Annotated in this window: 119 protein-coding genes and 2 pseudogenes (1 of these 121 running past the window's edge); 17 read left to right on the top strand and 104 right to left on the bottom strand. The window is 53.3% G+C overall.

Translation table 11 applies throughout. The features are described from left to right. Positions 1–404: 404 nt before the first annotated feature. From T260_RS137770 to T260_RS137760, 4 genes are all read right to left on the bottom strand, one after another. Positions 405–1,316: a glycosyltransferase family A protein gene (locus tag T260_RS137770; protein ID WP_023633267.1), complete on the bottom strand. Its 912-nt coding sequence runs from the start codon at positions 1,314–1,316 to the stop codon at positions 405–407. A gap of 915 nt (positions 1,317–2,231) precedes the next feature. Continuing rightward, on the bottom strand, positions 2,232–3,527 hold the full coding sequence (locus tag T260_RS1000000140600) for an O-antigen ligase family protein (protein ID WP_023633268.1): 1,296 nt from the start codon (positions 3,525–3,527) through the stop codon (positions 2,232–2,234). Positions 3,528–3,541: 14 nt separating this feature from the next. Beyond that, on the bottom strand, positions 3,542–4,525 hold the full coding sequence (locus T260_RS137765; RefSeq protein ID WP_023633269.1) for a glycosyltransferase family 4 protein: 984 nt from the start codon (positions 4,523–4,525) through the stop codon (positions 3,542–3,544). 1 nt (position 4,526) lies between these two features. Beyond that, positions 4,527–5,327, bottom strand: coding sequence for a glycosyltransferase (locus tag T260_RS137760; protein ID WP_023633270.1), 801 nt, complete (start codon positions 5,325–5,327; stop codon positions 4,527–4,529). A gap of 39 nt (positions 5,328–5,366) precedes the next feature. On the opposite strand from T260_RS137760, the pseudogene T260_RS1000000140605 reads away from it, so the two are divergent. Next, positions 5,367–6,112, top strand: a pseudogene (locus tag T260_RS1000000140605) (ISNCY family transposase); the annotation flags it as partial. Between the two features lie 29 nt (positions 6,113–6,141). Here T260_RS1000000140605 and T260_RS137755 read toward each other — a convergent pair. The 4 genes and pseudogenes from T260_RS137755 to T260_RS137745 form a co-directional block, all read right to left on the bottom strand. Then, positions 6,142–7,971 (bottom strand): polysaccharide biosynthesis protein, encoded by a 1,830-nt coding sequence (locus tag T260_RS137755; protein ID WP_023633272.1) that lies wholly within the window; start codon positions 7,969–7,971, stop codon positions 6,142–6,144. A 58-nt stretch (positions 7,972–8,029) separates the two neighbouring features. Then, positions 8,030–8,263: pseudogene (locus T260_RS1000000140095) on the bottom strand (UTP--glucose-1-phosphate uridylyltransferase); the annotation flags it as partial. 126 nt (positions 8,264–8,389) lie between these two features. Beyond that, positions 8,390–8,944 carry a hypothetical protein gene (locus T260_RS137750; RefSeq protein WP_014196929.1) on the bottom strand — a complete coding sequence of 185 codons (555 nt, stop codon included), beginning with the start codon at positions 8,942–8,944 and terminating at the stop codon, positions 8,390–8,392. A 420-nt stretch (positions 8,945–9,364) separates the two neighbouring features. Continuing rightward, positions 9,365–10,129: a tyrosine-protein phosphatase gene (locus tag T260_RS137745; RefSeq protein WP_014196930.1), complete on the bottom strand. Its 765-nt coding sequence runs from the start codon at positions 10,127–10,129 to the stop codon at positions 9,365–9,367. A 233-nt stretch (positions 10,130–10,362) separates the two neighbouring features. Here T260_RS137745 and tagU point away from each other — a divergent pair, with 233 nt between their 5' ends. Next, positions 10,363–11,304: a polyisoprenyl-teichoic acid--peptidoglycan teichoic acid transferase TagU gene (gene tagU, locus T260_RS137740; RefSeq protein WP_014196932.1), complete on the top strand. Its 942-nt coding sequence runs from the start codon at positions 10,363–10,365 to the stop codon at positions 11,302–11,304. 31 nt (positions 11,305–11,335) lie between these two features. Here the strand turns inward: tagU and T260_RS137735 are convergent, their stop codons facing one another. The 10 genes from T260_RS137735 to spoIIID form a co-directional block, all read right to left on the bottom strand. Further along, positions 11,336–12,121, bottom strand: a complete 786-nt coding sequence (locus T260_RS137735) for an SGNH/GDSL hydrolase family protein (protein WP_023633274.1) — start codon at positions 12,119–12,121, stop codon at positions 11,336–11,338. 59 nt (positions 12,122–12,180) lie between these two features. Next, on the bottom strand, positions 12,181–12,879 hold the full coding sequence (locus T260_RS137730; protein ID WP_031212049.1) for a CpsD/CapB family tyrosine-protein kinase: 699 nt from the start codon (positions 12,877–12,879) through the stop codon (positions 12,181–12,183). Then, positions 12,869–13,612, bottom strand: a complete 744-nt coding sequence (locus tag T260_RS137725) for a YveK family protein (protein WP_011232794.1) — start codon at positions 13,610–13,612, stop codon at positions 12,869–12,871. The genes T260_RS137730 and T260_RS137725 overlap by 11 nt, the downstream gene beginning before the upstream one ends. Positions 13,613–13,763: 151 nt before the next feature. Beyond that, positions 13,764–14,132, bottom strand: coding sequence for a hypothetical protein (locus T260_RS137720; protein WP_011232795.1), 369 nt, complete (start codon positions 14,130–14,132; stop codon positions 13,764–13,766). 141 nt (positions 14,133–14,273) lie between these two features. After that, positions 14,274–14,711 carry a 3-hydroxyacyl-ACP dehydratase FabZ gene (gene fabZ, locus T260_RS137715; RefSeq protein ID WP_023633276.1) on the bottom strand — a complete coding sequence of 146 codons (438 nt, stop codon included), beginning with the start codon at positions 14,709–14,711 and terminating at the stop codon, positions 14,274–14,276. A 33-nt stretch (positions 14,712–14,744) separates the two neighbouring features. Continuing rightward, entirely contained in the window at positions 14,745–15,086 is a 342-nt protein-coding gene (locus T260_RS137710; RefSeq protein ID WP_023633277.1) for a DNA-directed RNA polymerase subunit beta, read from the bottom strand. A gap of 11 nt (positions 15,087–15,097) precedes the next feature. Beyond that, entirely contained in the window at positions 15,098–15,919 is an 822-nt protein-coding gene (locus tag T260_RS137705) for a flagellar hook-basal body protein (RefSeq protein WP_023633278.1), read from the bottom strand. Positions 15,920–15,937: 18 nt separating this feature from the next. Beyond that, complete coding sequence (locus tag T260_RS137700) at positions 15,938–16,768, bottom strand: flagellar hook-basal body protein (protein ID WP_011232799.1); 831 nt, start codon at positions 16,766–16,768, stop codon at positions 15,938–15,940. A 340-nt stretch (positions 16,769–17,108) separates the two neighbouring features. After that, positions 17,109–18,110, bottom strand: a complete 1,002-nt coding sequence (locus T260_RS137695; protein WP_011232800.1) for a rod shape-determining protein — start codon at positions 18,108–18,110, stop codon at positions 17,109–17,111. Between the two features lie 106 nt (positions 18,111–18,216). Next, positions 18,217–18,480, bottom strand: coding sequence for a sporulation transcriptional regulator SpoIIID (gene spoIIID, locus T260_RS137690; protein ID WP_011232801.1), 264 nt, complete (start codon positions 18,478–18,480; stop codon positions 18,217–18,219). Positions 18,481–18,790: 310 nt separating this feature from the next. On the opposite strand from spoIIID, the gene T260_RS137685 reads away from it, so the two are divergent. Then, entirely contained in the window at positions 18,791–19,300 is a 510-nt protein-coding gene (locus T260_RS137685; RefSeq protein WP_011232802.1) for a BsuPI-related putative proteinase inhibitor, read from the top strand. A gap of 210 nt (positions 19,301–19,510) precedes the next feature. On the opposite strand, the gene T260_RS137675 is transcribed toward T260_RS137685, so the two are convergent. From T260_RS137675 to T260_RS137395, 56 genes are all read right to left on the bottom strand, one after another. Further along, positions 19,511–20,044, bottom strand: a complete 534-nt coding sequence (locus T260_RS137675; RefSeq protein ID WP_011232803.1) for a chromate transporter — start codon at positions 20,042–20,044, stop codon at positions 19,511–19,513. Then, a complete protein-coding gene (locus T260_RS137670) occupies positions 20,041–20,622 on the bottom strand; it encodes a chromate transporter (RefSeq protein ID WP_011232804.1) in 582 nt (193 codons plus the stop codon). The genes T260_RS137675 and T260_RS137670 overlap by 4 nt, the downstream gene beginning before the upstream one ends. Positions 20,623–20,647: 25 nt before the next feature. Next, positions 20,648–22,252, bottom strand: a complete 1,605-nt coding sequence (locus T260_RS137665) for a gamma-glutamyltransferase family protein (protein WP_023633280.1) — start codon at positions 22,250–22,252, stop codon at positions 20,648–20,650. Positions 22,253–22,264: 12 nt separating this feature from the next. Then, positions 22,265–23,242 (bottom strand): ABC transporter ATP-binding protein, encoded by a 978-nt coding sequence (locus T260_RS137660; protein ID WP_023633281.1) that lies wholly within the window; start codon positions 23,240–23,242, stop codon positions 22,265–22,267. Beyond that, positions 23,214–24,218, bottom strand: coding sequence for an ABC transporter ATP-binding protein (locus T260_RS137655; protein ID WP_023633282.1), 1,005 nt, complete (start codon positions 24,216–24,218; stop codon positions 23,214–23,216). The genes T260_RS137660 and T260_RS137655 overlap by 29 nt, the downstream gene beginning before the upstream one ends. An 8-nt stretch (positions 24,219–24,226) precedes the next feature. Continuing rightward, complete coding sequence (locus T260_RS137650) at positions 24,227–25,789, bottom strand: glutathione ABC transporter substrate-binding protein (RefSeq protein WP_021321926.1); 1,563 nt, start codon at positions 25,787–25,789, stop codon at positions 24,227–24,229. Between the two features lie 31 nt (positions 25,790–25,820). Then, positions 25,821–26,726, bottom strand: a complete 906-nt coding sequence (locus T260_RS137645; protein WP_021321925.1) for an ABC transporter permease — start codon at positions 26,724–26,726, stop codon at positions 25,821–25,823. A gap of 26 nt (positions 26,727–26,752) precedes the next feature. Continuing rightward, on the bottom strand, positions 26,753–27,694 hold the full coding sequence (gene nikB / locus T260_RS137640) for a nickel ABC transporter permease (RefSeq protein WP_021321924.1): 942 nt from the start codon (positions 27,692–27,694) through the stop codon (positions 26,753–26,755). A gap of 234 nt (positions 27,695–27,928) precedes the next feature. Then, positions 27,929–28,378, bottom strand: coding sequence for an Lrp/AsnC family transcriptional regulator (locus T260_RS137635; protein ID WP_015376050.1), 450 nt, complete (start codon positions 28,376–28,378; stop codon positions 27,929–27,931). Between the two features lie 206 nt (positions 28,379–28,584). Continuing rightward, complete coding sequence (gene spoIIQ / locus T260_RS137630) at positions 28,585–29,472, bottom strand: stage II sporulation protein SpoIIQ (RefSeq protein ID WP_023633283.1); 888 nt, start codon at positions 29,470–29,472, stop codon at positions 28,585–28,587. Positions 29,473–29,660: 188 nt separating this feature from the next. After that, positions 29,661–30,692: a stage II sporulation protein D gene (spoIID, locus tag T260_RS137625; RefSeq protein ID WP_011232807.1), complete on the bottom strand. Its 1,032-nt coding sequence runs from the start codon at positions 30,690–30,692 to the stop codon at positions 29,661–29,663. Positions 30,693–31,259: 567 nt separating this feature from the next. Further along, the gene (murA, locus tag T260_RS137620) at positions 31,260–32,564 is read right to left on the bottom strand and encodes a UDP-N-acetylglucosamine 1-carboxyvinyltransferase (RefSeq protein ID WP_014196941.1); all 1,305 of its coding nucleotides are present in this window, start codon (positions 32,562–32,564) and stop codon (positions 31,260–31,262) included. Between the two features lie 31 nt (positions 32,565–32,595). Beyond that, positions 32,596–33,351 carry a YwmB family TATA-box binding protein gene (locus tag T260_RS137615; RefSeq protein WP_011232809.1) on the bottom strand — a complete coding sequence of 252 codons (756 nt, stop codon included), beginning with the start codon at positions 33,349–33,351 and terminating at the stop codon, positions 32,596–32,598. Positions 33,352–33,611: 260 nt separating this feature from the next. Next, complete coding sequence (locus T260_RS137610; RefSeq protein WP_014196942.1) at positions 33,612–33,851, bottom strand: DUF1146 family protein; 240 nt, start codon at positions 33,849–33,851, stop codon at positions 33,612–33,614. 378 nt (positions 33,852–34,229) lie between these two features. After that, positions 34,230–35,723, bottom strand: coding sequence for an NADH-quinone oxidoreductase subunit NuoN (gene nuoN, locus T260_RS137600; protein WP_023633284.1), 1,494 nt, complete (start codon positions 35,721–35,723; stop codon positions 34,230–34,232). Positions 35,724–35,727: 4 nt separating this feature from the next. After that, positions 35,728–37,305 (bottom strand): NADH-quinone oxidoreductase subunit M, encoded by a 1,578-nt coding sequence (locus tag T260_RS137595; protein WP_015376053.1) that lies wholly within the window; start codon positions 37,303–37,305, stop codon positions 35,728–35,730. Continuing rightward, the gene (nuoL, locus tag T260_RS137590) at positions 37,302–39,155 is read right to left on the bottom strand and encodes an NADH-quinone oxidoreductase subunit L (RefSeq protein ID WP_025039089.1); all 1,854 of its coding nucleotides are present in this window, start codon (positions 39,153–39,155) and stop codon (positions 37,302–37,304) included. The genes T260_RS137595 and nuoL overlap by 4 nt, the downstream gene beginning before the upstream one ends. Before the next feature lie 17 nt (positions 39,156–39,172). Then, positions 39,173–39,478: an NADH-quinone oxidoreductase subunit NuoK gene (gene nuoK, locus T260_RS137585; protein WP_011232815.1), complete on the bottom strand. Its 306-nt coding sequence runs from the start codon at positions 39,476–39,478 to the stop codon at positions 39,173–39,175. Then, positions 39,475–39,996, bottom strand: coding sequence for an NADH-quinone oxidoreductase subunit J (locus T260_RS137580; RefSeq protein WP_023633286.1), 522 nt, complete (start codon positions 39,994–39,996; stop codon positions 39,475–39,477). The genes nuoK and T260_RS137580 overlap by 4 nt, the downstream gene beginning before the upstream one ends. Beyond that, positions 39,993–40,412 (bottom strand): NADH-quinone oxidoreductase subunit NuoI, encoded by a 420-nt coding sequence (nuoI, locus tag T260_RS137575; RefSeq protein WP_013146600.1) that lies wholly within the window; start codon positions 40,410–40,412, stop codon positions 39,993–39,995. Before nuoI ends, T260_RS137580 begins: the two co-directional genes overlap by 4 nt. 249 nt (positions 40,413–40,661) lie before the next feature. Next, positions 40,662–41,663, bottom strand: coding sequence for an NADH-quinone oxidoreductase subunit NuoH (gene nuoH, locus T260_RS137570; RefSeq protein WP_011232819.1), 1,002 nt, complete (start codon positions 41,661–41,663; stop codon positions 40,662–40,664). Continuing rightward, on the bottom strand, positions 41,660–42,760 hold the full coding sequence (locus tag T260_RS137565) for an NADH-quinone oxidoreductase subunit D (protein WP_014196947.1): 1,101 nt from the start codon (positions 42,758–42,760) through the stop codon (positions 41,660–41,662). The genes nuoH and T260_RS137565 overlap by 4 nt, the downstream gene beginning before the upstream one ends. Positions 42,761–42,763: 3 nt before the next feature. Next, positions 42,764–44,047, bottom strand: coding sequence for an NADH-quinone oxidoreductase subunit C (locus T260_RS137560; protein ID WP_023633287.1), 1,284 nt, complete (start codon positions 44,045–44,047; stop codon positions 42,764–42,766). Positions 44,048–44,050: 3 nt separating this feature from the next. Next, the gene (locus T260_RS137555; protein WP_011232822.1) at positions 44,051–44,563 is read right to left on the bottom strand and encodes a NuoB/complex I 20 kDa subunit family protein; all 513 of its coding nucleotides are present in this window, start codon (positions 44,561–44,563) and stop codon (positions 44,051–44,053) included. Next, entirely contained in the window at positions 44,554–44,922 is a 369-nt protein-coding gene (locus T260_RS137550; RefSeq protein WP_011232823.1) for an NADH-quinone oxidoreductase subunit A, read from the bottom strand. Before T260_RS137550 ends, T260_RS137555 begins: the two co-directional genes overlap by 10 nt. Positions 44,923–45,195: 273 nt before the next feature. Beyond that, positions 45,196–45,597, bottom strand: a complete 402-nt coding sequence (locus T260_RS137545) for a F0F1 ATP synthase subunit epsilon (RefSeq protein WP_011232824.1) — start codon at positions 45,595–45,597, stop codon at positions 45,196–45,198. 22 nt (positions 45,598–45,619) lie between these two features. Continuing rightward, positions 45,620–47,041, bottom strand: a complete 1,422-nt coding sequence (gene atpD / locus T260_RS137540; RefSeq protein ID WP_011232825.1) for a F0F1 ATP synthase subunit beta — start codon at positions 47,039–47,041, stop codon at positions 45,620–45,622. A gap of 27 nt (positions 47,042–47,068) precedes the next feature. Further along, positions 47,069–47,926 carry an ATP synthase F1 subunit gamma gene (atpG, locus tag T260_RS137535; RefSeq protein ID WP_011232826.1) on the bottom strand — a complete coding sequence of 286 codons (858 nt, stop codon included), beginning with the start codon at positions 47,924–47,926 and terminating at the stop codon, positions 47,069–47,071. 67 nt (positions 47,927–47,993) lie between these two features. Further along, entirely contained in the window at positions 47,994–49,502 is a 1,509-nt protein-coding gene (gene atpA, locus T260_RS137530) for a F0F1 ATP synthase subunit alpha (protein ID WP_011232827.1), read from the bottom strand. A 24-nt stretch (positions 49,503–49,526) separates the two neighbouring features. Further along, the gene (locus T260_RS137525) at positions 49,527–50,063 is read right to left on the bottom strand and encodes a F0F1 ATP synthase subunit delta (protein ID WP_011232828.1); all 537 of its coding nucleotides are present in this window, start codon (positions 50,061–50,063) and stop codon (positions 49,527–49,529) included. Then, a complete protein-coding gene (locus T260_RS137520; protein ID WP_171660741.1) occupies positions 50,060–50,593 on the bottom strand; it encodes a F0F1 ATP synthase subunit B in 534 nt (177 codons plus the stop codon). The genes T260_RS137525 and T260_RS137520 overlap by 4 nt, the downstream gene beginning before the upstream one ends. Positions 50,594–50,713: 120 nt before the next feature. Further along, positions 50,714–50,932: a F0F1 ATP synthase subunit C gene (gene atpE, locus T260_RS137515; protein ID WP_011232830.1), complete on the bottom strand. Its 219-nt coding sequence runs from the start codon at positions 50,930–50,932 to the stop codon at positions 50,714–50,716. A 71-nt stretch (positions 50,933–51,003) separates the two neighbouring features. After that, positions 51,004–51,717, bottom strand: a complete 714-nt coding sequence (atpB, locus tag T260_RS137510; RefSeq protein ID WP_011232831.1) for a F0F1 ATP synthase subunit A — start codon at positions 51,715–51,717, stop codon at positions 51,004–51,006. A 17-nt stretch (positions 51,718–51,734) separates the two neighbouring features. Further along, a complete protein-coding gene (locus T260_RS137505; RefSeq protein ID WP_014196951.1) occupies positions 51,735–52,118 on the bottom strand; it encodes an ATP synthase subunit I in 384 nt (127 codons plus the stop codon). Positions 52,119–52,122: 4 nt separating this feature from the next. After that, positions 52,123–52,344 carry an AtpZ/AtpI family protein gene (locus T260_RS137500; protein ID WP_011232833.1) on the bottom strand — a complete coding sequence of 74 codons (222 nt, stop codon included), beginning with the start codon at positions 52,342–52,344 and terminating at the stop codon, positions 52,123–52,125. A 603-nt stretch (positions 52,345–52,947) separates the two neighbouring features. Further along, positions 52,948–53,577 (bottom strand): uracil phosphoribosyltransferase, encoded by a 630-nt coding sequence (gene upp / locus T260_RS137495; RefSeq protein WP_011232835.1) that lies wholly within the window; start codon positions 53,575–53,577, stop codon positions 52,948–52,950. A 151-nt stretch (positions 53,578–53,728) separates the two neighbouring features. Next, positions 53,729–54,967 (bottom strand): serine hydroxymethyltransferase, encoded by a 1,239-nt coding sequence (gene glyA, locus T260_RS137490; protein ID WP_011232836.1) that lies wholly within the window; start codon positions 54,965–54,967, stop codon positions 53,729–53,731. Positions 54,968–55,059: 92 nt separating this feature from the next. Further along, positions 55,060–55,638, bottom strand: coding sequence for a TIGR01440 family protein (locus tag T260_RS137485; protein ID WP_013524809.1), 579 nt, complete (start codon positions 55,636–55,638; stop codon positions 55,060–55,062). Between the two features lie 769 nt (positions 55,639–56,407). After that, positions 56,408–56,854: a ribose 5-phosphate isomerase B gene (rpiB, locus tag T260_RS137480; RefSeq protein WP_023633289.1), complete on the bottom strand. Its 447-nt coding sequence runs from the start codon at positions 56,852–56,854 to the stop codon at positions 56,408–56,410. Between the two features lie 95 nt (positions 56,855–56,949). Continuing rightward, on the bottom strand, positions 56,950–58,239 hold the full coding sequence (locus tag T260_RS137475) for a methyl-accepting chemotaxis protein (RefSeq protein ID WP_011232839.1): 1,290 nt from the start codon (positions 58,237–58,239) through the stop codon (positions 56,950–56,952). A gap of 25 nt (positions 58,240–58,264) precedes the next feature. Beyond that, positions 58,265–58,711, bottom strand: coding sequence for a low molecular weight protein arginine phosphatase (locus tag T260_RS137470; RefSeq protein WP_011232840.1), 447 nt, complete (start codon positions 58,709–58,711; stop codon positions 58,265–58,267). Positions 58,712–58,965: 254 nt separating this feature from the next. Beyond that, entirely contained in the window at positions 58,966–59,517 is a 552-nt protein-coding gene (locus T260_RS137465; RefSeq protein ID WP_011232841.1) for a manganese efflux pump MntP, read from the bottom strand. 412 nt (positions 59,518–59,929) lie between these two features. Further along, on the bottom strand, positions 59,930–60,997 hold the full coding sequence (locus T260_RS137460) for an L-threonylcarbamoyladenylate synthase (protein WP_013146615.1): 1,068 nt from the start codon (positions 60,995–60,997) through the stop codon (positions 59,930–59,932). A gap of 129 nt (positions 60,998–61,126) precedes the next feature. Then, positions 61,127–61,990, bottom strand: coding sequence for a stage II sporulation protein R (gene spoIIR, locus T260_RS137455; RefSeq protein WP_031212051.1), 864 nt, complete (start codon positions 61,988–61,990; stop codon positions 61,127–61,129). 59 nt (positions 61,991–62,049) lie between these two features. Further along, positions 62,050–62,931, bottom strand: a complete 882-nt coding sequence (gene prmC / locus T260_RS137450; protein ID WP_023633291.1) for a peptide chain release factor N(5)-glutamine methyltransferase — start codon at positions 62,929–62,931, stop codon at positions 62,050–62,052. After that, positions 62,921–63,997, bottom strand: coding sequence for a peptide chain release factor 1 (prfA, locus tag T260_RS137445; protein WP_011232845.1), 1,077 nt, complete (start codon positions 63,995–63,997; stop codon positions 62,921–62,923). Before prfA ends, prmC begins: the two co-directional genes overlap by 11 nt. A 95-nt stretch (positions 63,998–64,092) precedes the next feature. Beyond that, complete coding sequence (locus T260_RS137440) at positions 64,093–64,533, bottom strand: hypothetical protein (RefSeq protein ID WP_011232846.1); 441 nt, start codon at positions 64,531–64,533, stop codon at positions 64,093–64,095. Positions 64,534–64,668: 135 nt separating this feature from the next. Continuing rightward, complete coding sequence (locus T260_RS137435) at positions 64,669–64,851, bottom strand: hypothetical protein (RefSeq protein ID WP_014196961.1); 183 nt, start codon at positions 64,849–64,851, stop codon at positions 64,669–64,671. A gap of 17 nt (positions 64,852–64,868) precedes the next feature. Continuing rightward, complete coding sequence (locus tag T260_RS137430) at positions 64,869–65,492, bottom strand: thymidine kinase (RefSeq protein WP_011232847.1); 624 nt, start codon at positions 65,490–65,492, stop codon at positions 64,869–64,871. Positions 65,493–65,655: 163 nt separating this feature from the next. Further along, the gene (rpmE, locus tag T260_RS137425) at positions 65,656–65,856 is read right to left on the bottom strand and encodes a 50S ribosomal protein L31 (protein WP_011232848.1); all 201 of its coding nucleotides are present in this window, start codon (positions 65,854–65,856) and stop codon (positions 65,656–65,658) included. A 257-nt stretch (positions 65,857–66,113) separates the two neighbouring features. Next, positions 66,114–67,388, bottom strand: coding sequence for a transcription termination factor Rho (rho, locus tag T260_RS137420; protein ID WP_011232849.1), 1,275 nt, complete (start codon positions 67,386–67,388; stop codon positions 66,114–66,116). A 252-nt stretch (positions 67,389–67,640) separates the two neighbouring features. Next, positions 67,641–68,603, bottom strand: a complete 963-nt coding sequence (glpX, locus tag T260_RS137415) for a class II fructose-bisphosphatase (protein ID WP_011232850.1) — start codon at positions 68,601–68,603, stop codon at positions 67,641–67,643. 34 nt (positions 68,604–68,637) lie between these two features. Then, positions 68,638–69,924, bottom strand: coding sequence for a UDP-N-acetylglucosamine 1-carboxyvinyltransferase (gene murA / locus T260_RS137410; protein WP_023633292.1), 1,287 nt, complete (start codon positions 69,922–69,924; stop codon positions 68,638–68,640). 132 nt (positions 69,925–70,056) lie between these two features. Next, on the bottom strand, positions 70,057–70,698 hold the full coding sequence (gene fsa, locus T260_RS137405) for a fructose-6-phosphate aldolase (RefSeq protein ID WP_011232852.1): 642 nt from the start codon (positions 70,696–70,698) through the stop codon (positions 70,057–70,059). A gap of 75 nt (positions 70,699–70,773) precedes the next feature. Continuing rightward, positions 70,774–71,637: a class II fructose-bisphosphate aldolase gene (locus tag T260_RS137400; RefSeq protein ID WP_023633293.1), complete on the bottom strand. Its 864-nt coding sequence runs from the start codon at positions 71,635–71,637 to the stop codon at positions 70,774–70,776. Between the two features lie 208 nt (positions 71,638–71,845). Next, positions 71,846–72,208: a response regulator gene (locus tag T260_RS137395; protein ID WP_013146624.1), complete on the bottom strand. Its 363-nt coding sequence runs from the start codon at positions 72,206–72,208 to the stop codon at positions 71,846–71,848. A gap of 123 nt (positions 72,209–72,331) precedes the next feature. Between T260_RS137395 and T260_RS137390 the strand changes: the two genes are divergently transcribed. Then, positions 72,332–72,853, top strand: coding sequence for a DUF2529 domain-containing protein (locus T260_RS137390; protein WP_011232855.1), 522 nt, complete (start codon positions 72,332–72,334; stop codon positions 72,851–72,853). Positions 72,854–73,034: 181 nt separating this feature from the next. Here T260_RS137390 and pyrG read toward each other — a convergent pair whose 3' ends face one another. The 10 genes from pyrG to T260_RS137345 all read right to left on the bottom strand — a co-directional run bounded on the left by pyrG (position 73,035) and on the right by T260_RS137345 (position 87,533). Then, complete coding sequence (gene pyrG / locus T260_RS137385) at positions 73,035–74,630, bottom strand: CTP synthase (protein WP_011232856.1); 1,596 nt, start codon at positions 74,628–74,630, stop codon at positions 73,035–73,037. Positions 74,631–74,790: 160 nt separating this feature from the next. Continuing rightward, positions 74,791–75,348 (bottom strand): DNA-directed RNA polymerase subunit delta, encoded by a 558-nt coding sequence (gene rpoE / locus T260_RS137380; RefSeq protein WP_013146626.1) that lies wholly within the window; start codon positions 75,346–75,348, stop codon positions 74,791–74,793. Positions 75,349–75,736: 388 nt separating this feature from the next. Next, a complete protein-coding gene (gene icmF / locus T260_RS137375) occupies positions 75,737–78,997 on the bottom strand; it encodes a fused isobutyryl-CoA mutase/GTPase IcmF (protein WP_011232858.1) in 3,261 nt (1,086 codons plus the stop codon). 17 nt (positions 78,998–79,014) lie between these two features. Continuing rightward, on the bottom strand, positions 79,015–79,647 hold the full coding sequence (locus T260_RS137370) for a TetR/AcrR family transcriptional regulator (RefSeq protein ID WP_011232859.1): 633 nt from the start codon (positions 79,645–79,647) through the stop codon (positions 79,015–79,017). A gap of 246 nt (positions 79,648–79,893) precedes the next feature. After that, on the bottom strand, positions 79,894–81,036 hold the full coding sequence (locus tag T260_RS137365; protein ID WP_011232860.1) for an acyl-CoA dehydrogenase: 1,143 nt from the start codon (positions 81,034–81,036) through the stop codon (positions 79,894–79,896). Between the two features lie 524 nt (positions 81,037–81,560). After that, entirely contained in the window at positions 81,561–82,694 is a 1,134-nt protein-coding gene (locus T260_RS137360; RefSeq protein WP_011232861.1) for an acyl-CoA dehydrogenase, read from the bottom strand. Between the two features lie 233 nt (positions 82,695–82,927). Beyond that, positions 82,928–83,779, bottom strand: coding sequence for a 3-hydroxybutyryl-CoA dehydrogenase (locus T260_RS137355; RefSeq protein WP_011232862.1), 852 nt, complete (start codon positions 83,777–83,779; stop codon positions 82,928–82,930). Between the two features lie 12 nt (positions 83,780–83,791). Next, on the bottom strand, positions 83,792–83,983 hold the full coding sequence (locus tag T260_RS1000000138410) for a hypothetical protein (RefSeq protein WP_081712582.1): 192 nt from the start codon (positions 83,981–83,983) through the stop codon (positions 83,792–83,794). Between the two features lie 118 nt (positions 83,984–84,101). Continuing rightward, positions 84,102–85,280 carry an acetyl-CoA C-acetyltransferase gene (locus T260_RS137350; RefSeq protein ID WP_015376074.1) on the bottom strand — a complete coding sequence of 393 codons (1,179 nt, stop codon included), beginning with the start codon at positions 85,278–85,280 and terminating at the stop codon, positions 84,102–84,104. A 156-nt stretch (positions 85,281–85,436) separates the two neighbouring features. Continuing rightward, the gene (locus T260_RS137345) at positions 85,437–87,533 is read right to left on the bottom strand and encodes a heterodisulfide reductase-related iron-sulfur binding cluster (protein ID WP_014196973.1); all 2,097 of its coding nucleotides are present in this window, start codon (positions 87,531–87,533) and stop codon (positions 85,437–85,439) included. Positions 87,534–87,869: 336 nt separating this feature from the next. On the opposite strand from T260_RS137345, the gene cls reads away from it, so the two are divergent. Beyond that, entirely contained in the window at positions 87,870–89,060 is a 1,191-nt protein-coding gene (gene cls, locus T260_RS137340; protein WP_011232866.1) for a cardiolipin synthase, read from the top strand. A gap of 129 nt (positions 89,061–89,189) precedes the next feature. On the opposite strand, the gene T260_RS01000000137775 is transcribed toward cls, so the two are convergent. The 6 genes from T260_RS01000000137775 to speE form a co-directional block, all read right to left on the bottom strand. Next, entirely contained in the window at positions 89,190–89,357 is a 168-nt protein-coding gene (locus T260_RS01000000137775) for a XapX domain-containing protein (protein WP_013146634.1), read from the bottom strand. A gap of 74 nt (positions 89,358–89,431) precedes the next feature. Beyond that, positions 89,432–91,105, bottom strand: coding sequence for an arginine--tRNA ligase (gene argS / locus T260_RS137335; protein ID WP_011232868.1), 1,674 nt, complete (start codon positions 91,103–91,105; stop codon positions 89,432–89,434). 3 nt (positions 91,106–91,108) lie between these two features. Then, entirely contained in the window at positions 91,109–91,540 is a 432-nt protein-coding gene (locus T260_RS137330; protein WP_011232869.1) for a YwiB family protein, read from the bottom strand. Positions 91,541–91,794: 254 nt separating this feature from the next. Beyond that, the gene (locus T260_RS137325) at positions 91,795–92,172 is read right to left on the bottom strand and encodes a hypothetical protein (RefSeq protein ID WP_011232870.1); all 378 of its coding nucleotides are present in this window, start codon (positions 92,170–92,172) and stop codon (positions 91,795–91,797) included. A gap of 131 nt (positions 92,173–92,303) precedes the next feature. Beyond that, positions 92,304–93,179 (bottom strand): agmatinase, encoded by an 876-nt coding sequence (gene speB / locus T260_RS137320; protein ID WP_014196976.1) that lies wholly within the window; start codon positions 93,177–93,179, stop codon positions 92,304–92,306. 13 nt (positions 93,180–93,192) lie between these two features. Next, positions 93,193–94,020: a polyamine aminopropyltransferase gene (gene speE / locus T260_RS137315; RefSeq protein ID WP_014196977.1), complete on the bottom strand. Its 828-nt coding sequence runs from the start codon at positions 94,018–94,020 to the stop codon at positions 93,193–93,195. A gap of 256 nt (positions 94,021–94,276) precedes the next feature. Between speE and T260_RS137310 the strand changes: the two genes are divergently transcribed. Beyond that, positions 94,277–96,322: a transglycosylase domain-containing protein gene (locus T260_RS137310; protein ID WP_014196978.1), complete on the top strand. Its 2,046-nt coding sequence runs from the start codon at positions 94,277–94,279 to the stop codon at positions 96,320–96,322. A gap of 131 nt (positions 96,323–96,453) precedes the next feature. Here T260_RS137310 and T260_RS137305 read toward each other — a convergent pair whose 3' ends face one another. After that, positions 96,454–96,969 (bottom strand): YwhD family protein, encoded by a 516-nt coding sequence (locus tag T260_RS137305; RefSeq protein ID WP_014196979.1) that lies wholly within the window; start codon positions 96,967–96,969, stop codon positions 96,454–96,456. A gap of 19 nt (positions 96,970–96,988) precedes the next feature. Next, complete coding sequence (locus T260_RS137300) at positions 96,989–97,657, bottom strand: site-2 protease family protein (protein WP_014196980.1); 669 nt, start codon at positions 97,655–97,657, stop codon at positions 96,989–96,991. A gap of 130 nt (positions 97,658–97,787) precedes the next feature. On the opposite strand from T260_RS137300, the gene thmT reads away from it, so the two are divergent. Then, a complete protein-coding gene (gene thmT / locus T260_RS137295) occupies positions 97,788–97,976 on the top strand; it encodes a 2-hydroxymuconate tautomerase (protein ID WP_014196981.1) in 189 nt (62 codons plus the stop codon). Positions 97,977–98,079: 103 nt separating this feature from the next. Further along, a complete protein-coding gene (locus T260_RS137290; RefSeq protein WP_021321333.1) occupies positions 98,080–99,381 on the top strand; it encodes an NCS2 family permease in 1,302 nt (433 codons plus the stop codon). 183 nt (positions 99,382–99,564) lie between these two features. On the opposite strand, the gene T260_RS137285 is transcribed toward T260_RS137290, so the two are convergent. From T260_RS137285 to T260_RS137275, 3 genes are all read right to left on the bottom strand, one after another. After that, entirely contained in the window at positions 99,565–100,083 is a 519-nt protein-coding gene (locus T260_RS137285; protein WP_014196983.1) for a YwgA family protein, read from the bottom strand. A 13-nt stretch (positions 100,084–100,096) separates the two neighbouring features. Further along, entirely contained in the window at positions 100,097–101,395 is a 1,299-nt protein-coding gene (locus tag T260_RS137280) for an HD domain-containing protein (RefSeq protein WP_021321330.1), read from the bottom strand. A gap of 144 nt (positions 101,396–101,539) precedes the next feature. Next, positions 101,540–101,767, bottom strand: coding sequence for a YuzB family protein (locus T260_RS137275; RefSeq protein WP_011232879.1), 228 nt, complete (start codon positions 101,765–101,767; stop codon positions 101,540–101,542). Between the two features lie 175 nt (positions 101,768–101,942). Here T260_RS137275 and T260_RS137270 point away from each other — a divergent pair, with 175 nt between their 5' ends. After that, positions 101,943–102,596, top strand: a complete 654-nt coding sequence (locus tag T260_RS137270; protein ID WP_014196985.1) for an RsfA family transcriptional regulator — start codon at positions 101,943–101,945, stop codon at positions 102,594–102,596. A 164-nt stretch (positions 102,597–102,760) separates the two neighbouring features. Here T260_RS137270 and lipL read toward each other — a convergent pair whose 3' ends face one another. Both lipL and pta read right to left on the bottom strand, forming a co-directional pair. Next, entirely contained in the window at positions 102,761–103,618 is an 858-nt protein-coding gene (gene lipL, locus T260_RS137265; protein ID WP_021321329.1) for an octanoyl-[GcvH]:protein N-octanoyltransferase, read from the bottom strand. A 123-nt stretch (positions 103,619–103,741) separates the two neighbouring features. Continuing rightward, positions 103,742–104,722, bottom strand: coding sequence for a phosphate acetyltransferase (gene pta, locus T260_RS137260; RefSeq protein ID WP_021321328.1), 981 nt, complete (start codon positions 104,720–104,722; stop codon positions 103,742–103,744). A gap of 254 nt (positions 104,723–104,976) precedes the next feature. Between pta and hemQ the strand changes: the two genes are divergently transcribed. The 5 genes from hemQ to T260_RS137240 all read left to right on the top strand — a co-directional run bounded on the left by hemQ (position 104,977) and on the right by T260_RS137240 (position 108,556). Next, entirely contained in the window at positions 104,977–105,723 is a 747-nt protein-coding gene (hemQ, locus tag T260_RS137255; protein WP_021321327.1) for a hydrogen peroxide-dependent heme synthase, read from the top strand. A 205-nt stretch (positions 105,724–105,928) separates the two neighbouring features. Further along, complete coding sequence (locus tag T260_RS137250; protein WP_011232884.1) at positions 105,929–106,375, top strand: cell wall hydrolase; 447 nt, start codon at positions 105,929–105,931, stop codon at positions 106,373–106,375. Between the two features lie 18 nt (positions 106,376–106,393). After that, complete coding sequence (gene gerQ, locus T260_RS137245) at positions 106,394–106,999, top strand: spore coat protein GerQ (RefSeq protein WP_014196990.1); 606 nt, start codon at positions 106,394–106,396, stop codon at positions 106,997–106,999. Between the two features lie 134 nt (positions 107,000–107,133). Beyond that, positions 107,134–107,634, top strand: a complete 501-nt coding sequence (locus tag T260_RS0119355; RefSeq protein ID WP_014196991.1) for a hypothetical protein — start codon at positions 107,134–107,136, stop codon at positions 107,632–107,634. Positions 107,635–107,653: 19 nt separating this feature from the next. After that, a complete protein-coding gene (locus T260_RS137240) occupies positions 107,654–108,556 on the top strand; it encodes a prenyltransferase (RefSeq protein WP_014196992.1) in 903 nt (300 codons plus the stop codon). A gap of 52 nt (positions 108,557–108,608) precedes the next feature. On the opposite strand, the gene T260_RS137235 is transcribed toward T260_RS137240, so the two are convergent. From T260_RS137235 to T260_RS137220, 4 genes are all read right to left on the bottom strand, one after another. Then, entirely contained in the window at positions 108,609–108,980 is a 372-nt protein-coding gene (locus tag T260_RS137235) for a DUF423 domain-containing protein (protein WP_014196993.1), read from the bottom strand. A gap of 267 nt (positions 108,981–109,247) precedes the next feature. Further along, positions 109,248–109,547, bottom strand: coding sequence for a YwdI family protein (locus T260_RS137230; RefSeq protein WP_025039370.1), 300 nt, complete (start codon positions 109,545–109,547; stop codon positions 109,248–109,250). Between the two features lie 13 nt (positions 109,548–109,560). Continuing rightward, the gene (locus T260_RS137225; protein WP_013524842.1) at positions 109,561–110,250 is read right to left on the bottom strand and encodes a uracil-DNA glycosylase; all 690 of its coding nucleotides are present in this window, start codon (positions 110,248–110,250) and stop codon (positions 109,561–109,563) included. 169 nt (positions 110,251–110,419) lie between these two features. After that, positions 110,420–110,803 carry a YkvA family protein gene (locus tag T260_RS137220; RefSeq protein WP_014196995.1) on the bottom strand — a complete coding sequence of 128 codons (384 nt, stop codon included), beginning with the start codon at positions 110,801–110,803 and terminating at the stop codon, positions 110,420–110,422. A gap of 128 nt (positions 110,804–110,931) precedes the next feature. On the opposite strand from T260_RS137220, the gene T260_RS137215 reads away from it, so the two are divergent. Genes T260_RS137215 through T260_RS137205 form a run of 3 tightly spaced genes read left to right on the top strand, consistent with a single transcriptional unit; the run spans position 110,932 to position 112,497 of the window. Then, a complete protein-coding gene (locus tag T260_RS137215) occupies positions 110,932–111,282 on the top strand; it encodes an STAS domain-containing protein (protein ID WP_014196996.1) in 351 nt (116 codons plus the stop codon). Next, complete coding sequence (gene rsbW, locus T260_RS137210) at positions 111,279–111,767, top strand: anti-sigma B factor RsbW (protein WP_014196997.1); 489 nt, start codon at positions 111,279–111,281, stop codon at positions 111,765–111,767. Before T260_RS137215 ends, rsbW begins: the two co-directional genes overlap by 4 nt. Beyond that, positions 111,727–112,497, top strand: a complete 771-nt coding sequence (locus T260_RS137205) for a sigma-70 family RNA polymerase sigma factor (RefSeq protein WP_014196998.1) — start codon at positions 111,727–111,729, stop codon at positions 112,495–112,497. The genes rsbW and T260_RS137205 overlap by 41 nt, the downstream gene beginning before the upstream one ends. Before the next feature lie 49 nt (positions 112,498–112,546). Here T260_RS137205 and T260_RS137200 read toward each other — a convergent pair whose 3' ends face one another. The 3 genes from T260_RS137200 to T260_RS137195 all read right to left on the bottom strand — a co-directional run. Then, positions 112,547–114,415, bottom strand: coding sequence for a SpoIIE family protein phosphatase (locus T260_RS137200; protein ID WP_128738851.1), 1,869 nt, complete (start codon positions 114,413–114,415; stop codon positions 112,547–112,549). Positions 114,416–114,707: 292 nt separating this feature from the next. Then, positions 114,708–114,857: a hypothetical protein gene (locus tag T260_RS1000000139880; protein ID WP_014197001.1), complete on the bottom strand. Its 150-nt coding sequence runs from the start codon at positions 114,855–114,857 to the stop codon at positions 114,708–114,710. 208 nt (positions 114,858–115,065) lie between these two features. Then, positions 115,066–115,343, bottom strand: partial view of a glycine--tRNA ligase gene (locus T260_RS137195; RefSeq protein WP_023633296.1) — the end only. 1,105 nt of this gene lie beyond the right edge of the window; 278 of the gene's 1,383 nt are visible here — the last part of the coding sequence; the start codon falls outside the window, past its right edge; its stop codon occupies positions 115,066–115,068.

The raw sequence follows: 115,343 nt of genomic DNA on the forward strand, positions 1-115,343 counted from the left end.
CGAAACAAGTTTTTGCATCAAATTCGGGAGTGTGGTATGCTTGTTCATAGAGAGCACCTCCTGGGTTTGTTTGTGTCGCTACTCACATTCTACAGGAAAGGTGCTCTTTTTTCTATACCCTTTGGATTTTATTGGATAATCAACACGCCTGTCGATACACAATATTAGATGGTTTCCTCATAACAACAGTACCTCTCCTAAAATATAGATGAATCTTAAAAACTCGATCTTTACATCATACTGCACACCCTAGACATTGAAAGCACTTCGTCAAAGCACCAGCGAATGTCGTCTATAACCAAATAATTGCTCGTCAATATGTATTTGATCTTTGCAAAATACATTGGACACTGGACCTTCCTAGTTTAGCTAGAGTTCGGATCAACTTCCCCATTCTTTTTATACTAATCAAACCAAAACTTCAATTTCATAAAGAAAATTTTTATTGATCGCTTAATATATATATAAATCGCCTTTGGAAAAGCCAAAATACATAACATTTTGTAATTTGAGTTTTTTATAGGATGTTTGTATTTCACACTCCAACATCCAGCTAAATAATTAGCTACTGCTCGATAACGTTCTGACCGATTCTTGGCAAATTCTATCCTTTGCGTAAGAAAATATATATACCCAATTGGATTTTTTCTGTGTACTTCTTGTATATTCCTTGAATATCCATCCTCTAAATACTCACATATATATAATATTTTATCCAGAAGCATCATCTCATAATTTTGGTCAATTTTGTCATATATAACTGCCTCAGTTACAAATTTCTCACCCTCGAATACCGGAAACAAATTCCTTTTTAATATATCTGTTTTAAAAACCATCATGGTATCACCTTTAAAACCATATTTTTGATACAAATCAGATATTTTACACTTATTTATTCCTTTTGGCATTCTTGTTCCAAGAGCTTCTTGGTGATTATGACCTCTTAAAGCTATCATCCCTGCTAAAGAGTTATTAAGTTTTATATATCCCCAGTTATCATATATAACCTTAACAGCATCATCAGTGAGGTAATCATCAGAATCAACGCAAACGAACATTTCTGTATTACAATTTAAAACCCCTGTATTGTGTGCAACATGTTTGCCTGCATTCTTTTGTTTGATATAAACTATTTTTATTCTATTTTCTTTTATCCATGTATTTACCAATTCTTCAGTATTATCAGTTGAACCATCATCAACAATTAACCAAATAAAATTCTTGTTTATTTGACGACAGAGGCTTTCATAACAATTTTTCAATATATAACCACGATTATATGTTGGGGTAAATATTGTTAAATTTATTTTATCCATCTCTAAAAACTCCTAACTTGATTCACTAAATTGAAAGTAACTTACTTAGCTTATTGCTATAAATTTGCTCATACCCCTGTTTAAACCTTCCCGTCTTCCGCCAAAATGAAGACAGTGGTCATTTTAGAAACGGGAGGTGAATGGGGTGAACCTGAAACAGATTTTAGCCGTGTATCACCAAGGTCCTGAGGCTGTCGTTCAACTGGTAACGGAACTTTATCGCCAAATGGAGAGGCTCCAAACTCGTGTCGAACAGCTGGAAGCGCGCACGAAAAAAACAGCACCAATAGCCATCGACCTCCTTCCTCGAATCTGGCACCCTCCCTTTGTCCTCACGGGTAAAGTCGGGGCGCCGTCCCAGAAGGCAGTCGGGACATCGCGATCACACCTTGAAACCGGTCGAGAATCCCGATCACGTTCTTGTCCATCGGATCACTTCCTGCACAGGCTGCAGCGACTCCAAGGAAACTCTATTAGGAAGGTGAGTAGTTACTTATAAACAAAAACCCTTTTTTAAAAGGGCAATAAATCATATACCTATGGAAACAGGATTTCTCAAATTTTCATTTGCCTAAAGTGAGCCTTAAACTGTCGAACTTGGGAGCTACACTGGCTCGATTACCTCATCTGGGCGGCTATTCGATGGTACTTGGCCTATACTCTTTTGACGGGCAGCCGCGCGGACGCACTCCACTAAACAAATCCTCAGCTTTTTGTTCCTTTTTGGTGGAGGCGGAGCAACTGGTGCAGCAGCTTTTTCCAGACATTCTATTCTGCGTGCTTCCCTAAAGGGAGCGACATTCCATGGTGCATTAAGCTACTGGAATCTGTCTATACATCGAATTTTTACATACCACTAAGATCAACGGCCTCATGACCTCTGCTATAAGGCAATATTTCGGATGGATGTTGTTTTCATCCTTCCGATGGTGACGAAATTTTTTCGTCATGAGAGTCTATATAGAAACTACGACTCGAATAAGCTATGGCAATTAAAAATAATGTAGGAAATACAGTAGCTGGCCATAATAAAGTTGTCTCAAAAAAACCAACTAGTAATAAACTATAAAAACCAGAAACGGCTATCTTAACAAAACTTTGATTCACAATTGCATTTGATAATTTTATTAATCTCTCCCAAATTAGAATAGTAATTAGTAAAAACACTGGTATTCCATAAATAACCAAAATACTAAACATTGAATTATGAACATTCAATATCCCGTATGAAACTATATTATAATTAGAACCAATACCTACTAAAGGATGCTGTTTAAACATATAAAATAATTCTGCCCAAATCGCTTCTCTTCCAGTAAAAAAAGGCTTTTTCGAAAGGCTAAATTCAAAAATAATTCGATTTTGCCACATATAAATATATAAATAAACAAATATTATAGAACCAACAGTGAATAAAGCATTTAATAATAATATTATAACCTTTCTACTCCATACCCTTGATGGTATTAGAAAAGATAATAATACAAAAACCACTAACCCAAAAAATGCTCCTCGACTTTCAGTATAATAAATTGCATTAAGAGCAAAATATGTTGTTACAGGAATAATAATAAATTTCAGTTTTAAAGTACTTAAGTAGAAATTAGAGTAGATATACGTTACTAAAATGATATATCCTATACTATTTGGATTGAAAGATTCGTTCTTCAAAAAACAATAGAACAAAAAATAAATAAACATTATAATAGAAAGTAATTNAAATTTCAGTTTTAAAGTACTTAAGTAGAAATTAGAGTAGATATACGTTACTAAAATGATATATCCTATACTATTTGGATTGAAAGATTCGTTCTTCAAAAAACAATAGAACAAAAAATAAATAAACATTATAATAGAAAGTAATTTAATTTGCTTTCTACTTAAATTAAAAAATTCAAAAATTATTAACATTATTGCTATGTTAAATATTAAAATGATGCTACCTAAACCTGAGTTAGAAAAAATTGAATTTATTAACACCATTATTAGTAGTATTAAAGTAAAAAGAGATAAGTTTATCCTTTTTGAAAGGATCGAAGGCAAAAAACAAATCAAAAGAAAAATATTTGATAAAAAAAGAATTAAACCAACATTACTAAAAAAGTTAAATAAACCAAAATTGTACCAACTAAGTAAAAATATCAAAAAAAACAGACTTACATACCCTGAACTAATAATATCTATTTTTCGGTACTTTTTTTCTATGTTCATAATTTATTACCACACTAACCTCTTAATATATCAATTATTCGGCTAACGGCAAATTCGATGGATGTTTCTTCCTTATTTATGCTTTTGAGTAATCTTTCATTATTACTTTTGGTGAGTAGGATTTTAATCTTGCTCGATATCTCTTCAATATCAAAAGGATTATAAATAATATCATTTTCCTCCAAACCTGAAATTATTGATTTGGCTCCCGTTCCTTGAGATATGAGCAAATCACAACCATTAACTAAAGCTTCAATAGGAGCAAGTCCAAAAGTTTCAAAAATGCTGTTTTGCACAAATATCCTTGATTTCTGATAGTAAGCTGACATCTCCTCATATTTTACCTCTCCAACATAATTAACGAAAGGATAAGAGATAATTTCTTCGATATCTTTGCCCCCTTTACCAATAACAATAAGCTTTAAGTTCATTTTATCCTTCCTATTTATCAAATCAATAGCCCTACAAATTGACAAGATGTTTTTTTGGGGCATGCCTCCTCCAACTGCCAGCAAAGTTTTCGAGTCTCTTTCTACAGGAACTTTTTCACTAACCATTCCATCCCAATCTATCCCATTATTTACATAGGTAATTTTTTCTTTATATTGAGGATAATTTTTTTTCATCCAGTTCATAAAAAATTCAGAAACACATATAATTCTGGGAGCTAGCTCCAAAACTTCATTTTCGGCATTAACATCCCTTTGATTATAGTTCTGGTTTATTTTACCTTCTATACTACGACAACCATGCATTAAATAAACAGATTTAACATCTAGTAACTTTGCCAATTTAAATCCAATTATATTTATTTTGGACATCCCAGAGAAGATGACAGCATCTACCTTTCTCATTTTAATAAAAAGCTCTATAACTCTACTAGTTTTTGTTTTCTTTTCTAAAAAGATTGTATCCGTAGGCAGATATTTTTTTAATGCTTTATTAACATTAGCTGGACCAGTATTACCAATTAAATCTCCTACTAATAGTAATTTCATTCTATTTCTCCCCTAAGTTTCTTCTGTAATCTTTATATCCTCTTATCATCTCTTTTATTGCATTTAGTAAAGTCATTTCAGACTTATATTTCTTATAATGTCTTAGTGCAAACTGAAATATAAGTATTAGTGCCCATCTATTCGACAATGCACCAAATACAGCTCCTCTATCAAAAAAATATTTACTATTGAATCCATTAAACCAAGATGATTCACCAATATACAAATCTGCAATTTTTATAGGTACGTATTTAATCTTTAATCCTTTGCGCAGACATTCAAATAAAAAAATATTTTCTTCTCCCATTCTATAAACGGAACCTGCACCAAATTGCTCATTGAACTTAATATTTGCATTTTTTATCTTTTGAGGTCTGAAAGCAATTTCAACAGATGAAGTTTTTAGAGAAGTAAGATACCCCAATCTCTTGCTTTTTTTTCCATAAGATTTGAATTCTTTATTAATTCCCTCGACTTTAAACCTAATAATGTCATAATCCGGATTCTCATCAAATGCTTTTTTAATCAATTCACTATAATTATCAACGTAAACTAAATCATCATCAGCTAATAAAGCAATATCATTATCATTTGAATAAGAAATCGCCTTATTACGACTCCTACTTAATCCTGTTTCATTACAACACAAATAAGTTATTTTATGATTTTTTATATAAAAAATTTCTTCTTTTTCATATCCACATTGATTCACTATTACTGCATCAGAAGATATATTCATCTTCTCAAGTAATTTAATAGGATCTGACTCATTCATAGTTGAGATTAACACTTGGACAGACATAATTTCACACCCTAAATTCTTATAAAAATATTTTCGCCATTACTGGAAACACCGTATGTAACAGGAAAACCGCCGACGTCGACAAAATTGTTGTTGAAATGCTTTTTGAAAACGTATTTTTCCATTGTGATATTCCTTGCGAAAATTAGTACGCATTCTGCGGCGTTTTCGCTGCTTTCAACGGGCTTATGGGCTTCAGGAAGTCCCTCATCTTTCTACGTTTCCCGTGCGGCGAAGTGGTTCCGGGAACAGGGATTCCTGTTTTTCATGCACAGCTGCCCAAAGATCCAGAAGTACGGTATCCGCAAATCGTGCTGATCGACAGCACGGCCCTTTGAAGTAGTCTTTACGATTCGCAAGCAAAGTGAGGAGTATCCAATAGGTATCACTGGTTTATTTAAAGGATATAAGCTCCATCTCTGCACCACTGCCGAGGAAATCATTTTATCTCATGTGTTGACCACAACGAATCTGCATATGACAGCGAAAAGGTTCGTCAAACAGTAGAGCAGTCAGAAATCCTATTGATTTTTCCTATCAACCGCCACAATAGCGAGCAACGGAAAGACGCCTATGGTTGTTGTCTTTTGAAAATGAGGTTTGGCCAATGGCTCTTTGGACTTCATCGTGAGATTGAACGAGTATTTAATGAGTTAAAGAGTGACGGATTGGAACAGCCGAGATGGTATGGATTTCATCGATATTTACCGCATGTGTTATGCTACATCATCTTTATGCATAACTTTGAGCTTTTACTCTCAGTTGTGCAACACCACCCAATTTAGTCTGATTTAAATAAATCTGTAAAAATCTATTAATTTGCAGAAGTCTTTAAAGAAACAACTGATTTAATTTGGTTATTAGCAATCCCCAACAATCTTTCCCTAACCTCTTCCTTATCCATCGACTCAAATTGTTCCATAAAGTCGTGAAGGATTTTTTCGTCCACCATTGTTGCTTTTCCGATAAATATTTTCGGAAACACCTGCTCTGGATGGACTTCGTTTTCATTAAGCAGCTCTTCAAACAGCTTTTCACCTGGACGGATGCCGGTAAATTCAATGCCGATTTCTTCGACGGTGTATCCGGACAGTTTGATTAAGTTTTTCGCGAGATCAACGATTTTGACTGGTTCACCCATGTCTAAGACAAAAATCTCGCCGCCTTTAGCAAGCGCGCCGGCTTGGATGACGAGCTGGGATGCTTCCGGAATCGTCATAAAATAGCGCGTCATATCCGGATGGGTGACGGTAACGGGACCGCCGGCTTGGATTTGCTTTTTAAATAGCGGAATGACGCTGCCGCGGCTTCCCAAGACGTTTCCGAAGCGGACGGCGACAAATTTTGTCTTGCTCTGCTTGTCCAATTGTTGAATAATCATTTCGGCAAAGCGTTTTGTCGCTCCCATCACATTGGTTGGATTGACGGCTTTGTCCGTCGAAATTAATACAAAGGTTTGGACACCAAATGTAGCGGCCGCTTCGGCGACGTTTTTTGTGCCGAAAATGTTGTTTTTGACCGCTTCTTTCGGGTTGTATTCCATTAACGGAACGTGTTTATGCGCCGCCGCGTGGTAGACGACATCCGGCTTATGTTCTCCCATTACTTCAAACATGCGCTCGCGGTCTTGAATGTCGCCAATGACTGGGACAATGTCGATTTGGTCTTTATAGTGATTGCGCAGTTCCATGTCGATTTGATAAATGCTGTTTTCGCCGTGTCCAAGCAGGATGATTTTTTTCGGACGAAACTGGCATACTTGCCGGCAGATTTCTGAGCCGATCGAACCGCCAGCTCCGGTGACTAAAATGACTTTGTTTTCGATGTAGCTGGAAATGCTTTCGATATCGAGTTCGACCGGTTCGCGGCCGAGCAAGTCTTCCACTTGCACATCACGGAATTGGCTGACAGACACTTTCCCTGTCACGATATCTTCAAGTTTTGGGACGATTTGTGTTTTCGCGTTTGTTTTCGCGCACTGTTCAAAAATCCGGTTCAGCTGTTTTTTCGTTAACGATGGAATCGCGATAATAATGTGCTCAATGCGTAACGCTCGAACAACATCTTCAATGTCTTTTGTCGTTCCGATCACAGGAATGTTAAAAAACTGTAATTTTTGTTTATTGGGATCATCATCAATAAACGCAATTGGCTTTAGTTCCGCTTCTGGATTGTTTACTAACTGCCGCGCCACCATCGTTCCCGCGGCTCCCGCACCGATAATCAGCGTCCGCCGTTTATTCGCGTTTGGTTTTATGTAGCGGTCGCGGAACACTCTCCAGACAAACCGCGATCCACCGATGAGAATAATATGGATCATCCATGTAATCATCAACGCACGGACATAAATATCTTGAAAGGCGGAAAATTGCACGATCGCTGTTGTGATAATCGAAAACGTGACCGCCTTAATAATCGCCGTTAATTCGCTGATGCTTGCGTACTCCCATGCTTTATGATACAGGCGGTATAGAAAGGCAAAAATATGATGGCTCATAAGCAACGTCAGCGCCGATAACAGAACCGATTCATACTTCCATATTTGTATTCCTGGATGAAGCGTAAACAAGCTGACATAAATCGCCGTTAACACGATCAATGAGTCCAATATCATTAAAAACGTTAATCGTTTTCGATATGCCAACGCCCTGCGTCTCCCTTCATATTTAGAAACTAAAAAAAAGAGACATATCGTCTCTTTTTCAAGCTTTCGTATGGTTTTTCGCTTCCGCCACAATGTTCTCCATAAACGAAAGTAGTTCCTCTTTTAAATCTTCGTGCTGCAACGCAAACTCAATCGTTGTCTTAATAAACCCGATCTTTTCTCCAACGTCGTAGCGCTTGCCTTCGAATTCATAGGCGAAGACGCGCTGGATTTCGTTCAGCTTTTGGATGGCGTCGGTGAGCTGGATTTCGCCGCCGAGACCATCGCTTTGCGCACTTTTTTCAATTGATGGAACCCCCTATGTATTTTGGCCCATATGCCCCCGCGCATCGGTGCAACGCTGGCTGCGCCGATGCGCCGATGCATATGGGCATAAAAAACAGCCCCTTTTTGGGACTTAGTTTGGCATTTTTGATTTCAGATTTAAAATCTCTTTTTCATGATCGATCAGTTTGTCGAACATCACATCGGATCGGCGCTGCAAGTACGAGACGGTGACATCGACGGATTTTCTTATGCTGGTGACATCGTTTAAAATGAGTGCTTGATTGTGTTTGGAAACGCGCAGCTCTTCGAGGATTCGTTCTTGCGTCTGCTTCATGCCGGCCATCTCGTTTTCTAATTTTTGTTGGCCTTGTTGCAGCTGAGTGATGTCTTTTTGGATTTGGGAAACCGTCGTTTCCAATGTTCGTTGACCTTCTTGCAGTTGGGCGACATCACGCTGCAACGCCTTCTGCCCTTCTTGGAGCTGGGCAACATCCTTTTGAATTTGGGAAACCGTGGTTTCTAATGTCCGTTGACCTTCTTGCAGTTGGGTGACTTCCTTCTGAAGCTGGGATACGTCTTGGCGAATGTGTCCGACTGTGCCTTCCAACCGCTCAAGCCTGTCGTGGACTGGTTTCAGTTCTTCTTGCAAGACGGAACGAAGCAATTCTTTCAGCTCTTGGCTCATGGCTTCACCTCCTTGCTCTGATTATAGCATGGCCAGTGAAGCACATAGAAACAAAATAAGTTAGATCGGGCATCTAACCCGCCCTCACGCCACACCCTCGACGACGGGCGTCTAAGGTGCCAGGACCGTCATCGTCCCCACCCACGGCATGGCCGAGTGCCTCCATTGATAACGGTAAGGAGACATCACCGAACGAAACGGCATCAACGAAGAAAACGGCCTGTCTTTAAGACAAAGAAGCCGCCGCTATGAATCTCTTGCTGCGCGAGCCAAACTGTCTTAAAGAAAGAGCCGCCGCTATTGGATGTCGGTCGACATCATTCTGAATCGTTCTACAAGAAACAAGCCATGTTTCGACAACGAACGGGCAAAAGAAAAGAAGTATTTCTAAATTATTTTATATCATACTGCCAACTATTTCTAAAAGAGGCCAAGGAACTTTTTCTTTTTCACCCGCTGTGGTTCGTCGCGGAACACGGCTTGGCCGCGAACGAGCAGCTCGGCGTTCTCTTGGAAGTAGTACACCATGTCTGTCCCGTATTCTTTCCGGATCACCTCGTACGCCTCGCGGAGGCGAAACGGCCGCGTTTTCGTGTTGTGGGCGTCCGAGGCGATGAAATGGGCCAAGTTCGCTTCGATCAGCTGAAACGAGAACGTTTTGATTTTCTTGCCGAAATGGCCCGTAATGCTTGATGCCGTCAGCTGGGCCAAGGCGCCGCGTTTGACGAGCTGGTAAAGCCGCTCGGGGGTTTCGATGATCTCGGCGTTTCGCTCCGGATGGGCGATGATCGGGATAAACCCTTTCACTTGGGCATCAAAGAGGAGTTGCTCCGCATACTTCGGCACATGATCGGGCGGAAATTCGATCAACATGTATGATGTATCGGCAAGCGTCATCACCTCGCCTCGGGCAAGGCCGTCAAGCAAGTCGCCGTGGATGCGCACTTCTTGGCCTGGAAGCACGTTCAAGGCGATGCCGCGCCGTTTCAATTCGTCATTTAGTTCCGCCGCCAAGGAAAGGACGGCTGGTCTTGGGTTGTCATGCGTTCCATTTTGATGATGGGGAGTGGCGATGATCGTTGTAATCCCCTCCTTGGCTGCGGCTTGCGCCATGGCGATGGCGTTCTCCATCGCCGCCGCTCCGTCGTCAACGCCAGGCAAAATATGGCTATGAATGTCGATCATCGTCCACTCCTCCTTTTTTCGCTCTACTAAACACCTATTATGGTAACATAGGAAAAACAGGCTATCAATGGGTGAGGTTTGTCGAACATTGTCGAAATGGAAGGCAAATTCCACTGATTAGGGGGCAAGCTGGAACGCCCGCCAATGCGGCTGTCAGTTGTCTTCTTTTCGAAAACGGTCTATAATCGAAATGGTATGCACGAAAATTTCTGAATGGAAAAGGAAGAGTGCCCATGAGAGCAGAACGTCGAAAAAAGAAGAAAACATGGCTCCGCTGGGTGACGGGATTGCTCGTCGTGTTATTCGCTGGAGCAGGAATATTCGCCTATTCCATTTATCATCATGTGAAACAGACGGCGAACCAAATGCACGAGAACGTCAACTGGAAGTCGGAGAAGCGGAAAGAAAACGTTTCGTTTGAACGGAAGACGCCGATTTCCATTTTGTTGATCGGCGTTGATGAACGCAAAGGGGATCGCGGGCGCGCGGATACGCTGATTGTGATGACGGTGAATCCGAACAAGCAGTCGATTGACATGGTGAGCGTGCCGCGCGATACGAGAACGGAGATTATCGGAAAAGGGACGAAAGATAAAATCAACCACTCGTACGCCTTTGGCGGAGTGGAGATGACGATGGCGACGGTGGAACACTTTTTAGATATTCCCATTGACTACTACATTAAGGTCAACATGGAAAGCTTCCGCGACATCGTCGATGCGGTCGGCGGAGTGACGGTGAACAACCCGTTCGCTTTTACGTATGAAGGAACGCACTTCCCGAAAGGCGAGATTACGTTAAACGGGGACGAAGCGCTGAAATACTCCCGCATGCGGAAAGAGGACCCGCGCGGCGATTTCGGGCGCCAGGACCGGCAAAAGCAGATCATTCAAGCGATTATTGAGAAAGGCGCCAGCTTCTCGTCGCTCACGAATTACAGCGATGTGCTCGCAGCGATCGGGAAAAACGTGAAAACGAACTTGACGTTTGAGGAAATGAAAGAGATTCAAGCGAATTACAAAGACGCCCGCAAGCAAATTAAGCAGCTGCATATTACGGGACAAGGGACGAAAATCAATGGCATTTATTACTTGATCGTGCCGGAGAGCGAACGGCTGGCGATTTCGAATGAGTTGAAAGAGCATCTGGAGCTGAAAGCGACGGCGGCGAAGTAAATGCGACGCGCACCTTAAGAGGTGCGCGTTTTCATTGGGCGATGAAGCGCTTGGCGAGCGCATCGGCCCAAAGCGCGGCTCCTTCCTCGGTCGGCAAGTCGGTTTGCGGGTCGACGTAGCGGTTCAGCTCTTCGCTTTGATCGTCAGGCCAGGCGTGCCAATGGTTGAGGTAAGGATAGCCGTTCTCTTTCGCGAACGCTTCAAGCTGCTCGACTTGGCGCGGGTAGTAGGTCGCGTTGTAAATCGGGTTCGGCGGCTGCAAGATCACGACCGCATTCGGGGCCGCCGATTTGAGCTCGTCGATGATCGATTTGATATGGGCAAGAGTGTCGTCGATCGTCACGACACCGTTGTCGTTTAACAAAAACGGTTCAAGCAGGACAAGATCCGGCTTGTCCTTGACCCAGTCGGCGGCGATGCGCTGTCGGTCGGCGTCGGCGGTGGTCAAGCCGTCGTATTCGTGGACGGTGATGTGAAACACGCCTTTCCCATAGGCGTCATCGAGCGCTTGTTTCAGCCGCTCAGGCCAGCCGCCGTTTTCTGGCGTTGATTCGGAGCCAGCGATAACAAGGTGGACCGGACGGTGTTCCTCCACCGCCCGCTTGATGGCAGCTTGCGCGGCCGCTGGCAGCTGCTTGGCGCGGGCGAGGATCACTTCCGTTTGGCTCGTCTCTGTTTCCTGCTTGGCGGATGTTTCGACTTTCGCCCGCGCCGCTTGCACCGTGGCTTCGATTTTTCGCTCCCAGTACAAGTGACCGGTGATCAGAAAGGCAAGGCAAGCGGCGGTGAGCAAAAGGATGAAGACGAAGTTTCTCAACGGTTCTCTCCCCTTTTCTCTATCAGAACGGCTTCCCGCGGTCGGGAAGCCGTTTGTGGTTACTTGTATTGATAGTAGTAATAGTACCCGCCGTCACGGTGCTTCCGCTTGTTCAAGACAACGCCGAGCAGTTTGGCGTTGGCCGCTTCGAGCAGTTCTTTTGCCTTGATGGCCGCTTCGATTTCGGTGCCGCCGCTTTCGATGACCAGCACCGTGCCGTCGCATTGGTTGGCTAAAATTTGTGCGTCCGTCACGGCGAGGACGGGCGGGGTATCGAAGATGACAAGATCAAACGTCTCATACAACTGTTCGAGGCATTGCGCCATCGCGTTCGAGCTGAGCAGCTCGGCCGGGTTCGGCGGGATCGGGCCCGACGTTAAGATTGATAAGTGGTCGATTTCGGTCGCTTGGCACGTCGACAACAGCGGCGCCGAACCCGTTAAGACGTTGGTCAGTCCTTTGTAGTTGTTTAAGCGGAACGTGTAATGGACGGTCGGTTTGCGCAAGTCGGCATCAATGAGCAATGTCTTTTTCCCTTGTTGAGCGAAGACGACAGCCAAGTTCGCCACGGTGGTCGATTTCCCTTCGCCAGGTCCGGTTGACGTGACAATTAGGGAACGGAGCGGCGCATCAATGAATGAAAATTGGATATTCGTTCGGATCGTTCGGTATTGCTCCGCGATGGGGGATTTTGGGTTGTCGACCGTGATCAGTCTCCGCTCCGCTTTGCGGATCGATGTTGCTGGTTTACGAGCCAATGGTTTCACCTCTTGTTTGTGGAATGGCGGATTCGCGTCTCGCTTTTTGGCCGCCTTCCGCCGTGATTAAACTGACCGCCCCGAGCACCGGCAGGCCGAGATGTTTTTCGACGTCTTCTTCCGTTTTGATCGTGTTGTCCAAATACTCAAGCAGGAAGGCAAGTCCGACGCCAGTCATGAGGCCGACGACGAAGGCGATGGCCATATTGAGAAGCGGCTTCGGCTTGACCGGGGCTTGATGCTCTTTCACTTCCGCTTTCGAGAGAATGGTGACGTTGTCGATGTTCATGATTTTGACGATTTCGTTTTTGAACACTTCCGCCGTTTTGTTGGCGATCTTGGCCGCCATAGCTGGATCTGGGTCTTGGACGGTGACAGAGAACACTTGTGAGTCTTTTTCGCTTGAGACTTGAATTTGTTCGTTCAGTTCGTCAAGCGTCCGGTCAAGGTGGAGCTCGTCTTTCACTTTTTCCAAAATCGTCGGGCTTTTAATGATGACGCTGTACGTGTTAATGAGCTGCACGTTCGTTTGGATTTCGTTGAAGTTGTAGAGCTGCTGCTCGGATTTCGCCTGGTTGACGAGAATTTGCGTCGACGATTGGTAAATCGGCGTCAGTAGAAAATAACTGACCACGCCGCTCACGACGGTGGCGAGCGCGGTGATCAGGACGATGAGCCAAAGCCGTTTGCGCAATGTATCGAACAGCTCGCGCAGGCTGATTGTTTCTTCCATTGTGTCCCCCCCCCTATGATTCTCCTGTCCGCATTTTTCGACAATCGATGGACATCCCCATTATAGCGGATATCAACAGACATATCTAGCCGAAATCGGTACTAATTTTGGCCAAATGAAAAGGCCGCCCGACAGGCAGCCTTTGTTTGCGCTATTCGTCTTTATTGTCTTTGTCATTCGCATCCCGCGGATCTTCAATCGGGTCTTCGCGGTCCGGAACCGTATCGCGCTCATCGTCGCCCGGTCCGTTGTTCGTGTCGTCTCCCGGCGGGAGTTGATTGTTTTGGTTGTCGTTCAAATCGGTATCGCGGTTGTCCGGGATGCCGTCATTGTCTTTGTCGTTGTCGACGTTATCGTTTTGGTTGATGTCATCAGCCGGGTTTACGTCTTGGTCGTTGACATCGTTTTGGTTGTTTGGCGGCGGAGGATTGTTGTTGTCGCGGTTCATATTGCATCCAGCCGCTAAAAAGAGGGCGACAAGGGCGCTGAACAGCCGGATCAGCAACGCTTTTTTCTTCATCCTATCTGCTCCTTTCTATTGGTTGTGGTGACCTTATGTAAGGCCGGTCCTTGTTTATCTTTCCCAGAAAGAAACTTTTCATTCGCACGCTATATAGCGCAGCCGACAAAAAAACGCGCTCCCCGAAGGAACGCGTTTTGTTCAGTCAGCTCGTTTGTCGCCAAGAGCGAACATCAACTCCGTTTCGCAGACAAGCTCGCCGTCGACGGTGGCGATGCCTTTGCCTTTGCCGATGGCGCCGCGGGCGCGGAGGATTTCGACTTCCAAGCGGAGCTGGTCGCCCGGCTTGACTTGCTTTTTAAAACGGCAGTTGTCGATGCCGGCGAAGAAGGCGAGGCGGCCCTGGTTTTCCTCGCTCTGCAGGAGGACGACGGCGCCGACTTGGGCGAGCGCTTCGACGATCAACACGCCAGGCATGACCGGGTATTCAGGGAAGTGGCCGGCGAAAAATGATTCGTTGGCGCTGACGTTTTTGATGCCGACGGCGCGCTTGCCTTCTTCGATTTCCAGAATGCGGTCGACAAGCAAAAACGGGTAGCGGTGCGGGATGATGGACTGGATTTGCTGGATGTCAAGCATGGACAAACTCCTTTCTCTCGTTTGGCGGCTTCATCAGCCGCGATCCGTTCCTTTCTCGACGATATCGATGATGTGCTTCCACGTGGACGGGCGGAATACATCGAGCGGCTTCCCATCGCCGATGGCGCTGTAGCCGACGACCGCGCCGGCGGCGAGGCTTGCGGCCATCAAGACGATCACGATGATCAGCCGAAGCCAGATCGGGATGAGCCGGGTGCGGACGAACCGGCGCGGCGCGGCCGCCTCCCCTTCCGGCAGAAGGGCTTTGGCTTCCGGTTCGGCGGGAGTCAGCGGGCTCTTTCTTACTCGGCCTTTCCGCCTCGCCATCCGGGAAGACGGCGAGCGCATAGGTTCTTGATGCCTCTCGTCACTCATCGCGATCCTCCTTATGAGGAGCGCATGCCGTTAATCAGCCCGAGCATTTGTTCAGAGATGGAAACGGCGCGGGCGTTGAGCTGATACGCTCGGCTTGTCGCCATCAGGCCGACCATTTCCTCGCCAAGGTCGACGTTCGCTTGTTCGAGCGCGCCTTGCTTGACGCTGATTTGGCCGCGCAAGTTGCCGTTCAGTTCTTCGGCCGCGCCTGGGACGTTGGGAAGCACATAGACATTGCCGCCGCGGGCTTCCAGAAGCTGCGGACGGCGGATCATGGTGACGCCCAAATTGACGCGGGCGACGACGCGGCCGTCGGTATTGGTTGCCGTCAACGTCCCAGTCGGGGACATCTGTACGTCATGCGCATCGGCGGGAAGCACAATCGGCGCGTTCCTTTCATCAAGCACAAACAGACCGTCGCTTGTCGTCAAAGCAAGCTGGCCGTTCATGGGCGCAAGCGAAAAGTTGCCGGCGCGGGTGTAGCCGATCGTTTCCGCACCGTTTTGATCGGCCAGACGGACGCGGAACCATTGGTTTTCGTCCGTCAAGGCAAAATCCAGGCGGCGGCCGGTTTCCACCAGCGCACCTTGCTTGGTGATGAGCATCGTCGAAGCGAGACGCGCCCCGTTGCCGTAGCGCACGCCCTCTGGCGTTTGCCGGGGCGCTTCGTCGTTCGGCAGGCGGTCGATTTGTTGGGTCAAGAGCTCGGCAAAGCTCGCTTCGCGCCGTTTAAAGCCGACGGTGTTGCTGTTGGCGATGTTATGGCTGATCGTATCGAGCCGCTGTTGCAAGGCATTCATCGTGTTGGCGGCGGTGAGCATCGAACGGAGCACGGGCTTGTCCCCCTTTCATCATTTCAGGCGGCCGACTTCGTTGACGGCCTTGTCCAAGCTGCGGTCGTACGCTTGGACGATTTTTTGGTTTGCTTCAAATGCGCGGTAGGCAGCGAGCAAATCGGTCATCGTCCGCTCAATGTCGACGTTCGACCGCTCGAGAAAACGCTGTTTCACCGTATACGTCACATTGCCGGGCGCCTGCGGCAACGGCCCTGTCGTGCTGCGGAATAAGCCGTTTCCTTCCTTGACCAACGTTTGCGGATTGGCGGCGAATGCAACGCCGAGACGGGTGGCCGTCCCATTCTCATCGATGATCGTTCCATCGTCGCGGACGGCAAACCGCTCGCTTGAGAGCGGAATGCGCTCGCCATTGGCATCAAGCACATACCAGCCCTCTTGCGTCGTCAAGTAGCCGTCCGGGCTCAAGGTGAAATGACCGTTTCTTGTGTAGCGGACCTCCCCTTGACCGTTGGCGACGGCAAAAAACAGCGCGCCTCGCTGGCCGCTCGCCCGGTCGACGGGGACTTGTCCGTCCACAAGGGCGATATCGGTCGCCAAGCCGGTTTCTTTCACATCCCCTTGGCGGAAGTTCGGGATGAGTTCTTGCATATAGACGCCCGTAACGAGCGGCCCAATGACGGTTTGCGTCGGGATGGCGCGCCTTGAGGCGGTCGGGATCGGTTGATCCTCGAGGCGGCTCATCAACAGTTCCGGAAACGCTCTCATCGCGGCCGCATCGGCTTTGTATCCCGGCGTTTCGGCGTTCGCCAAATTGTTCGTCAACCAATCCACGCGCCGCTCTTGCGCCAACATGCCGCTCGCGGCGGTGTACAACCCTCTCAACATGACCAGCACCTCGCTTGTCCGATCGATCAGAAAAAGCCGCGGCCGCTCTTTGGGCAGCGGCGGATGGGGTGTTCCCTATGGTCAAGCGGGCGGCGCGTTGCCCTGCCGCTCCGCTCCTTTCCATTCCATCTTTCATTATAAGCGGGCAAGGGCAGCCGCGGCATCCCCCGCCATTCCTTTTTTGCCCGCCTCGCTTGTCCCGGCGGCGGTTGTATCCATTTTGATCAAGCCATGAGAAAAACGTCCTTCCAAAGCGGTCTGCGCCTGAATGACGCAAAAGGTTGACTCTATAAGGTTGATCCAGATGAACCATCTCTTGGCCAAAGGGCATGACGGCTTTTTAAATCAATTGCGATTTTGGCGCCCGATCGATGTTTTCCAGCATAATCCCGGTGCCAAGAGCGACGCAGTCCATCGGATTCTCCGCGACGAACACCGGAAGCTTCAGCTCTTCTGACAGCAATAAATCGATGCCATGAAGCAATGCACCGCCACCCGTTAAAATGACGCCGCGGTCGATAATATCCGCCGACAATTCCGGCGGGGTGCGCTCGAGCACGCTTTTGGCGGCTTGTACAATCAACGACACCGGCTCGCGAAGCGCCCGTTCGATCTCCTCCGATCGAACGGTGATCGTGCGCGGCAGTCCGGTGACGAGATCGCGGCCGCGGACGTCGATTTCTTCGGACCGTGCGCCTGGGAATACCGTTGCGACCTTAATCTTGATTTCCTCGGCCGTTCGCTCCCCAATGAGCAGCTTATATTCGCGCTTGATGTAGTTTAAAATCTCCATATCAAACTTGTCCCCGGCCATTTTAATGGAAGAGGCGGTGACGATGTCTCCCATCGAGAGAACCGCGACGTCAGTCGTGCCACCGCCAATATCAACGACCATGTTTCCGCACGGCTGAAAAATGTCCATTCCGGCGCCAATGGCTGCGACTTTCGGCTCTTCCTCCAAGTACACTTTTTTGCCGCCGCTTTTTTCCGCTGCCTCTTTGATCGCTTTCCGTTCCACGGATGTTGTGTTCGTCGGGCAACAAATCAAAATGCGCGGTTTGGCGAAAAAGCCTTTTAGGTCGAGCTTGCTTAAGAAATGCTTCAGCATGGCTTCGGTAATGTCAAAATCCGCGATGACGCCGTCTTTGAGCGGCCGAATGGCAACAATATTCCCAGGAGTACGTCCGACCATTCGTCGTGCTTCTTCGCCCACTGCCAGCACTTTGTTCGTGTGTTTATCGATCGCCACGACGGACGGCTCATTGAGCACGATGCCTTTGCCTTTGACGAAAATGAGGACGTTCGCCGTGCCTAGGTCGATGCCGATGTCTCGTGAAAACATATGACTTGCTCCTCCTTGCCTCTGCCCTAAAATCATTCCTAATTGTTTATTCTACCATATTTGCCTCCCGGAATGATACTGCAAACGGCAGATGGCAAGGAAAAAGTCAGTTGTTTTTCACCGTCTGCTTTTTATACTTTTTCTTCGTTGCTTCCCCGCCGCGCAAATGGCGGATCGATTTATGGTAATCGAGAATTTGTTTGACTTCTTGGGCCAGTTCCGGGTTGATTTCCGGCAGCCGCTCGGTCAAGTCTTTATGCACGGTGCTTTTGGATACGCCAAATTCTTTCGCAATGACGCGAACGGTTTTCCTTGTCTCCACGATATACTTGCCAATCTTGATCGTACGCTCTTTGATGTAATCGTGCACACCACTCGCCCTCCCTAGGTTGGATGTGAGAAGTGAGAAGTGTGAAATGAGACTCGTCTTGCCAATGATGGGCGCCGCTTTCGTTGGATGTCTTAGAAGCGTCTTCATCGCGTCGCTTGCCGGTTGTGAACGATCCCCACCTCAACCACTCTCATTGCTGTTCAATTTGTAACATTTTATTAGACAAATCGGGCATATATACCAGAAATATCAAGGCGGACAACGGTTTTTTCACAATTTTTTTGCGGTTTGTAACGAGAGCGAAATGGGAAACGACTATATTATAAAGAGGTAAAAAGGAGGCACCGACATGGGCAAAGGAAAAGTGATCGGCATCGCCGCGGCGTTAGCAGGGGTAGCGGCAGCGAGCGCACTGCTCGTGCATGTCAATGCCGACGAACGGCCGCAAGCGAAAGACGATTTGCTTGCCCCAGCGCCATCAGGCAAACCGGCGCCCGCGGGCGGAAAAGGCATCATCGCCGGGACGCTTGAGCCATCGCTGACATATGAAAAACAAAACGGGGCATACGTGTTTACCTTCACGGTGAAAAACCAAACCGAACGCGTGCAAACGGTGACGTTTACGAGCTCGAAAAAGTATGACTACGTTTTATACCGCGATGGACAAAAGATGAAGCAGTTCAGCGAAGGGAAGATGTTTGCGCAAATTTATGAGGAACGGCCGTTAAAACAGGGGGAAGAGCTGTCGTTTCAGGAAACGTTCCGCGACCTAGAGCCGGGGACGTATACGCTTGAGTGGTGGCTCGCTGATCCAAACTGGCCGAACGCGCGGGCGAAGGCGACATTTACGGTCGAGTGAAGGCGCTGCTGGTTTGCCTTCGCGGCTGTTGCCGCGCTCGCCATCCGGCGTCTAAATTAGGAAAACGCTCCTGTCCCGAGCGCTTTTTGCGGCCTTTTCCAACAGGAATTTCTGCATCGATGTTCTTTTTTGCCCGCGCTGCCACAAAAAGAGGGATGCTCACCCATGGATGAAGCATCCCGTTGCAGCGCCGAAAAGATTTTCCCTGCATTACGACAAAAAGAAAGCCCCATACACAAGCGCCAAGACGATGACGTACGCTGGGTGGATGCGCCATTTGCCCAGCAGCAAAAAAGCGCTCGCGGCGGTGAGAAACGCCGTTTGGCCGAGCCCGGCCCCTTCGTACGATTCGCGGAAAAGGTCGATCGCCATAATCCCGAGCATCACGGCGATCGCTGGGCGGATGTAGGCGGTGAGCCGCTTCACTTGCGGCGCGTCTTTCCATTTGTACAAGAGCCCAAGCAGCGCCAACAGCAAAACGAGCGACGGAGCGACGCTGGCAAACACTCCGATGGCAGCGCCAAGGACGCCGGCTTGTTCGTATCCGATATAACCTGCCATTTTCGTCGCAATGGGGCCGGGAAGAGAGTTGCCAAGCGCCAGCACCTCGCTGAATTCGTTGACCGTCATCCAGCCGTAGCGGTCAACGACCTCGTGCTCGATGAGTGGGATGGAAGCCGGGCCGCCGCCGTAGCCGAGAATGCCGGGCCAAAAAAAGGCGAGAAACAGCTGCCAGTAGATCATGACGACGCCCTCCTTTCTCCGCCTTTGTCTCTATCCACCGCCTTCGGCTTGCTTCGGCCGACAAACGCGGCCGCAAGCAACACTGCGACCACAAGCGCCGGATGAAGGCCGAGCCACTGCAAGGCCAAAAAGCAGGCAAGAAGGAGCAGGGCGGCCGGCCGCCAGCCGAGGGCGGCGCGCGCCTGTTTGGCGAACTGCCACGTCATCTCGGCAAGCATGACGGCCACGACCGGCACGACCGCTTTGGTCATCCCAGCGACCCATGGTGTGTCTTTAAACGAGGATAAGGCGGCCAACAGCACGATCATCAACACGACCGTCGGGGCCGTCGTCGCCAACACGGCGTTCACTAAACCGAGCGCGCCGCCGACACGGTAGCCGATATAGCCGGCAAGCTTCGTGGCGATCGGGCCGGGCAAAGCATTGGCGATGGCCAGAATTTCAGCGAATTCTTCATCCGCCATCCAGCGGTATTTCGCCACCACTTCAGCGCGCACAAGCGGGATCGAAGACGGGCCGCCCCCATATCCAAGCATGCCGACGCGGAAAAAAGCGAGAAACAAATGCCACTGGTTCATCGAAGTCATCCCTTTATCGTGAGTCTCACCAAGCGGCGACCGCCCCGTCCGTGCGCGGCTCCGTCCCGGCGGCAAGCACGCCGGTGTCAGGATCGCGCCAAATGATTTGTCCGCGGCCGAACGGACCTCCGTCTAAGGCAAAGCGAATGTCATGCCCTTTGCGTGCGAGCGCTTCGGCGATATGGCGCGGGAAGTGCGGCTCGACGAGCACCGTTTTTCCTTCCATCCACTGCCAGCGGGGAGCATCGAGCGCCGCTTGCGGGTTCAAGTCAAAATCGATGGTGTTCATGATCACTTGCAAATGCCCTTGCGGCTGCATAAATCCACCCATGACGCCGAACGGGCCGACCGGCGTGCCGCCTTTGGTCAAAAAGCCGGGGATGATCGTATGGTACGGCTTTTTCCGCGGCGCCAACCCGTTCGGATGGTGTTCATCGAAGACAAAGTTATGGCCGCGGTTGTGCAGGGCGATGCCCGTGCCTGGGACGACGAGGCCGGAGCCGAAGCCCATGTAATTGCTTTGAATATAGGACACCATATTCCCTTCGCCGTCCGCGGCGGCCAAATAGACCGTTCCGCCTTTTGGCGGCGTTCCCGGCTCCGGCGTCAGCGCCTCCTCGCCGATTTGCGCCCGGCGCATCGCGGCAAACGATTCCGACAACAGCTCGTCTGGGCTGCAGTTCATATAGCGGCAGTCGGCGATGTACGCTTTCCCATCGGCAAAGGCAAGCTTCATCGCCTCGATTTGCCGGTGGTGCGTCTCGACATCCGGGACGCTTGGCACGTCAAACCCGCTCATGATGTTGATGGCCATCAACGCGACAATCCCTTGGCCGTTCGGCGGAATTTCCCACACCTCATAGCCGCGGTAGGAGACGGAGATCGGCTCGACCCATTCCGGTTCATACTCGGCGAGGTCGTCCGCCGCCAAAAAGCCGCCGTATTGCTTCGAGAAGGCGGCGATTTTTTCCGCCAGCTCGCCGCGGTAAAAGCTTTCCGCCTCCGTTTCGGCAATGGAGCGGAGCGTCGCCGCATGGTCCGGAGACGCCCACACTTCCCCGATCTTCGGCGCGCGGCCGCCCGGCGCAAACGTCGCAAACCACGAGGCGAACTCCGGCCCGTTCAGCGCTTCTTTGTACACCCGATAAGCGTTCGCCCAGTATTTGCCCAGCACCGGCGATACTGGGTAGCCGTTTTCCGCATAGGCGATCGCCGGAGCGAGCGTTTCGGCAAGCGGCAGGCGGCCGAAGCGCTTCGCCAGCGCCGCCCACGCCGCCGGCGCGCCCGGCACGGTCACCGGGGCAAAACCGTACTTCGGCATCTCCGTATAGCCGCGCTCTTTCAACGCTTCGATCGAGATCGCTTTTGGCGCATAGCCGCTCGCATTCAGCCCGTACAGTTTCCCATTCGTCCAGACGAGAGCGAACGCATCGCCGCCGATGCCGTTCGATGTCGGTTCGACGACCGTCAGACAGGCGGCGGCGGCAATGGCGGCATCGATGGCGTTGCCGCCTTTTTTCAGCACCTCAAGCCCCGCTTGCGCCGCGAGCGGCTGCGATGTCGCCACAACGCCGTTTTTGGCGAACACCGTCACTCGCTGCGATGGGTATGGATGGTATAAGTAGTCCATGGCAACCCCTCCTCACTTCACTTCATGGCAAGCAACAAAATGACCTGGAGCCGCTTCTTTCCACTCCGGCCGCTCTTGTTTGCATCGTTCGGTCGCCACCAGGCAGCGCGTATGGAACGGACATCCTTTTGGCGGGTTGGCCGGGTTCGGCAAATCCCCTTCAAGACGAATGCGCTCCCGCTTCGCGCCTGGCTTCGGCCGAGGAATGGCGGACAGCAATGCTTTTGTATATGGATGGAGCGGATTGGCATACAACTCCCGAGATGGAGCTAGCTCCACCGTATGGCCTAAATACATGACAAGCACCCGGTCGCAAAAATGACGAACGACCCCTAAATCGTGGGAAATGAACAAATACGTCAGTTCATGTTTTTCTTGGATGTCTTTTAACAGTTTAATGATTTGCGCTTGAACCGATACGTCCAACGCAGAGACCGCCTCATCGCAAATAACGAGCGACGGGTTTAAGGCGATCGCTCGGGCGATGCCGATCCGCTGTCGCTGCCCGCCGCTGAATTCATGCGGGTATCGGTCGTAATGTTCCGGACGAAGCCCGACTTCTTGAAGCAAATGCAATACCCGCTCTTCGCGTTCGGCCTTTGTCATGTTCGTATGGATGATAAACGCTTCCTCCAAGGCATGTCCGATGCGTTGGCGAGGGTTGAGAGACGCATACGGATCTTGAAACACCATCTGCATCTCTTTTTTCCACTTTTTGCGTTGCCGTTCCGGCAAACGGCTGATCTCTTCCCCCCGAAAGAAGATGGCGCCCCCCGTCGCCTCTTCAAGGCCAAGAATCGTCCGGCCAAGGGTCGATTTTCCACACCCTGACTCGCCGACGATGCCAATGCTTTCCCCGGCAAATACATCAAGGGAAACGTTCTCCACTGCTTTGACGTAGCCTTGGATGCGTCGCAACACTCCCCCTCTGATCGGGTAATATTTTTTAACGTTTTCCAACTTAAGAAGTGGCTGCTTGGACTGGCTCATGGCTGTGAGCACCCTCCTCTAGCCAGCAACGGACAGAATGGTTGTTGCTGATTTTTCTCTCCAGCGGCGGCGCCGTGCGGCATCGGTCGGTCGCAAACGGACAGCGCGGGTGGAAGCGGCAACCGTCAATTTGTTCATTTAAACTGGGTAACGTCCCCGGAATCGGTTCGAGCGAATACTCCTCATCATCCACGCTTGGCACGGATTTCAACAACCCTTTTGTGTACGGATGGCGCGGGTTGGCGAAAATACTTTCGACATCGCCTTCTTCCACTTTCTCACCAGCATACATGACCATCACTCGATCCGCCATTTCCGCGACCACGCCCATGTCATGAGTGATCAAAATGACGGCCATATTCAATTTTTGTTTCAACTCATTGATCAAATCCAAAATTTGTGCCTGAATGGTCACATCCAAAGCAGTTGTCGGTTCATCCGCAATGAGCAAGCTCGGATGACAGGCAAGCGCCATGGCGATCATGACACGTTGCCTCATCCCGCCGCTCAACTCATGCGGGTATTGTTTCATCCGCTTTTCCGGAAATGGGATGCCGACTTGCTTGAGCAGCTCAATGCTTTGTTCGTGCGCTTCCCGTTTTGACAGTCTTTTATGAAGCATCAATGGCTCACGAAGTTGATAACCAACTGTAAACACAGGGTTGAGCGCTGTCATTGGTTCTTGGAAAATCATCGAGATTTCATTGCCGCGAATGCGGCGCAACTCTTCTTTCGGCAATTTCACCAAGTCGCGTCCTGCAAACTCAATCGATCCGCTCTCAATCTTCCCGTTGTTAGGAAGCAACCCCATAATCGACAGCGAGGTGATGCTTTTCCCGCACCCTGATTCGCCGACAATGCAGAGTGTTTCTCCTTTGCGGACGGAAAAAGAAACCCCCCGCACGGCGGAGACTTTTCCCTCCGCCGTGCTGAAGGTCGTGACAAGGTTCTCGACACGCAACAATGTTTCAGCCATGCTATCCCCTACTCTCTATGAACGTGATAGAGCGACCATTGTCCTGTCGGATCGATCTCCAATCCTTTCACCGATTGATCAACAGCCGCCGTCACGACGCCATGGTTCATTACAACAACGGCAGCATCTTTCAACAAGAATTCATTCGCTTCTTTCAACTTTTGTTTCCGCACTTCTGGATCGATCGTCGTACGTGATTCTTCGACAAGTTTGTCGAATGTCGGGTTGTTGTAGAACGTCCGGTTCGATACTCCAGCGTTTTTCGAATGGAAGTTTGGATAAAACAGCTCGCTGCCATCCGCCGTGCTGTTGGTCCAACCAAGGAATGTGATATCGTATTTTCCTTGCTTTGTTGCATCAAGGAAGGTGCCCCACTCCATCGATTCAATTTCGGCGTTGATACCGACTTCTTTCAGCTGTGCTTGAACGATCTCCGCCATTTTCATGTAATTTGCCGTATTGGCGACCAAAATTTTCACTTTCGTTCCTTTATAGCCATGCTCTTCAACGAGCTGTTTCGCTTTTTCAGGATCATAGGTGTAAGCGACGTTTTCTGACGATTCATCATAACCGAACACTTTCGGACCGATGACGCTGTTTGATTTCACCCCAAGCCCTTTCAGCTGCTGGATATACTCATCTTTGTTGATCGCATAGGAAACCGCTTGACGGAAGGCAAGCTCGTTCATCGGTTTCTTTTTCATATTAAAGCCTAAATAGTAGACTGGTGTGCCTTCCTTTTTGATCAGCTGAACATTTTTCATCGATTCGACGCGGGACAACTGTTCAGCCGGGATATTGTCGATAAATTGCACATCGCCCGTTTGCAGCATCGAAATCGCCGTCGTCACTTCCGGAACAACTTTGAACGTCACTTTTTCCAACTTCGGCGCCCCTTGCCAATAGTCATCGTTTTTCTCTAATGTCACATGGTCGCCCGGCACCCATTCAACAAATTTAAACGGGCCAGTGCCGACCGGCTGTTTCATTAAATCTTGTTTTTGATCAGCCGTTGGACTGACAATGGAAGCGTTCGTATGCGACAAGGCCGCCAACATCGGACCATACGGGTATTTCGTTTTGATCACTACCGTGTAATCATCTTTCACTTCCACCGATTCGACCGGTTCAAGAAGCGATGCCCTTGGCGCCGCTGTCTTCGGGTCTCTTAGTTTATCAAACGTATACTTGACCGCTTCCGCGTTAAAGTCGGTGCCGTCATGGAATTTAATTCCTTTTTTCAATTTGATGACCCACGTCTTATCATCCGGAGTTTCATACGATTCCGCCAAATGCGGCTTGATTTCCATCGTCTCCGGATCACGGACGAACAACGTTTCATACACTTGCTCGATAACGGCAGACGAGACAGAATCGTTCGTTAAAATCGGCGAAAGGCCAACGACGTCAGATGTCGTCGCATACGTCAATTCCTGGGCGACGTTTCCTTTCCCTTGCGAACTGGACGAGGCGTTGTTAGAAGCGGATTTGCCTCCGCATCCGGCCAACGCCGCGGAAACGGCAAGAACAAAAGCAAGCACAACATACGACCAATACGTTTTCTTTTTCACTGGCTTTCCCTCCACACTATATATAAGTTTTTTATTGATTGATATCCATGTTTGGATCCAGCGCATCGCGCAATCCGTCGCCAACGACGTTAAAGGCGAAAACGACGAGCATAATAGCGATGCCTGGAACGACCGTCATGTGCGGCGACGTCCACATAAACGCCTGGCCAGCGGCAATCATGGCCCCCCACTCCGGCGTCGGCGGCTGAGCGCCAAGCCCCAAATAGCTGAGCGAGGCAGCAGATAAAATGGCAGTTGCCATGCGCATCGTCGCAAACACAATGATCGGCGCCAAACAGTTTGGCAAAATATGCTTGATGATAATGCGGGCGTTGCTCGCCCCGAGCGCTTTCATCGCCAAAATATATTCGCGATTTTTTACTGACAAGACGCTGCCGCGGACGATGCGGGCGCATGTCGGGATCGACCAAATACTGATAGCGATCGCCACATTAATCAAGCCGGTGCCTAAAATGGCGATGATAAGCATGGCAAGCAAAATTCCTGGAAACGCAAACAGCAAGTCGACAATCCGCATGATCAGTCCGTCGAGTTTTCTGTAATACCCTGCTAACAGGCCGAGCACCACCCCGCCGATCAGCCCTAAGCTGACGGAAACGATGCCGACAACGAGGGAAATGCGAGCGCCATACACGATGCGACTCCAGATATCCCGCCCGTAGTTATCGGTTCCGAGCCAATGTCCATCGGAAAAAACCGGCAGCTCAGCCGCTGACAAATTTTGCTTTATCGGATCATGGGTGGCGAGCCACGGGGCGAAGATGGCCATGAGTACTTGAATAGCGATGATGACAAGCCCCACAACTGCCAACTTGTTTTTCAGCAACCGCTTGATCGTGGTGATGTACATTTTTTCTTTCTTGCGTCCAAGGCCGGCTGTGGCATGGCCTGTATTCACCGCTGCACCGGTTTCCATCGATTTTCCCCCTTTCTATCGTTCTTTTAATCGTAACTAATACGCGGGTCGATAAACGTATAAATAATGTCAACAATCAGGTTGACTAAGACAAACAACGTAGCAACAAGCAAGACGGAGCCTTGCACCATCGGGAAGTCCCGGGCGGCAATGGCTTGCACCATCAGGCGGCCGACGCCGTTAATGGCAAAAACCTGTTCGGTGATGATCGTGCCGCCGAGCAAAAAACCAAAGTTTAAGCCAATAACAGTAATGACTGGAATCATGGCGTTGCGCAAGGCATGCACCCAAATGACCGTCCGCTCTCTTAAGCCTTTGGCCCGTGCTGTCCGAATAAAGTCGGCTCGGATGACCTCGAGCATCGACGAACGGCTCATTCTCGCAATCATCGCCGCTGACCCGGTCCCGAGCGTAATGGCCGGCAGCACCAGCTGCTTCAACCCTTCTGCCGTATAAAACGGCTGATCCAGCCCGCCGACTGGAAGCAACTGCAAGTTGACCGCGAAAATTAAAATGAGTACGGTGCCAAGCCAAAAGTTCGGGATCGAAATGCCTGCCAAAGCAAAGACGGTGCTGGAGACGTCAAACCATGAATTTTGCCGGATGGCAGAAATAATGCCGGCAACGACACCAATGATTACCGCCACAATAATGCTGGCAATGGCTAGCTTAAGCGTGTTCGGAAACCGCGTCATGATCGCTTCCCACACCGGCTGCTTCGTTTGGTACGAATAACCAAGATCGCCATGGAGCACCCCGCTTATGTAACGGCCATACTGGACAAGGAACGGGTCGTTAAGCCCTAAATCTTCGCGGATGGCGTCGATGTCTGACTGTGATGCGGTCGGGCCAGCAATGATCGTTGCTGGGTCCCCCGGAGCGATATACATGCTCGTAAAGACAAGGAACGAGATACCGACCAATAGGAGGATAAGCTGAAAAAATCTTCTGACAATCATCCCCGCCATCATATTCACTCCTTTCTGTTGTTTATATAAAAGAGAATTTTATATGCATTTGTTAATTAAAATTAAATTGATATTTAACAAAGTTAATTTTTATTTTGTTTTTTATGATTATATAGGAATTCGAATCATTTTTCTACATAATTCTCAAAAAAATTGAATTTTTTATTATGAATAAAAAACGCCCCTTTACGGGACGCTTTTTACCGGGCTTCACGGCCCTACCAGAGGCGGCGGCTACAACTTCAACCCCGTCCGACTCTTAAAGCGGCGAAGCAAAATATGGCTTTCAACTCTCGTAATGCCTTCCAACGCGTACAACTCGTTATTGATGAATTTTTCAAGGGCGGCAAAATCTTCAACGAGGACATGCATATGGAGTGTGCTCGGGCCTGTCATTTGGTAGCAGCTCGCTACATTCGGGTTTTCGGCCAGCTTTTGCGCTACTTCGACCAAATACGCTGGTTCACAGTCGACCTCGAAAAACGCTGAAACTTGCTTGCCGAATTTCTCTGAATTGATGACAACGGTGAACTTTTCAATCACACCGTGCTTGACGAGCTGATTGACCCGCTCGCGGACGGCGACGCGCGAAAGGTTCAGCTTTTTGCCGATGTCGACGTACGACATGCGGCCATCTTCAATCAACAGTTCAAGAATTTTGCGGTCGATGTCATCTAGTTTCATCGCCTTGTCACCCGCCTAGCATCCATTTTTCTATCATTATAACGGCTCTAGCATGAGGTTAAAAGCTTTTTCAATCCCCGTCCGCAGCCCCTGCGGTGCAAAAGTCTCGTGAAACGACGATGAAAAAAGACCCGCCCGCTTGTCTTGGCAAACGGACAGGCCTTTTCGTCGCGTTTTTCGTTTCCTCTTGCTCGACGCCTTGTCGATTACGCTCTTGCCATGCCGATCGAGGCGTCTGGCGTTTTGTAGGATGAAGCGTCGTTGTTTTCGTCTTGATTGTTGTCGCTTGGCGTCGTCGAATGGTCGTCAGCCGATGGTTGTTCATTCGCTGGGTTTTCGTCTGTCGGCGCTGTTTCGTCACTTGGCATCAATTCTTTTTCTTTGCTCGTGGCGGCGTGATCGGTTCCCGTTTTGTCTTCCGCTTTGTCAGTCAAAGCCGTCAACGGTTTGTCGACATAGTCGATCGGGTTGACCGCCCGGCCGTCTTTGCGAATTTCAAAGTGGACGTGGATGCCGGCTTCTTTGTTGAATTCGCTTTGCCCTGCCTTGCCGATCACTTCACCTTGTTTCACCGTGTCGCCGGCTTCGACTTTCACATCAGCGAGCGATTGATAGACGGTCGTGACCCCTTGTTCATGATTGATTTCGACAACATATCCCAAAATCGGGTCTTTTTCCGCTTTCGTCACCGTGCCGCTTAAGGAAGCGGTGACATCAAACGTTTTGCCGTCTTGGCGCACAAGATCGATGCCTTGGTTCGGGTGGTACGTATGATCATAAAAGACGAGGGCTGCTTCCTGTTCTGCTTCCGATGCTTTGTCATCGTAGAATGGCGTTTTCACTTGCACCGCATTTGGATCAAGCACCGGCATCGCAATCGTTTCGACCGTTTCATTGACCGGAACAGCCGGATTTTCTTGCTGGGCGGTGCCGTTTTTCGCCACGTTGTCTCTGCCCGTATTCTCCTCTTTGCCCAATTGGAACCAAAGCGCACCAGCGACGATTAATGCGGCAGACGATAAATAGATCGCCGGAAATACCCAACGTTTGCGGAACAGACGCTTCAGCGACGATTGTTTTTGTTCCTCTCTCATGTTCATCACCTCAGCAACCATTTTGAACAGAAAGAGGAAAAGATATACACATAGAAAATAATTTTTTCACTTATTTTTTGACATTCGACTAGATTTTATGCAAAAAAATGAGGGGCGCATGGCGAGGGGCGTCTCCCTGCCGTTTGCCCCGAACATTTGACAGAAAACCGGGGCGGCAGAACCCCGGTTCATCCATTTTTCGCGGTCAATTTGTTTAAAAACGCCGTCGCCGACGAAATATGAACGCCGCGGTAATAATATTTGACGATGTCAGCGTACGTTTTCCCTTCTTTGGCCATAAAGTTGGCTCCGTATTGGCTCATGCCGACGCCATGGCCGTAGCCTTTCGTCGTAATGATGATGTCATCTCCGTTGCGCACCCAGGTGAAATCACTCGACGGCAATCCGAGCCGTTCGCGCACATCGCGGCCCGTAAACGTCTTGCCGCCAATCTTCACTTCGCCGACACGTCGGCCGGGAGTGCGCGATACAATGACGCCGACTGAGCCGTCAGCGGGCAGTTCGACCCCCAGTCTTCGCTCGAATTCCGCCACTGGCATCGTTTTTCGCTGGTAAAACTTCGGGGATTGTTTGTCCCATGGGCTGGCGACGCTTTTTAAATACGGAAAATCGCTTTGCCAATAGGCTTCCGAATTTTCCGTATAGCCGTTGCTTGTCGAAAAAAACAGCGCCTCGATCGGCTCATTGTTGTATGTCAAAATTTGCCCTTGCGTGTCCATCACCGCTTTTGTCACTTTTTTCATTTTCCAATCGTAGTCGCTGCCCCATAGTTTTCGCAGTTCGTCATCGCTGTAATAGACTTGATGAGCCACCGTGTCGGTCACATTCGCTCCTTTTGGCAGGCGAAACGGCTGGTTGGCGAGCAATTGCTTCACGATGTACGTTCTTGCCGTCAACGCTTGCGCCTTTAATGCCTCGAGTTCAAATTCGGCCGGCATTTCCGCCGCAACGACGCCGATGACGTATTGCTCGAGGGGAATATGTTCGACGCGTTGTTCTTTGCTTCGATAGACCGCCACGTCGATGGACGGTCCTTCGGCTGCCTGCGACCGTTGGACTTGTTCTTGCTTGTGCAGTTGTTCGGCCAATTTGGCCACCTTCCCGTCATAAAATGGAAGAACGAGCGCCGTCGGAATGACGAGGATGGCGACAAACAGCGAGAGAGCGAGCGCCATCACCGGTTTCAGTCGTTTCACCATAGCCGAGCCCCCAATATGCATTTTCCAAGCACAAGCGGACATCGCGAATGAATGCCTGCGTTGGCTTCGGTTCGTTACTATAGTTATGGGCTCGGACAAGTATATATGACAGTTTTCTTTCCAGCCAAAACCTCCATGAGCGCGTTTCGCACTCCGCCTAAAAGGCTGGTGAAAAACAACGGATTCGCTCAGTTTGTGAGAAATCGCAAGGAATGACGCTATGGTGTTGCAAGGTTTTTCCATTTGAGAAACACTGTTGGAGAACAGCATTTCCCCTTAAATCGCCATCCTGCTAAACATGAAGCCGTTGAAAAAAGTCGGTGACTGAATAGGGGGCGATGGAACAAGGGGGTTCTCGAAAGCACATGTTTCACCACCGTCGCGACTTGCTTCGCGCGATGCGATCAAGCTTATGGTGAAATTTCATACAGACGGTCTTTCTCTGAGCTTCAAAACAGACCGTTAGGAACGAACGGTTGTTTTTTACCGTCCTTCGACGGTCGCCCGTGTTCCAAGAAAAAACGACCATTCCCTGCTCGAAGGCAGTTCACGGTCGTTTTTCGCTCTTTATCCGTTCCATTGGATCGTTTGAATTTGGTCGAATTGTTCTGTTTCTTCGCGGACGCGTTCAATGTCGGCCCCAAGCGCAGCCAACTTTTCGTGGAAGCGGACATACCCGCGGTCGAGATGACGAAGCTCGGTCACGCGCGTGTAGCCGTCCGCCGCGAGTCCAGCCAAAATCAACGCCGCCGCTGCGCGCAAATCGGTGGCCGCCACTTCGGCGCCTTGCAGCTGGCACGGGCCATTGATAATGACGGAACGCCCTTCAATTTTAATATCGGCGTTCATGCGCCGGAATTCCTCCACATGCATAAAGCGATTTTCAAACACCGTCTCGGTGATCATGCTCGTGCCTTCCGCTTTCAACAAGAGAGCCATCATTTGCGACTGCATGTCGGTCGGAAAGCCCGGATATGGCATCGTTTTAATGTCGACGGCTTTCAGCTTTTCCGGACCGATGACACGCAAGCCGCTTTCCTCTTCAATGACGGTCACGCCCATTTCTTCGAGTTTAGCGATCAGCGAGCCTAAATGTTCCGGAACGGCTCCTTGCACGAGGACATTGCCGCCGGTGATTGCCGCCGCCACCATAAACGTGCCGGCTTCGATGCGGTCCGGAATGACCGTATGCGTTGTGCCGACGAGCTCGTCAACTCCCTCGATTCGAATCGTTCCGGTGCCGGCGCCGCGCACTTTGGCGCCCATCGCGTTCAAAAAGTTCGCCAAATCGACGATTTCCGGCTCTTTCGCACAGTTTTCGATCACAGTCGTGCCTTCCGCGAGCACGGCGGCCATCATAATGTTTTCCGTCGCCCCGACGCTTGGAAAGTCCAAATAAATTTTGGCGCCGCGGAGCCGTCCGTTCACTTCCGCATCGATAAAGCCATTGCCGACTTTCACAGACGCGCCCATCGCTTCAAATCCTTTTAAATGTTGATCGATCGGGCGCGAGCCAATGGCACAGCCGCCCGGCAGCGCCACGCGGGCTCGGCCGTTGCGCGCCAACAGCGGCCCCATGACAAGCACCGACGCGCGCATTTTTCGCACATATTCAAACGGCGCTTCCACCGTCAACGGACCGGTGGCATCGACGGTGACCGTCTCGTCGGCAATGTGCACATCGGCGCCTAAATAGCGGAGCACTTCACTGATTGTATATACATCGGAAAGAGCAGGCACATCATGAATCGTACTTGTTCCTTTCGTAGCCAATAAAGTGGCAGCGATGACAGGCAAAACGGCATTTTTTGCGCCTTCCACTTTGACGGTGCCGCTCAACCGGTTTCCGCCACGGACGATGATCTTTTCCAAGGTATTCCCCTCCGCGTCCAATTTCTCTATATTAGTATTCAATGGTAATGATTGGGGTTCCAGCAACGACGCGCGTCTTGCCGCCCAATTTTTCTCTCAAGGCGAGTTGCAGGTTGATCGGCTGATGATTGGCGGCCGGGAGAACGTTCTTCCACTGCCCAGTATATGCAGACAGGGAAACGAGTGACTCTTCCCGCAGCCACTCGACAGGCGTCGCTTGAAAATCGCGAAGCAATTGAGAAGCTTGATCGAACAAACCACCTTCCATATTACCACTGAACTCGCCTTCAATACAAGCGAAAAATGTAGAGTGATTCACAAATAGTCCGTTCGTCGTTTTTTGAATGTGCTGTGCTGCTTCTTTCCACCCAGCTTGGCTCCACGTTGGGCCGGTCGCTTCATAGAGGATATACGTTTGCGGCGTTCCATTTGTGACGGTCATCACGAGCTGGATTTGTTCACGAAAAAAGGAATGTTCATTCGTGCCGATCACTTTTTGCCAATGGCTAGTTTGGTGGAACGTCCAGCGGAAGGAGCGGTATGTTTGTTTGAACTCCGCCATTTTTTTGAAAAAGTCCGCATCATTTTGAATATCGTGGGCATACTCTCTTGTGTACACGACCCAGCGGCCGAGCGAGGCACCGTGTTGCGCCAATGTGTGCGCCATCATTTCCAACGGTTCGGACCATTCGTTCCCCCGCGCGCCTTCCGTCCGGTATTGCCCTGCGGCCAACAACAAGACCGCGGCGGCCAGCGCCATCAGCCAACAGATTGGATTTTTTCTCATCTTCGTTCCCTTCCTCTCCTTACTTGTTATTGTTGCCACCGGGCAAGGGAACATACGTCAAAAAAATCGACAACCGGCGATTTTTGAAATCGCTTTCATAAATAAACATCAAAGCGGAGGGCAAACAGCCGAGAATCCATGGAAGAAGGGGACGGGACGGGGAGCAAAGAGGCGGCGGCAAGAACGGATCGGCCGGACAGAGGGCGGGGCAAGCGGACAGTTGGAGGGGGAGCCGAAGCACCACGGCGCCCCGGGCCTCCCTATTCGCGGAACAAATACGGCAAATCGGTTGACCAAGCCCAATAGTCAAGGAAAAAGTTCGCCACCGTCGAGCCGATGGCAATCGTCAATAAAATGTACAGCAGCCGCCCTTGGACGACGCGGTTCGGCCGAAGCAGCACCTCGAGCCGCACCGCCTGCAGCGTCCACCACGTCACCGCTAGAAACGCCAAATGAACGATAATCGAAATCAACGCTTGTTGGCCGATGACCAGCATCATCAAGTTTCACCTCTTTCTCAAGCATATGTGAAACGGCGCATACGAAGCATTTCCTCTTTTTCGGAACGCGGCGTGCAGCCAAAGCACTTCATGCGTTTCGAAAACAGATTAAGCGTCGCATGACAAGCTCTTCTCCCCCGAAACAGCACCGGCCGCACATCCAAGGTGCTCCTCGTCCCGAAACAAAGCCAGCGGGATGAGCATTCCCCTCTTTCTATGAAAATGCGCAGGCCTTGAAACTTTCATGCTAGGTGGAAAGCAAACATTGCTCGATGGAGCTTTCCTGCGCAAAGCACGCAGCGCATCCCCTCCTTTCCAAACGAAGCCGGCGGCGCAAAAAAAGAGGAGAGGCATTCTCCCTCTCCCTTTATTCTACCGTTACGGCAAAAAATCGCCAAAATGCCCAAACTGGGCAAGCATATCGTAAGCAAGCCCCGGCGCCCAGCCGATCGCCAACGTTCCAAGCGCGCAAAGAACGACGGCGGTCGACAGCCCGGCCGGCAGCCGGCCAAGCGGCGCGGTGAACGTCGGGCGGAAAAAGAGCTGGACGATCAAATTGAAATAATACACGTACGAGATGACGGTCGTGATCGCCATCACGGCGGCGAGCACATAATGGCCCGGCTCTGTGACGACAAGGCCGATGAAAATATGCAGCTTGGCGATAAAGCCAGCTGTTCCTGGGATGCCGGCGAGCGAGAGCAAAAACAGCCCGAACGCCGCAGCCAGAAATGGGCGGTGCCGATATAAGCCGGCGAGCCCATCCAAATCATCGGATCCGGTTTCATTGACAATATGGGCAATAATGGCAAACGCCCCGATGTTCATCAACGTATAGACGAGCAAATACATCCAGAGCGAATCGATCATCGCCCATGACATCGCGGCAAACCCCGCGAGCAAGTAGCCGGCGTGGGCGATGCCTGAGTAGGCGAGCAGCCGCTTTAAACTCCGCTGCCGAAGCGCCACGACGCTGCCGATGATCATCGTCAATCCAGCTAACACGGTGATGATCGGCTGCATCGACAAAAGAAGCGATGATGGGTCACGCCCTTCAGACGGCGCCGCGGCAAAGATCGTCACCAGCAAACGGAGAAGAAGGGCAAAGCCGGCCGTTTTCGACACGACGGCAAAAAACGCGGTCGCTGGAACGGGCGCTCCTTCGTACACGTCCGGCGCCCACATATGAAACGGAACAGTCGCCAGCTTAAACGAAACGCCGATGAGCAAAAGCAGAAACGCCAAAGCAAGCATGTACGGCTCGTTCGTCTCCTGCAAGCGGCGCGCGATGCCGCCGAGATTCGTCGTTCCGGTCAAGCCGAACACATAACTCATGCCAAACAGCATGATGGCGGTGGCGATGCCGCCATTGATGACGTATTTGAGCGCCGCCTCGTTCGATGCCGGCGCCGTTTTGCGCAAACCGGCCAAAATGTAGGACGACACCGAAAGCAGCTCAAGGCTGACAAATAATGTAAGCAAATCGCCGCTAGACGCCATCATCATCGCCCCAAGCAGCGCAAACAACATCATATAGACAAATTCGCCGCGGTGCGGACTGCCTTCTTTCGGCGCCCATTCGGCCACTAAAAGCAGAGCGAGCGCTCCGCCAGCCAGCAAAATGAACTTGAACGCTTTGGCGAACGCATCGAGCCGGAACGTATCATGCAAAATCGATGCCGACCCGGCCGGGATCATCGCCGCTGTCGCGATCATGGCGAGCGCCGCCGCCGCCGCGGCGCCCCAAGCAAGCGGCCGGCGGCTTCGATCACTCGGCAGCGCCAAGTCCATCACCAACAGCGCTATGGCGGCCGCGAGGACGATCCATTCGGGCGCCATCATGCTCCAATCGGATTGCCATACATCGTTCATGTGATCAACCCCCTAGCCCGTTCATCATCGTCTTGACGACGGCCGTAAGCGGCGCGGCCAATAGCTGTGGATAGACGCCGACGGCCACGATCAACGCGACGAGGATGAACGCCGGCACAGCTTCTTTTCCTTGCAAGTCAACGACGCCCCCTTGCGGTTCACCTAGGCTTGCCGCAGATGCTTGCGGCTCACGCCAGCCCATGACCGCTTCCCGCCGGTCGCGGGGGCGGCCGAACGTGATATCAAGGACGGCTTTCAGCGAATAGACAGCGGCGAAGATCAATCCAAGCGCACCCACGGCGGCAAGGGCCGGCTTCGTTTGAAACAGCCCGAGAAACGACGTGAATTCACCGACAAATCCCGCCAGCCCCGGCAGACCGAGCAAGGCGAGCGCCGCTGTGAGCAAATACCCGGAAAAGAGCGGCATCGCTTTCGTCAGTCCACCAAGCCGGTTGATGTCCGTTGTTCCCATTCGATGAGCGAGCACGCCGACAAGCAAAAACGACAAGGCCGAGATGAGTCCGTGAGCCACCGATTGAAAGACCGCTCCTTGAATGCCGGCCTCATTCAACGCACCGAGTCCGATGAGCACGACCCCCATATGCGACACGCTCGAGTAGGCGAGCACGCGCTTCAATTCGCGCTGGCGAAGCGCCAACAGCGCGCCGTACAGCACGTTGATGACGCCAAATAGAGCGAGAACGCCGGCAAACGAGCGGAACTCATCCGGAAACAAGCCGACCCCGAAGCGAATCATCCCATACGCTGCGATTTTCAGCAACACCCCGGCATGAAGCATCACCACCGGCGGCGGCGCTTCGACGTGGACGCGGATGAGCCAGCGGTGGAACGGAACAGCCGGCAGCTTGACGGCAAATGCCAACAACAGCCCGCCGAGCAGCCAGCGACTCCCTTCCTCCGTCAACGGCGCAATCAGTTGCCCTTCCGCCGCTGGATTATGTAACATTTCATGAAGCAAGGCAAAGTTCGCTGTTCCAGTTCGGGCAAGCAGCACCGCGATCACAACAAGCAACAAAGCCGAGCCGAGCCCGTTGTACAACAAGTAGCTGTACGCCGCCCGCTCGCGCTCAAACCCGCCCCACTTGCCGACAAGCAAAAACATAGCGACCAACGTCACTTCTAAGAAGAGGAAAAACCAAACGAAATTGGCGGCGGAAAATACGCCGAGCATGCCAATCTCAAGCGCCAGCAGCCAGAGAAAATACCCTTTTTTCTCCGTTTTGACAAGCATCGACGCCAAAGCGGCCAACGTCGCCAACACCGCGGTCAGAACGATAAAGACAAGCGACAGCCCATCGATGCCGAGCTCATAGCGGATCACATACGCCGCGTCCGTCAAAAATGGCAGGTCAGCAAGCCGCACCCAGTCCCGCGCTTCGTCGAGCCGCTCGAGGCGAAACCCGCGCCCGGACTGAATGAAAGCAAACAACGCCAAAATGAGCGGCGGTACGGTGGCAGCCGTTCCGAGCCATTGAATCATTCGTTCATCCGTTTTGCGGACAAACATCAGCAACACGATGCCTAACAGCGGCGAAAAGACGAGCAGCGATAAAAACATCATAGCCAGTACCCCCCTGTTAAGGCGAAAATGACGACCAAAATCGCCAATCCGGCCACCGTCACCGCCCCATACGTCTGCGCCTGCCCGTTTTGCCCGCGCGACCCAGCCGAGGCGGCCGCGCCGACAATGCCGGCGGCAAGCCGGGCGAGCCCTTCAACAAGGAAGCGGTCGACATACGTCAACAGGCGGCTGATCCATGACACAAGCGACACGACCGTCAAACGGTAAATGTCATCGATGTAGTAATGACGGCGCAGCAGCTCATCAACATACGGAACACGCGCGGACAGCCAATCGCGCGGCATTTTCTGCGCCCCGTACATCAGCCAAGCGAGAAAAATCCCTGCAAACGACACGATCGTCGCCAAAACAGCGATCCATCCCGGCGCCGCTTCATGACGATACGCTCCATCCGTCAACCATTCGCCAAGGAACGAGCCAAACCATGGCGTTTGCATGTATCCGGATGCAATCGACAGCACGCCGAGCACAAGCATTGGCGCCACCATCGAGGCTGGCGCTTCATGAGCATCCTCATGATGCCGCGCTTTGCCGGCAAAGACGAGGAAAAAGAGCCGGAACATATAAAACGACGTCAACAGCGCGGCAGCGACCGCGAGCCAAAAGAGGAGGCGCGGCCCGTTCGTCCAGGCGGCGGCCAAAATTTCGTCCTTGCTGAAAAAGCCGGCGAATAGCGGAACCCCGCTGATCGACAGCGCCCCAATGAGGAATAGCGGCGCGGTCCATGGCAGCCGCCGCCAAAGCCCGCCCATTTCCTCGATGTTTTGCGTACGGACGGCATGAATGACGCTCCCGGCGGCCAAAAAGAGGAGCGCTTTAAAGAACGCATGCGTCGTCAAATGGAAGATGGCCGCGACATAGCTGCCGGCGCCAAGCGCCAACATCATATAACCGAGCTGGCTGATCGTCGAATACGCGAGGACGCGCTTAATGTCCGTCTGCACCAAGCCGATCGTCGCGGCGAAAATCGCCGTCACCCCGCCGATCGTCGCCACAGTCATCATGGCTGCATGGCTTGCCTCATACAGCGGAAACAATGCCGCCACAAGGTACACACCGGCCGCCACCATCGTCGCAGCGTGGATGAGCGCCGACACCGGCGTCGGGCCTTCCATCGCGTCTGGAAGCCATGTATGGAGCGGAAATTGCCCCGATTTGCCGATGGCGCCGATGAAAATCAAGATCGCCGCGAGCGTCGTCATCCCCGGCGACAGCGTCCCGTCGCCGACGGCGCGGAAAATGTCGTCGTAATCAAAGCTGTGCGTTTGCCAAAAGAGCAACATCATGCCGATGAAAAAGCCAACGTCGCCGATGCGCGTCATGATGAACGCTTTTTTCGCCGCCGCTTTTGCTTCTTCCTTATAGAAGTAAAAACCGATCAGCAAAAACGATCCAAGCCCGACGAGCTCCCAAAAGATGTACGCCTGCAGCAAATTCGGCGACAGCACAAGACCGAGCATCGCAAACGTAAACAGGCCCAAATACGCGTAAAAGGTGGAAAACCGTTCATCGCCAGCCATGTACCCTTGCGAATACACATGGACGAGCCAGCTGACGAGTGCGACGACGACGAGCATCCAAGCGTTTAGGGCGGTGGCGGAAATCCCGACCGTCAACGTCACGCCGCCTATCGTCATCCATGTCCAGTTTGCCTCATACGTCGACCCGCCGAGGCGGTCCACAAGCACCGCGAGCGCCAAAAGCAGCGACAAGAACGCCGCGGCGATGCCGACATAGGCGCTTGCCTGTTTCCATCTCCGTCCGAACAGCAGCAACAGAATGAACGAACCAAGCGGGAACAGCGGCACGACCCAAGCTAGGTTCATCATCGTTCCCATCCCCTTCTCTAATGTTTCAACGAATTGGCTTCATCGACTTGAACCGTCTTCCGGCTGCGGTAAAAAGCGATGAGCGCAGCTAAGCCGACGGCTGCTTCCGCCGCCGCCACGGCGATCGCAAACAGCGCGAACACATGCCCGTGAACGCTGGGATGGGCGCCGTATTTGGCAAACGCGACGAAATTGATGTTAACCGCATTTAACATCAGCTCAATGCAGATGAGCACAATGACCGTATTCCTCTTCGTGAGCGCCCCGTACAGCCCGATGCAAAACAAGATCAGCGCCAACGCTAAATAGGCCGATAATGTCATTCGTCTTCCGCCCCCTTGCCGTCTTTTTTCGCCAACACGATCGCGCCAATTAAGGCGACAAGCAAAATGACAGACACGATTTCAAACGGAATCGTATAATACGAGTAAAGCAACTTGCCGATCGCCTTAGCGTTGTCGCCCGCCAGCGCGCTGCCGTCAGCGCCGAAGTCGAGCTGGCGGATGCCGAAGTAGACGGCAAGGCCGAAGGCGATGACGGAGAGGGCGGCAACCGCTTTATGCCAGACGCCGCCGGTGGTTTGGCGCTCCCTTTCGTCTGTGTGATGGCGCGTCAGCATGATCGCAAACAGCATGATGATCGTGATGGCTCCGGAATAGATGAGCACTTGCACAACAGCGACAAATTCGGCGGACAACAGCACGTACAGCCCGGCAATGCCCAAAAATGTCATGACGAGGGCGATGACCATATGGACGACGTTCGTCAGCTGGAGCATCGTCACTCCCCCGGCAATCGCCGTGAGGGCGAGCAAGAAAAAGGCGATGTCCGTTCCGCTCACGGCTTATTCTCCCTTCTTATGTTCGTATCGTTTTCATCAAGCCAGGCCAAATCTTTATACAGAGCGTCGCGGCTGTATTCCGCGAGCTCAAAGTTGTTCGTCATGACAATCGCTTCCGTTGGGCATACTTCCGTGCACAAATCACATAAAATGCAAATTTCAAAGTTGATGTTGTACGTCTCAATCACTTTCCCTTTTTTCGTCGGATCGGGATGTTTTTTCCCGGTCAGCTGGATGCATTCGGTCGGGCAAATGTTGACACACTGGTTGCACACGATGCATTTTTCGGGATAAAATTTCTGGATGCCCCGAAACCGATCCGGGAGCGGGAGCGGTTCGTGCGGGTAATCGTACGTCACTTTTTCGCGCGTCAACTCTTTTAACGTATACGCCAATCCTTTCATCAACCCTATCATCCGTCTACCCCTCTCATGGGAAAAGTGGCGTTCCGACACGACCTCTGCCCGAAGGAGGAGGCCATGCTCATGGGCGGCTGCCCCCTTCCTGGCAAGACAAGTTGCTTTGTTTCTTTAGAGGACTGGCGAAAAACGACCGATTTCGCCGAATCCGTTGCTTTTGGTTGAAAGAGAGACGTTGATTTTACAGGACTTCTCAATTTGAGAAAAGTCCGTTTTTCGCGACTTTTCACTAAATCACCGGCTTTTTTAGAAAAACCACGCTTTAACGACCGCCGTCAGCACAATGTTGACGAGCGAAAGCGGAAGCAGCACTTTCCAGGCGAACTCCATCAGCTGGTCGGCGCGCACGCGCGGAAATGTGGCGCGAAACCAAATGAGGACGAAAACAACCGCACAAAACTTCAGCGCAAACCAGACCGCGCCAGGAATCCAGCCGAGAAAGGCGACCGGATGCCAGCCGCCGAGAAACAAAATCGTCACAAGCGCCGCCATGGCGAACAAATACACATACTCGGCGAGCATAAAGAACGCCCAACGGAATCCGGAATATTCGACATGAAAGCCGGCGACCAACTCGGACTCCGCCTCCGGCAAGTCAAACGGCGTCCGGTTCAACTCGGCCACCGCGGCAATGAGGAAAATCAAAAACGCCAACGGCTGGGCGAAAATGAACCAGACGTCTTTTTGCGCCGCAACGATGTCGACTAAATTCATGCTTCCAGCCAAAAGCACGACGCCAAGCGCTGACATGACGAGCGGAATCTCATAGGAAATCATTTGCGCGGCTGCCCGCATGCCGCCAAGCAGAGCGTATTTGTTGTTTGACGCCCAGCCGCCGGCGACAACGCCGACGGTCGTCAAGCCGGAGACAGCGATATAATACAGAAGGCCGACGCCAATATCGGCGAACCGGAACGCATCGGTAAACGGCAATACCGCCAACACCATAAACGACGGCACAAAGGCGATGATCGGCGCCAGCACGTAGAGCGGACGGTCGGCCGCTTTCGGGATCGTATCCTCTTTCAAAAGCAGCTTCAACACATCGGCAACGGTTTGCAGCAGTCCGAAGCGGCCGCCGACTTGGTTCGGGCCGATGCGCCCTTGCATAAACCCCATCACTTTCCGTTCGGCCAAAATGCCGTATGTGACAAAGGCGAGCACAACCGCCAAAAGCAGCGCCCCAAGCCCGAAAAACAGGGCGATGTTCGACCAGCCAGGCGTGGATTCAAGCCATTGTTCCATCATCCGTCGACCTCCCCAAGCACAATGTCAATCGACCCAAGAATGGCGATGACATTGGCCAAGTTTTCCCCTTTGAGCAGCTTCGGGAGTATTTGCAAGTTGTAAAACGATGGGCGCCGGAATTTGAGGCGGTACGGCTCTTTTTTGCCGTCGCTCGCAATATAGCAGCCGATCTCGCCGCGCGGCGCTTCGATGCGGACAAATGTCTCACCCGGCGGCGCTTTAATGATGCGGGGCACTTTTCCCATGATCGGCCCCTCAGGCGGAAATTGCTCGCACGCCTGCTCGATGATGCGGAGCGACTGTTCGATTTCCGCCATCCGGCATTCATAGCGGGCGAGGCAATCGCCGCCCTCGCGCACCGGCACGTCAAAATCAAAGCGGTCATAGATCGAATACGGTTCATCTTTGCGCAAATCCCATTTGACGCCGGTCGACCGCAAGTTGACGCCGCTCAGCGAATAGCTGATCGCCTCTTCTTTCGTATACCGCCCGACGCCGGTGACGCGCTGGCGGAAAATTTCATTGCCGGTGACAAGCTCATGATAGCCGTGAAGTTTCTCCCGCATGTACGGAACGAACTGCTTCACTTTGTCAATCCAACCGTCCGGCGCATCCCATTTGACCCCGCCGATGCGCATATAGTTGAACGTCAACCGCGCTCCAGACAGCTCATTTAATAGATTAATAATCATTTCGCGTTCGCGGAACGCGTACAAAAACGGGCTCGTCGCGCCAAGGTCAAGCAAGTACGTCCCCCACCAGACAAGGTGGCTGGCGATCCGCCCAAGCTCCATGGCGAGAACGCGCAAATATTCGGCCCGCTCCGGCACTTCAATGCCCATCATCGTTTCGACCGCATGGCAAAGCACATAGTTGTTCGTCATCGCTGATAAATAGTCCATCCGGTCGGTGTACGGGATGATTTGCGTATATTGCAGCCCTTCGGCAATTTTCTCCGTTCCGCGATGCAAATAGCCGATGACCGGTGTCGCTTCTTGAATGATCTCGCCGTCAATTTTTAAAATGAGGCGGAACACCCCGTGCGTGCTCGGGTGTTGAGGGCCGACGTTTAAAATCATTTCTTCTGTGCGCAGCATCATCTACACCTCCGCATCATACGGCTCGTAATCTTTGCGCAACGGATGCCCGACCCATTGTTCGCCGAGGAAGATGCGGATTAAGTTCGGGTGGCCGCGGAAACGGATGCCAAGCAAATCGTACGCTTCGCACTCCGGCCAGTTCGCCCCCGGCCAAAGCGGAACGAGCGAATCGACTTCCGGGTTGTCGCGCTCGATTTTGACTTTCAGCGCCACCGGCTGCCGGTTTGGATAGGAATACAAATGGACGTACACTTCCATATGCGTTTGAAAATCGGTGCCGTGCAGCTCGGATAAATAATCAAACCGAAGCTGTTCATGGCCTTTCAACAACTCGGCGACTTTGTAGTACGCCTCTTTTTTCACGACAAGCGTCGGCACATCTTTCGCCAGCCGGTTGATGTATGCATCCTCGAACACGTCCGAACCGAGATGCTCATGAATGATGCGGACATATTTCTCAAGCAGCGGATCGTTCGGCGACGGAGCGGCATACCGTCCGGTTCCTCCGTCAGTTTCTTCGGCCTTTGTCCGGGCGGCCGCTGCCGCTTTTTGTTTCGCCCCCTCATCGCCAGCGCCGCCTTGTTGCTTCGCCAAGGCCGCCGCCCGCGCTTTTGCCGCGGCCGCAGCTTTCGCTTTCGCCGCGGCGGCCGCTTTTTGCTTGGCTAGCTCGTCATCGTCGCCCGACGCTTCAGCGGCTTTTTGTTTGGCTAATGCAGCAGCTCTCGCCTTCGCGGCCGCAGCTGCCTTTTTCTTCGCCAACTCAAGATCATCCTCCGCACCGCTTTCCGCCGCCTCGCGCTGTCTCCGCAGTTCCGCCGCCCTCGCCCGCGCTTCCTCTGCCGCCTTTCTCTTCGCCGCCTCGAGGTCGCCTTCGGTCGCCGCACCAGACGCAGCGGCCTCGCGCTGTCTCCGCAGCTCCGCCGCCCTCGCCCGCGCTTCCTCCGCCGCCTTTCTCTTCGCCGCCTCGAGGTCGCCTTCGGTCGCGCCGCCTGTCGCGGCTGCTTCCCGCTGTCTTCGCAGTTCGGCGGCCCTCGCCCGCGCTTCCTCGGCTGCTCGTTTTTTCGCCAATGCAAGATCGTCGGCCGATGCCGGTTCCGTTGCCTCTCCCTTCGTTGTTTCGAGCTGGCTGCCATTCGAATTCGGGGGCGTTTTCAAACTGCCCGTTTCGGCGGCTGACTTGGCCTGTTCATCTGCCTGCCTAGCCGCGAGCCGTTCGCGCGCCAGCTGTTTTGCCCGCTCAGCGGCTTCTTTTTTTCGCTGGGCCAAATCTTTTTCTTCATCCATCGGTTACAGCACCTTCTTCCCCGTTTTGGCTTCCAGTCGGATTTTTTCTTTTAATTTATGAATACCGTAGATGAGCGCTGCCGGGTTCGGCGGACAGCCTGGTATGTACACGTCCACCGGGACAATTTGGTCGACGCCTTTGACGACGCTGTACGATTTGACGTACGGGCCGCCGGCTGTCGCACACGAACCCATGGCGATGACCCATTTCGGTTCGGGCATTTGGTCATACAACCGGCGCAAGAGCGGCGCCATTTTTTTCGTCACCGTGCCCGAGACAATCATGACGTCCGCCTGCCGCGGCGAGGCGCGGAAAAACGAACCGAACCGGTCGAGGTCGTAATGGGCGCCGCCGACCGCCATCATCTCGATAGCGCAACAGGCAAGGCCGAACGTCAACGGCCAAAGCGAACTGCTTCGGGCCCATCCTTTCAACTGTTCCAACGTCGTCAAAAAGACGTTTCGCTTCACTTCTTCCATTTCGACGCCAGAAAAACCCTCCCATTTCACATCCATCGTAACACCTTCTTTTTCCAAGCATAGATAAGGCCAATGGCAAGCAAAACGATGAAAATGATCATTTCCACCAACGCGAACAAACCGAGTTGGTCATAGACAACAGCCCACGGGTACAAAAACACCGTCTCGATATCGAAAATGACAAACAGCAAGGCAAATAGGTAGTACCGAACTTGGAACTGAACGCGCGAGTCGTGAAAGGGATTGTTACCGCTTTCATACGTTGTCGCCTTTGCATCACTCGGCACGTGCGGCCGCAGCCACCGCCCGGCCGTGAGCGCCCCGATCGGCAGCAACACACCGAGGCAAAGGAAGACGAAGATGATCAAATAACTGTTTGCATAGATGTTGCTCAACCAGCTCGCCCCCTTCCGGTTTACTACATACGTATGGTGTTAATGATGAAATTTTTCAATAATTCCTTCGATTTCATTATAACATTTATATCCAGCCGTGTCAGCAAAACTTCAAGTTAACACTGTCAACACTGTATCCATTCATGTAAGCGCTTCATCTTTGTTGAAGCGACGGAATGCGAGGAACGAAAAAAGAGAGAGCGTTTGCCTCTCTCCTTGACGGACGATTCTTCTGTTTTCATCAAAAAAAGCAGGGGAGTTTTCCCCTGCTTTTTACTTCATTTCCGCAACACTCAAACGGTTCATGGCGCGTTTTAACGCCAGTTCGGCCCGTTTGAAGTCGATGTCATCCTGCTGGCTTTGCAGGCGGCGCTCCGCCCGCTCTTTCGCCGCTTTGGCGCGGAGGACGTCAATGTCCTCCGCCCGTTCAGCAGCTTGAGCCAAAATCGTCACTTTGTCCGGGCGGACTTCCAAAAAGCCGCCGCTGACGGCAATGTATTGCGTTTTGCCGCCTTTTTTCAGCCGGGCCGCGCTGATCTCGAGCGGGGCGACAAGCGGAATGTGCCCCGGCAAAATGCCGAGCTCGCCGCTTTTCGCTTTGACGCTGACCATCTCAACATCGTCTTCGTACACCGGGCCATCAGGAGTAACGACGCTCACGTGGATCGTTTTCATTGTCCAATCCCCCTATCCCGGGTCACACTTCGACACCCATCGCTTTCGCTTTTTCAACGACTTCTTCAATGCGGCCGACTAAGCGGAACGCATCTTCCGGAAGATGGTCGTATTTGCCTTCCAAAATTTCTTTAAAGCCGCGCACTGTTTCTTTCACCGGCACGTAGGAGCCCGGTTGGCCCGTGAACTGCTCCGCCACGTGGAAGTTTTGCGACAAGAAGAACTGGATGCGGCGGGCGCGATGAACGACGAGTTTGTCTTCATCCGACAGTTCATCCATCCCCAAGATGGCGATGATGTCTTGCAATTCTTTATAACGTTGCAGCGTTTGCTGCACTTTGCGGGCGACTTGGTAGTGCTCCTCGCCGACGATTTCCGGCGCCAACGCACGCGATGTCGAAGCGAGCGGGTCAACGGCCGGATAAATCCCCATCTCCGCGAGCTTCCGCTCCAGGTTCGTCGTCGCATCCAAGTGCGAGAACGTCGTGGCCGGAGCCGGGTCCGTATAGTCGTCGGCCGGGACGTAAATCGCTTGAATCGAGGTGATCGATCCTTTCGCCGTCGACGTGATCCGCTCTTGCAATTGACCCATCTCCGTCGCCAATGTCGGTTGGTAACCAACGGCCGACGGCATGCGGCCTAACAGCGCCGACACTTCCGAACCGGCCTGCGTGAAACGGAAGATGTTATCGATAAAGAGCAACACGTCTTGGCCTTGTTCATCACGGAAGTATTCGGCCATCGTCAAGCCGGTCAAGGCGACGCGCATCCGCGCCCCCGGCGGCTCATTCATTTGTCCGAACACCATGGCCGTTTTGCTGATGACGCCGGAATCTTTCATCTCATGGTACAAGTCGTTTCCTTCGCGCGTCCGTTCGCCGACGCCAGCAAAGACGGAAATCCCGCCGTGCTCTTGGGCGATGTTGTGGATCAGCTCTTGAATCAAGACCGTTTTTCCTACGCCAGCGCCGCCGAACAAACCGATTTTTCCGCCTTTAATATACGGGGCAAGCAAGTCAACGACTTTAATCCCCGTTTCCAAAATTTCGACTTCCGTCGCCAATTCCTCGAATTTTGGCGCCGGACGGTGAATCGGGTCGCGGCGGGCGTCAGCCGGAATGTCGCCTTCCAAGTCGATCGGCTCGCCCAAGACGTTGAACACGCGGCCAAGCGTGACTTCGCCGACCGGCACCGAAATCGGTGCACCGGTATCGATGACTTCCATGCCGCGGATGAGGCCGTCTGTGGACGCCATCGCGATCGTCCGTACTGTATCATCGCCAAGGTGCAAGGCGACTTCCAATGTCAAGTCGATGTCGACTTCGTTTTCGTTGCGCGCTTTATGTTGAATTTTCAGGGCGTTGTAGATCGCCGGCAAGTGGCCGTTCTCAAACTTGACGTCTACAACCGGACCCATGACTTGGATAACGCGTCCTCTTGTCATCGTTTTCCCTCCTAACTTGCTAGTCCCCTATTGCAAGGCGTTTGCTCCGGCGACAATTTCCGTAATTTCTTGCGTAATCGCCGCTTGCCGAGCGCGGTTGTAGGAAAGCGTCAATGTGCGAATGAGCTCGTTCGCATTGTCCGTTGCGTTCTTCATCGCCGTCATGCGGGCGGCGTGTTCGCTTGCTTTTGCATCGAGCAATGCGCCGTAAATGAGGCTTTCCGCATACTGCGGCAATAAGACGTCCAAAATTTCTTCTTGCGACGGTTCAAATTCGTACACCGTGCGCTGCTTATTCTCCGCCAAGTCAGTGAGCGGCAGAAGCTTCCGTTCCGTCACCTCTTGCTGGATCGCGCTCACGTAATGGTTGTAATACATATACAGCTCGTCAAACGTACCGTCGGCGAATAACCCAACCGTTTTGCGGGCGATTTCTTTAATATCGGCAAACGACGGCTGGTCCGGCAAGCGGGTGATGTCGAGAATGACCGGCATGTTCCGCTTGCGGAAAAAGCTCAACCCGACGCGGCCGATGACGATGATCGCATATTCGTCCGGAGAAGCATGGCGTTTTTGGATCGTTTGGTACACGAGGCGCAGCACGTTGCTGTTGTACGCGCCAGCCAGACCGCGATCCGACGTGATCACGAGATACCCGGTCTTTTTCACCGGGCGCGAAACGAGCATCGGATGCGAAGCGCCGCCGGCGCCAAGCGCCACATTGGCCACGACTTCTTGAATTTTCTCCATATATGGAACGAACGATTTCGCGTTTTGCTCCGCTCGGTTCAGCTTCGACGTCGAGACCATTTCCATCGCTTTTGTAATTTGGCTTGTCTTCTTCGTCGCATTGATGCGCGTTTTAATATCGCGTAACGATGCCAAAGGTTTCACCACCTTTTTGCTGCACGGGTTCTAACAGGCGTGAGGGGGCGATATGCCCCCGCCGGCCTTATTGTGAAACGACAAACGTTTTCTTGAACGCTTCGATCGCTTTATTGAGATCGTCTTCGTTCGGAAGATCTTTCGTCGTGCGGATGTGCTCAAGCAAGTGTTGGCCGTTTTGGTCGAGCCACAAGTAAAACTCTTTCTCGAAACGGCGCACATCTTCAACCGGAATGTCGTCCAAAAAGCCGCGCGTCAATGCATAGATGATCAACACTTGTTTTTCGACCGGAATCGGCTGATGCAAATCTTGCTTCAGCACTTCGACCGTGCGCGCCCCGCGGGCGAGCTTCGCTTGCGTCGCCTTGTCGAGGTCGGAGCCGAATTGGGCGAACGCCTCCAGCTCACGGTAAGCGGCCAAGTCCAAACGGAGCGTCCCGGCTACTTTTTTCATCGCTTTGATTTGCGCTGCCCCACCGACGCGCGAAACGGACAACCCTGCGTTGATCGCTGGGCGGACGCCGGAGAAGAACAAGTCCGATTGCAAGAAAATTTGCCCGTCCGTAATCGAGATGACATTCGTCGGAATGTACGCGGAAATATCGCCCGCTTGCGTTTCGACGAACGGAAGCGCGGTCAAGGAACCGCCGCCTTTGGCATCGCTCAATTTCGCTGCGCGCTCAAGCAGGCGGGAGTGCAAGTAGAAAATATCCCCCGGATACGCTTCACGGCCCGGCGGACGGCGAAGCAAGAGCGACAATTCACGGTATGCCGCGGCTTGTTTCGATAAATCGTCATAGACCACTAACACGTGTTGGCCTTTATACATGAAATACTCGCCCATCGCCACACCGGCATACGGCGCCAAGAACAAAAGCGGAGCCGGCTGCGACGCCGAAGCGGTGACGACGATCGTATAGTCGAGCGCGCCGTGTTTGCGGAGCGTTTCGACAACGGTGCGGACCGTCGATTCTTTTTGCCCGATGGCGACATAAATACAAATCATGTTTTGGTCTTTTTGGTTGATGATCGTGTCAATGGCGACGGACGTTTTCCCCGTTTGCCGGTCGCCGATGATGAGTTCGCGCTGGCCGCGGCCGATCGGCACGAGCGCGTCGATCGCTTTAATCCCGGTTTGCAGCGGCTCATGCACCGATCTCCGGTCCATAACGCCCGGCGCCGGGCTCTCGATCGGGCGCGTTTCCGTCGTTTCCACCGGCCCTAATCCGTCAACAGGCTGACCGAGTGGGTTGACGACGCGGCCGATGAGCGCTTCCCCAACGGGCACTTCCATGATCCGGCCCGTACGGCGCACTTCGTCCCCTTCTTTAATGCCGGTGTACGGTCCTAAAATAACGATACCGACGTTGTTTTCTTCCAAGTTCAACGCCATGCCCATCACGCCGTTGGCAAACTCGACGAGCTCGCCGGACATGACGTTATCGAGCCCATGAGCGCGCGCGATCCCGTCGCCGACTTGGATGACGGTGCCGACGTCGCTCACTTGGATTTGCGATTCATAGTTTTCAATCTGCTGCTTAATGAGCGCGCTGATTTCTTCCGCTCGAATGCTCATGCCTTTCACCCCTGTCTTCAAATGTTAGCCGATCAGCTGCCGCCGAATCCGTTCAAGCTGCCCGCTGACGCTGCCGTCGTAAATGCGGTTGCCGATGCGCAGCTTCACGCCGCCGATGAGTTCCGGATCAATGATATTTTCAATCTCAAGCGTCTGTTTGCCGACTTTTTGGGCAAAGACGTCGGAAAGCGCCCGCAGTTCTTCGTCCGTCAACGGCCGCGCCGAATAGGCGACCGCCTTGGCGATGCCACGCGCATCGTCGACTAGGGCGAGAAACTGTTCCGCCAGCTCGGGCACAAGGCCGAAGCGATGGCGCTCCAGAAGAAGGAGAAGCGTGTTTTGCACCGGGGTGGACACACCGGCGAACGCTTCGCGGATGAGCGCTTTTTTCTGATCCAAGGAAAGTTTCGGATACGAAAGAAGCGATAAAAACTCGCCGTTTTCCGCCAACGCCTGGCGCACGGCGCGAACATCTTCTTCGATTCGATCAAGCTGTCCTTGTTCGAGCGCGATTTGGAACAAAGCGGACGCGTACCGTTTGGCGATCACTTCTTGGTTCATCGCGCTCCTCCTGCCTCTTGAACGTCTTTGATGTACGCTTCGATCAGCTTGCGTTGATCTTGCTCGGTCAGCTCTTTTTCAATCACTTTTGAGGCGATCAAGACAGACAACGAGGCCACTTGTTCGCGGAGCGCGGCCATCGCCTGTTCTTTTTCACGCTCGATTTCTTTTTTCGCCGCTTCTTTCACCCGTTCCGCTTCCGCACGGGCCGAGGCGACAATTTGTTCTTTCTGCTCTTCAGCCAGCTTGCGCGCGTTTTCAATGAGCGCTTGCGCTTCTTGGCGCGACTGCTTCATCAGTTCGCGCTGTTCTTCAAGAAGTTTTTCTGCTTCTTGACGGCGTTTTTCCGCCTGGTCGATTTCGTTCGCGATATGTTCTTCACGTTGTTTCATGATATTCATTAACGGCTGCCAAGCGAATTTGCGCAACAAGGCCAGCAAAATGATGAACATCAGCAATTGGTAAATAATCGTGCCGCCGCTGATGCCATGCGCCGCTTCGCCGAGCACCCATACGTTTGCCTTCCACAACACCGCGTTTCACTCCTTTCGACAGCTATCGCACCGACGCGATCTCGCAAAACCGCACATAAAGGAATGGCGAAGGTGGTCGTTGACACGAACTTCGCCATCACTTTCCATATCGATTTCTTATCGACCTAAGTAAATGAACGAGAAGACGACACCGATGATCGGAAGCGCCTCAACCAACGCGACCCCGATGAACATCGTCGTTTGCAAAACCGGACGCAATTCTGGTTGACGAGCAATCCCTTCGATGGTACGGCTGACGATCAACCCGTTGCCGATGCCGGCGCCTAACGCCCCCAAACCTACCGCAATCGCAGCTGCAAGTACACCCAAACTCATGTTGATAGATCCTCCTTCGCAATGTTTAAAGTAATGTTTCATTCAAGTCTTGCTCTAATGAAAAGGAATGCTCAATGGTCATGACTGACCTTATGAGCCATATAAACCATTGTTAACATCGTAAAAATGAACGCCTGAATCGTTCCGACAAAAATACTGAACGCTTGCCACACCATCATCGGGATGGCTGCGCCAACAGCGCCAAGCACACCGTAATGCGTGCCAAGGCTGGCGAGCAAGCCAAGCAAAATTTCCCCGGCGTAAATGTTCCCGAAAAGACGCAAACCGAGCGTCAGCGTGTTGGCAAACTCTTCGATGATTTTAAGCGGGAACAACCAGGCGACTGGACGGGTGTAATCGCGCAAATAGTCGGACGCCCCTTTCATTTTGACGCCATAGTAGTGGGTGAGGCCGACGACCATCACCGCCAGCGTCAACGTAACGGTCGCATCCGCGGTCGGCGATTTCCACCAAAGTTCACCGTTTACGTGGACGGAAAACGGCAGTCCAAGCATATTGGCCACAAACACATACATGATGAGCGTGACGCCCAGCGTCAAAAAGCGGCCGCCCGTTTGCCAATCCATCGTGCTGTTAATGATGCCTCTGACAAAGTCAAAGACCCACTCCATAAAGTTTTGCATCCCCGTCGGGCGCAGCTGAAGCGAGCGAGTAGCCGCAACAGCAATGATGAAAACGATCAAGCTCGTGATCGTAATCATCAACATATCAGATAAATTAAACGTAAGGCCTAAAAATTCGACAAGCGGCGCTTTATGCTCCATCCTCTCTCACCTCGCTTTCATACCTGCAGCTTGTCGTTTTTCCATTTGTGAAAGAAGAAATCTATTATAATGACAATGTAGGATGTCATTAATCCCAAAACGGTTGGCGCGATATGGAAATATTGCGGATACGTCAGAACAATGACAGCAGCCAACGCGGCAAGCGCCAAACGCGATAAGGTGCCTAATGTGCGCACTTTTTTGCGCGCCGCCACCGCTTGTCCGAATTTTTCGATTTTCCAGGTTAAGTTCCAAACCATGAGGAGGCTGATCGATGTGCCGAGAATCAAGCTGAGAAAAACGGTTTTATACGGCGTAAATCCAAAGCCGAGCGTATAGATGGCGAGCAAATACAATATGTACCTAACTTGCCGCAAAAACACCGTTTGAAGACTTCCCATTTTATTACTCCTCAGAGAAATATTGGCGGATCAAGCGCAACATGGCATACACGCCGGCCGCCAGTCCGAGCAAAAGGCCGACGATCAAAAAGATCGGCTCGGTGCCAAATCGATCATCGATCCATCTCCCGCCGAAAACGCCGACCAAAATCGAACCGACAAGTTGGGAGACGATGGCGGACATCAACGCCATGGCTTGAAACGGGTGGCGCTGTTTTGGGGACATGCCAACACACCCTTTAACATAATGAAAACCTTCTCAATCTACCCCTTGTAAAGGATACAATACGGCCTGGTCAATGTCAATGTGTTTCCACGTAAAACCTCATTCACATAGGGCAAATATTAATAATTTGTGACAATTTCTCATTTTCTTCTCACAATGATGATGTATAATGATATATTTTATTTTTAGCCTATTTTCCTTTTCATGATTCTATATAGATGCAATTTGAAGCTTTACCATTTGCAGTTTTTACCGAGTATTTGATCGACTGTCGGGCGACCGAACAACGCCGCTTCCAGACCCATATATGGGTCTGTGAAGCAGGCGGTTGTTCGGTCCTCCGTCACGCCAAGGCGTGACGGAGAAGCCTGTGGCTTTCCTCCGACAGTCGAAAAGGGGCAAACCGCTTTTCCGTCAAGGATATGTTAAACTTCTTCGTTGCATCTATATATATACTTGGCTTTGCAAACGGAGCGGTTTCTCAGCGCCATCTTTCTGCCGCGGCCTATTCGATGCAAGCGCTTAACTGACGCATGGGCAAGGCACCCTCTCCGCCGCTCGATGGAATGCGAACCCCGCGCGGCGCGGAGCGCCTTGCAACTGTTATTTTGTGCCAAACAGCCGGTCGCCGGCGTCGCCGAGACCAGGGACAATATAGCCGTGGTCGTTCAACCGCTCATCAAGGGCAGCGATGTAAATGTCCACATCCGGGTGGGCCGTTTCCACCGCTTTGACTCCTTCCGGCGCCGCGATCAGGCACATAAATTTAATGCTTTTCGCTCCCCGCTTTTTCAGCGCATCGATCGCCGCCACCGCTGATCCGCCGGTTGCGAGCATCGGGTCGACGATGATAAAATCGCGCTCTTCGACATCGCTCGGCAGCTTGACGTAATATTCGACCGGCTTTAATGTTTGGGGATCGCGGTACAAGCCGATATGGCCGACTTTCGCCGCCGGGATGAGCTTCAGGATGCCGTCAACCATGCCGATGCCGGCGCGCAAAATCGGAATGACGCCCAGTTTTTTGCCGGCGATCACTTTCGCTCTGGCTTTACTGACGGGGGTTTCGATCTCGACTTCCTCAAGCGGCAGATCGCGTGTAATTTCAAACGCCATCAACGTCGCCACTTCGTCGACAAGCTCGCGAAATTCTTTCGTGCCCGTATTCTTGTCGCGAATGTAGGTCAATTTATGCTGGATGAGCGGATGATCAAAGACGTACACTTTTCCCATGGGTCAACTCTCCTCTTCCGTATGTATGCGCTGCACTTCTATACATTCTACTGGAAAACGAGCGCCTATTCAACTGCCGAACGAACGGAAAAAGGCGCACCGCCAAATCCGGAGGCGGTGCACCGTACGGTTTCGGACGAAGCGGCGGCGCTTAGTCTTGATAGAGCGGAAACTTTTCCGTCAAAGCGGCGACGCGTTGGCGCGCTTCCTCAAGCGCTTGTTCGCTGCCGACGTTTTTCAGCACAAGGCCGATGATGGCGGCGATTTCGTCCATCTCTTCCAATCCGAAGCCGCGCGTCGTGACCGCGGCCGTGCCGATGCGGATGCCGCTTGTGACAAACGGGCTTTCCGGATCGTACGGAATCGTGTTTTTGTTGACCGTAATCCCAACCTCATCGAGCACTTTCTCCGCCGTTTTCCCGGTCAGCTGCTGCGGGCGCAAATCGACAAGCAGCAAATGGTTGTCCGTGCCGCCGGAAATGAGAGTGAATCCTTCGTTTTGCAAGGCGGCTGCGAGCCGTTTGGCATTCTCCACGACGCGCTTCGCGTAGACTTTAAAGTCGTCTTGCAACGCTTCGCCGAGCGCGACGGCTTTGGCGGCAATGACATGCATGAGCGGGCCGCCTTGAATGCCAGGGAAAATGGCTTTGTCGATCTGTTTGGCGAACTGCTCCTGGCATAAAATCATCCCGCCGCGCGGACCGCGCAGCGTTTTGTGCGTCGTCGTCGTAACGAAATGGGCGTACGGCACTGGATTCGGATGAACACCTGCCGCAACAAGACCGGCAATATGGGCCATGTCAACCATTAAATAGGCGCCGACTTCATCGGCAATCTCGCGGAACTTGGCGAAGTCGATGATGCGCGGATAGGCGCTCGCGCCGGCGACGATCAACTTCGGCCGGTGAAGGCGCGCTTTTTCGCGCACGTCGTCATAGTCAATGACATGCGTTTCCGGATCGACGCCGTATTCGACAAAATTGTACTGAATGCCGCTGAAATTGACCGGGCTGCCGTGCGTCAAATGGCCGCCGTGCGACAAGTTCATGCCAAGCACCGTGTCGCCGTGCTCAAGAACGGTGAAATAAACGGCCATGTTCGCCTGCGCCCCGGAGTGCGGCTGGACGTTCACATGCTCCGCTCCAAACAACTGCTTCGCTCGCTCGCGCGCCAAATCTTCGACGATGTCGACATATTCACAACCGCCGTAGTAGCGGCGTCCCGGATAGCCTTCCGCATATTTGTTCGTCAGCACCGACCCTTGCGCTTCCATGACCGCGCGGCTGACAAAGTTTTCCGAGGCGATCAGTTCAATTTTCGCATGTTGCCGCTTCCGCTCTTGCTCAATAGCGGCGAACACTTGCGGATCTTGTTGTGGCAAGTAATTCATCAATAGCTCCCCCTTATGCGAAATCAGTGAATATTCGTTTTTATTTTATCAGCTTCAGCTAGGCAAATTCAAAGAAAAAATGAATGAAACCGCTAGAAAGAACAGGAATCATTCGGATTTTCCAACGAGTAGACCGCTCGGGCGCCGCCGATCAGCTTCGGCCGCGTTTTCGCCAGCGTCACGCACGCCGATCCAATGTGCTTCACCGAAACGCGCACGGGAACGGCAACCGGCTTCAAATGCATACCGATGAGCGTATGGCCGATGTCAATGCCGGCATCGGCGCGAATCGCCTCGACAACGACCGGGTCAGCGAACTTTCGATAGGCGTAGGCGGCCATCGCCCCACCCGCTTTCGGCACCGGAACGACCGAAACGATCTCCAGCCCGTGAGTTTTGGCGGTTTCCCGTTCGACAACAAGCGCCCGATTTAAATGTTCACAACATTGAAACGCGAGCGCAATGCCGGTTTCGCGCCGCCACGCGTCAAGCTCGGCAAACAGCATGGCGGCAACGTCCATCGATCCAGCCGTGCCGATCCGCTCGCCAAGCACCTCGCTCGTACTGCAGCCGATCACAACGACATCGCCGCGGCCAAGCGGAGCCTGTTTGCGAAACTCATGCAAGATGGCTTGCCATTGCTGCCGCCATTCGGTCAATCGTGCGTCCATGTCCTCTTCCCCTCCTTCGTTCGTTTTTATCCACGCTGCCGTTGACGAACACTGGCACTTTCGACGGTGATTCGTCAAAACCGGGTCCGGCTCCGGGGATGCCTGCGATACTCACGAATATGGAGTTTTCCTAGAAGGCTGATGAAAAAACAACCGTTTCCCCTGAATCGACAGTTCTCAAGTGGAGAGAACGAAACGCTTGCCGACTACAGCAGAAAAGCTGGGAACAGAGCCTTCTCAACGGGTTTTTATTGATTAATCAACACGCCTGACTTTTTGAACGCTCTCCCACCTACGCTCACGCTTAGAGGTGGGAGATTCTTGGGAACACCCGCCCTGCGGCAGGCTGTTCACCAAGCCATCCCCGTGCGTCCCACGGTTCAGCTGTCTTACCAAAACAGCAAAATTATATAAATGCAATTGAAAGCTTTTACATTCTTCGTTTTTACCGATCATTTCATCCGACTGTCGAGTGACCGAACAACACCGCTTAAAGACCCATGAATGGGTCTGTGAAGCGAGTCGTTGTTCGGTCTTTCGTCACGCCTTAGCGTGACAGAGGCAAGCCTATGGCTTGCCTTCGACAGTCAAAAATGGATGAGCCACTTTTCCGTCAAGAATATGTTAAACGATTTCGTTGCATCTCTATACACTCCCTTGCTGCCGCCATTCTCATGAAGCAAGACGCCCACGGCCGGCATGGGGCTGCACGGCGTCTTCCGCTTATGGCTCGCAGGCCGCATCCGCTCCGATGCGGCCCTGGTTCTGCCTACAAATGCTTGTTTTCATAGTCGGCGATTTTGCCGATTCGCCGCGCATGGCGTCCGCCTTCAAATTCGGTCTCAAGCCATGCCTTGGCGATTTCGCGCGCCAGGCCGGGGCCGATGACGCGCTCCCCCATCGCGAGAATGTTGCTGTCGTTATGCATGCGCGTCAGCTTGGCGCTGTAGACGTCGTGGCAAAGGGCGCAACGCACCCCTTTCACTTTGTTGGCGGCGATCGTCATGCCGATGCCGGTGCCGCAGATCAAAATGCCGCGATCAAATTCGCCGCGCGCCACTTTTTCAGCGACGGGAAGCGCGTAATCCGGGTAATCGACCGATGTTTCACAATCGCAGCCAAAATCGGTGTACTCGATTCCCATTTCATCCAACAGTGCTTTAATTTCCTCACGAATGCGAATTCCACCATGGTCAGAAGCAATAGCGACTTTCATCACTTTCGGGCGGGGAGCCCTAGGCTTCGCAGTGATAGCGAAAGCCAGGGAGGAATCGCCCTTCCTCCTTTCGATGAATCATATTTGCATGTGCATCAACGGGTGCGGAACCGGGCGACAGCCGCCTGCAATTGTTCGGCCTGTTCAACCAACTCGCCAGCCAGTTTATGCACATCGTTGATCGATGCGGCCTGCTCCTCGGTCGCCGCCGCAACTTCGAGCGCGCCGGCGGACGTCTGCTCAGCAATCGCCGCCACTTCTTGCGTCTGCGCCGCGGCCCGCTTCATATGCCCCATTTGACGCTTCGCCAACTCAGCGATGTCATGGACGGCGCGGATCACTTCATCAGCTGAGGCCGCCATGGCCGCAATGGCCTCATTCGTGCGCTCCCCTTTCGCCGCCTCAGCGTTTGCGGCGGCCACCTGCTTGTCCATTTGCGCCACCACACGGGCGACTTCATTTTGAATGTTGCCGACCAGTTCCGCGATTTTCTTGACCGCCTTGGCGCTCTCATCAGCCAGCTTGCGCACTTCCTCAGCGACGACGGCAAACCCCCGGCCGTGCTCGCCGGCGCGGGCTGCCTCAATGGAAGCATTGAGCGCAAGCAAGTTCGTCTGTTCAGCGATGTCCGCGACAAGCAACGTAATGTTGCCGATTTGATTGGCGTGTGCTTCGAGCTGCTTGACAGCCGCCCGCGACAGTTCTTGATCGTCAGCCAGCTGATCGATGCCGCTGACAAGCGAATGGGTGATATCGCGGCTTGCCTTCAGCGTTTCGGCCATCCCATATACCGACTGTTCCGCACGCTCGGCTGTTTCTTTTACTTGTACTGCGATGGCGAGCACATCCTCGGCCGCCGCAGCCGCCTCTTGAATCGCCTCGGCCGAAGACGCCGCCCCTTTGGAAATGTCGTCAATGGTCGCTGCAATATCGCGTGCACGGTTTGACGCTGTTTCGGACGCCTGCCTCATTTCCGCCGTCTTTTCAGTCGTGCGCGCTGCGCTCTCTTCCACATTGGCGACGACTGCGCGCAAATGGCCGAGCATCCGGTTGAACGCGACAGCCAGCGAGCGAATTTCGTCATGGGAAGAGGGCAGCGGAACATCCTCATCGATATGCCCTTCCGTCGCCTTTGCCGCCGCTTCCTCGAGCCGTTGCAGCGGCCTTGTAATCCAGCCAGCGGCCAAATAGGCAAGCACTCCGGACCAAAAGATGCCAAGGAGCAACACGATCATCGTGAACACGCTTTTGTTCCATGAGGCGAACCACTGATCATACAAAACGTACAAGAAAAAGGCGCTCGTTGAATACGTGATCAGCGCCAACGCTGTCGTAAAGACGACGAGCTTCAGGCGCAAACCGAACCGATGACTTGTCCCCCCCATTTGTGTTCCCCCTCACTTCTCAACCTCATTGTTCTGTTTGCAACTTTTCCGCCAAGCGGTCAATGAGCGTCTCCAGCTCATCGCGCGCCGCCCGGTACACTTCAATCGGCCCGCCGAACGGATCGGCGATGTCGCCGTCTGTTCCCGAGACGAACTGCTTCAACGTAAACGTTTTGTCCTTCGCTTCTGGGAAACGCTCGACGATCATTTCTTTATGGCCGGATGTCATCGCCAGCACGTGCGTCGCCCAGTCGATATGCTCTTTTTTCAGCTGCGAGGAGCGGTGGGCCGCTTCGATTCCTTTTTCCTTCAACACCGTCTTGGCGTGAACCGACGCCTCGCTCCCTTCCGCCGCAAACACGCCGGCCGATTTCACCTCGACGCCTGGCAGCTGCTTATTCTCCAACAATGCAGCGGCCATCGGGCTTCGGCACGTATTGCCCGTGCAGACGAACAAAATGCGGTATGGCATACAACCACCTCTTCACATCAATGACTTACCATCAATATACCATAGGGAAAAGAGCAAAAAAAGGCTCTTCACCACAACATGTACTTGACAAGCAATGCGGTTTCCTGCGTAAGGATAGGCAAAAAGTGCTGATTTTCCCTCACAAGCGTAAATAGGGTATGTTCAGAAAAAATCAAGTACAACTTTTGGTGAAGAGCCGCAAAAAAAGCAGGCAGTCCGCTTTTTTCCACTGAAGGAAAACCGCCTGCCGCCGTTTATAGAAAAAGCAGCTTGAGCCCGAACGCCAGCAAAATGCTGCCGCCGAGCGCTTCGCTGTAAGAACCGAGCCATTGCTGAAAATGGCGGCCGACAAAAAGCCCAACCCATGTCAGCACCATGCTGAACAGACCAAACAGCAAAATCGTCACCATCGTCCGCGCTCCGAAAATGCCGAGGCTCAGCCCGACGGAAAAGCTGTCTAGGCTGACGCTGAACGCAAAAAAAAGCAACCCCACCCCACGAGGAAACAGCGGTGAGCCATCGTCCCTCCGGAACGAGGCGATGATCATTTGCCCGCCAAGCCATAACAGCAGCGCCCCGCCCGCGTATGTCGCGACACTTCCGAACTCGCGCGACAGCAGGCGGCCGACCGCCATGCCAGCAAGCGGCATGAGAATATGAAACAAGCCGATCGTCAACCCGATATAAAACATTTGCCGCAGCCGGAGGCGCAACAGCCCCATTCCTAAAGCGACTGAAAACGCGTCCATGCCCAGCGCCAGCGCCATCATTGACAGCGCGATGATTTCGCCGATGAATGCGCCCATGTTTCTTCCCTCCCGGACCGGCCTTATTGCTAAACATATGCACGTCCAGGGCAGTTTAGAAGCAGAGCGGGCAGCCAATGGGCGCCGCCTGATTGACGGGCGGACGGAAAAGAAAAAACCGGTCCACAACAGACCGGTTTAGCGCTTGGAAACGGCATCCCCCAAATCCTCTAGTTGCAATTTGAACCTTACCGTTTGCAGAGCCGTTTTCTCGACTGTCGCACGACCGAACAACGCCGCTTCCAAACCCATACATGGATCTGTGAAGCGCGTTTCCGTTCGGTCTTCCGTCACGCCAAGGCGCGACGAAGAAGCCTGCGGCTTGCCTCCGACCGTCAAAAAATAGACAAGCTGCTTTCTCGACCAGGATATGTGAAACTTGTTCGCTGCATCTATACAGACGGACGTCCTTTCATTTCCGCTGTTCGCTGATGGCGCGTCCGCCGGCTGCTTTGCGGAGCCGGTTCATGATCGCCGCGCCGATTCCTTCTTCCGGAAACGCCTCGCTGTAAATGAGATCGACGTTCGTTTCATCAAATCGGCGCAGCGTGTCGTACAGCCGGCTCGCGACCGTCTCAAGCGCCTGGCGCGTTCCGCACGGCAGCACGACATCGGCCGCATACTGATCCCGGTTCTCCTCGGTCGTCAACACGCCGACCGTTTTCCCTTCCGCCCGGCTTTCATCGACAAGCCGCTGCAAAAACGCGGGCGGGCCGGCGACGATCCAAAGCGGCGCTTTCGGCGCATAATGCGTATATTTCATCCCCGGCGCTTTCGGCGCCGCCTCGTCGTCCACAGCAGCGGCCTCTTCAACGCGGCCGATCGCTTCAATAAGCGCCTCTTTCGTCACCCCTCCCGGGCGCAAAATCGTCGGCACGCCCCCACTGCAATCGAGCACCGTCGATTCAACGCCCACGCCGGTCGGCCCGCCGTCGATCACCCCGGCGATCCGCCCGTCTAAATCGGCAAGCACGTGCGCCGCCGTCGTCGGACTCGGCCTTCCTGACCGATTCGCGCTCGGGGCGGCCAACGCCAAGCCGCTCGCCTCGATCAACGCCAGCGCCAGCGGGTGATCCGGCATGCGCACCGCCACCGTCGGCAGCCCAGCCGTCACCCGTTCAGACACCGCTTTGGCCCGTTTTGGCAATACTAACGTGAGCGGCCCCGGCCAAAACCGCTCCATCAACGTTTTCGCCATCGGCGGGATCGAGGCGGCTACCGCCTCCGCTTGGGCCATGCTGGCGACATGAACGATGAGCGGATTGTCGCTCGGCCGCCCTTTGGCGGCGAAAATTTTTTCCACCGCGGCTGTATTGGCCGCATCGGCCCCCAACCCGTACACCGTTTCCGTCGGGAATGCGATGACTTCCCCGGCCCGCAGCCATTCAACCGCCTCTCGTATTTGTGGATAAACTTGCTGTTTATCAACAATATTATCCACAACCCAAACACGCGTTTTCAATCGTTTCACCTTCTCCATCGCCGTGATTCGCCTTGAAAATGGCGGCTTTTTTTACAAGCGTCAGATCGCCGCCCGATGCCTTTCCACAGTTATACACAAATTGTGAATAAACTTGTTATTTTTGTGGATAACTTTGTGGATAGATGCTTATGGAATGAGATGGCTGAGCCACTCTTTGAAGAAAAATTTTACTTCCACCGGCTGTTCCGGCTCGGCCATGACGACGAAGGACGAGTCTTGATCATCAGTGTGCCCTTTGTCCTTCTCGCCATCCGCATGGATGGACGAAGCGGCGCGATCTTCGGTTTCCGCCATCGCACCCCTCTCCTCTTTCGGTTCGTCCCGCTCGATGGCCTGCTCGCCGCTTCGCATCGCCTCAGCTTCCGCTTCGGCCGACTCGCTGTTTTGCTTCGACCCGGCTTCCATTGACCGGACGCTCTCAGCCGACACCGGTTCATTCGTTCCTGCAGGCGATCGGTTCGCCGCCATCATGACGGCATCGCTGTTGGAAAAATCGAGAAAACAAAGCGGCGGGAACAGAACGCACCACCAGTTTGCTCCTTTTCCTTCCCCAAGCGTGATCAGCACGGCATCATAGATGCCAGCCGGATATACGTAGTTGCCGTACACTTTCGTCGGAAAATGAACCGGGCCAAACTCCACTTTGTACGTTTGATCGCTTTGTTCATCGCGCAACACGCGGGCGACCGTCCGCTCGATGTCCGGCAGGTGAGAGCGGATGACGCGCTTTGCTTCCTCAAACGAAGTGAGTTCGGCCACCCAGCCGTTGATTTGCGCATTGACCGCATCACGCACTTTTCGCTTCAATTGTTGGTCTTCATCGGCGTCGCTGTTGGCTAAAATGCGCAAGCGGATTGCCTCATCAGGGATGGCGACCGCCGCGTTCGCCCCGGCGTCCGTCTTGTGGCCGTACAGCTCGACGAGTACGCCTGTCGTTAATAGAATGATATATAAACATATGGCAATGGCATTTCCTTTGATGGTCATCATCGGCACCGTCCTTTCACCTTTCATTGTGGACGGCGCCGCTCGTTTTTAAACCTATCAATCTAACACTTTTTCCCGTTTTTCGGCCGCGTCATGTACACCATCCGGTCTTTGCCGTTGAGGTCAAAATCGACTTCCACTGCGGCTTCTGGAAACGCTGCGGCCAAGAGCGCCGCCACTGCTTCCCCTTGCCCGGCGCCGACTTCAAAAGCGGCAAGCGCCGGCGCGCCGAGCACAAGCGGCAGCTCGCGGGCGAAGCGGCGGTAAAAATCGAGCCCATCGCGGCCGCCAAAGAGCGCCGTGTGCGGCTCATAGTTTTTGACGACCGGGGAAAGCATAGCGGCGTCCGTCTCTGGAATGTACGGCGGATTGGAAACGACGACATCGACCGTCCACCCCATGGCCATGATCGGCTGCAGCAAATCGCCGCACAAAAATGAAACGTTCGCCCCGAGCCGCCGGGCGTTTTCACGGGCGACCGCGAGCGCCGCTTCGGAAATATCGGTTGCGGTCACCGACAACGCTTTGTTCTCCAGCGCCAATGTCACGGCGATCGCCCCGCTGCCAGTGCCGACGTCAACGACATCGATCCGCTTCCGACCAGCAAATAGACGCGGCACCCGCTTTAGGACGCCAAGCACCAGTTCTTCCGTTTCCGGGCGCGGGATTAACACATGGCGATTGACAAGAAACAACCGGCCGTAAAACGATTCATAGCCGATCAAATATTGAATCGGCACATGGTCCACCGCATGGCGGCGCACATCGGCCGCAAATCGTTCATATACCGCTTCGTCGACCGGCTCGCGCCAACGGGCGAACAGCCCGGCCCGATCGGTGCGCAAATGGTGGCACAATAGCCACTCCGCCGCCCGCTCCTCTTTTCCGTGGGCGCGCAAAAAAGAAGAAGCCCAGGCGAGGACTTCATGTACGTTACGACGCATCGTTCGCTTGCTCCAATTTTTTCGCTTGGTCGTCCAAAATGAGCGCCTCGATGATTTCATCCAAATGCCCATCGAGCACTTGATCGAGCTTTTGGATCGTCAGTCCGATGCGGTGGTCGGTGACGCGGTTTTGCGGGAAGTTGTACGTGCGAATGCGTTCAGAACGATCGCCGGTGCCGACAGCTTGCTTGCGCGTTTGGTCGTATTCAGCGCGCGCTTCTTGCTGGTATTTGTCGTAAATGCGGGCGCGCAATACTTTCATCGCTTTTTCTTTGTTTTTGATTTGCGATTTTTCGTCTTGGCACGTGACGACAATGCCGGTCGGAATATGGGTGAGGCGCACGGCCGACATCGTCGTGTTGACGCTTTGCCCACCCGGTCCGCTTGAGGCGAACGTGTCGACGCGAATGTCTTTTTCATTGATTTCGACTTCGATTTCTTCCATCTCCGGCAGGCAGGCGACCGTCGCCGTCGACGTATGGATGCGCCCGCCTGACTCCGTTTCCGGGACGCGCTGGACGCGGTGCGCGCCGTTTTCAAACTTCAGCTTTGAATACGCCCCTTTGCCGTTGATCATAAAAATGATTTCTTTATAGCCGCCGAGGCCGGTCGGGCTCGCTTCGATCACTTCCGTCTTCCACCCTTGCGATTCCGCATAGCGCGTATACATCCGGTACAAGTCGCCGGCAAACAGCGCCGCCTCTTCGCCGCCGGCGGCCGCGCGGATTTCCATAATGACGTTTTTCTCATCGTTCGGATCTTTCGGCAAAAGCAACACTTTCAGCTTTTCAACGAGCGCCTCTTCCCGTTCTTCCAGCTCGCCGATTTCCTCTTTCACCATCTCGCGCAGCTCCGGCTCCAGCTTTTCTTCGAGCATCGCTTTCGCTTCGGCCAGCTGCTCGCGAACCGATTTGTATTCGCGGTACGTTTGCACTGTTTCTTCCAAATCCGCCTGCTCTTTCGAATAATCGCGCAGCTTTTTCGGATCGTTGATGACGTCGGGGTCCATCAACAGTTCATTGAGCTTTTCATACCGTTGCTCCACAGCTTCCAACCGATCAAACACATCATTCACCTCTGTTTTTCCCACACAGTCTAATTTTAGATTATAGCATGAAATGAAGCCAAACAAAAACCCCCGCTTTTGGCAAGCGGGAGCTCTCAGTTGACGCGCACGATGATCTCGTATGTCGGGATCGCTTTTGTCAGCAGCTTGTCAATGCGTTGCGCCTCGCGCTGCCGCTCCTCGTCAGACAGCTCTTCCGGTGCATCAACGGTCACATACATATTGCCGCCGTGAAACCAGATGGAGTCGGCGTGGTAATCGGTGTACCGCTCGATGAGTTGTGCTGCCTTGCGCGTATCGGCGCGCTGGTTTTCGCTTCCTTCGGTCAAGCTGATAAAATTCGGGTTTTGCCGCACGTTTTCCGGATCGTCGAAGTTGTTGTACAAGTCTCTGTCAGCGTCGATCTTCGGCCGCCCGTCCGTCATCAGCCGCGCGCCGTTTTTGTCCTCGCTTTGCTGGCGGTAGGACGGATGATCCGGAGCGAGCGAACAGGCCGAAAGCAGGAAGATCATTCCTAACAGCCAGATGCGTCTCATCCTTTTTCGCCTCCTTAGCTGTTAGGATGTCCATGATCGCCCGTCAATGATACACGGCAAGCCATAAATCTTTCTGCCATCATTCGTCTATTTTGCGGCGAACGAACAAAAGGGGCAGCCTAGTCAAGCGAACGATCAATGATGAACGAGCCGCATGCCAAACGCTTTTTCCTCCCATAGCGAATGGACGCACGAGACGGGCGAGAATGATGGCGCCGCTTCCGCCCTTCTCGGTCGGCGAAACATACGAATATGCACCGTTTCCATCAACGATGGCTGCGCTTCGCCACTTGGCCGATGAAAGCGGCCAAACAACATCAGTGACCGCCTCACCATCACTCACCCGTATGTCCAGCAAGCGGGTGGTTGTATCGCTTTTTCGGTTTGCCAGGCACTTCATGGTGATGGCGGCAGCGAGGCTCGTACGCCTCGCTGGCGCCGACGAGAATCACCGGATCGTCATAAGAGGCGGGCGCACCGTTAATGAGCCGCTGCGTCCGGCTGGCCGGGGAACCGCATACCGTGCAAACCGCCTGCAGCTTCGTCACCGACTCAGCGATCGCCATCAGCGCCGGCACGGGGCCAAACGGTTCGCCGCGAAAATCTTGGTCGAGCCCCGCGGCGATGACGCGGTAGCCGCAATCAGCGAGCGTTTGCACCACATCGATGATGTCGTCGGAAAAAAACTGTATTTCATCGATGGCGACGACGTCGGTGGCGGCGGAAATGTAGCGGAACATTTCCGCCGGCGTCGCGACCGGAATGGCGATCACCGAATTGCCGTTGTGCGACACGACTGCGTCTTCGCTATAACGATTGTCGATCGTCGGTTTGAACACTTTCACTTCCTGCTTGGCAAACTGAGCGCGGCGGACGCGGCGAATCAATTCTTCTGATTTGCCGGAAAACATGCATCCACAAATGAGCTCAAGCCAGCCGGACTGCGTCATCACGTACATCGGGGCCTCTCCTTTCACACAACACTGTCCTCAAACCATCGGCCGCTCCTTGCCGTCTGCCATCGCAACGATCAGCGGGATCAGCTTGATAAGCAACCGGCCTTCCATCTGCTCTCACGAAAAAGCAGGCAAGTTTCGCTTGCCTGCTTTCGTCACGTCCTTGTTACTTAAGGCCGTATTTTTTATTGAATTTATCCACGCGGCCCGCTGCCGTAACAAATTTTTGTTTGCCCGTGAAGAACGGATGGCATTCCGAGCAAATCTCCACGCGCAGCTCGTCTTTGACCGAACCGCTTTCGAATTCGTTGCCGCATGCGCAACGGACGATGACTTTTTTGTACTCTGGATGGATGCCTTGTTTCATCGTTTTCATCTCCTTCCGCCCTGTATCTTATCGAAACAGAGTGATTCGTAGCATGGAACGCTTCATGCTTATGCGCGCCCGCCCGTTTGGCAAGGCGCAGCGCATGGAACAGCTGGGACTCCACCGAAGCGAACCCAGCCGGTGCAAATCACGGATCGCACAAACCAAAAGGCGATAGCCAAAACACACATGTTAAGATTATAACAGCTTTTCTGTCAGTTTGCAACGGGCGATTCGCGGCAAATTCCGCCAACTGCCTACAGACGGGGCGGGCCGCCCTGTTTCCACTCCTGATCGAGCAAGGCGAAAAACTCTTCGTTTGACTTCGTCCGGCGCAATTTGTTCAAAAACCGCTCGATAAAGTCGGGCGAATCGGCCATCGTTTTGCGGATCGCCCACAGCTTTTCCAAATGTTCTTTCGGGATGAGCAGCTCCTCTTTGCGCGTTCCCGAGCGGCGAATGTCAATCGCCGGAAAAATGCGGCGCTCGGCGAGCGAGCGGTCAAGATGGAGCTCCATGTTGCCGGTGCCTTTAAATTCCTCGTAAATGACGTCATCCATGCGCGACCCGGTGTCAATGAGGGCGGTCGCCAAAATCGTCAAGCTGCCGCCTTCTTCGATGTTGCGCGCCGCGCCGAAAAACCGCTTCGGGCGATGAAACGCCGCTGGGTCGATCCCTCCTGAGAGCGTGCGTCCGCTCGGCGGAATGACCAAGTTGTACGCCCGGGCGAGGCGGGTGATGCTGTCCATTAAAATGACGACGTCACGCTTATGCTCAACTAATCGCATCGCCCGTTCTAAGACAAGCTCGGCCACTTTAATATGGTTTTCCGGCACCTCATCAAACGTCGAGCTGACGACATCGCCTTGCACCGACCGCTCGATGTCGGTCACTTCTTCCGGCCGTTCGTCAATGAGCAAGACGATCAACTCGACATCCGGGTGGTTTGTGGTGATGCTGTTGGCAATTTCCTTCAGCAGCATCGTCTTGCCAGCTTTCGGCGGCGCGACGATCAACCCGCGCTGGCCAAAGCCGACGGGAGCGATCAAGTCGATGATGCGGGTCGACAGCTTGTCCGGCGTTGTCTCCAGCTTCATTTGCCGATTCGGGTAAAGCGGCGTCAACGCTGGAAAGTGAACGCGCTCCTTGGCGACTTCCGGGTCTTCGCCGTTGACCGCTTCGACATGAAGCAAGCCGAAGTAGCGTTCATTTTCTTTCGGCGGCCGCACTTTGCCGGATACTTTATCCCCGTTGCGCAAATCAAAACGGCGGATTTGGGAAGCGGAAATGTAAATGTCTTCCGAGCTCGGGGAATAGTTGATCGGGCGCAAAAAGCCGAATCCTTCCGACGGAATGATTTCGAGGATGCCTTCCATGAAAAAGAGGCCGTCTTGTTCGGCACGCGCTTTCAAAATCGCAAAAATAAGCTCCTTTTTCGTCAACTTGCTGTAGTATGAAATTTTGTATTGCTTGGCGAGCTCATACAGCTCCTTCAATTTCATGTTTTCTAGTGCTGCTAACGTTAATTCCATCTTGACACCACACTTTGCAAATTTTCCTATTCTCCCATCGTTCGTGTTCGGACGTATTGGTCATCAATTCGACAGGCGAAGGGATTCATTTCGAAGATGATGAAGGCTGAAATGAAATAAAGAAGTAGAATGGCAGAGCTTATTTTTGCATAAGCAACACGACTATTTTACCCTTTTTTCTTCTTTTTAATCAATATTTTTTTGTTTTTCCGAGCCAGGCGCGGCTCCGGCGCCCGGCCGGATGGTAGGATATCATTTGATGACTAAGTTCGGTTTTTTCTTCAAACTGTGCCGCCCTTCGATGAAGCGGACCGTGCCGGACTTGGCCCGCATGACGACGGAGTGGGTGAGGCCGTACGCCCCTTTCAGCCGCACGCCGCGCAACAGCTCGCCGTCGGTGACGCCGGTGGCGGCAAAAATCGCGTCGTCTCCTTTCACCAAATCGTCCATGCGCAGCACTTTGTTGACGTCAATGCCCATTTGTTTGCACCGCTCGACTTCATCGTCGTTTTGCGGCAGCAGCTTCCCTTGCAGTTCGCCGCCAAGGCATTTCAACGCGACCGCCGCGAGCACTCCTTCCGGCGCGCCGCCCGAGCCGAACAAAATGTCAACGCCGGTATGGTCAAACGCCGTGTTAATGGCGGCGGCGACATCGCCGTCATTGATGAGCTTAATGCGGGCGCCGGCTTCACGCAGCTCATGAATGAGACGCTCATGGCGCGGACGGTTGAGAACAACCGCGACGACGTCTTCAATATCTTTGTTTTTCGCCTTCGCCACCGCCTTTAAATTGTCGATGATCGGCGCCTCAATGTCAATCATCCCGACCGCTTCCGGCCCGACGGCGATTTTCTCCATGTACATGTCCGGCGCGTGAAGCAGATGGCCGTGGTCAGCGACAGCGACGACAGCCAAGGCGTTCCATCCCCCGGAAGCGACGATGTTCGTCCCTTCAAGCGGGTCGACAGCGACATCGACGCGCGGGCCATAGCCGTTGCCGAGCTTTTCCCCGATATACAGCATCGGCGCTTCGTCCATTTCCCCTTCGCCGATGACGACGGTGCCTTTCATCGGCACGGTGTCAAACACGTCGCGCATCGCCGACGTCGCGGCGTCATCAGCCTCATTCTTTTTCCCGCGCCCCATCCAGCGGGCGGCGGCAAGCGCCGCCGCTTCGGTGACGCGCACGAGTTCCATCGATAAGCTTCGTTCCATCGTCGTTCTCCCCTTCCCCTTTGTCGACTGGACGTTACGCGTTTTTCACTTGCTCGATTTCTTCATCGGTCATTTTTTCGCGCCAAATGGTGGCGCCGATGTCAGACAGTTTTTCGACGAGGTTGCTGTAGCCGCGGTCGATATGCTCGACGCCGGTGATCTCCGTCACTCCTTCAGCCATCAGCCCGGCAATGACAAGCGCCGCCCCGGCGCGCAAATCGCTCGCCTTCACTTTCGCCCCTTGCAGTTTGACGGGGCCGGTGACGATGGCTGAGCGGCCTTCGACTTTTACATTGGCGTTCATGCGCCGCAATTCATCGACATGCTTGAAGCGGGCGCTGTAAATCGTGTCGGTGACGACGCTTGTGCCGTTGGCTTTTGTCAGCAGCGCGGTAAACGGCTGCTGCAGATCAGTTGGGAAGCCCGGATAGACGAGCGTCTTGACGTCAACCGCTTTCAAAACGTCGGTGCCGCAGACGAGAATTTGATCTTCCCCCGTCTCCACGCGCACCCCCATTTCGCGCAATTTGGCCGTCAGCGATTCAACGTGCTGCGGGATGACGTTGTCGACGACGACTTCGCCATTGGTGGCCGCGGCGGCGATCATGTACGTCCCGGCTTCGATCCGATCCGGGATGATGGCATGGCGGCAGCCCGATAATTTTTCGACGCCGTCAATGCGGATCACATCGGTGCCGGCTCCTTTGATTTTCGCGCCCATATTCGAAAGCAATGTCGCTACATCGATGATTTCCGGCTCTTTCGCCGCATTTTCGATAATCGTCCGCCCTTTGGCGCGCACCGCCGCCAGCATGATGTTGATCGTCGCGCCGACGCTGACGACGTCCAAAAAAATGCGGGCTCCGCGCAGTTCCTCCGCGCGCAAGTAAATGGCGCCCTGCTCGTTCGTTACGGTGGCTCCCAGCGCCTCAAACCCTTTGATATGCTGGTCAATCGGGCGCGGACCGAGATGACATCCGCCCGGCAAGCCGACAACCGCTCTTTTGAAGCGGCCAAGCATCGCCCCCATCAAATAGTAGGAGGCGCGCAGCTTTTTCACCTTCCCATTTGGAAGCGGCATGGACACCATATTCGTTGGGTCGATGACCGCCTCTTTGCCGTCAAACGAAAACGAGCCGCCGATTTCTTCGATCAAGCTTCCTAAAATGTGCACGTCGGAAATGTCCGGCAACCCCTCGATCGTCACCGGCGAATCGGCCAAAATCGTTGCAGGAATCAAAGCGACCGCGCTGTTTTTCGCACCGCTCACTTTGATCGTTCCCCGCAGCCGATCTCCGCCGATAATTTTCATTTTATCCATCGTCGTCTCCCTTCTTTGCTCGGAAGTTGGCTTCACCCCTGGGACGAAAAAGCAAAGCCGGGCGGGCTCATCACGTCCGGCCTGAACGCGGCAGAGCGAGCCCGCTTCACCCAAGAGGCAAACGGCTTACTTTCATTTTTGCCGATTCCAGTCGGCGAGAAACTTCTCAATTCCTTGATCGGTCAGCGGATGGTTGAACAATTGCATAAGCACCTTGTACGGAACCGTGGCAATATGCGCCCCGCGCAACGCCGCTTCTGTCACATGGTGCGGATGGCGGATCGAAGCGGCGATGATTTCCGTTTCAATGCCATGAATGTTGAAAATCTCAGCGATGGTGGAAATGAGCTCTAAACCGTTATGGCCGATGTCATCGAGGCGGCCGAGGAACGGAGAGACGTACGTCGCGCCGGCGCGTGCGGCCAAGAGCGCCTGGTTGGCGGTGAACACAAGCGTCACATTCGTTTGAATCCCTTTTTCGCTGAACGCCTTGACTGCTTTTAAGCCTTCCGGCGTCATCGGCACTTTGATCGTAATGTTCGGGGCGATTTTCGCCAGCTCTTCGCCTTCCGCGATCATGCCAGCGGCGTCAGTCGAAATGACTTCAGCGCTCACCGAACCAGAAACGATCGATGTAATTTCGCGCAACCGATCATGGAACGATACGTTCTCCTTCGCCACGAGGCTTGGGTTGGTCGTGACGCCGGCCAAAATGCCGAGTTCATGGGCGTGTTTGATTTCTTCCAAGTTGGCAGTGTCGATAAAAAATTTCATGCTGAACCCTCCTTGTTATTCGTTGCACATGCAAAGGCAGCCGCGCGGCGGCCAAACGCCGCCCGCGAAGCCGATTCATCGCGCCGCTTTTCCGGACGAGCCAAACTCGCGCATTTTGCCGATGACCGTCGCTTTGATGGCGTCGCGGCCCGGGCCGATGATTTTGCGCGGATCATAGACGTTCGGGTCTTTCGCGAGCAGTTCGCGGACGACTTTGGTAAACGCCATTTGGTTTTCGGTATTGACGTTGATTTTCGATGTGCCAAGGGAGATCGCGCGTTGAATTTGTTCGGTCGGAATGCCGGTGCCGCCGTGGAGCACAAGCGGAACGCCGGTTAAATCGCGGATTTGCTCCATTTCGGCAAATCCGAGCTTCGGCTCTCCTTTGTACGGGCCGTGCACAGAACCGAGCGCCGGGGCGAGACAGTCGACGCCTGTCTGTTTGACAAGCTCTTCGCACTCTTTCGGGTCGGCGTAAATGATCCCTTCTCCGACGACGTCGTCTTCCTGCCCGCCGACGATGCCGAGCTCCGCTTCGACCGAAACGCCGCGCGCATGAGCATATTCAACGACTTGCGAGGTGATGCGGACGTTTTCTTCAAATGGATGGTGGGAGGCGTCAATCATAACCGAGGTGAACCCGGCGTCAATCGCCGCTTTGCATTTTTCAAAGCTCGATCCATGGTCGAGATGGATGGCGACCGGAACGGTGATGTTCATGTCTTCCATTAACCCTTTGACCATATTGACGACCGTTTTGAATCCGCTCATATAGCGGGCCGCCCCTTCGGAGACGCCGAGAATGACCGGCGATTTTTCCTCTTCGGCCGCCGCTAAAATGGCTTGTGTCCATTCCAAGTTGTTAATGTTAAATTGACCGACCGCGTATTTGCCGCGCAGCGCCTCGTTGAGCATCTCTTTCATCGATACTAACGGCATGGTTCCATCCTCCTTAGCTGATCGTCGTCTTTGTCGCCCTGGCGGTGACTGGGTCCACAGGCGCAAAATCCATCTACGTTATAAGCATACCAACTTGCCGGCAAAACGGCAACATTTCCACCCTTTATTCTCCTAAAGACGACAGCGTCATCAATGTCCATCGATGCGCTTTCTTTGCCAAAGGAAAGCCGCTCGTCGATGGCGCTGTCTAGGCGGTAATGTATTTTTTGACGGCAACGCGCAAATCGTCAATATCAAACGGCTTGGCAAAATGCATCAGCGCCCCGAGCTCTTTCGTTTCTTGAATCATATCGAGCTCCCCGTAGGCGGTCATGATGATCACCTTAATATCCGGATCAATCTCTTTCAACCGTTTTAAAATTTCAATGCCGTCCATGCCAGGAATTTTCATATCAAGAAGCACAAGATCGGGGTGATGTTTGCGGGCGATTTCGAGCGCCTGCATGCCGTTGGCGGCCTGATACGTTACATACCCCTCCCGCTGAAACACTTCGTTGAGCAAAATGCGGATGCCATACTGGTCGTCGACAATCAAAATTTTGTTTCCCACAGTTATGCACCTCTATTCCCTGTTTTCTCCCTATTAATGTTTCGCATTTGGCAAACCCTTTTCCTGCTTGCTTTTCTTGTTGTTTGCCGATTTTGTATAATAGCGGCGAAGGGAGGCCGAACCGTGAAAATTTTAACGACGCAAACGATCGGATTGTTGCAAAAAATCGCCGCGGATGAAGAGCTGGCGCTCGAAGACGGGGCGCGTCTGCTCGCTCAGGCCGCCATCGGTGATGGACGCATTTGGCTGTATGGCATAGGTGAACTCGATGCGGTCGTCACCGCCGCGCTTCTTGGCCCCGATCCGCTGCCGAAAGCCAAACGGCTTGAGCCGACAGCAACCGATGACTGGCAGGAAACGGACCGAGCGCTTCTATTTGCCCGCTTTTCCGCCGATCCTGAGGCCATTCGCCTCGTCGAACAGCTGCAGGCGCACGGCGTTGATGCAGTGGCCGTCGCGGCGCTCGTCAAGGATGAACCCGGACTGGCCGATATGGCCACCGTCTTTATCGACAGCAAACTTTCCCGCCCGCTCGTGCCGACCGAAGACGGCCGCCGCATCGGCATGCCGACGATCATCACCGCTTCATTCATCTACTACGGACTGCGCGTTTTGCTCGATGAAATTTTGGCGGAATATGAATAACAGCCGCCATGAAAGCGAGCGCTCTCCGACCGGCCAAAGGCAAAGAGGTATAGAAACCGCCCAAAAAACGGCGCCTGATCAATGGGCATCGTGCTTGACAAGATGAAAAATATCCAAAAAAGAAAGGGGGCTGAACCCAAAAGGCCGTTCTACGGCTTTTTTTGGGACAGCCCCTTTTTCGTCACTCTTTCAGCGACGCTCTGACAAACTCGCGGAACAGCGGCTGCGGCCGCGTCGGGCGCGAGGTGAATTCCGGATGGAATTGCGCGGCGACGAACCACGGATGATCCTTGAGTTCGATCACTTCAACCAACCGTCCGTCCGGACTCGTGCCGGAAAAGACGAAGCCGTGCTCTTCCATGATCGGCCGGTATTGGTTGTTGAATTCGTACCGATGGCGATGGCGCTCGTAAATGACTTCATCGCCGTAGGCGGCGTAGGCAAGCGTCCCTTCCTGCAGCTTGCACGGATACAAGCCGAGGCGGAGCGTGCCGCCTAAATCTTCGACATCCTTCTGCTCCGGAAGCAAGTCGATGATCGGATGCGGCGTGTTCGGGTCAAACTCGGACGAATGGGCGCCGGACAACCCGACAACATGGCGAGCAAATTCAATCGAGGCGAGCTGCATTCCTAAGCAAATGCCCAAAAACGGCACGCGCTGCTCGCGGGCGTAGCGGATCGCCTCAATCTTCCCTTCGACCCCGCGGTCGCCGAACCCGCCCGGAACCAAAATGCCGTCCGCATCTTTCAACAGGTCGGCTACATTGTCACGCGTCACATGCTCAGCATTGATCCACTGAATATCAATGTCGGTGTCAAACGCATACCCCGCATGACGGAGCGCCTCAACAACAGAAATATAGGCGTCCGGAAGCTCGACGTATTTGCCAACCAAAGCGATTTTCGTCGTTTTCGATAAGTTGCGCACTTTCTCGACGAGCGCCTTCCATTCGGTCATATCCGCTTCGCGGCAGTTGAGGCGCAAATGTTCGCACACGATTTGGTCCAGTTTTTGTTCTTGAAGCATAAGCGGGACCGCATACAGCGTGTCGGCATCGCGCGCCTCGATGACCGCTTTCGGATCGATGTCGCAAAAGAGGGCGATTTTCTCTTTCATTTCCTGCGGCATCGGCATTTCCGTGCGCACGACGATGACGTTCGGCTGAATGCCGAGGCTGCGCAATTCTTTCACGCTGTGCTGCGTCGGCTTCGTTTTCATTTCCCCAGCGGCCTTGATGTACGGCACGAGCGTGCAGTGGATGTACATGACGTTTTCTCGTCCAACATCGCTTTTGATTTGGCGGATCGCTTCTAAAAACGGAAGCGATTCAATATCGCCGACCGTGCCGCCGATCTCCGTAATGACGACATCGGCGTTCGTCTCTCTTCCGGCCCGGAAGACGCGCTCTTTAATTTCGTTGGTAATGTGCGGAATGACTTGCACCGTGCCGCCTAGGTAATCGCCGCGGCGCTCTTTGCGGATGACGGCGGAATAAATTTTTCCTGTCGTCACGTTGCTGTATTTGTTTAAATTAATATCGATGAACCGTTCATAATGCCCTAAATCCAAATCCGTCTCTGCACCGTCGTCCGTGACGAACACCTCGCCGTGCTGATACGGGCTCATCGTCCCTGGGTCGACGTTAATGTACGGGTCAAACTTTTGGATCGTCACGTTCAACCCGCGGTTTTTCAACAAACGTCCAAGCGAAGCCGCCGTAATCCCTTTCCCGAGTGAGGAAACAACGCCGCCCGTCACAAAAATGTATTTCGTCATTTTGTCTTCCCCCTTGCCGAAATTGCGGTAACAGTTTCAGTGTTTGCGAAAGGCGCAAATAAAAAACGCTCCGCTTACCGTACGTAAGGGAGCGATCGATTTGTTCGTTTTCAAGAGCCCAACACACATTGTACCGGGTTCCCCTGGCAAAGTCAAGCGGTTATTCGTCTTCCTCCGGCTCTTCGAGATCAAGCTCTTCATCAAGCGGCGCATCGTCCAGCTCAAACTCTTCATCGCCGAGAATGTCATCGTCAAACGCGACGTCTTCGTCCAGATCGAATTCTTCATCTTCCAAGAGCTCGTCTTCATCAAGCTCGAGCTCTTCCCCATCATATTCATCCAAATCGTCGTAATCGAGATCTTCATCTTCAAGCAACTCATCGTATTCATCGTATTCATCGTCAAGCGCTTTTTTCTTCTTCTTCGGCTTGACGATCGTCACCGTTTCGTCTTCTGTCTGGTCAAACGGATACCATGCGCGCAATCCCCAGACGTTTTCCCCAACGCAAATAAACCGGCCGTCGATGTTTAAATCGGTGTAATATTGGGCCAGCCGCGCCTCCATCTCTTCTTCCGATATGCCGGCCAGCGCTGCTGCTTCACGAACGAGTTGATCAAACGGCAGCGCCTCCCGCTTGTCAAGCAAAATGAGGTTCGCCAGCTCGACGAACGACATCTCCTGCAATTCCTCCGGCGAGTATTGCTGCTGCAGGCTCAAGTTCAGCACTCCCCTTCTATATTAATGAAACAAATGAATGCAAGTGGAATACATACCATTCATTATAAACAAATTGTCGGGGTTTATGCTACCCATTTGCCGAAAAAAGCAAAGGAGGGCAGCCCTGCGGCGAGGGCGGCCCTCCTTCCGATTCCGACATATCCGTTGTCACAATCACCTTTGTTCACACCGCTCCACTTTTTCCTTACGAAGCCCATTCGTCTTGATCTTTTGGCCCAATCCGCGTTCCGTTCGTTTCGCCTCCGGCGGGCCAGTACGCCAACAGCCGCTGCCCATCATTCTACCGATCTGCTAAAGTTCAACGGGCCGTTGTCCATTGTGATCAAGGGCGCCCATCGAAAGCAGAAAACAACGAAACTCCCTCGAATTACATATTCCGCCGGTATTGTCCGCCGACTTCGTACAAGGCGCGGGTGATTTGTCCAAGGCTGGCGACTTTCACCGTTTCCATCAATTCTTCGAAAATGTTGCCGCCGCTTGTCGCCACTTGCTTCAGCCGTTCGAGCGCCGGGCCGGCTTTGTCTTTGTTCCGCTCTTGGAATTCGCGCAAGTTGCGGATTTGCGTCTCTTTTTCTTCATACGTCGCCCGGGCGAGCTGGATGTTGTTCAGTTCGTCCTCTGACGGCGGATTCGGGTTCAAGAACGTGTTGACGCCGATGATCGGCAGTTCGCCGGTATGTTTTTTCGTTTCATAGTAAAGTGATTCGTCTTGAATTTTGCCGCGCTGGTATTGCATCTCCATCGCCCCGAGCACGCCGCCGCGGTCGTTGAGCCGTTCAAACTCTTGCAACACCGCTTCTTCAACCAAATCGGTCAGCTCTTCAATGATGAACGACCCTTGGAGCGGGTTTTCGTTTTTGGTCAGGCCAAACTCTTTCGTGATAATGAGTTGGATCGCCATCGCCCGACGGACCGACTCTTCGGTCGGTGTCGTGATCGCTTCGTCATAGGCATTCGTATGCAGCGAGTTGCAGTTGTCATAAATCGCCAGAAGCGCCTGCAGCGTCGTGCGGATGTCGTTGAAATCGATCTCCTGCGCGTGCAATGAACGGCCGGACGTTTGGATATGGTATTTCAGTTTCTGGCTCCGTTCGTTGGCGCCGTATTTTTCGCGCATGACGATCGCCCAAATGCGGCGGGCGACGCGGCCGATGACCGAATACTCCGGATCGAGGCCGTTGCTGAAGAAAAACGACAAGTTCGGCGCAAAATCGTCAATGTGCATGCCGCGGCTCAAGTAATACTCGACATACGTAAAGCCGTTCGCAAGCGTAAACGCCAGCTGCGTGATCGGGTTCGCCCCCGCCTCGGCGATATGGTAGCCGGAGATCGACACCGAGTAGTAGTTGCGGACGCGGTGCTTGATGAAATACTCTTGAATGTCGCCCATCATTTTTAAGGCGAAATCGGTCGAGAAAATGCACGTGTTTTGCCCTTGGTCTTCCTTCAAAATATCGGCTTGAACCGTGCCGCGCACCGTTTGCAGCGTCCATTCCTTCACTTGTTCGTACTCTTCCGGCGTGAGCGGGCGGCCAAGCTCGGCTTCCTTTTTCTCGACTTGCTGGTCAATCGCCGTATTCATAAACATCGCCAGCAAAATCGGAGCCGGACCGTTGATCGTCATCGACACGGATGTGAGCGGGTCGCACAAGTCAAACCCTTTGTACAGCTTTTTCATATCATCAAGTGTACAGACGCTGACACCGCTTTCCCCGACTTTGCCGAAAATGTCCGGCCGGTAGTCCGGGTCTTCGCCATAGAGCGTCACGGAGTCGAACGCGGTGCTGAGCCGCTTCGCCTTGTCTTCTTTGCACAAGTAATGGAAGCGGCGGTTCGTGCGCTCCGGCGTCCCTTCGCCGGCAAACTGCCGTTTCGGGTCTTCGCCTTGGCGCTTGAACGGGAAGACGCCGGCCGTATACGGGAACGAGCCAGGGACGTTTTCTTTATACACCCAGCGCAAAATCTCTCCGTAGTCTTTGAATTTCGGCAAGACGACTTTCGGAATGTCCAAACCGGACAACGTTTTCGTCGTCAGTTCGGTGACAATTTCTTTGTCTCGCACTTTCGTAACAAATTGTTTTGCCGCATATTTCGCTTTCGTTTCTTCCCATGTCGCCAAAATGCGCTTCGATTCCGGCGTCAATTTCGCCTCATAATCCGCTTTGAGCGTCTCGAGCGCGCGGATCACGTCTTCCGCTTCGCCCCGTTCCTTCGCCGCTTCGATGGCCCCTTCGATTTGGAAGAGGCGTCGGGCCACTTCGACTTGCTGCTCGGCGCGGCGGTGGTACGAGCGGACCGTTTCCGCGATTTCACGCAAATAGTAGCGGCGCTCGTTCGGGATGATGACATTATGCTTTTCGACATTGGCGACCGTTTTTAAGCTTGTTTTCCAATTCGTTCCTGCTTTTTTATTGATCGTATCCACAAGCGCGACAAAGAGCGTATTCGTGCCTGGGTCGTTAAACTGGCTGGCGATCGTGCCGTACACCGGCATTTCCGAAACATCGCGGTCAAACAGCTGGTGGCTGCGCTGATATTGTTTTTGCACTTGCCGTTTTGCGTCTTCTGACCCTTTGCGCTCGAATTTATTAATGACAATCAAATCGGCATAATCGATCATGTCGATTTTCTCAAGCTGCGTCGGCGCGCCGAACTCGCTTGTCATGACGTACATCGACACGTCGCACACTTCGGTAATGGCGGCGTCGCCTTGGCCGATCCCGCTCGTTTCAATGATGACAAGATCAAATCCGGCCGCTTTGACAACCGAAATGGCGTCGCGAATCGCCGGCGACAGTTCCGTGCGGGAATGGCGCGTCGCCAAGCTTCTCATGTAAACGCGCGGCGAGTTGATCGAGTTCATCCGGATGCGGTCGCCCAACAGCGCCCCGCCCGTTTTTTGCTTCGTCGGGTCGACTGACAAGATCGCGATTTTGATATCAGGAATTTCGTTTAAAAAGCGGCGGACGAGCTCATCGGTGAGCGAGCTTTTCCCAGCTCCGCCTGTGCCGGTGATGCCGAGCACCGGCACGCGCTTCTCGAGCGCCTTCACTTGTTCAATGGCGGCTTCCGCCGCCGCGGCCGCCTCTTTGTTTTCCCCCTCGGCGCGATATTCGCACAGCGTGATGAGCCGGGCGATCGCCTGCACATCGCCGGACGGAAGCCGCTCCAGTTCATCGGTCACCACCGTCACGGTCGGAAAATCGCACTCTTCAAGCATGACGTTGATCATCCCTTGCAAGCCGAGGCGTCGGCCGTCTTCCGGCGAGAAAATGCGGGCGATGCCATATTCGTGCAGCTCTTTGATTTCCCGCGGGATGATGACGCCGCCCCCGCCGCCGTAAATGCGGATATGGGACGCCCCCCGCTCTTGGAGCAGGTCGTACATATATTTAAAAAATTCCATATGCCCGCCTTGATACGAGGAGACGGCAATGCCTTGCACATCTTCCTGAATGGCGGCATTGACGATTTCCTCCACCGATCGGTTATGGCCTAAATGGATGACCTCGGCGCCGCTCGCCTGCAAAATGCGGCGCATAATGTTGATTGAGGCGTCATGGCCGTCAAACAAGCTCGATGCAGTCACAAAGCGGACGTGATGCTTCGGACGGTAAATGTGCGCCATCGTTTCTTCTCCCCCTTTTAGACTCGCTGTTTCTCCATAATCCCCTTTAATAAAAACTCGGTTTGCAGTTCGATATATTCATCGAGTGTATACATTTTCCGCAGCACCCAACGGCGGAACGCCCACATTTGCCCAAGAACGACGATGTTGTGGGCGAACAGGCGGATTTCGCTTTCAGAAAGCTGCAGCGCCCCGCTCTCAACGCATGCGCGCAAAATATGTTCGAAAATCGCCGCCATATCGAGTTCTTTATTCAACACATACGGCAGCGATTCTTTGCTTAGCGCTTTCACTTCTTGATACATGACGAGCACTTCATCATCGAGTTCATCAACAACGCGGAAATAGTGGGCAATGGCGCGCCTTAACCCTTCGATCGTGCCATGGTGGGCACCGAGGTCTTGTTCCGTCCGCTCCCGCACTTCGTCGTAAATGCGGTCGCACACGAGATAGAGGACGTCTTCTTTCTTGCGGATGTACTCGTACAACGTGCCGATGCTGAAGCCGGACGCTTTGGCGATCTCCCTTGTCGTCGTTTGGTGGAAACCTTTTTGTTTAAACAAGGAAATCGCGCCTTTGATCATCTCATTGCGCCGTTTTTTCACGAGTTTTTCGTCTTTGACCGATGCAATCACTTCCCGTTTTTTCATGTTCGTTGTCTCTCCCCCATTCCCATTTGACGGCGGGGCGCCGCCCCGCCCCATGCCTATCCGTGCGCCCTTCCCCAAAGCGCCAAGCCGCCGTTCAGATCCAAAACCATTGAAATGACGCACAATGTTTCAATCGCGCGCCAACACGAATGAGTGGACGCGCAGTGTTTAATTGTGTGTCAACACGAATGAGTGGACACGCAATGTTTAATTGCGTGTCAACACGAATGAGTGGACACGCAATGTTTAATTGCGTGTCAACATGCGCGAAATGACAAGGCGTTGGATTTCTTGCGTTCCTTCGTAAATTTGCGTAATCTTCGCGTCGCGCATAAACCGCTCGACCGGGTAGTCCTTCGTGTAGCCGTTGCCGCCGAAAATTTGCACCGCCTCGACCGTCACTTTCATCGCCGTGTCGCCGGCAAACAGTTTCGCCATGGCGGATGCTTTGCCGTACGGCAAGCCATTCGACTCCAACCATGCCGCTTGATAGGTCAAGAGCCGCGCCGCTTCAATGGCAGTCGCCATGTCAGCGAGCTTGAAAGCGACCCCTTGCTGCTCGATGATCGGTTTGCCGAACTGGACGCGCTGTTTCGCATAGTCCACCGCCGCATCCAGCGCGCCCTGGGCAATGCCGACCGCTTGGGCGGCGATGCCGTTGCGGCCGCCATCGAGCGTCATCATGGCGATTTTAAACCCTTCTCCTTCTTGACCGAGCAAGTTTTCTTTCGGAATGCGGCAGTCTTCAAAAATGAGCTCCGTCGTCGGCGACGAACGAATGCCGAGTTTCTTTTCCTTTTTGCCGAACGAAAAGCCCGGCGTTCCTTTTTCCACGATAAAGGCGCTGATCCCTTTATGCCGCTTTTCCGGATCGGTGACGGCAAATACGACGTAAATTTCCGCTTCGCCGCCGTTGGTGATCCATACTTTCGAGCCGTTTAAAATGTAGTGGTCCCCGTCTTTTACCGCACGCGTTTTCATCGAGGCGACATCCGACCCCGCCCCCGGCTCGGACAGAGCGTATGCCCCCAGTTTTTCCCCAGTCGCTAAGGCGCGCAAATACTTTTGCTTTTGTTCTTCGTTGCCGAACTTGTAAATCGGCCAGCTGGCGAGCGATATATGCGCGGAAAGCGTCACCCCGGTCGAGGCGCAGACGCGCGACAGCTCCTCAACGGCAATGACATAGGCCAAATAATCGCTGCCAATGCCGCCGTATTCTTCCGGCCACGGAATGCCTGTTAAACCGAGTTCAGCCATTTTGTTGAAAATGCCGCGGTCAAACCGCTCTTCTTCGTCGCGCTCAGCGGCAGTCGGCGCTACCTCATTTTCGGCAAATTCGCGCACCATTTTTCGCAGCATTTCATGTTCTTCGCTCAATCGAAAGTTCATCGTTTCATTCCCCCGTTTTCCTATATATCCGAAATCCTCGTCCCCCGTGCCAGCGTGATCACCGTTTTCCAAAAACAGACAATGAATCGTTGTGCCGCGACGTTGCCATCCAGTTCGCCGCCCATTCCGGGTTTTCCAAAGACAGACAACGAATCGTTGTTGGGAAAAGAGAATAGGATCGCTCCGGCTGCACAACAAAACGCAGCAAATGACAGAGCCCCGTGTTTATGCCTCCATCCCTGAAAGCGGCGTTGTTCAGCCTTCCGAAGACCCGACGGTTTGCGGCTCATTCCACCATTTCATTCGGTTGCCAATCATGAGCTGACTGAACACAAGCTTTTCTGCCTCTTCCCTCGAACAAGAACGCCGACGGGCAAATGCCATTTGCCCGCAAAACGTTCATTGTTCGAGGAGGGCATGCTGTCGCATGCCCAGTCGGCAAGCGAACGGCTTGCCGACTACGGCAGAAAAGCTAGGAACAGAGCCTTCTCATCTGGTTTGGATTGGTTCATCAACATGCCTGGTTACAAATGTTTGCTGATGACGATGCGCTGAATTTCGCTCGTTCCTTCGTAAATTTGCGTAATTTTCGCGTCACGGAACAGCCGCTCGACCGGGTAGTCTTTCGTGTAGCCGTTGCCGCCGAAAATTTGCACCGCCTCGATGGCATTGTCCATCGCTGTTTGTGAAGCGAAGAGCTTCGCCATCGACGCCTCTTTTCCGCACGGCAGCCCTTGCGCGCGCAGCCAAGCGGCGCGATAGACGAGCCATTTCGCCGCTTCCGCCGCCGTCGCCATATCGGCAAGCTTGAAAGCGACGCCTTGCTGCTCAATGATCGGTTTGCCAAACTGCACCCGCTCTTTCGCGTAGGCGACGGCATGTTCGACTGCCGCCTCCGCGATGCCGAGCGCTTGGGCGGCGATGCCAATCCGACCGACGTCAAGGTTGGCCATCGCGATTTTAAATCCTTCCCCTTCCTGACCGAGCAAGTTTTCCGCCGGCACTTCGGCGTCTTCAAACGTAATGGTCACCGTCCGCGACCCGTGCAGCCCCATCTTCTTCTCATCTTTGCCAATCGACATCCCTGGCGTCCCTTTTTCCACAATGAACGCGGAAATGCCGCGGCTTCCGGCTTCTTCCGGATTCGTGCGGGCGAAGACGATGTACGTATCTGCCTCCCCGCCGTTGGTGATGAATATTTTTGAGCCGTTTAGCACATAACGATCTCCACGGCGCACCGCTTTCGTCTTCAAGCTTTTCGCATCCGAGCCGGCGCTCGGTTCAGTAAGGCAAAACGCCCCCAAGTACTCACCTCGGGCGAGCTTTGTCACGTATTTTTGTTTCTGTTCTTCGGTGCCGAAATACAAGATCGGATTCGTGCCGACCGACGTGTGCACTGATAAGATGACACCGACGGTCGGGCTCACTTTAGAAATTTCATGAATGGCGATGATGTACGAAACAAAGTCCATACCCGCGCCGCCATATTGCTCCGGGACAGTGATGCCCATTAGGCCGAGTTCGGCCATTTTCGCTAAAATCGGGCGCGGAAACTCCCCTTGTTCCATGCGCTCGACAAATGGGGCGATCTCCGCCGCGGCGAACTCGCGCACCATTTGCCGCATCATTTCCTGCTCTTCGGTGAAGCGAAATTCCATGAAATGGCCTCCTTCCGATGTCGCTGACACAATGGTGTTTTCAGGCGCTCCTCCGCTCCATGGGGCAGCCAGCAGGCAATTGAACGATTCTATAGATTTGCCTTATAGGCTGTAAAACAGCGTTCCCGCATGCACCTAACGTGCGGCGTTACGGTCGGCAGACAGCATAGCGGGCGCCGCCCCACGCACATTGCGGCACGCTTCGGCGTTGTCCTGGAGCGACGCCAAGCGGTTTATTCATACGTGTAAAATCCGCGGCCCGTCTTGCGGCCGAGCCAGCCGGCTTTCACATATTTGCGCAAGAGCGGGCATGGGCGGTATTTGTCATCGCCGAACCCCTCATGAAGCGTTTCCATAATGTATAAGCACGTATCGAGCCCGATAAAATCAGCGAGCGTCAGCGGACCCATCGGATGGTTCATGCCGAGCTTCATCACTTCATCGATGGCTTCTTTGGTCGCCACCCCTTCGTACAAGGCGTAAATCGCTTCGTTGATCATCGGCATGAGAACGCGGTTCGAAATAAAGCCCGGAAAGTCGTTCACTTCGACCGGCACTTTGCCGAGCTTGCGGGCAACGGCTTCGATCGTTTCATACACGTCATCAGCCGTCGCCAATCCGCGGATAATTTCGACGAGCTTCATCACCGGCACCGGGTTCATAAAGTGCATGCCGATCACTTTCTCTGGCCGTTTCGTCGCGGCGGCAATTTCCGTAATCGGCAGCGACGACGTGTTCGACGCTAAAATCGTCTCCGGGCGGGCGAGCGCATCGAGCTCGGCGAACAGCTTTGTTTTCACGTCCATGTTTTCGACGACCGCTTCAATGACAAGATCCGCTTCAGCGGCGGCATGCAAGTCGGTCGAGCGGGCAAGCCGCGCGAGCGCTGCGTCTTTGTCCACCGCTGTCATTTTCCCTTTTTCCACTTGGCGGGCGAGCCCTTTTTCGATGTTGGCGATTCCTTTGTCCAACTGCGCTTCGCTAATGTCGTACAAAAACACTTGATAGCCAGCGACGGCGCACACTTGAGCGATTCCTGACCCCATCTGTCCGGCGCCGACGACCATGATTGTTTTCACATCCATCTTCTGTTCCCCCTATCGTCCGCTTTGCGTTTCCTGTTCCGCGCTCAAACTCATATGCCTCACTGCCGCCAGCAGCCAACGGCAACCGGTCTTTGCATCGTCATCACAACAACCCCTGCTGTCAACCGTTGATACCGCGGCTGTTGCGGCAATGAGCAACGTGCCGCACGCTGCGGCAGAGACAGCGGCGGCATGCCGCACCATATGGCGCGATGCCTCATGACGCAACGCTTGGGGCAGACGGTCACACGCCGCATCCTATGCCTTGGCGCAACACTGGAAGGCGACGGCGGCATGCCGCTTGCCCGCCGCGCCCCGCTCGTTATACCTCGACCAAGATGGCGTCGCCTTGGCCGCCGCCGCTGCAGATGGCGGCGATGCCGAGGCCGCCGCCGCGGCGTTTCAGCTCATAAATGAGCGTGAGGATGATGCGTGCGCCGCTCGCGCCGATCGGGTGGCCGAGGGCGACAGCGCCGCCGTTGACGTTCACTTTTTCCGGGTCAAGGCCGGCGATTTGGATCGCAGCAAGAGCAACAGCGGCAAACGCTTCGTTTATTTCGAACAAGGCAATGTCGTCGACCGTTTTTCCCGTTTTGCGGAGCAGCTCGTTGATGACAAGTCCCGGCGTTTTTGGGAAATCTTTCGCCTCAACGGCGATGGCGGTGTGGGCGACAACAGTCGCGAGCGGCTCAAGCCCCTCGCGGGCGGCGCGCTCCTCGCTCATCAAGACGAGCGCCGCGGCGCCGTCGTTGACGCCCGGGGCGTTGCCGGCAGTGATCGTTCCTTCCGGGTCAAACACCGGCGGCAGTTTCGCCAACGCTTCAAGCGACGTGTCTTTGCGCGGCGCCTCGTCGTGTTCGACGACAAGCGGCTCTCCTTTGCGCTGCGGAATCGTCACCGGAACGATCTCTTCCGCGAGCCGACCGGCTTCGATGGCGGCAATGGCTCGCATATGGCTGCGGTACGCCCACTCATCCTGCGCCTCGCGTGTAATGCCAAGTTCACGCGCTGTATTCCCGCCATAAACGCCCATATGGACGCCGGTAAAACTGCATGTCAAGCCATCATACACCATTAAATCCTTCACCGTGCTGTCGCCCATTCGCAACCCCCAGCGCGCTTTCGGCAGCACGTACGGGGCGTTGCTCATCGATTCCATCCCGCCCGCGACAACGACATCGGCGTCGCCTAAGCGGATGAGCTGATCCGCGAGCGTCACGGCGCGCATGCCCGATGCGCATACTTTATTGACCGTCTCGGTGCGAACATGCCACGGAATGCCGGCATGGCGCATCGCCTGCCGCGATGGGAGCTGTCCTTGTCCGCCTTGCAAGACGGTGCCTAAAATGACATGATCGACTTGTTCCGCGCTCACATCCGCGCGGGCAAGCGCTTCTTTCACGGCAATGCCGCCGAGTTCTGACGCTGACAGCGCTTGCAAAGAACCGCCGAGTTTTCCGAACGGGGTGCGCGCCCCGCTGACAATCACTGTTTTTCCCATATTCCTCTCCCCTTTTCATCGGATAAGAAAGCGATTACAAAACACAGACTGAACGCTCGCTCGGTCGTGGTGCGAAAGAGAAGGTGTACGATCATACACCTTCTCTTTCATTATACTTATTATTTTAAAAAATAGAAATTGTCTTCGCAACTATTTTTACGACGCCGCTTCTTCTTTTTCTTCACCAAATACTGATTTTGCCAAAATCTCGGCGACATCGTACGTAAAGACGCGGTCTTCCACTTCCTTGGCCTTCGTGCCGTCTGACAACATGGTCAGACAGTACGGACAGCCGGAGCTGATGACCGTCGGATTGACAGCGAGCGCTTGCTCAGTGCGGGCGACGTTGATCCGGTTGCCGGTCGTCTCCTCCATCCACATGAGGCCGCCGCCGGCGCCGCAACACATGGCGCGTTCGCGGTTGCGCTCCATTTCGACAAGCTCGACGCCCGGGATAGCGCGCAAAATTTTCCGCGGCGCGTCATAGACGTCATTGTAGCGTCCTAAATAGCACGAGTCATGGAACGTAATGCGTTCATTCACTGGATGTTTCGGCACGAGCCGCCCTTCTTCGATGAGCTTGGCGAGCAGCTCGGTATGATGATACACTTCGGCCTCGAACCCAAAATCCGGGTATTCATTTTTGAACGTATTGTAAGCGTGCGGGTCGATCGTCACGATTTTCTTGACGCCCGCTTTTTCAAATTCCGCGATGTTGTTCGTCGCTAATTCTTGGAACAAAAACTCATTTCCTAACCGGCGCGGCGTATCGCCCGAGTTTTTCTCCTTGTTGCCTAAAATCGCAAACTTGACGCCCGCTTCGTTCAGCAGTTTGGCAAACGCAAGGGCGATTTTTTGGCTCCGGCTGTCATACGACCCCATCGAGCCGACCCAGAACAAGTACTCGATTTCCTCTCCCGCTTTCGCTGCCTCTTTGACGGTCGGCACATGCACATCATCGCGCAGCTCGCGCCAGTTCTCCCGCTCTTTTCGGTTCAAGCCCCACGGATTGCCTTGGCGTTCGATGTTCGTCATCGCCCGCTGCGCGTCCGGGTTCATCCGTCCTTCCGTCAGGACAAGATAGCGGCGCAAGTCGATGATTTTATCGACATGCTCATTCATGACCGGGCATTGGTCCTCACAGTTGCGGCACGTCGTACAGGCCCAAATCTCTTCTTCGGTGATGACATCGCCGATTAAGCTTGGCATTTCGATCGTCGCCGCCTGCTCCGACGCCGCGGCGAACGCGAGCTGATTGCCCCTTGTATGTTTGAAAGCGAACGCGGGCACCCACGGCGTGCGTGACGTGACGACCGCCCCTTTCTCCGTCAAATGGTCGCGCAATTTTAAAATCAAATCCATTGGCGACAACATTTTCCCCGTGCCGGTCGCCGGACACATGCTTGTGCAGCGGCCGCATTCGACACAGGCATACAAGTCGATCAATTGCTTTTGCGTGAAATCCTCAATTTTGCCGACGCCAAACGATTCTTGGCTTTCGTCTTCAAAATGGATCGGCGCAAGCTTCGGCCGCGTCAGCCGGCTGAAAAAGACGTTGATCGGCGCAGCGATCAAATGGGCGTGCTTTGATTGCGGCACGTACACGAGGAACGTGAGCAAAATCAACAGATGCACCCACCAGGCGATAAAGAAGAGCACCGCAGCCCCCGTTTCGCCGACCCAGGAAAACGCGGCAGCAATAAGCGAGGCGACCGGCTCGCTCCATGTCGCTTCTTCGCCGTGCCAAATGATGCTCATCCCGTTGCCGAACAACACCGACAGCATGAGCCCGGCGATGAAGATGAGGACAAGCCCAGCTTTCAAGTCGCGCTTTAAACGGACGAGCTTTTCAATGTAACGGCGGTAAAAGGCGGCGAGCACCGCGATCAAAATAAGCAAGGTAACGATTTCTTGGAAAAACGTAAATCCCGCATACAGCGGCCCAAGCGGCAAATGCGCCCCCGGCGCAAGCCCTTTGATGATGAAATCAATCGCGCCAAATTGGACGAGAATAAAGCCATAGAAAAAGACGACGTGGATCAGTCCGCTTTTTTTGTCCTTGAGCAGCTTTTTCTGGCCGAACACGTTGACCCAGATGTTTCGCAGCCGCTCTTTTACTTTGTGGTCAAACTCGAATTTTTTGCCGAGTTTGATGTACATCGCCCGCGTTTTTACGACATATGCAAACAAGTAAATTGCGTAAGCGGTTACAAGCAAAAACGCGAGCCAGTTCACCACCAACAAGGCATTCATCTTCTCTCCCCTTCCCCCGTTTTTCGAGCGAATGTGTTGCCATAACAAAAGAAATTTTCAGAATTCGCTTTATGTCTATTGTACAAATGAATGAGCATTCAGTCAATAGCCTTTTTTTCATCCCAGCCGCGAAAACTTTCCCTTTGCAACGGAGCGGTCGCGGGGGAATCATCGATTTGTTCAGCCCTCTATAGACTCCCATGACGAAAAAAATTCATCAATATGGAAATTTTATTCATTTGGAGTTTGGGTATGTTCACGGTAGATGCAATTTGAAACGTTTTGCGCGTTCTCGGGCACATTAATAAATACCGAATCGACATAGGAGGAGAAGATATGGTCGTCATTTCCGTCATTGCCATCGTATTGCTGCTTGTTTATCTTGATGACAAGCTTGGACAGTTCATCTTCCGCAATGGGCGCAAAAAAGTCGTCTACCCGGAGCGGAGAAGCGATATTTCCCTCTATATCAACGGCAGGCATTTATTTTCTGATTACTTCGCTGAACTAGGCCGCGCCCGCGATCATATTCACGTCTTGTTTTACATTATAAAAAATGACGAAACGAGCGCGCCATTTTTCCAGATTTTAAAGGAAAAAGCAGCTGCCGGCGTGAAAGTGCGAGTGTTGACCGATTGGATCGGCAGCTTTGGACTGCCGAAAGCGCTCATCCGTTCGCTCGAGGAAAGCGGGGTGGAGTTCGCCTATGCCCGAAAGCCGCGCTTTCCGTTTTTCATTTACCGCCTCAACCGCCGCAACCATCGGAAAATTACGGTCATCGACGGTCGGGTCGGCTACATCGGCGGCTTTAACATCGGCCGTGAATACAACGGAAAAGACGCCAACTTCGGCGAATGGCGCGATTACCACTTAAAAGTGAACGGCGAAGGGGTTCACGACTTGCAAGAACAGTTTTTGCACGACTGGGAAGAAGCAACGGGCCGGACGGTGCCTGACAAACATCGCTACTTCCCGCCGCTTTCGGCCGGCGCCATTCGCCATCAGCTCGTCGCCACCAACGGCGCTGCCCTTGAAGAACAGTTTATCGAGGTCATCCGCCAGGCGAAAAAAGAAATTATGATCGGCAGCCCATACTTCATCCCAAGCCGGCCGCTGTTTAACGAGCTCATGCAAGCGCTTCGGCGCGGGGTGCGTGTGACCGTCCTTGTGCCGCTGAAGGCGGACCATTTATTTGTCAAAGAGGCTGCCTATCCGTACTTTTATCGACTCTTGAAAGCCGGCGCGCGCATTTACCGCTTTTACCAAGGATTTTACCATGCAAAAACGCTCGTCATCGATGAGGAGTGGTGCGACGTCGGCACAGCAAATTTCGATCGGCGCAGCTTGTTTTTAAACAGCGAAATCAACTGCTATGTGTTTGACCGCGCGTTTACCCGCCTCGTCAAACGGGCGATCGAGCGCGATTTGTTGCGCGCCGAGCCGCTGACGGTCGACTTTTGGCAAAAACGTTCGCTTCTTGACCGCGGCAAACAGTCGATTTCCCAGCTCATCTCCGCCTGGCTTTGACCGGTCTGAAGTTCCATTTCCCTCCCAAGCAACAGAAGAAGCAAAAAAACCCGGCCGGCGCTTCCGGCGGCTTGATGCTGCCAAAATTGCGCCAACCGGGTTTTGTTCCCCGTTTGATCATGCAAGTGCTTACTTCCAAAACACCGTGAACCATTGAAACAACCGCATGCCGAGATACACCCCGACGATGCCGGCGATGCCGGCCAACGCCGGGGGAGCGGGAATCGGCAACCGAAGCAAGGTGAACAAAAAGCCGACAACGATGCCGGTGATGAGCGATAGTACAACTTCTTTCATTTGTTGATCCTCCACCACTGTTTTTCTTTAGAATGCCCAAACAAAAGAGGGAGCAGTCGCTCCCCCTCGTTCGTTTACATTTGTTCCGGCGCTGAAACGCCAATGAGCGCTAACGCATTTTGCAGCGTAATTTGCACCGCCTTGACAAGCGCGAGGCGGGCTTTTGTTTTTTCGATGTTGTCCAGATCAAGCACTTTTTCCGCGTTATAAAAGCTATGGAGCGCGGAAGCCAAATCGAATGCATAGGCGGTGACGCGATGCGGCATCCGCTTGAGCGCCGCCTCGGCGACGACATCGGGGAAATCGCCGAGCACTTTGAGCAGCTCGATTTCCTTTTCCGTTTCCACAAGATGGTGAAGCGCTAAGTCGCCGTCATAGGAAATGTGTTGTTCCTCCGCTTGGCGAAGAATGCTCGAAACGCGGGCGTGCGCGTATTGGACGTAGTAAACCGGGTTTTCATTCGACTGCGACACGGCCAAGTCCATGTCAAAATCCAAATGCGTATCGCCCGAGCGCATCGCAAAGAAATAGCGGACGGCATCGACGCCGACTTCTTCCATGAGCTCGCGCATCGTCACCGCCTTGCCGGTGCGCTTGCTCATTTTGACGCGCTCACCGTTTTGGTATAGGTTCACCATTTGAATGATTTCCACTTCAAGCGCCTCCGGATCATAACCGAGCGCAGCGATCGCCGCCTTCATGCGCGGAATGTAGCCGTGGTGGTCCGCCCCCCAAATGTTGATGAGCTTTTTGAACCCGCGCCGCAGCTTGTCTTGATGGTAGGCGATGTCCGGAAGCAAGTACGTATATGTGCCGTCCTGCTTAATTAAGACGCGGTCTTTGTCGTCCCCAAACGCCGTCGAACGGAACCATGTCGCCCCGTCCTGCTCGTAAATATAGCCGCGCTCGCGCAAAGTGGAAAGCGCTTCGTCGATTTTTCCGCTTTCATAGAGCGATGTTTCCGAATACCAGACGTCAAACGGCACACGGAAGTCGGCCAAGTCTTTTTTGATTTTTTCAAGCTCATAGCGGAGCCCATAGTCGCGGAAAAAGGCAAGCCTTTCTTCTTCCTCCATTTCGACAAACCGGTCGCCGTACTCTTCGGCAAGCTTTTTGCCGATTTCGACGATATCGTCGCCGTAATAGCCGTCCTCCGGCAACGGCATATCGACACCGAGCGCCTGAAAATAACGGGCTTCGACCGATTTCGCTAAATTGTAAATTTGCTTGCCGGCGTCATTAATATAGTATTCACGCGTCACGTCAAACCCGGCTTTCGCCAAAATGTTGCAAAGCGAATCGCCGACCGCCGCGCCGCGGGCATGACCTAAATGCAGGTCTCCGGTTGGATTGGCCGAGACGAACTCGACTTGCACTTTTTCCCCGTTGCCGACGTTCGATTCGCCATACGCTTGTCCCGCCTGCAAAATCGCCGGCACGACCGCCGTCAAATAGCGGTTGTCCATGTAAAAGTTAATAAACCCCGGCCCGGCGATCTCGATGCGGGCGACCGACATGCGTTCGCGGTCAAGCTGCCCGACGATGGCTTCGGCGATCGCCCGCGGCGGTTTTTTCGCGATGCGGGCGAGCTGCATGGCGATGTTCGTCGAGTAGTCGCCATGCGCCTTGTCGCGCGGCACCTCAAGCAGCACATCCGGCAGCTCGTCGGCCGAAGCCAGCCCTGCTCTTACCGCCGCCTGGCGGATTTCTTCTTTCATCTTTTCCTTGATTTGTCCGACAATGTTCACCGCTTATACCCCCTTAAATGTCAACGTCAACGTATGGCGCCCGCTTCGCTCATCGCCTAGCATCAGTTCATAGGAAAGAAAGAGCCGCCCCTTTTTCCGCTGCTCATCATAGTGAAACTCCATGGAGCTCGTTTTGGCCGCCAGCGCCCATCGTCCAAACGCTGTCCCATAATGGCCCGATGTTTCTTGGCGGCGGCGGAACGTTTGCCGCATCTCGACCGCTCCGGAACGAAGGACGGTCACCTCGTCAGGCGCGATTTTCACAATGTTGTTCACCCGCCCGAGTTCGTTTTCTTCGGCAAACTGCAAATAAACGGTTTCCCCTTTTATGTAATACGTGCCATCCGCCTCAAGCACAACCGTCTCTTGGCGCGGACCGTCGCGAATGACAGCCACTTGGCGGAGGCGCGCCGGGATGCCGTTTGTTTCCTTCATATCGATGAACACACCTTTGCGAACAAACAGTCATAATTTATAGTATAATGAACTGTTTCGCTCCATTCAAGAGGGGACAAACCCGATGGCAGATTTCCGCTCCAGTGGGCAAAAAAAGGGGCTGACCCAAAAGGTTGTTTTTCCTTAAACAAAACACAACATATCGTTTCTTAATGATTGTTTTATACCTACATACGGTAATAAGAAAAGGTGTCCCGATCCTTTTGGGACACCCTCTTTGTTCCATCGGTATTTTATGATGACGCCCGAACATTTTTTAACACGTTAATAGCAAAAAGAATGACACCTATCACGACGAGCACCCCGCCAATCGCTGTCACCGGCACGAACGCTTCGTTGCCGTAAACGACGAAAATGAGACCGATCATCATGACCGGCAGGCCGATATTGTGCAGCCAGAAATGCACTTTCGCCCATTTCGTCGCCGCCGCTTGTGGAAATAAATGATAGATGATGCCAGCAAGCGTCAAGGCCGTCCAGCCAAGCAAGTTGATATGGACATGGACCGGGGTCAGCGCAAACGAATGGGTCATCGACATGCCAAGCCCCATACAGACGCCAATGACAAAGTACACAACGGAAATTTTGATCAGCTTCACGCCCATCTTCATTCCCCCTCTCCTTTTTCTGTAAATACATTACATATTATTACGCTCCGTACGCTCATATTCCTGCATCTTTTGTCCCACCAAAGAAAAAAGCGCCCTCGCAAACTTGCGATTTAGGCGCTTTTTCTCATTTTTCACTTCGCCACCCAGCCAAGCAGCATTTCTCTCACAAGCTTGCTCGCCGTATTGGCCGTTTGTTCGGAATGGTCGTAAATCGGTGCGACTTCCACCAAATCGGCGCCAACGACTCGCACGTCGGAGCGGGCGATCTCGTGAATGGCCGAAAGCAGCTCTTTTGACGTAATGCCGCCGGCATCGACCGTCCCAGTGCCTGGGGCATGAGCGGGATCAAGCACATCGATGTCAATCGTCACATACACCGGACGGCCAGCGAGCTTCGGCAACACGGAGCGGAGCGGTTCAAGCACCTCAAACTTGGCGATGTACATGCCGTTTTCTTTCGCCCATTCGAACTCTTCCTTCATGCCGGAGCGGATGCCGAACGAAAAGACATTCGTCGGGCCGATCAGGTCAGCGACCTTGCGGATTGGCGTCGCATGCGACAGCGGCTCGCCTTCGTAATGTTCGCGCAAGTCCGTGTGCGCATCCATATGAATGACGGCCAAATCCGGGTAGTATTCATACACCGCTTTCATGACCGGCCAGGAGACAAGATGCTCGCCGCCAAGGCCGAGCGGAAATTTGCCGGCGTCAAGCACCTTTTTCACGAACTGTTCAATCAGCTCCAAACTGCGGGCCGCATTGCCAAATGGCAGCGGAATGTCCCCAGCGTCAAAGTAGCGGATGTCTTTGAGTTCGCGGTCCAAATATGGGCTGTACTCCTCAAGCCCGATCGACACTTCGCGGATGCGGGCCGGGCCAAACCGTGAGCCAGGCCGGTAGCTGACCGTCCAGTCCATCGGCATCCCGTAAATGACGGCTTCGCTTTCTTCAAAATTCGGATGGCTGCCGATAAACACGTTGCCCGAATAGGCTTCATCAAATCGCATTGCCTGCGCCCCCTTACTTCGTTAAATCCGCGACAAATTTCGGCAAGACGAAACACGCTTTGTGCAATTCTTTCGTGTAATATTTCGTCTCAATGTCATGGAACCGGTCGTCGCTCACAGCGAGCGGGTCGTATTTTTTCGAGCCGAGCGTAAACGTCCAGAGCCCGCTCGGATACGTCGGAATGTTCGCCGTATACAAACGGGTGATCGGGAAAATTTCTTTCACATCGCGGTATACGTTGCGAATCAAATCGGCCTTAAACCACGGATTGTCCGTTTGGGCGACGAAAATGCCGTCTTCCTTCAACGCGTTGGCGATGCCGGCGTAAAACCCTTTTGTGAACAAGTTGACCGCTGGGCCGACCGGTTCGGTTGAGTCAACCATAATGACGTCATACTCGTTTTCGCTTTTGGCGATATGCATAAACCCGTCATCGACTTTCACTTCGACGCGCGGATCATCGAGTTTGCCGGCAATCTCCGGCAAGTAGGTTTTCGAGCACTCGATCACTTTGCCGTCAATTTCGACAAGCGTCGCTTTTTTGACGCTTGGGTGCTTCAGCACTTCACGAATGACGCCGCCGTCGCCGCCGCCGACGACAAGCACGTTTTCCGGATTGGGGTGGGTGAACAGCGGCACATGGGCGACCATTTCATGATAGACGAACTCGTCTTTTTGTGTTGTCATGACCATGCCGTCTAGAATGAGCATGTTGCCAAACTCCGCCGTTTCGACCATATCGAGCTTTTGGAACGGCGTCTGTTCTGTATGTAAAGTGCGGATGATGCGTGCGGTGATGCCAAAATGCTCCGTTTGCTTTTCGGTAAACCAAAGTTCCATCGGTAACATCCTTTCTCCGAGCGTTGCTTACTATACAAGTTTTCCTTAGCCAACGAAAAACTAAACATGAAAAAGTATAGAGCAATCTAGCAAAAATGCAAGAGGAACAAGTTTAAAATAAAAAATTTTTTTTCATACTGGTAAGAAAAAGCGGAAAACCTCGCTGGCGAAGCCTTGACAAAAGCAAGGCGGCGCATTCAGCCGGGCGTCCGCCCGCATGTCTAAAACAACGCCAAAACCGTTGAGGTGATGCGCAATGGAACCGATCCCGGGCAGCCGTTTTCGCGGCACGTGGAAATATGTGCGCGCCGCCGTCTTTATCGGCTTTTTTCTCGTCATCTTTGCCTTCGCCGCTCTCGGGAGCTTTGTGTTGTTCGCGAAAATCGAAGGCGCCCCGCCGGTCGCCGTGCCGCAGACGACGATTTTTTATGCCGCTGACGGCAGCAAAATCGGGGAAAGCGACCATGGTCAAAAACGCTATTGGGTTCGGCTCAAAGACATGTCCCCGCACATCATCGAAGCGACGATCGCCGTTGAAGACCGGAAGTTTTACGAACATCACGGGTTTGATTTGAAGCGAATCGCCGCCGCCATCATTGCGAATGTCGAGGCGATGGCAAAAGTCGAAGGGGCGAGCACGATCACCCAGCAGTATGCGCGCAACTTGTTTTTGACGCATGAAAAAACGTGGTCGCGAAAAATCCAGGAAGCGTTGTACACCATCCGGCTTGAAGCCAACTACAGCAAAGATCAAATTTTGGAAGGCTATTTGAATACGATTTACTACGGCCATGGCGCCTACGGGATTGAGGCGGCAGCCCGCTACTATTTCGGCAAGCACGCGAGCGAGCTGACGCTCAGCGAGGCAGCCATGCTCGCCGGCATTCCGAAAGGGCCGTATTACTACTCGCCGTTTGTCAATGAACAGCGTGCGAAAGCGCGGCAAAAAATCGTGCTCACCTCCATGGTGGAAGCCGGCTACATCAGCCGCCAAGAAGCGGAGCAGGCGTACCGCGACAAACTCGTCTACGCCCGGCACCACAAACAAGAGCAGCCGATCGCTCCGTATTTTCAAGATGTCGTCAAACAGCAGTTGCGCACGAAACTCGGCCTGGATGAGCGGACGATCGAGCTTGGGGGGCTGCGCGTCTATACGACGCTGGATCCGCGTCTGCAACGGATTGCCGAAGAGCAAATCCGTCGCATCATCGACCCGCACTCCGCCATTCAAGCGGCGCTTGTGTCGATGGATCCACGCACCGGGGAAGTAAAGGCGCTCGTCGGCGGACGCAACTACGAAGAGAGCCCATTCAACCGGGCCGTGCAGGCGGAACGCCAGCCAGGGTCGACATTTAAGCCGTTTTTGTATTACGCGGCGATCGAGCAAGGATTCACCCCATCGACCCAACTGCGCAGCGAGCTGACGACATTTACGTTTAACGGCGGCCGATCGTCGTACACCCCCCATAATTACAATGACTACTATGCCAACGGCCCGATCACGCTCGCCGAGGCGCTCGCCGTATCCGACAACGTCTTTGCGGTGAAAACGCTCCAGTTCATCGGCGCCGACAAACTCGTCGACACAGCGAAAGCGCTCGGCATCACAAGCAGATTGAAAGCAGTGCCGTCGTTGGCGCTCGGCACCTCGCCCGTGAAAGTGATCGACATGGTGGCCGCGTACAGCACGCTGGCCAACTACGGCAAACAAACCGAACCGGTGTTTATTCAAAAAGTCGTGGATGCAAACGGAAACGTGCTATATGAACATAAGCCGGAGAGCCGGCAAGTGCTCGACCGCGACGCGGCGTTTGTGACGACCCATTTAATGACCGGGATGTTCGACCCGAAGTTAAACGGCTATACAACCGTCACCGGGCAGTCAATCATCGATGACATCACGCGTCCGTACGCCGGCAAGTCGGGAACGACGAAAACGGACAGTTGGATGATCGGGTTCGCCCCGCAACTAGTCGCCGGCGTCTGGACCGGCTACGATCGCGGAGAAACGATGGATCGTCCTGCGGAAAGGCAATATGCCAAACAAATATGGGTTCACTTTATGGAACAAAGCCTCGCTGGCGAACCGAAAAAATCGTTCAAACCGACCAAAGGCGTCATCGGCGTCTACATCGACCCGCAAAACGGCAAGCTGGCCACCGACTCCTGTCCGGTGAAACGAAAAACGTACTATCTCATCGGTACAGAACCGACCGACTATTGCACCGACCATTTGGAAAAGAAAAAGAAGAAAAAAGAAGACAATCAAAGCTGGTTCGAGAAATGGTTCCCATGGTTTTAAACAAGAAAATCCCCTGCGTATGCACGCAGGGGATTTTCTTGTCCTAGTTTTCCTGTGTTATACATGTAGATTTAGTTTATCCTTTTTTTCACACAAGAACAAGCCCTTGCCCATATCTTTTCACAAAACCGTCACATTTCCACTTCCAAATCTTGTTTCAGCTTGTCGCTCGAACGGTTCCACATCCCAATGTCGTGCCCTTTCAAAAAGTCGGCGAGCACCCGTTTTGATTTCGCGTCCATATGATCGACAATAATGTGCCGCTTTAGCGATTTATCGAGCCGGTTCACATGTTCCGGCAATAACTTATAGCCGCGGCGCGCCTCACGGTCGATCGTCATTTCGCACGCCGTCACCCCGGCGTAATACGGGCCGTCCTCGCGTCGTTCAATCGTCACCCAGACGATCCAATACGGCTTGCCGTTTGGCACGGCGGAACGGTCGGGCAAAAACTTGATGCCGCGCTCGACGGCGCTGCGCGCATGCATCGCCCCCATATCGACGAACGCTTCGCCCGCTTCGACGTCAATGATGACCGGCGAAACGTTTTCTAAGCTCAACGCCCCGGCGCCAAAGCCGCGGTGCCCGTCGGTCGGATCGTCTTTGATGATATTAAAGCCGATGTTTTTTTTCTTTTTTTGCTCCATTCCGCTTGTTCCTCCTTCCTTACATAAACAAATTGGCGACCAACGACTGCAAGTTTTCCAATACAAACGGCAGCGCCACTTGAAACACCGGCTCAATCGTATAGCGGTCAAGCGGCGTGAGCACAAGGATGAGAAAAATGAGCGCCCCGTAGCTTTCCCATTGCGTCATTTTCGCCCGCAGCCCATCCGGGGCCAAGTCTTCAATAATACGATACCCATCAAGCGGCGGAAACGGCAATAAATTAAACAAAAACAAGACAGCGTTCAAGCTGATAAAAATTTGGAAAAACAGATCAAACCCGGCCGCAAACCAATCCGGCAGCGCCCGCATGAGGCCGAAATCGATCATCGCGTACCAAATGACAAATCCAAGCGCGGCAAGCACGAGGTTGCTCAGCGGTCCGGCAACCGACACGAGAATGCCGGCAAGGCGCGGATTTTTGAAATAAAAGCGATTGACTGGCACCGGCCGCGCCCAGCCAAACCCTGCGAGAAAGATAAGCAGGGTGCCAAGCAAATCCAAATGGGCAAACGGTGATAACGTCAGCCGCCCTTGATTTTTCGCCGTCGGATCGCCGAACTTGTAAGCAACGTAGGCATGGGCGAACTCATGCACGGAAAATGCTAACGCCAGCGTCAAGAGCACGTACGGAATTTCACTTAACGAATACGGCAAAATTCGATCCACTTCATAAACTCCTTTTCCCTATATTCACTATCTTTAGTATACATGATTAGCAGAAAAAAGTGGACTGAACTTCCTCATCCCGTGGTATAATAAGCGCGACAGCACTCGACAATGAAATGGGGGGACAACCGTGCCGTACGTAACGATCAAAATGCTCGCCGGCCGCACGGATGAACAGAAGAAAGCGCTTGTTGAAAAAGTGACGGACGCCGTCGTCGAGACGACAGGGGCGAAACGGGAGAGCGTTGTCGTATTCATTGAAGAAATGACGAAAGACCATTATGCGATCGCCGGAAAACGGCTGAGCGACACAGAGTGACACAAGAGCGGGGGCGCATGAAGCGCTCCCGTTGCATTTTTAGGGAAAAACGAATATTATTTATAATGGTTTCTGACATTGTTCGTTTTTTAGGAGGTGGCCCATGATTCGTTTCGCAGAGAAACAGACTGACCGCAAAACGGAATTTCTCGCTGGCCTGACGACTTTTTTCACCATGGTGTACATCATCGTCGTCAATCCGGTCATCTTATCAGATGCCGGCGTCCCGTTTGAACAGGCGTTCACCGCCACCGTCATCGCGACCGTCGTCGGCACGCTATGGATGGCCATCTTTGCCAACTATCCGATCGCCATCGCGCCCGGCATGGGGCTGAACGCCTATTTCGCCTATTCCGTCGTCGGCTCGCACGGCGGCATTTCGTACGAAACCGCGTTTTCCGCCGTGTTTGTGGCAGGAATGTTGTTTTTGCTGCTGTCGCTCACCCCGCTCCGCAGCAAGCTGATCGAAGTGATCCCCGACAGCTTAAAACACGGCATCACCGCCGGCATCGGGCTGTTTATCGCCTTTATCGGCCTGCGGCTGACCGGAATCATCCAAGCCCATCCGCAAAATTTGGTCGCGCTTGGCGACTTGCATGCCCCGTCGGCCGTGTTGACGCTCATCGGCCTGGCGGTGACGCTCATTCTGATGATGCGCGGCGTCAACGGCGCCCTGTTTTACGGCATGGTCGTCACCGGCATCATCGCCTATGCGACCGGGCAACTTCACTTTGACAAAGGCATCGTCTCGCTGCCGTCGCTGCCAGAAGGGCTGATCATTACCAATCCATTCGCGGCCATCGGGGACGTCATCGGCCATAGTTTGTACGCGGTCGTCTTCTCCTTTTTGCTCGTCACACTCTTTGATACGACCGGCACAATGATCGGCGTCGCCCAGCAAGCCGGACTGATGAAAGGGAACACGCTGCCGCGCGCCCGCGAGGCGCTGTTGGCAGACTCGGTCGCGACGACCATCGGCGCCATGTTTGGCACAAGCCCGACATCAGCGTACATCGAGTCATCAACCGGCGTCGCCGCTGGCGGACGCACCGGCTGGACGGCGCTCGCCGTCGCTGTCCTGTTTGTCATCGCGGCCTTTTTCAGCCCGCTGGTCGGCGCGGTCGCCGGGTTATCGGCCATCACCGCCCCGGCGCTCATCATCGTCGGGAGCTTGATGATCAGCAATATCGCCCATATTTCGTGGCATCAGCTCGACGAGGCGTTCCCGGCCTTTCTCATCATCTTAAGCATGCCGCTCACCTCCAGCATCGCGACCGGCATCGCGCTCGGCTTCATCTCGTACCCGCTCTTAAAAATCGCCCGCGGCCGCTGGCGCGATGTGCCGTTGCTGCTGTACGTGCTGGCGGTGCTGTTCTTTTTGCAGCTGGCGTTTTTGCCGCATTAACCAAAAAGAAGAAGGAGGTGTCCCAAAAGGATCGGGACACCCTCTTTCGTCTCTATATATACGCACTAACCGCTTCTTTCGCACTATATTTTGTGTCTATCCTGAAGACAGACGGCTTTTTGGGTCAGCCCCTTTTCGTCTATGGCCAACTGATGATACGTTGAAGCAGCTTTTTCCGCCCGCCTACACGCGAGTTTTGTTGTGGCATCGGCTGCGCAGCGCCTCAATGTACGCGTACGCCTCCTCGATTTCTTCTTCCGTATAGCGCTGCTTGCTTTTTAACACCGCAATTTTCTCTTTCACTTCGTCTTTCGGCAAATGTTCAAAATAAAGTACGGTGGACACAAGTTCCAAAAAACGGGCATTTTGTTCGTTCATCGCTTGCATGCATTCGGCAAGACCCGGCATGTCCCAGTCATAATGGCGCAAAAACTGTTCGCCCGCTTCGGTCAATGTATAGCGATATTGCATATAACCGCTCTTTTTCTCTTTCACTTCATGCAAAAAGCCGAGCGCGCACAGCTCTTCGATGCGGCATGTCAGCTCTTCCGAATACGGGCCGTAAAAGTGGAAATCGAATTTCTCGTAAAACGGAAAGTCGAGCTTTTTCGCGATGTAGATCATTTTTTGCAGCTTTTTGCGGCCGGCAATTTCCCCGGCGGCCGCCAACGCCTTCATTACTTTCGCATGCTCTGTGAGCACTCTCCGTCATCTCCTAACCCTTTAAAATTTCCATAATCTTTTTCTTCACTGTCCGCTTCGTCGACAAGTCTTCCAGGAAATCAGCTGGGAAATACAGCTTATGGTCGGTGCGCCGTTTCCCGGAAATGGCGTCAACGAGCACCGATTCGCGCGACAGCTCGCGAAGCTCCCCGTTTGGCATCAACAAATAAATCGGCAGGCGTTCGCCTTCTTCTCCCGGCCGATAGAAGTCATACGGCAAATCGGACGACGAATCGACGACCAAGTAGTAGTCCGGGTCAATCCCTGCTTTTTGAAACAAACCGGTCAGCTCAATGAGCTTCGCCATTTGCTCGTTCGTCGGATGGAACTCCGTATATTTGAACAGGCGGCGGCGGACAAACCGCTGGCACAGATCGCTTAAAATCGGATCCCGTTCGTATTGCCATTGCTGGAAGTAAAACAAGATGACTGCCTCATCCAGCGCCAAGTAATCGCCAAGCGGCGCGTTTCCCGCAAAAAACGACAAAAAGTGAACCGGCTTCGTCTGAAAACGATACCCCTCTTCATACAGCTTTTTCGCCCGATGCAAAATTTTCGTCAAAATGACTTCCGCACTGCGCGTCACGGGATGAAAGTACACTTGCCAATACATTTGGTAGCGGCTCATGATGTAATCCTCGACCGCATGCATGCCGCTTCGTTTGATGACGACTTGGTCTTCGCGCGGGCGCATGACGCGCAAAATGCGCTCCATGTCAAAATAGCCGTAGCTGACGCCGGTGTAGTAGGCATCGCGCAACAAATAATCCATCCGGTCGGCGTCAATTTGGCTCGAAATGAGGCTCACAACAAGCTTGTTCGGGTACGTTTTGGCGATCACTTCAGCGACCCTTCGCGGAAAATCGTCATCCACTTGGCGAAGTGCGGCGTTCACTTCTGTATCGCCTAAAATGATGGCCTGTGTAAAATCTTCGTGGTCAAGGCGAAACACTTTTTCAAATGAATGGGAAAACGGGCCGTGCCCTAAATCGTGCAAGAGCGCCGCGCATAGGCAAAGAAGGCGCTCGCTATGATCCCAATGATCGCGGCCGACAAACACGTCGTCAATGATGCGGCGGATGATTTCGTAAACGCCGAGCGAATGGTTAAACCGGCTGTGCTCGGCGCCGTGAAACGTCAAATATGTCGTGCCGAGCTGCTTGATGCGGCGCAGGCGCTGAAATTCTTTTGTGCCGATCAAATCCCAAATCACTTTGTCGCGAACATGTATGTATCGGTGCACCGGATCTTTAAACACTTTTTCTTCGTCAAGCTGCCCGCCGGAATACATCGCATCCTCCTCTTCCGTCTCCAACATACATCTATTATACGCCGTTTCTTTTGGCAAAGAAATAGTTGACTTTTTTCTCCGTCTTTCTCCATTATTGACGGAAAAAACAAAAAATCACCTTCTTTCGGCAAAGAAGGTGATCGGTTATCGCTTTTTCAACCTTTCAGCAATTTTATCAATCAGTTCGTCTTCCGTCAGCGCCGCCACCGGACGGTTGTTGACGAAAGCAAACGTCTTTTTCCGCCCTGGGCCGCAATACGACTGGCAGCCGATTTTGATGACCGCATCCGGATCCAGCTTTTTGAGGCGCGGAATCAATGTTTTTAAATTCGGCGCCTTGCAGTCGTCGCAAACGCGAAACTCATTCGCCATCACTCGTCATCCCTTTCCGCAGCGTTTGCTTTGTGTATTCTACCGCTTTCGTGAGAAAATTGCAAGTTGGCATGCTTTCACCCTTGTAATTTGCCAATCCCATAAACTTGCAACGTATAATTTTTTTCCTTTTGGTCCACCCTTTTACTAGCATGGGAAAAAGGAGTGGAGAACAATGAAACAACGGCAAGACGCTTGGACGGAAGAAGACGATTTATTGTTGGCAGAGACCGTATTGCGCCATGTGCGTGAAGGGAGCACCCAGCTGAACGCGTTTGAAGAAGTCGGCGACAAGCTAAATCGGACATCGGCCGCCTGTGGCTTTCGCTGGAATGCCGTCGTCCGCCATCAGTACGAAGAAGCGCTGCAGCTGGCGAAAAAGCAGCGAAAAGAGCGGCTGCGGCTGCTGGCCAAACAAGGCGGCGCGAAAAAGCGGCGCCTGTATGAACCACCGATGCCGTCATTGGAGGAGTTGGGCGATGTGATGCAGCTGCCAGCTGTCGTCCCATCCTCTCCGCCGCAACAAGTGACGCTTGATCAAGTGATCGCTTTTTTAAAAACGTTCCAATCCCATGAGCGGAAACGGGAGGCGCTGATCAAAGAAAACGAGCGGCTGCGCCGCGAAATTGACGAACTAAAGCAAAAAAATAAAGAACTTGAAGAAAAGGTTGCTAAATTAGAAGAAAATTCGTCGACCGTCCAAGAAGATTTTGAGACGCTCGTGAAAATCATCAACCGAGCGCGCAAAATGGTGTTAAAAGAGGAAGAAGAGCGGGGGCTGACCTTCCGTATGGACCCGAACGGAAACTTAGAGAAAATCGCCGAGTAACGAAAAAGGATGCCGGGTGAAAAGCCGGGCTGATCCCAAAACGCACTCGCGTTTTGGGATCAGCCCCTTTTTTGTTGGCGAACGTCCATCATTCGCGCCAAGGTTGGGCAGGGCATGGGTCGCGGTCAGCAGCGACGAAGCGCCTTATCGAAGCGAAAAGGGCTTTACGGCTCGACTTCTCTCATCGGCTCTCCTGAAGATACGTTGGCATTTCGTTCGACGATGCGCGCCCAATACTGCTCATACCAATTCCATTCGCCGTTCTCGAGGGCAGACGAATATAGCTCGCCGCCAAACGACTGCAGCGTGCGCCAAAGGGCGACAAGCAGCTCATCGATCGACAACTCGCAGCCGAGAAGCTCAGACAGCGACGCCATGACAGCTGGGACAACATCGGGGTAGGCGAATTTCGTTTTCTCTCCTTGGCGGCCGAGCTCATAAAAGCGGCGAATCAGCTCAGCCCGCGCGGCTCCGCTCCCGTTGACGCAAAGGTAGATTTGCACGGCAACGCCGCCGCGCACCCGACGTTGCGAAATGCCGGCAAATTTTTTGCCGCCAATGCTCAAGTCATAGCTCCCCGGGCAATACGAACCGACGATTTCCCCCGCCTCAACGCGGGCGCCGTATGAGGCAAGCATGGCGGCCATGAGCGCGTACATCGCCTCATACCCTTGCTCGATGGCAATCGTGTTTTTCGTTTCCGGAAAAATGAGCGAAATATTCAACACCCCGCTGTCAAGGACAACGGCCAACCCGCCGGAATTGCGGACGACGACGCGATACCCTTCCTGGCGCAAAAACGAAATGGCCTCATCGATGTACGGAAGCTTCGTATCAGCGGCGCCTAAGACGACGGTATTCTCATGCACCCACGTGCGGACGACCGCATCCGACTGTCCCGCACCAACCGCGGTGCATAATGCATCATCGATGGCAAACGATTGTTTCGCATCAAACAGCGGACCGAAATGCGACTGGTCGATGACCCGCCATTTCGGCTGCCGCAGCAATTCATGGCCCATCGCGAGCAACCCCTTGCATAGATCATTCCAACTCTATTCATTATAACATAATCGCCATTAGCAAATGGCGCAAAAAGGACAAGGGGCGCATGCCTCCCTCGTTTTTATCGAGCGGCAGCCCCGTCACTCCCCAAGCGACTGGGCAGCGGTGATGAGCGCGAGCTTGTAGGCGTCTTCGGCGCTGCAGCCGCGCGATAGGTCGTTCACCGGTTTGTTCAGCCCTTGCAAAATCGGGCCGACCGCTTCAAAACCGCCGAGGCGCTGGGCGATTTTGTAGCCGATGTTGCCTGCCTCAAGGCTCGGGAAAATAAAGACATTTGCGTCCCCTTGAATGACCGAGTCCGGCGCTTTCTTTTTCGCCACCTCTGGCACAAACGCGGCGTCAAATTGAAACTCACCGTCTAGGATCAGATCCGGCGCCATTTCCTTCGCCAACCGCACCGCCTCAACGACTTTTTCCGTCTCCGGCGACGAGGCCGACCCTTTCGTGGAAAAGCTTAACAGCGCCACGCGCGGCTTAAGGCCGAACATTTTCGCCGTCTGCGCGCTCTCGACCGCAATTTCAGCCAAATCTTGGCTGTTAGGAGCAATGTTGATGGCGCAATCGGCAAACACATATTTTTCGTCGCCGCGCACCATGATGAACACGCCGGACGTTTTGCGAACGCCTGGCTTCGTTTTAATGATTTGCAAGGCTGGTCGGACCGTATCCGCCGTCGAATGTGCCGCCCCGCTGACGAGGCCGTCGGCCGCTCCCGTATAAACGAGCATCGTACCGAAATAGTTTTCATCGAAAAGCAACTCGCGCGCCGTTTCTTCTGTCACTTTCCCTTTGCGCCGCTCCACAAACGCCGAAACCAGCTCATCAAACCCGCCATAGCGGCGCGGGGTGACAATCTCCACCCCTTCAAGCGGCAAGCCAAGCGCCGCGGCTTTCACCCGCACAGCTTGCTCATCGCCAAGGACGATCGGCTGCAGCACTTGCTCCGTCGCCAAACGGCTCGCCGCCGTTAAGATGCGGTCATCGGTTCCCTCGGGAAACACGATTTTTCGACCCGTACCGGTTACTTTCGCTTTTAATGCCGTAAATAAATCGGTTGTCACGATCCAATCCTCCTTATGCTAGGCCAGCCTGCCCCGGTTAAAGCGCACCCGGCTCATTTCGGCATCCACAAGCCATTTCCACTATTAAGCATACCGCTTCTCGCCAGAAACGCAACGCAGGTAAGCCTTTACAACAAATAATTCACCTTTTGCCACAATTCAGTCTACTTCCACTTTGATACGCTGATAGCCGCTTTTTTGGGCAAACTGTGATATAGTGATACTGTACAATTTGTTGATAAGGAGTGACGATGATGAGCGAAGCGGCCCAAACGTTGGACGGTTGGTATTGTTTGCACGATTTCCGCACGATCGACTGGAGCGCGTGGAAAACACTGCCGAACGAAGAGCGCGAGGCAGCGATCAGTGAGTTTTTAGCGCTTGTCGACCAATGGGAGACGACTGAAAGCGAGAAGCAAGGAAGCCATGCCGTCTACACGATCGTCGGGCAAAAAGCCGATATTTTGTTCATGATTTTGCGGCCGACGCTGGATGAGCTGCATGAAATCGAAACAGCGCTTAACAAAACGAAACTCGCCGACTATTTATTACCTGCGTATTCGTACGTTTCGGTCGTGGAGTTGAGCAACTACTTGGCGTCCGGCAGCGAAGATCCGTACCAAATTCCAGAGGTGCGCCGCCGTTTGTATCCGATTTTGCCGAAAACGAACTACATTTGCTTCTACCCGATGGACAAGCGGCGCCAAGGCAACGACAACTGGTACATGTTATCGATGGAACAGCGACGCGAACTCATGCGCGCCCACGGCATGACCGGCCGAAAGTACGCCGGCAAAGTGACGCAAATCATCACCGGCTCCGTCGGCTTGGATGATTTTGAATGGGGCGTCACCTTGTTTTCGGATGATGCACTCCAGTTCAAAAAGCTCGTATATGAAATGCGCTTTGACGAAGTGAGCGCCCGCTTTGGCGAATTTGGCTCATTTTTCGTCGGCACCCGGCTGCCGGTGGAAAAGGTGCCTTCTTTCCTCCATGTATGAAGCAAAGCCCCGAACGATACGGGGCTTTGCTTCGTTTTCGCTGCTTTTTGGACAATCATCCCGCTTTTCTGTCATATGCGGCCTGACCGCTCCATACACATAAAAACAGAAAATCTCTTCAGAAACATTCTATTCGTGTGTCACCATTTTCTTGTTCCACCAATAGCCTATTACTGTCGAAATTCACAACGACTGAGGTGACGATATGGGTCAGATCGCTCCCTCCATTGTAGCCCACACAGAAGAGGAAGTAAAGTTGTTGGCTCGGCTCATGCGAGCTGAAGCGGAAGGAGACGGGCGGCTTGGGATGCTCATGGTCGGCAACGTCGGCGTCAACCGCGTCATCGCCGACTGCCTTGACTTCCGCGGCATCCGCTCTATCCGGCAAATGGTGTTTCAAAGCCCGGGCGGTTTTGAGGCGGTGCAAAAAGGGTACTTTTACCAACGGGCGCGCGAAGTGGACATCGGCCTAGCCCGCCAAGTGCTCCGCGGTTGGCGCTACCACCCAGCGACAAACGCCCTTTGGTTTTTTAAACCACCTGAAGGCCAACCGTGCCCACCGCAATGGTTTGGCCAGTGGAACGTCGGCCGCTACAAATCGCATTGCTTTTTTGCACCGACTCCATCCGACTGCCCACGCGTCTATTCTTAATATTGAGGAGGGTTCTTTATGCCGAACAATCCAGAAAATCAATTTTATCCACCTGATGAGGAGCAACAATCATTTTATTATTCGCCGTTCGGTCAAGAACGGCAACAACCGTATGCATCCTATCCATACGGCTATCCGTATCCGCAGCCGTACTATCCGGCGGCGTACCCGTATTATTACTATCCGCAAGCGGCTGCCGCTCCAACCGTGACGCCGGCGACAGCCGCCGCTCCGACGTTCGGTTTGCAGGCGCCGACGTTCACGGCCCCGACACCGACGCCGACCACCGCCGCTGCGCCTGCGGCGGCAGGAGCGGCGATCCCGGGGATGCTGCCGCTCGAAGAGTCGTACATTGAAAACATTTTGCGGTTAAACAAAGGGAAAGTCGCTACCATCTATGCGACGTTTGAAAACAACCGTGAGTGGAATGCCAAGGTGTTTCGCGGCGTCATTGAAGCGGCTGGACGTGACCATGTCATTTTAAGCGACCCACAAACAGGCACACGCTATTTGATCCCGATGATTTACCTCGATTATGTCACGTTTGAAGGAGAAATCGCCTACGAATATCCGTTTGCCGGCGCTACAGCCGCAACACCGCTTGCTACGTATTCTCCACGCTAAACGGAAAAACTGTCTTTTGACAAGAAGGTTGCCGATGGCAACCTTCTTTTTTTGGTTGACGTGATGGCCATCACAAGCTGCTACTACACGGCCTTATATAATGGTGGTAAATGACACAAAAGAGGTGTCTACTGATGGTTTGGACGTCGCGTGATTTCCTGCTGGGGGTACATCTTATCGCGGCGATCATGTGGGTGGGGGGCGTGGCATTCATCGGCTGGGCAGTGTATCCAGCCTCCCAATTCATGCCGCCTCTTGAGCGCCGGCAATTTTTCCGCTCGCTCATGCAGTGGTCGCATCGGCCGCTCGCCGCGGCAAGTGCCGTCGTCATCGCCACTGGCATATGGCTTGGCACAGCCGCCGGACCGATCAACCGTTGGGCAGATGTATGGCAGACCGCCTATGGCCGTGTATGGCTGACCGCCCTTCTCACAGGCATCGCAACGCTCGCTTGGGGGATGTTCGTCGGCTACCGCAAGGCGATGACGGTGTTTTCCAATGAAGACCTTTGGCGCCAAGCCAATGGCGGTGACGATGCGCCGTTAAAAAAAGCGATGACCTCGATCATTGCCGTTCAGTCGGTCGAAGCGGCCGGATTTGTCGTGCTCATCGTATGCATGCTTTTACTCTCCTAACGGAAACGAGGGGTTCGCATTGCGATATGAACATCGTGAAGAAGATCGGCATTGGGTTTACCGTTTTTCATGGCTTCACTTAATGCGCCCGCCGACATGGAGCGGAACGATCAGCCCTGTGCTGGCCGCCACCGCGCTGGCGGCGAAAAAGGGCGCCGTTCGGATCGAGGTGCTGCTGGCGATGTTAGCCGCCTCTGTGCTGATTCAGTCAGCCGTCAACATGCTGAATGACTATTTTGATCGGTTGCGCGGCCAAGACGATGACAAATGGACGAACGGGCATGGCCATGGACCTGCCCATCGCTCGATCCCTGCCGTTGCTGGCGCCATGCTGGCCGTCGCGGTTGCGTTAGGCGCGTACTTGGCGTGGCAAAGCGATCCAGCCATCGCGTGGATCGGCGCCGCAGCGATCATCTGCGGGATCGCCTACTCAGCCGGGCCGCGTCCGCTCGCCTCGCTCGGTTTAGGTGAGTTGACCGCCGCCGTTTGCATGGGGCCGGTCGTGACCGCACTCGCTTATGCCGTACAAGGGCATGTTCCAGACACCGCTCTGTTTGCCTTGTCCATCCCGTTCGCCTTGCTGATCGCCTCGATGATTTTGACAAACAACATCCGCGACATCGAAAAAGACCGGCCGTTTCGCCGCACATTAGCCATCCGGCTCGGACGGAACAACGCCGTGCGCCTTCTCGGGCTTCTTCTCGTCTCCGCCTACTTGTCCATTGCTGCTTTGATCGTTTGGCATATCGTTCCTTTGCTTGCCGCGGTCACAGGGCTCGCGATGCCGCTTGCCATCCGGCTTCGTCTCTGTTTCCGCCCCGGCGCTAGTCGAACCGAGGAAAGAAGCGGCATGAAATGGGCCGCCCGCCATCATTGGGCCGTTGGACTGTTGTTGACGTTGAGTCTATGGCTTTCGCTATAGAGCGGAGAGGGACGGCGGCAAAAAAACGGAGCGCTCCGCTCCTGCGCTCCGTTTACAACCATTTTAATGCCGCATATCCGATCATCACCCAAGCGATTAAAAAGGCGACGCCGCCAAACGGGGTGATGGCGCCAAGCGGCTTGATTTGCGTAACACTTAATACGTACAAACTGCCGGAAAACAGCACAATCCCCGCCAGCATCACCCAGCCCGCCGCACCGATCAGCCCGACATTCGGCGCCTTGCCAGCGAGCAATCCGACAACAAGCAGCCCTAATGCGTGGAACATCTGGTATTGGACCGCCGTTTTCCAAATCTCCAAATAACGATCCGGAATCTTCCCTTCCAGCCCGTGCGCGCCAAACGCTCCCAATGCGACGGCTAAAAACGCATTGAGCGCGCCGAGAAGGATGAATGTTTTCATAGCTGTTCCGCCTTTCTAATGAAAGATTGTTTTCCCTCATTCATTAATAATAATGGGAATGTTCCCCGACAACAAATTACTAATGTATGTCAGCCACTTCACTCGACAGAACCGGTCAATGGGGAGCGCTACCGACAAGACCCGCATCCAAGCCGGAGAACCGCTTCTTGTTCTTTGGCGCAAACAAGGACAAGCGGTTTAAAGGAGTTCTGTTGATCAAGAATCCCTGTGGAGAAGGCCGTTCCACGGGGATTCGCTGTCCCACTCTCAGAAATCCAGCAACGACTCTCCGTTCGCCTCATCGTCAATGTCAGGGGAGCGTCCCCCGACAGAAACGGCTCCAAGCGAAAGCCCGCCAGCAACCGAAATCGGCCCGCCGACGACAAGCGGCCCGGCTGCGGCAGACGAAGCGGACGGCTGCGGATGGCTTGTTGCCTCCAACATCAAATCGCATAAAACGCGAATGGCGGCGACGTGTTCACGCACCCGCTGCAGGTCGTTCGTGGACCTCGCTTTCCGCAGCTCATCTTCCATCTTGGCGATAACGGCCGCAAACGAGATGGACATCATTCTCTCCTCCTTATTCAGCACGGACGCCGATGTTTTCGATTTGCCAGTCGATCGGTTCGCGTCCGCATTTCATCAAAAACGCGTTCGTCCGCGAAAACGGGCGATGGCCGAAAAAGCCGCGCGCGGCGGAAAACGGGCTCGGGTGCGGCGCTTCAATAATCAGATGGCGCGGATTCGTAATCCGTTCTTTTTTCTCCTGAGCGTTCCGGCCCCAAAGCAAAAAGACGACCGGATCGTCTTTTTCATTGACGAGTTCAATGACGCGGTCGGTGAATTGTTCCCACCCTTTGCCGCGGTGGGAGTTCGCCTGGCCGCGGCGGACGGTCAGCACCGTGTTTAACAATAACACCCCTTGCTCGGCCCATTTCACGAGATAGCCGTTATCTGGTATGTAGCAGCCAAGGTCATCATGCAGCTCTTTGAAGATGTTGACTAATGACGGCGGCACCGGTACGCCGGGCTTGACGGAAAAACTCAACCCGTGCGCCTGCCCCGGGCCGTGGTACGGATCTTGCCCGAGCAGCACGACTTTGACGTTTGCATACGGTGTATAATGAAGGGCGTTGAAAATATCGTGCATATCCGGATAAATCGTCCGCGTTCGGTACTCCACTTTTAAAAATTCGCGCAGCTTCAAGTAGTATGGTTTTTGAAACTCCTCTTCAAGCAGCGGAGCCCAGTCGTTTTTGAGAATCGGCATTGCGAGCAACTCCTTTGCCATCGGCTTTTTCCTTTTATCATTGTAACCAAAAAGACCCCAGCGTCAAAGCGAAGTGAATGTTCAGATTGAGGCAACCACAGCGAAACCTGTTTCCCCAACAGGAAATGCGCCAATCCCCTGCCTCAGCCATCAAAAATTGAGGGAAAGATCAAAATATCCACGAAATCAACCAGCGGAGCAGCCAGACGCCAAGCAACACGTATAAAAAAATGATCAGCGCCCCAGCGGCCCAATTCGTCGGTTTGCCTTGCTTGGCGAGCTCTTCCGCCCGCGCCCGGTGTTCGGCGACGATGTCTTTCGGCAGCCATTTCAGCGCCAAGTAAATGCCTAGCGGCACAAGCAACAAATCATCGATATACCCAAGAACCGGAACGAAATCGGGAATCAAATCGATCGGGCTGAACGCATACGCCGCAACGCCAAGCATAAAGAGCCGCAGCCAGACAGAGATGCGCCGATCGCGGCTGGCCGAATACAAGACAAAAATTTCCCGTTTCAGCGCCCTTGCCCATTCTTTCCACTTTGTGAACATCGCGTTCCCCTGCCCTTTCCTGTTTCATATAGTATAAAATATGGGTATAGGAGTGTAAACATTGCAAGGTGGACAACCTTCCCGCACCATCATCCAGCTAACTCATTGATTATGTGAGGTGAACGGCTATGGACAGGAAACGATTTCATATCGTGCATGATGAACAGCCGGATCGGCATGTTGTATACATAAAAGGGGAGCTTGATCTAGCGACGGCCGAACAGTTTCAACGCGCCGTCGAGCCGCTCGCTGGCGATGCGTCGAAGCCGCTCGTCATCCGCCTTGAAGAGTTGTCGTATATCGACAGCACCGGCATCGGGATGTTTGTCGCACTGCTGAAAACACGCAAAAAACAAGAAGCGCCGTTTATGATTGAGAACGTGCCGCCGAAAGTCCAACGCTTGTTTGATTTAACCGGCGTATCCTACTTGTTTTCGACAATGAATGACACGACAGAAAGGATCGAGGGGCAATCATGAAAGAGCATGAAACCGTCGTACAGCTGTCGATTCCTGCTGATGCGCAGTTTATCGATGTCGCTCGTTTGACGCTATACGGGCTGGCCGCCAAGATGGGATTTTCCTATGAAGAGATTGAAGATATGAAAGTGGCCATCTCAGAAGCGTGCAACAACGCTGTTTTGCATGCGTACAACGGAAGGGGCGGCGTCATTCATCTTCGCTTTGAGATGCGCGCCGATGCACTTTCAATCATCATTAAAGACGAGGGCAAAGGGTTTGATTACAAACGGGTGGCCAAGCAAGCAGCGCCCCTGTCCGCGAAGCCGCTTGAAGACGTCAAAGCTGGCGGCCTCGGCCTGTTTTTGATGGAAGCGCTCATGGACGATGTCACCGTCACCACAAAGGGCGGAACGGAAGTCCGCCTGACGAAATTCCGCCATCGCGGCGAAGGAGAGCATGCCCATGACTGTATATCCCCCTCCTCTGTCCAAGAGCAAGCTTGACGCCCTCATTTCCGCCTATCAACAAACAAAAACGGAAGAAGCGGCGACCGCCTTGCTCGTGCGCTTCGAGCCGCTCATTGCGGCCGCAGCGAAAAAAATGGCGCGCAGCCGCCCTGACTTTTACGAAGACTTGTTTCAGATCGGACGGCTGTCGTTTTTGCGCCTCCTCGATCATTATGACCCGAGCCAAGGTGCAAGCTTTGAGTCATACGCCATGAAAAGCTTGATCGGCTATATGAAAAACTATTTGCGCGACAAAGCATGGTACATCCAAGTACCGCGCAAGGTGAAAGAAAAAGGAAGCAAAGTGCAGCAGGCGATCGATGAGCTGACCGTCAAGCTCGAGCGTTCGCCGACGCTCGATGAGATCGCCGGCCACTTAGGCTTATCGGTCGAAGAAACGATCGAAATTTTGGCCGGACGGGACCATTACCAAGCCGTTTCGCTCGATGCCCCGGTGCAAGATGGGGAAAAGGATGCGACGACGATCGGTGAATTCGTCGCTGATGAAGCGAACGAAATCGAGTCACTGATCGAGCGAATGGATTTAGAGCAGGCGATCGGCAAACTGAGCGAGCAAGAACAAATCGTCATCGACGCCATCTTCCGGCGCGGGGAAACGCAGCGCTCGTTAGCCGAGAGGCTCGGCGTCTCGCAAATGACAATCAGCCGCATTCAAAAGCGGGCCATCGCGAAATTGAAGCGGCAGCTCGCCGCCTATTCGCCATAACGGTCAAACATCGCGCCGCCTTACGCATCAAGCGGTCGAACTGCCCATGCTAGCGGCGGCGCAGCAGCAACAACGTCTGGTCATCTTTTTGTTCGTATTGATGATACGCTTGAATATGCTCGTACAACTCGCGCACGATCTCCGGCGCCGGCTGATCAAGGTTGACGCGGGCGACCATCGCGGCGAGAACGGAAAAGTCATCGTCCGCCTCTTCGGTACGCTTTTCCGTCACCCCGTCGGTGTACAGCAGCACAAAATCGCCTGGTTCGAGCACAACCGATTTGGTCTCAAATGAAAATTGCGGAAACAAGCCGAGCGCGCAGCCTTTGGCGCCTAGCGGCACGCATTGCTTCGTTTTCGCCCGATACCAAAGCGCCGGTTCGTGTCCAGCGCACGCGTACGAGAACGTATGTGTTTTTTCGTTGTAATTGCCGACAAACATCGTGACAAACATCGACGGCTCCGTGTAGTCGTAGGCGAATCGGTTCAGCAGGTCAAGATATACGTGCGGCTGTGTTCCGTAATGGACGGTCCGGTCCAGAATAAATTTCATCAGCGTCATGAGCATCGCCGCTGGAATGCCTTTTCCCGATACATCGGCAATGCCGACGGACACCGATGTTTGATGGACAGCAAAGTGATAAAAATCGCCGCTCAACACTCGGGCAGGGACGCTGAGGACACCGATGTCGATGTACGAAGGCAAGTTCACTTTCGAAGATGTCTGCAAAAGCGACCGCTGCATATTTGCGGCAAGCGACAGTTCAAAGTCGAGTTGTTCGCGTTCACGCTCAAGCCGCTCTTTCTCTTTTTTCTCCGTCATGTCGCGCAAGACGGCGACAAGCCCCGCCAGCGCACCGTTTTCCAACACCGGCGCCAGCGTATAACCGACTGGCAGGCAGACGCCGTCGCGGCGGCGAAACGGCTCCTCCTCGACGCGAATCACCTCGCCGCTTTTCAGCCGTTTGACGACGCGGCGCAGCTGCTTCCAATCCCACTTGTCGCCGTCTGGCCCCGCGAGCGAGACAAACGAAAACAGTGGCTTGCCTTTCGCCTCTTCCAAAGTGGCGCCGATCAACCGGCTCGCCTCCGGATTCATCCAAACGATTTGCCCGTCGCGATTCACCATCAGCAATCCTTCTCCAAGGGCATTCGCCATCATCTCGAGCTGTTGTTCACGGTGCTTCAGCTCCACGTACGGCTTTTCCACCGTTTCCATATACATGGCACGCACGACATACAAAAATCCAGCCATTTCATAAAGCTGCCCCCATAGCCCGTACCCGCTGCCAAGCATGAGCAACCATTGACCGAGGGCAAATAATAGAAGCGCCATAGACCAGTATAGGGAAGCGGGAGCCCTCCCTTGCCGAAAACGCCGCCATGCGAACACGGCCGCCGCTGCATCAAGCAAACCGACCGCTCCTTCCCCTGCGCGCCACCAAAACGGCCAGCGGCTCGTCCCATGCGCCGGCCAAAACAGGGACGTGATATGGATGAACAAACTAACAGCCGCCGTATACAAAAACGCGGCCAAAAACGCCTGCCAGCGTTGCCCGCTTTGCCGTTCCATCACCTCATCGGGCCGTAAAAAGAGAAAGAGCAGCCCCCAAGCAAGCGTAAAGCGGGCAGCGAGCGAAAATAGCGCCGCCAAAACGTCATCCTCTGTGAAGGAAAGGACAAAATGAACAGAAAAGAGCGCCCCCGCAGAAAAAAACAACGCCCCCATCATGAGCCGCTCGGTTGACAGCGTATGCGGAAATACAGCCCATCCTTGCAAGGCGACAAGCCAACAGACGACGACAGCGGCAAACCCTAAAGAAAGATGAATAGGATGATAGAATTCGGGTAAAAGCAGCAGCTGACCGCCAGCGAACAGAAGCACGCCAAACAGCCCGGCCGCCAGCGTTGCCGCCATGCCGTGCCAACGCGCTGGCTGATATCGTTGATCCTTGTTCACAAATGGTGAACCTCCACTCCTCACGGCTATATGGCTTATTATACCATACGTTGGACATCAATCGCATACGAACGTCGCCGCCTCCTCATTTTCGCTTCCGCCGCCGGAACAACAAAAAGAACGCTCTCTAAACAGAGAGCGTCCTCAACCGCGGTCATTTCCCATGCAATTTTGAAATCGACATCATGAGGCCGGCCGCGCCGGCGGAGACGGTGAAAATTGCCCTTGAGGCAATTGGCGTGCGGATCGGTTATTCGCTTTGTTCAACAGCAAACGGATTGCCGCTAATTTGTTTTCTTATTTCATCCGTCAACGTAAACGGTTCGTTTTTCGCGGCGTTTTCGCCGGCGTCACTAGGCTGATGGCCACTGCCATCGTAATAGATCGGTTTTCCTTCCATGATGGCTAACCCCCTTGATTCGTGCAGGATGCAGGAACTAGTCTATGCTTCTATTTTACCATTTATGCGGCGGAAATTCGATGGTTTTTTGAAATTTTAACTATAAAAGCGGTTCCGTTTCCAGACTTTTTTCAATCGCCTGCTTCCTTGTTTGGCAAAAAAGCCGATAAAAAACCGGGGCCTCACGAATGCCCCGGCGTTCCCGTCATCAAAAAGCGATTTTTTCATCCAAAAAGGCTTTGAGCTCCCCAATCGGCAACCGCACTTGTTCCATCGTGTCGCGGTCGCGCACGGTCACTTGGCCGTCTTGTTCAGACTCGAAATCGTATGTGATGCAAAACGGCGTGCCGATTTCATCTTGGCGGCGATACCGCTTGCCGATCGAGCCGGTTTCATCATAGTCGACCATGAAATGTTTCGCCAGCTCTTCGTAAATGCGGCGCGCCCCATCAGCGAGCTTTTTCGACAACGGCAAGACAGCCGCTT

The organism is Geobacillus thermopakistaniensis (assembly GCF_000498995.1).
Lineage (GTDB): Bacteria > Bacillota > Bacilli > Bacillales > Anoxybacillaceae > Geobacillus > Geobacillus thermoleovorans.

Bases quoted from the DNA above. Each gene is read 5' to 3' on its own strand.
- nuoL (WP_025039089.1), bottom strand. From the start codon at position 39,155: ATGATGAACCTAGCTTGGGTCGTGCCGCTGTTCCCGCTTGGTTCGTTC.
- T260_RS1000000138410 (WP_081712582.1), bottom strand. From the start codon at position 83,983: ATGGTGCGGCATGCCGCCGCTGTCTCTGCCGCAGCGTGCGGCACGTTG.
- T260_RS0119355 (WP_014196991.1), top strand. From the start codon at position 107,134: ATGGTTTGGACGTCGCGTGATTTCCTGCTGGGGGTACATCTTATCGCG.
- T260_RS137745 (WP_014196930.1), bottom strand. From the start codon at position 10,129: ATGATCGACATTCATAGCCATATTTTGCCTGGCGTTGACGACGGAGCG.
- T260_RS137720 (WP_011232795.1), bottom strand. From the start codon at position 14,132: ATGAAGAAAAAAGCGTTGCTGATCCGGCTGTTCAGCGCCCTTGTCGCC.
- T260_RS137685 (WP_011232802.1), top strand. From the start codon at position 18,791: ATGGGCAAAGGAAAAGTGATCGGCATCGCCGCGGCGTTAGCAGGGGTA.
- T260_RS137200 (WP_128738851.1), bottom strand. From the start codon at position 114,415: ATGGCGGCAACGCTGGCGGCCGGGCTGTTTGGCGTGCTTCTGTTCGCT.
- T260_RS137325 (WP_011232870.1), bottom strand. From the start codon at position 92,172: ATGAAGATGGGCGTGAAGCTGATCAAAATTTCCGTTGTGTACTTTGTC.
- T260_RS137305 (WP_014196979.1), bottom strand. From the start codon at position 96,969: ATGGAGCAAAAAAAGAAAAAAAACATCGGCTTTAATATCATCAAAGAC.
- T260_RS137250 (WP_011232884.1), top strand. From the start codon at position 105,929: ATGGGTCAGATCGCTCCCTCCATTGTAGCCCACACAGAAGAGGAAGTA.
- T260_RS137400 (WP_023633293.1), bottom strand. From the start codon at position 71,637: ATGCCGTTAGTATCGATGAAAGAGATGCTCAACGAGGCGCTGCGCGGC.
- T260_RS137695 (WP_011232800.1), bottom strand. From the start codon at position 18,110: ATGTTTTCACGAGACATCGGCATCGACCTAGGCACGGCGAACGTCCTC.
- glyA (WP_011232836.1), bottom strand. From the start codon at position 54,967: ATGAATTACTTGCCACAACAAGATCCGCAAGTGTTCGCCGCTATTGAG.
- T260_RS137750 (WP_014196929.1), bottom strand. From the start codon at position 8,944: ATGAGCCAAGAGCTGAAAGAATTGCTTCGTTCCGTCTTGCAAGAAGAA.
- T260_RS137370 (WP_011232859.1), bottom strand. From the start codon at position 79,647: ATGAAAAAACGGGAAGTGATTGCATCGGTCAAAGACGAAAAACTCGTG.
- T260_RS137310 (WP_014196978.1), top strand. From the start codon at position 94,277: ATGGAACCGATCCCGGGCAGCCGTTTTCGCGGCACGTGGAAATATGTG.
- fsa (WP_011232852.1), bottom strand. From the start codon at position 70,698: ATGAAATTTTTTATCGACACTGCCAACTTGGAAGAAATCAAACACGCC.
- T260_RS137555 (WP_011232822.1), bottom strand. From the start codon at position 44,563: ATGGATGTGAAATGGGAGGGTTTTTCTGGCGTCGAAATGGAAGAAGTG.
- T260_RS01000000137775 (WP_013146634.1), bottom strand. From the start codon at position 89,357: ATGAAAGAAGTTGTACTATCGCTCATCACCGGCATCGTTGTCGGCTTT.
- T260_RS137765 (WP_023633269.1), bottom strand. From the start codon at position 4,525: ATGAAATTACTATTAGTAGGAGATTTAATTGGTAATACTGGTCCAGCT.
- T260_RS137635 (WP_015376050.1), bottom strand. From the start codon at position 28,378: ATGAAACTAGATGACATCGACCGCAAAATTCTTGAACTGTTGATTGAA.
- T260_RS137345 (WP_014196973.1), bottom strand. From the start codon at position 87,533: ATGAATGCCTTGTTGGTGGTGAACTGGCTCGCGTTTTTGCTTGTAACC.
- speE (WP_014196977.1), bottom strand. From the start codon at position 94,020: ATGGAACTTTGGTTTACCGAAAAGCAAACGGAGCATTTTGGCATCACC.
- atpA (WP_011232827.1), bottom strand. From the start codon at position 49,502: ATGAGCATTCGAGCGGAAGAAATCAGCGCGCTCATTAAGCAGCAGATT.
- T260_RS137770 (WP_023633267.1), bottom strand. From the start codon at position 1,316: ATGGATAAAATAAATTTAACAATATTTACCCCAACATATAATCGTGGT.
- T260_RS137440 (WP_011232846.1), bottom strand. From the start codon at position 64,533: ATGAGACGCATCTGGCTGTTAGGAATGATCTTCCTGCTTTCGGCCTGT.
- T260_RS137675 (WP_011232803.1), bottom strand. From the start codon at position 20,044: ATGATCTACTGGCAGCTGTTTCTCGCCTTTTTTTGGCCCGGCATTCTC.
- T260_RS137565 (WP_014196947.1), bottom strand. From the start codon at position 42,760: ATGCTGCGCACAGAAGAAATGATTTTAAACGTCGGCCCTCAACACCCG.
- T260_RS137365 (WP_011232860.1), bottom strand. From the start codon at position 81,036: ATGAACTTTCGATTGAGCGAAGAACATGAAATGCTGCGAAAAATGGTG.
- T260_RS137435 (WP_014196961.1), bottom strand. From the start codon at position 64,851: ATGTTGTTTGGCCGCTTTCATCGGCCAAGTGGCGAAGCGCAGCCATCG.
- pyrG (WP_011232856.1), bottom strand. From the start codon at position 74,630: ATGACGAAATACATTTTTGTGACGGGCGGCGTTGTTTCCTCACTCGGG.
- T260_RS137560 (WP_023633287.1), bottom strand. From the start codon at position 44,047: ATGGATGAAGAAAAAGATTTGGCCCAGCGAAAAAAAGAAGCCGCTGAG.
- nuoN (WP_023633284.1), bottom strand. From the start codon at position 35,723: ATGAACGATGTATGGCAATCCGATTGGAGCATGATGGCGCCCGAATGG.
- T260_RS137360 (WP_011232861.1), bottom strand. From the start codon at position 82,694: ATGGAATTTCGCTTCACCGAAGAGCAGGAAATGATGCGGCAAATGGTG.
- speB (WP_014196976.1), bottom strand. From the start codon at position 93,179: ATGCGATTTGATGAAGCCTATTCGGGCAACGTGTTTATCGGCAGCCAT.
- T260_RS137465 (WP_011232841.1), bottom strand. From the start codon at position 59,517: ATGGGCGCATTCATCGGCGAAATCATCGCGCTGTCAATGATGGCGCTG.
- T260_RS137725 (WP_011232794.1), bottom strand. From the start codon at position 13,612: ATGGAAGAAACAATCAGCCTGCGCGAGCTGTTCGATACATTGCGCAAA.
- prmC (WP_023633291.1), bottom strand. From the start codon at position 62,931: ATGCGTCGTAACGTACATGAAGTCCTCGCCTGGGCTTCTTCTTTTTTG.
- T260_RS137330 (WP_011232869.1), bottom strand. From the start codon at position 91,540: ATGAAGGAAACAAACGGCATCCCGGCGCGCCTCCGCCAAGTGGCTGTC.
- cls (WP_011232866.1), top strand. From the start codon at position 87,870: ATGGTCGTCATTTCCGTCATTGCCATCGTATTGCTGCTTGTTTATCTT.
- tagU (WP_014196932.1), top strand. From the start codon at position 10,363: ATGAGAGCAGAACGTCGAAAAAAGAAGAAAACATGGCTCCGCTGGGTG.
- rpiB (WP_023633289.1), bottom strand. From the start codon at position 56,854: ATGAAAGTCGCTATTGCTTCTGACCATGGTGGAATTCGCATTCGTGAG.
- T260_RS137700 (WP_011232799.1), bottom strand. From the start codon at position 16,768: ATGTTGAGAGGGTTGTACACCGCCGCGAGCGGCATGTTGGCGCAAGAG.
- T260_RS137220 (WP_014196995.1), bottom strand. From the start codon at position 110,803: ATGTTCACAAAGTGGAAAGAATGGGCAAGGGCGCTGAAACGGGAAATT.
- fabZ (WP_023633276.1), bottom strand. From the start codon at position 14,711: ATGCTTGACATCCAGCAAATCCAGTCCATCATCCCGCACCGCTACCCG.
- T260_RS137230 (WP_025039370.1), bottom strand. From the start codon at position 109,547: ATGTCCATCTCGTTTGCGGCCGTTATCGCCAAGATGGAAGATGAGCTG.
- T260_RS137545 (WP_011232824.1), bottom strand. From the start codon at position 45,597: ATGAAAACGATCCACGTGAGCGTCGTTACTCCTGATGGCCCGGTGTAC.
- T260_RS137470 (WP_011232840.1), bottom strand. From the start codon at position 58,711: ATGCCATACCGCATTTTGTTCGTCTGCACGGGCAATACGTGCCGAAGC.
- T260_RS137615 (WP_011232809.1), bottom strand. From the start codon at position 33,351: ATGAGAAAAAATCCAATCTGTTGGCTGATGGCGCTGGCCGCCGCGGTC.
- upp (WP_011232835.1), bottom strand. From the start codon at position 53,577: ATGGGAAAAGTGTACGTCTTTGATCATCCGCTCATCCAGCATAAATTG.
- T260_RS137215 (WP_014196996.1), top strand. From the start codon at position 110,932: ATGGACAGGAAACGATTTCATATCGTGCATGATGAACAGCCGGATCGG.
- murA (WP_023633292.1), bottom strand. From the start codon at position 69,924: ATGGATAAAATGAAAATTATCGGCGGAGATCGGCTGCGGGGAACGATC.
- T260_RS137595 (WP_015376053.1), bottom strand. From the start codon at position 37,305: ATGATGTTTTTATCGCTGCTCGTCTTTTCGCCGCTGTTAGGCATCGTG.
- T260_RS137430 (WP_011232847.1), bottom strand. From the start codon at position 65,492: ATGTACGTGATGACGCAGTCCGGCTGGCTTGAGCTCATTTGTGGATGC.
- spoIIR (WP_031212051.1), bottom strand. From the start codon at position 61,990: ATGATGACCATCAAAGGAAATGCCATTGCCATATGTTTATATATCATT.
- nikB (WP_021321924.1), bottom strand. From the start codon at position 27,694: ATGGCGGGGATGATTGTCAGAAGATTTTTTCAGCTTATCCTCCTATTG.
- atpE (WP_011232830.1), bottom strand. From the start codon at position 50,932: ATGAGTTTGGGTGTACTTGCAGCTGCGATTGCGGTAGGTTTGGGGGCG.
- nuoI (WP_013146600.1), bottom strand. From the start codon at position 40,412: ATGATAGGGTTGATGAAAGGATTGGCGTATACGTTAAAAGAGTTGACG.
- T260_RS137655 (WP_023633282.1), bottom strand. From the start codon at position 24,218: ATGGCTGAAACATTGTTGCGTGTCGAGAACCTTGTCACGACCTTCAGC.
- hemQ (WP_021321327.1), top strand. From the start codon at position 104,977: ATGAGCGAAGCGGCCCAAACGTTGGACGGTTGGTATTGTTTGCACGAT.
- T260_RS137665 (WP_023633280.1), bottom strand. From the start codon at position 22,252: ATGGACTACTTATACCATCCATACCCATCGCAGCGAGTGACGGTGTTC.
- T260_RS137505 (WP_014196951.1), bottom strand. From the start codon at position 52,118: ATGGGAAGTCTTCAAACGGTGTTTTTGCGGCAAGTTAGGTACATATTG.
- T260_RS137610 (WP_014196942.1), bottom strand. From the start codon at position 33,851: ATGATGCTGGTCATCGGCCAACAAGCGTTGATTTCGATTATCGTTCAT.
- spoIID (WP_011232807.1), bottom strand. From the start codon at position 30,692: ATGGTGAAACGACTGAAACCGGTGATGGCGCTCGCTCTCTCGCTGTTT.
- T260_RS137500 (WP_011232833.1), bottom strand. From the start codon at position 52,344: ATGTCCCCAAAACAGCGCCACCCGTTTCAAGCCATGGCGTTGATGTCC.
- T260_RS137205 (WP_014196998.1), top strand. From the start codon at position 111,727: ATGACTGTATATCCCCCTCCTCTGTCCAAGAGCAAGCTTGACGCCCTC.
- spoIIQ (WP_023633283.1), bottom strand. From the start codon at position 29,472: ATGAGAGAGGAACAAAAACAATCGTCGCTGAAGCGTCTGTTCCGCAAA.
- rpmE (WP_011232848.1), bottom strand. From the start codon at position 65,856: ATGAAACAAGGCATCCATCCAGAGTACAAAAAAGTCATCGTCCGTTGC.
- T260_RS137270 (WP_014196985.1), top strand. From the start codon at position 101,943: ATGAAACAACGGCAAGACGCTTGGACGGAAGAAGACGATTTATTGTTG.
- atpD (WP_011232825.1), bottom strand. From the start codon at position 47,041: ATGACAAGAGGACGCGTTATCCAAGTCATGGGTCCGGTTGTAGACGTC.
- T260_RS137460 (WP_013146615.1), bottom strand. From the start codon at position 60,997: ATGGAGAAGGTGAAACGATTGAAAACGCGTGTTTGGGTTGTGGATAAT.
- rsbW (WP_014196997.1), top strand. From the start codon at position 111,279: ATGAAAGAGCATGAAACCGTCGTACAGCTGTCGATTCCTGCTGATGCG.
- T260_RS137485 (WP_013524809.1), bottom strand. From the start codon at position 55,638: ATGGACGCACGATTGACCGAATGGCGGCAGCAATGGCAAGCCATCTTG.
- nuoH (WP_011232819.1), bottom strand. From the start codon at position 41,663: ATGATGGAACAATGGCTTGAATCCACGCCTGGCTGGTCGAACATCGCC.
- T260_RS137235 (WP_014196993.1), bottom strand. From the start codon at position 108,980: ATGAAAACATTCATCCTTCTCGGCGCGCTCAATGCGTTTTTAGCCGTC.
- atpB (WP_011232831.1), bottom strand. From the start codon at position 51,717: ATGGAGCATAAAGCGCCGCTTGTCGAATTTTTAGGCCTTACGTTTAAT.
- lipL (WP_021321329.1), bottom strand. From the start codon at position 103,618: ATGGGCCATGAATTGCTGCGGCAGCCGAAATGGCGGGTCATCGACCAG.
- glpX (WP_011232850.1), bottom strand. From the start codon at position 68,603: ATGGAACGAAGCTTATCGATGGAACTCGTGCGCGTCACCGAAGCGGCG.
- T260_RS137475 (WP_011232839.1), bottom strand. From the start codon at position 58,239: ATGGGGGGGACAAGTCATCGGTTCGGTTTGCGCCTGAAGCTCGTCGTC.
- nuoK (WP_011232815.1), bottom strand. From the start codon at position 39,478: ATGACATTATCGGCCTATTTAGCGTTGGCGCTGATCTTGTTTTGCATC.
- gerQ (WP_014196990.1), top strand. From the start codon at position 106,394: ATGCCGAACAATCCAGAAAATCAATTTTATCCACCTGATGAGGAGCAA.
- T260_RS137290 (WP_021321333.1), top strand. From the start codon at position 98,080: ATGATTCGTTTCGCAGAGAAACAGACTGACCGCAAAACGGAATTTCTC.
- T260_RS137275 (WP_011232879.1), bottom strand. From the start codon at position 101,767: ATGGCGAATGAGTTTCGCGTTTGCGACGACTGCAAGGCGCCGAATTTA.
- icmF (WP_011232858.1), bottom strand. From the start codon at position 78,997: ATGGCGCACATTTACCGTCCGAAGCATCACGTCCGCTTTGTGACTGCA.
- T260_RS137350 (WP_015376074.1), bottom strand. From the start codon at position 85,280: ATGGGAAAAACAGTGATTGTCAGCGGGGCGCGCACCCCGTTCGGAAAA.
- T260_RS137645 (WP_021321925.1), bottom strand. From the start codon at position 26,726: ATGGAAACCGGTGCAGCGGTGAATACAGGCCATGCCACAGCCGGCCTT.
- T260_RS137760 (WP_023633270.1), bottom strand. From the start codon at position 5,327: ATGTCTGTCCAAGTGTTAATCTCAACTATGAATGAGTCAGATCCTATT.
- rho (WP_011232849.1), bottom strand. From the start codon at position 67,388: ATGGAATTAACGTTAGCAGCACTAGAAAACATGAAATTGAAGGAGCTG.
- T260_RS137280 (WP_021321330.1), bottom strand. From the start codon at position 101,395: ATGTATTCCGGCGGGCAGCTTGACGAAGAAAAAGTGTTTAAAGATCCG.
- T260_RS137660 (WP_023633281.1), bottom strand. From the start codon at position 23,242: ATGAGCCAGTCCAAGCAGCCACTTCTTAAGTTGGAAAACGTTAAAAAA.
- T260_RS137225 (WP_013524842.1), bottom strand. From the start codon at position 110,250: ATGCCGATTCTCAAAAACGACTGGGCTCCGCTGCTTGAAGAGGAGTTT.
- T260_RS137710 (WP_023633277.1), bottom strand. From the start codon at position 15,086: ATGAGTGACGAGAGGCATCAAGAACCTATGCGCTCGCCGTCTTCCCGG.
- T260_RS137355 (WP_011232862.1), bottom strand. From the start codon at position 83,779: ATGGATGTGAAAACAATCATGGTCGTCGGCGCCGGACAGATGGGGTCA.
- T260_RS1000000139880 (WP_014197001.1), bottom strand. From the start codon at position 114,857: ATGGAAGGAAAACCGATCTATTACGATGGCAGTGGCCATCAGCCTAGT.
- T260_RS137525 (WP_011232828.1), bottom strand. From the start codon at position 50,063: ATGAACCAAGAAGTGATCGCCAAACGGTACGCGTCCGCTTTGTTCCAA.
- T260_RS137670 (WP_011232804.1), bottom strand. From the start codon at position 20,622: ATGAACCAGTGGCATTTGTTTCTCGCTTTTTTCCGCGTCGGCATGCTT.